The sequence below is a fragment of the Nonomuraea salmonea genome, from assembly GCF_042428605.1.
Lineage (GTDB): Bacteria > Actinomycetota > Actinomycetes > Streptosporangiales > Streptosporangiaceae > Nonomuraea > Nonomuraea salmonea.
This window is the reverse complement of sequence record NZ_JBHMCF010000040.1, coordinates 112,177-222,347: the sequence shown is the minus strand read 5'-3', so window position 1 is coordinate 222,347 and position 110,171 is coordinate 112,177. Positions and strand designations below refer to the sequence as shown.

Below are 110,171 nucleotides of genomic sequence, written 5' to 3'. Positions count from 1 at the left end.
TCGACGTTGGGCTCGGCGGAGATGCGCTCGGGGGTGGGGTCGTGGATCACCCAGGACGGGATCCTGGTGCCGTGCCAGGCGTAGGTGGCCCAGCCGTCGGCGTACCGTGCCGATGGGCCGTCCGCGTGGTGCGGGCGCTGCTCGCCGGTCGCCGTCCACGTCTCCGTGTGCAGCTCGGCGGGGCGTTCCGACATCACGCACACGTGCTCGGACGGCCACCACCAGTGGCACGCCGTGGCCACGGCCGTCCACATGTTCACCTGGCGTGCCAGCTCGGCGGGCAGCTCCACGCCGGCGATCCGGCGCAGCGCGTCGCAGTGGGCGATCCAGGAGACGCACACCGTGCGGTACCAGGTCTGGTGCCGCGACGCCTCGTTGTGCGCGAGCTCGACGGGCGGCAGCAGGCAGCGGCCGGCCGTGTTGAGGAGTGGCTGGTGCACCTCGCGGCGCAGCAGCACGTCGACCGGGCGTTGCGCCGGGCGTACGCGGGCGTGCACCGCTCCGTACACGCGGTGGCGCAGCGTCGCGAACCTGGCCGGCAGCGGCCACGCGTCCACTCGCTCGACGCTCTGCCCGGGCGGCAGCCCGGCTGGCACGGTCGCGAACGCGGCGGCAGGCGAGGTCACCCAGTGGAAACGGGGTGGGGACAGACCGATGAACCGGTAGAGATCGGAGACGGCGGCTTCTGCGGCCTTGCGGTCCGCGGGCCGCGTCGAGAGCGCGCGGCCCAGCCATCGGTCACGGAGTGAAGCAGCTTCCCGCTGCAGGATGTCGCTCACCGGGCGAGGGCGGAGGCGCCCTCCTTTCGCATGATCATGAAAGAAATGGTGACAGAAGGGGGCGCCCCATGTCCACCCGATCAGTCGGCCAGCCGGTGCTGGAGCTGGTAGGGGCCGGTCGTCTCCGAGGCGGGCGCGGGAGCCAGGCCCGCCGCGAGCAACTGGGCGCGCAACGCGATCACCGTACGTTCGAGCGCCCGGATCTGCGCCTGCAACCTGCGGATCTGGTCGCGCATCGCCGTGGACATGTCCTGCTCAGTAGTCAGGTCGGCGCTCACCTGCTCCGCCTGGCCCTGCATGCGGGCGAGCTGCCGCTCCAGCTGGCTCAGCGCGTCCTCGTAGATGGTCTTGGCCCTGGTGTACGCCTCGGCGTCCACCTTGGAACGCTCCAGCTCCGCTTGCCGCTCCACCTGCAGCAGTGCCGCCTCGTGGGTCTTCCTGTTGGCGTCGGTGGCCGATCGGAAGGCGAGGTACGCCACGCCCAGCGGGACGACCCCGACCGCGATCTGAATGAGGACCTCAGTCAGACTCGACATCGCCGGCTCCTCCCACGAGCCTGATCACACCGGTGTAGCCGACGCCGTCGTCGCCCCGCCAGGTGTTCACCGTCAACGCGATGGGGATCTCGCTGCCGTCGCGGCGCAGCCCCATCAGCCGGATGATCCGCCCGGACAGCACCGATTCGCCCGACGACCGCACCCTGGTCAGCCCCGCCAGGTGCCCCTCGCGCAGCCGGGGCGGGATCAGGATCGTCAGCGGCCGGCCCACCGCCTCCTCCGTGCTCCACCCGAACAGCGCCGCCGCCTGCGGGTTCCACGACTGGATGACGCCGCCCCCGTCCGCCACGACGATGGCCGGCCCGCCCCGGCACCCCGACGTCAGCCGGTGCACTGTGGCCGCCTCCGGCCAGGTGGCGATCAGCGCGATCCAGCCGCCGAACGCCAGCCACACCGCCCCGGCCACCCAGCCGCGCGGATTGTCGCCGGTGAACGTGGAGATCAGGTGTACCAGGCCGTACAGCAGGAGCAGCGCGGTGGCCACCGCGAACGCGACCCTGTCGGAGCGCAGGAACATCTGCACCAGACAGAGCACGCCCGTCAGGCACCAGGCCAGCGCCCACACCGGTATCGGGGCGATCGTGGTGAGCATCGCCTGACCGGCGGCGGCCCGCTCGCCGCCCTGCCTGAACGCGAGCGACGCGGCGACGGCCAGGCACAGCAGGCCCACGAACGCCAGCGACGCGCCGCGCCGGCCGATACGGCGCAGGACGCGTGCGGACAGGGCCGCGGCGACGGAGTCTCCGTTACTCACGGTCGTCACACTAATACATGCGGTCAGCCTCGGATGACGTTGTCAGCGAGCGTCGCCCGCACGTCGCCCCGATCGCCGGCGGAGGGCGCTTTCCGGCGTTGCGGGGGAGTCACGCGCCGGCGTCGGTCAGGGTCGTCGGCGGGAGGTTCCACGCGTCCAGGCGGATCCGGCGATCCTGCGGCGGCACGCCGTCCCAGGTGGCGTGGAGCACGCGTTCCTCGCCGGGCAGCAGGTCGAACGCGTTGTCGTCCCAGCGGGCCCAGCCGGGCGCCGCCGCCGGGCGGGCGTCGAGCAGGCGCACGAACGGCACCACCGGGCCCGCCTCGTGGCGCAGCCGCAGCGTCCAGGTCGTGTCGCCGGTCTCCAGCTCGGTGGTGACGCGGGCCTCGGGCAGCGTGAGCAGGTCGGCGAAGCCCGGGCCTGCGGTCAGGACGTACCGGTTGGTGATGGTACGCCGGTTGGTGAGGGTGCGGCGCTCGCCGCGTACGGACAGGTCGAGCACGAAGCTGCCCGGCCCAGGCGCGCACGTGATCGTTCCGACCTCGCCGGGGGCGGCGGCCGTCCAGCGCCGCTCGGCCCGCACGCCGCCGTCGAGGCCCAGCACGCGCGCCTCGACCTCGGCCGGACCGCCCTCCCACCAGGCCCAGACGACCGCGCGCAGCTCGTGCGCGCGCGGCGCGGGCAGCGCCGCGCACACGTGCTCATGCCGGTACGCCCGCCGCACGTAGTGGTAGGCCGCCTTCGGCTCACCGAAGTAGTCCACGGACGCCGTGCACCAGCCGTTCGGGAACGACTCGTTGAGCTGCCACGGCAGCACCCCGCAGCTCTCGGGGCGGCGCCTGTTGGCCTCGACCGCGTACCGCAGTCCGTCGGCCTGGAGGAACTGGCTCGCCCGTGACAACGTTCCCAGGTCCTCGATGGCGTCGCCGAACGCGGCGCGTACCAGGGGCTCGTTGTTCCACCAGCGGCCGAGGTGGTCCCAGATCGGGTTGCGGGTGGTCGGCAGCCGGTGCTCCGAGGCCGGCACCACCGACTCGATCGCCCGCAGGTTGCTCATCCCCTCCACCCCGAACTCGCTCAGCAGCAGCGCCCTGCCCTCGTCATAGAGGCGGTAGTGGTCGTCCAGGCCCTGGTGCTCCCACGGGCCGTGCACGTCGTGGTGCTCGGGCCCGGTGCGTACGCTCTCCAGCGTGTTCCCGAACACCGGCCCCGTCGGGGAGGTCGGCAGCCAGTGCCGGTCGGGGTCCAGCCGGGCCACCACGCCGTGCAGCGCCGCCAGCACCGGCGAGTCCGCGTCCTTCAGCGGCACGCCGTCGGCCCGCTGCAGCTCGTTGCCGCCGCACCAGATCGCGAGGCTCGGATGGTTGCGCCGCGCCGGGACGATGCGCTCCGCCTCGGCCGTCATCCTGGCCACGAACGCGGGGTCGTCGCTGGGCAGGCTCTCCATGCCCGAGCTGGACTGGGCGAACTCCTGCCAGACGAGGATGCCGTACGCGTCGCACAGGTCGTAGAACGCCTCGCTCTCGATGAGCCCGCCGCCCCAGACGCGCAGCATCGTCACGCCGGCGTCGCGGGCGAGCGTGAGGAGGTGGCGCAGTTTGTCCTGGTCGACGGCGCCGTAGAGCGCGTCGGCCGGCACCCAGTTCCACCCCTTGATCGCGGTGGGCCGGCCGTTCACCGCCAGCCGGTACGGGAGCGCGTCCGCCGGTGCCCCGGGATCACGGGTGAACCGCACGTCCCTGAACCCGATCCGGGTGTCGCGCCGGTCGCTGACCTCGCCTTTCGCGTCGCGCAGGATCGTGGTGAGGGTGTAGAGGCAGGGCTCGCCGTGCCCGTTGAGATGCCATCGGCGGGGATCGTCCACGGTGAGCGTGGTACTGCCGCGGGGCGGAACGCCCGCCTCCGCCACGACCTCGCCTTGAGCCGTACGAAGAACCAGCTCAGCCCAGCCTTCTTGGTCGGCCGCATCCGTATCAAGCCGAACGACGACCTTCCCGACCTCCCCCTCGATGCTGGCCCGCGCCCACACGTCAACCAGCCGCAGCGCCTTGGTCGTTCGCAACCGCACCGGCTGCCACAACCCCTGATGTACGAGCCGCGGGCAGAAATCCCACCCGTACCCCATACGCCCCTTGTGGACGTTCACCTTGGCCGTGTACCCGACCTGCGGCTCACTGACCGGCGCCGGCTCCACCACGACCGCCAGCGCATGCTCCCCACCGACTTGCCCGGTGACCTCGACGACCAGCGGCACGTAGGTGCCTTCGTGCACCGCGACCCGCTCCCCGTCGAGGTAGACGGCCGCCGCATAGTCGATGCCGTCGAACTCGAGAAACACCCGCTCGCCGGCCTCCGGCGTGGGCATGACGAGCCGCGTCCGATAAACCCACGTCCGCTGAGGCACCCACTCGGACAGCATGCTCTGCCGCCCGACGTACGGACTGACCGCCTCCCCGGCCGCGACCAGATCAGCCAGCACACTCCCGGGCACCTTCGCCGGCACCCAGCCCCCGGTGTGCCCCTCCCGGGCATGCAACTGCGCCCGATGCAACTGCCAGTCATCCCCGAGAAACCCCCGAAGCTCCCAGCCCTGATCAAGAACACGTACGGAGGACATGGGCGCCTTTCGCGGTATGGCAACGTTCCCACACGATGCTAGGCCCGCCCCGTCCAGGAGGTCAACGACAGGATCCGTATGCACAGTAGAAGGTGCCGGCGAGAAAAGCACTGGAGCGCGAAAAGATATTGATCAAGGAGGCCGTGGATCACTTGGAAACCGCCATTGAGAAGGATGCTTTGGCGGCGGCCACCGATCACGTCTGCGGATATGTCAGCGAGGAGACGTGGACCGAGCTCACCAGACGCTGGAGCGGGAAGCGCTGCCAAACGTCGGCGCAGATCGCGCGGGCGTGGATGAGTGGCCGCAAGCCGCCGCCAATAGTGCGGGCTGGGTGCCGCCCCCAGCGCTATTGTGCTGGGACAGCTCGATTCGAAGAGGGGTCTTCCTGGCAGTGAGCCCATGGCACGAACGCATCAGGGGGCGCCGCACTCGTAACCCGCTGGGTGAGCTGCATCCGCCGGCCACCGAAGCAGAGGTACGGGAGTTTGAAGAGCGGCTGGGTGTGGAGCTGCCGACGAGCTACCGGCAGTTCCTGATGGTCGCCAACGGCTGGGGCGGCGACGATGACTGCCGCCTGCTGCCTCTGCAAGAGGCCGGGTGGCTGCGTGACGTCGATCCGTCGATGGCCGAGGTCTGGTCGACGCCCCTGTGTGTCCCCGACGAGCTCTATTTCGTCTACGGACCTGATCAGGAGTCCATCCATTTCAGGGGGGAGTACGTGCCCGACACCCTTCTGGCCGGTTATTGGGACGATGGCGTGGCGCTCCTCAATCCGCATGTCAAGAGCGCCGAAGGTGAGTGGGAGGCCTGGTATCTCGCGCCCTGGAAACCCGGCGCCACGCGCTACCGGTCCTTCTGGGATCTCGCCATGGACGAGCTGAGCCTGCGCTACCCGAGTTAACGGTTGCGGCGGACCTGCTTCTTCTCGTCGATGACGGCGAGGGCGTCGGCGATGGGGCCGAGGTGGGTGAGCTTGTCGGGGTTGACGATCGAGCGGATGGTCTGGATGCGTCCGTCCTGGATGTCGAGCGTCCAGACGTTGAAGATGCGGCCGTCGCGGTCGCGGATGATCGCGCCCGGCTGGCCGTTCACCTCGGTCGGCTCCAGCGCCGCGCCGATCTGGGCGAACGGCGGGATCATGACGGCCAGCACCTTGGCGACCTTCGTGTCGCCGAACAGCGGGATCGTGCTGCCGATCTTGCCGGCCCCGTCGTTGACCAGCTGCACGTCGGCGGCCAGCAGCTCCTGCAACCCCGCGACGTCCCCCTCGCGCATCGCGTGGAAGAAGCGCCCGGCGAGCTGGTCGCGGGCCCGGCGGTCGGCCTCGAAGCGGGGCCGGCCCGCCTCCATGTGGCGGCGCGCCTGCACGGCGAGCTGGCGGCAGGCCGCCTCCGACCGGTCCACGGCGGCGGCGATGTCCCGGTAGCTGAAGGCGAACACCTCGCGGAGGACGAACACCGCGCGTTCGAGCGGGCTGAGCCGTTCCAGCAGGATCAACGCCGCCATCGACAACGAGTCGGACAGCTCCGCCGACCGCTCGGGGTCCTGGTAGGGGTCGGACAGCAGCGGCTCGGGGAACCAGGGCCCGACATAAGCCTCACGCCGTACGCGGGCGGAGCGCAGCACGTCGATCGAGATCCGCGTCACCGTCGCCGACAGGAACGCCTTGGGCGAATCGGGCCGGGTCGCGGAGCCCTCGTAGCGCAGCCAGGCTTCTTGGACGGCGTCCTCGGCCTCGCTCACGCTGCCCAGGATGCGGTAGGAGATCGCGAAAAGCAGCGGCCTCAGTTCCTGGAACTCCTCGACGCGGGTCACGCCGACCATTGATATCACCATCCCGGACAAAAGGGGCATGTGTCGCAGCTCACACGTCCGGGAGCTCACAGGTTCACGGGGCTGTCTCGTCTTGGAGGTTGAAACGGCTGACAGCGGCAAACCACAAGGAGCACATCATGCAGAAGGTCTGGTTCGTCACCGGCTCGTCCCGCGGCCTGGGCCGCAACTTCGTACAGGCCGCCCTGGAGCGCGGCGACAAGGTCGCCGCCACCGCCCGCAGCACCGAGAGCCTGAAGGCGCTGGCCGACACCTACGGCGACGCCGTCCTCCCCCTGGAGATGGACGTCACCGACAGGGCCGGCGTCTTCGACGCCGTGCAGCGTGCCCACGAGCACTTCGGCCGCCTCGACGTCATCGTCAACAACGCCGGGTACGCCCAGGTCGGCGCCGTCGAAGAGCTCACCGAGCAGGAACTGCGCGACCAGATGGAGACCAACCTGTTCGGCGCGGTGTGGGTGGTGCAGGCCGCGCTGCCGTACCTGCGGGCACAGCGCTCCGGGCACATCATCCAGCTGTCCTCCGCCGCGGGGATCATCGCCATGCCGCTCGGGGGCGCGTACCACGCCTCCAAGTGGGCCCTCGAGGGCCTGAACGAGGCGCTCGCCGGCGAGGTCGCCGAGTTCGGGATCAAGCTGACCATCATCGAGCCCGCCGGGTTCGCCACCCGCGACGGCAACAACCCCGACCCCCTCGCCAACGGCCACATGGCCAAGCCCGACCCCGCCTACGACGGCCTCCGTCAGCGGCTCGGGGCGATGGCCGGCAAGATGCCCGCGGGCGACCCGGCCGCCGCGGCGCAGGCCCTGCTCAAGCTCGTGGACTCCGACAACCCGCCGGTGCGGGTGCTGTTCGGGAAGGGGTTCCAGCTGATGATCGAGCAGGCGTACGCCGCCCGCCTCAAGACCTGGTCCGACTGGCAGGACCTGTCCATCGAGGCCCACGGCGACCTCGAAGCCCGCTGACTCGGGTGAGAGGCCGTGCGCACTGGCGGCGTCCAGGCCGTCCCGAGAGCGGGACGTCTCTGGACGTCCGCACGGTGGTCACGGGAGCAAAGCTTCCACCCGTCCGTACGACGATCACCGCGGCGCCTGAGCCTCTGCCGAACCTTCCAGGCCGGCCGTTTCAATGACGGGGCACGAGACCGAAGAATGCGCTCCCATCAGCGCCTTGGATCAGGCTCTCTTCTTCGTCTGGCTCTTCGCGCCGGTCGGCTGCGTCCTGCTGGGTGCGGTGATCACGATGATCCCCCGACGTATGCGGCGCACGCGCTTGACGGCGCTCTGGCTTGTCCCGCTCTGGCCGCTTTCGGTCGTGGCGGGCGCGGCGCTGACGTATGAGCTCTACTGGCCGTTGTCCGACTGACCTGGCAGTTCGAGGCTCCGGTCATCCATGGCGAGCCGCTCGTCGGGCGTCGGCATCCTCGACCAGCACACCCGCATCGTCCCGGCATCTGCGATGCCGAAGCCCTCCGGCGGGATGATCCACATTCGGACGATACGCCCGTAGGGCCCCGACGGTCCTCAGCGGTGTCGGTCCTGGTCTCTACTCTCAGGTGCATGGGAGTACGCCGTCCTGCACACCTTCGACGCCGCCGGCCATCACCTCGACTCTCGCATCGAGGGGACCGGCGCTGAAGACGACCATCGGGCAGCCGTCGACCTCGCGAACGAGCGACTCGATCACTGGCTCGAGGCGCTTCCCGGGTTCCGCTTCGACGACATCGCCATCCGGCCCTTCCAGCGCACGTTCGACGGGGTCCTGTTCGGTCTGGTCATCGAGACCTTCGAAGGGATGGAACACGCCGAGTTCTACCCGGACAACATCGGCTTCTACGAGCCGTGGGACGGCATGTACGACACCTGATCAGGCCCTCCCTGATGATCCCGGAGGGCCTGTCGTACGGAGCGGCGGCCGACCGGCGCGGAGCGGCCGCCGGGCCAAGGGTCTTCCGTGACCTATGTGAACGCTTCGTGGAGCTGCGTCATGGTGCTCTCGACGCGGCTCTTGTCGCCGACGACCACGTAGGTCTCGTAGGTGCGCTCGTCCCCCTGGTCCATGGCGCCGCTGGGGCTCGTCACCTGGATGGTGTTCTCGCCGAAGTGGCCGTTGTAGTCCATGGGCGGGCGCGTCATCGTGTAGTAGTACGCCTTGTCGCCCTGGACGTCGGGCTTGACGTACATGCCGAGGCAGTAGCGCTCATCAGCTGTGCAGCGGACCATGGGGTCCTTGCTCGTGTGCGACTCCGTCGGCTGCGCCGACAGCTGCCGCAGCTGGGGGCTGTAGGAGTAGACCTTGGTGAAGTCCGGCTGCAGGTAGGCGACGAAGGCGCTGCTGAAGTGGTCGTACGGCTCGTCCTCCGAGGTGATCGTGGCGGCGGCGCGGAAGACGTTCTCCAGCCCTTCCGCGTCGTGGTCGGGAGCCATCTCGATCTTGGTTTTCAGCCAGTACGGCGACAGGCCCATCGTGTACGGCACACGTGCCGGCTGGCGGTCGGCGGGGCGGCAGCCGCCCCAGCCCGGCTGCGTGTCCGTCAAGGTCATGAACATCGCCGGCCGCTGCTCCGTACGGATGGAGCTGCCCGACCTGGCCATGGTGTAGAGCGCGCTCGTGCTGGGTCCGTGGTAGGGCGGCGGCTTGCCGTCGTCGTCCCTGCGGGCGCCGGCCTGCGTGGGGTTGTAGCACTCGCTCGCCTCCTGACCGTCCTTCCAGGCGTGGAAGGCGTACTGGAAGGCCGCGCCGTGGCCGCCGCTGGAGATGAACTCCTTCTCGTTCACCTTGACCGACGCGATCGCGCCGGCCAGCGCCGTCGAGGTCGTGACCGACAGCTCGTTGCGCCCGTCGACCAGCGCGGACACCGTCACGTCCGGAAAAGTCCGGTCGTAGTTGTTCTTCGAGGCGCACTCGGTCTTGTACGTGAGCACGAAGTCGTCATATTCCGGACTGTCGGGTGGCGGCGCCACACACGTCTCCGGCACGGCCGTCGCCGCCGCCGGTAAGGCCACGGGAACAGCCACCGCGGCCAAGCCCAGGACCGCCGCCAGCACGGCCCTTCGTCGGTTGGATGTCATGATCGAATAGAACCAGGTCCGGGGACCGCGGCGGCCTCTGTTCATGAAAGCCAGAAATGTTGGACGCGCCAACACCTCATCGTCAAGCCGCACATTGTGTTCGAGCGCGGCCACGCTGTCGAGACGGCGCCCTGTTGGATGCTGTCGTTCCTCCAGGTCAAGGTGGCGCGGACGCGCCGCCGTTCTGTCCGCGACGCCTTCACGACCTCCGCCACATCCACGCCACGACCCTGCTCCTCGCCGGCTTCCCCGTCCATGTCGTCGCGGCCGTCCTGGTCACGCCGACCCCCCGATCACTCTCCGCGTGTACAGGGCTCCGGCGCGCATGGCAGGGAGCCTTCACCGCAAGGACAGGGCGCATCGGGACCAAGCCTGATCTACAGGGACTGGTCCCAGGGGGCGGGAGGGGTGCCGGGTTGAAAGGTGCGCTTGAAGTCGGGACACTCCACGAGCGGCTCGTGCGTACAGGTCGAGGCATGGCGGAGGCCGTCGCGCATGCGGATCAGGCGAGCGATGTCTTCCTCCAGTTCCTCGGCCTTGCCGATCATGCGGGTGCGTAGCTCCAGGTCGCCGGGGGTTGCCCGCAGGAATCTGGCGATCTCGGCGATGGTGAACCCGGCGCCGCGTGCGCAGGTGATGAAGGCGAGGTGATCGAGGACCTCGGAGTGGTAGGTCCGGCGCAACCCGTTGCGGCCCGCCGGGGAGACGAGGCCCCGCTTCTCGTAGAACCGCAGCGCCGACGCCGCCAGTCCGGAGCGCTCGGCTACCTCTGCGATGTCCAGCAGTTGCTCGCCCACCATGCCTCCTTGACTTGAACCGCGCTTCAACTAGCAGGCTAGCCGCCATGCAGATCCATCACCTCAACTGCGGGTCCGTACGGCAGATCGAAGCCACTTACGCGGGCCCGGCCCCCGCGCACGCCGTCAACCACTGCCTGCTGGTCGAGACCGACTCCGAAGGACTGGTCCTCATCGAAACCGGTCTCGGCCTGGACGATGTACGCGACCCCAGCCATACCCTCGGCGCCGACTGGGTTGAGATGGCCCAGCCCTTGCTGGACGAGCAGGAAACCGCCATACGCCAGATCGCCCGGCTGGGGTATGACCCCGGCGACGTACGCCACATCATCGTGACGCACCTCGATGTGGACCACTGCGGTGGCCTGCCCGACTTCCCCACCGCCCAGGTCCACGTCCTGGCGGCCGAGCTTGAAGCCGCGACCAGCCAGGCGCCCAGTTTCCGCTACCGCCCGGCCCACTGGGCACACCACCCGAACTGGGTGACCTATCCCACCGGCCCCGGCGAGGACTGGTTCGGCTTCGCCTCGCTGCAGCCCCAGGGCCTTCCGCCGCAGATCCGCCTGATCCCGCTCGGCGGCCACACCGCCGGCCACGCCGGAGTGGCGGTCCAGGACGGCGACCGCTGGCTCCTGCACTGCGGTGACGCCTACTACTACCACCGGGAACTCGGTGACACCCCCCAGCCTCACCCGCTCCTCGATCTAGTGCAAACCAGCTCAGAAGTTCACCACGATCTCAGGCTCGGCACTCAGGCTCGGCTACGCGAACTCCTCCGCCGCCACGGCGACCAGGTGTCGGTCTTCAGCGCCCACGACCCCTGGGAACTCCATCACTACCGTCATCCCGGCCAACCCTCGGTGCTGCAGTAGGTTCACAGGGCCATGCGGCAACCGGATCTGCTGCGCGAGACGGAGCGCCACCACGGGAGTGACGCGTGATCACGCGGTCTGATCCTTGCCGCTGGGCATCCGGACTGCGGCGCGCGGTCGACTGCGCTTCCCCGTAAGCCGGGGTGAGGAACGAACCCTGGCTCCTCGATCGCCCCGACCGCGACAGACCTCGACCACCCCATGGCGATCGGACGACGTCCCGCTTCGCCTGGCGGACGAAGGCTGCCGGCGACCTCGGCAGCTGACATCTTCGCCGAGTCGGTCGGCGAGGGGGGAAGAGGGCGCTTGTCAGCAGAGGTGTTAGCAAGATTTCAACATTGTCCTGACAAACACGAAGGCCCGCTCCCAGGAATCCCTGGTGGCGGGCCTTGATGCTGTGCGCGGTCGAGAGGACTCGAACCCCTAACCTTCTGATCCGTAGTGAACGGCACATCCCAAGTGGACGCGTGCACGTCCTGGTAAGACGGTGGATACGGGTCGCCAGCGTGTGATCGTGTAAGGCGGTGTTGCTGTATCGGTTGCTGTACAGCACAGGTCAGGCGCGCCGGTGCTCCAATGCCCCGCTGCCGTACGTAGACGAGCCCTCACCCGCCTGACGGAGCATCTGACACGTGATCCCCCTGGATACCACCACCACGCTCATAATCGGTGGGCGCGAAGGAGGGTAAGCAGGCGCTCGTCGATGCTTGGACTGCTGGTCAGCCTAGGACCTCACCCAAGCGTCGCAACTCTCCATTGAACTCTTCGATGACCAAGTCATCTGCGGTGACTATCAAGTCCATAGATACTCTCACCGGCTGGCCTTGAGCCAGCATCTCGGGCAGTTGCTCTGCCATCGCTATGAAGCTCTCTATGAACTGGCGAATCTCTCGAAGCGGTTGGTCAGAGAAGGACGCTGCCAGCCGAAAGGCACGAGTGAATTCCGAGGGAACACTCAAGCTTCTGAGATGAGCCGACCAATCAAGTAGACCTTCATATATATGGAGAAGCTTTCGCGCGAGATGCTTTATGCGTTCCTCGTCGCCCGCCTGGCCAGGCTCTCCGAAAGCACGGTTCTGCGCGGAGCAGCTAAATATAAGCTCGATTGCAGATATTATCTCTTGAATTTCACTGAACTTCGCTTCAAGATAGGAAGGAGCACTTTCCGGATCGATGTGTTTTCCGCTCCGAGCAGCATAGCCAAGCTCATGGTCATGCCACTTATCCAGCAAAGCACGCTGACCCATCTGCAGTTCGCTCGCGAATAGAATATACTCCCAAGCCGGAGGTTTTTCCGATAGAAGCCGCATCTGCTCGCTAGAGGAACGTGGAACCACCGGTAGTGCGATGGTAAGGAGACGCTCCTCGCCGTCGTGCGGCCTGAGCTTTTCTAGAATAAGACCCACCAGATCTTCGGGCGCAATGCCGCGCAGATCAATATAAGCAACGGTAGGCGATAGTCCGGGAATTTTCGTATCATCAAACCTGGCAGGAAGGATATACTCCTCATTGGCATTAAGGGCTCGCGCTTGCGCGTTTCTACGTTCGTGCGATGTCCATACTTTGGCCGCATACTCAGCCGATGCAAAAAGCACGCAATATTGCGCAGCTTCCTGGTATATATGACTGAGGTGCTCGTATAGGTCTTTACCCCAGAGCGTTGCCTGCTCGTAGGCGTCGAAGAACACTCGAACACCCGCGCGGCGAAGACCGGCGGCTACAAGCTCAACGTAAGCACGCTGCTCACCCGCATACGAAAGACATACATCGTATGCGTAACCTGAATCTGGCGACAGAGCCACAAGCCCAGTGTAGAACACCCATAGCACACAACGTGTCTCCCTGAGATGCCTAGAAGATTCCGGACAGCCAGCTACATAAGCTGACATTAGCCTGAAAGAGGTACACCAGTTGAATTCGTAGGGTCGGTCATGGTTTTGCCGCGACGTCGAGGGTGAGTCCGGTCTGGGTCAGGCATCCGGTGAGTAGGTGAGGCCGGTACTGGATCTTCTTCAGCTTGCGTTTGACGAGCCGGACGAGGCCGTCCAGGTCGGCAACAAGGAAGTTGGCCAGTTCCCGTACAAGCGACTTGAAGTACTTGCGCCGCACAATAGGTACGGAGCTGCTGCGTGGGCTCGTCCCGACGTTGGAGAACGCGGTGCGGTCCGCGCCTGCTGAGCGGCAGGCCGAGTTGTTCGAGCTGCTGGCGGTCACCTACCAGGCGTGTTCGGCGTCGTTGGCCAAGTTGGGTGAGCCGGAGGCGGCGTGGATCGCGGCCGATCGGGCCATCAGCGCGGCCGAGCGTGCGGGTAACCCGTTGATGATGGCGGCCGGGGCGTTCCGGCTGGGGTTCGTGTTCCTGGGGGCGCGTCATTTCGATCAGGTGGAGGAGACTGCGCGGACCGCTGCTGAGGCGCTGTGGTTCCTGACCGATCAGGGCAACGTGGAAGCGATGTCGCTGTGGGGTGGACTGACGTTGCAGCGGGCGGTGGCGGCTTCGCGGCTCAATCAGGCCGATGTCGCCTACGAGCACCTGTCGCGAGCCCGCGAGATGGCCGCGCGGGTCGGTGAGGGGCGCAACGACTACAACACCGAGTTCGGGCCGGCCAACGTGGCGCTGCATGAGGTGGCGGTGGCTGTGGAGGTGGGTGACGCCGGGCACGCGTTGCGGATCGGGACCGCGGTGGACGCCTCGACGTTGTCGGCCGAACGACGGGCGCGGCTGGCTGTCGATCTCGCGCGGGCGCATGCGCAGCGCCGCCAGGTGGACGAAGCGGTCGCGCGACTGCTGGAGGCCGAGAACGTCACGCCGGAGCAGATTCGCAACCACCGGGTCGTGCGGCAACTCGTCTCTGACCTGGTGTCCATGCAGGATCCGGCGTCCTCTGAGCTACGGGAGCTGGCCGAGCGAGTGGGCGCGTAGAAAAAGTACGTGTCCACGTACCTGACCTTCACGACCAGAACGGGCACACCGATCGAGCCGCGGAACTTCAACCGGGTCTTTGAGAGCCACTGCCGCCGAGCGGGTGTTCCGCGCATCCGCGTCCACGACACCCGGCACACCTGTGCTTCACTCCTGGCCGCCCTCGACGTCCACCCACGCGTGGCCATGCGCATCCTGCGCCACTCGCAGATCTCGATGACCATGGATATCTACACTCAGATCCCCAGCCCCGAAACCCGTAAGGCGCTTGACCGGCTCAATCAGAGCCTCGACCGTTCAAGCGAGACATAACTAATCTCTCGGTACCAAACATAGGTCCTCTGGGGGTATCCCAGAGGACCTATGTGTGTGCACCGGACCCCGTCATAACCCAAGGGATATGCCGGACTGGCTACGGTGGTCATTTCGCTTTTCGCCGCCTGTGATTCAAAAGGATGGAGCTTCCAGCGAGGGGCTCAGTTCACTATCTGCCGGATGCAGCGGAGGGCGGATGACGCACCCTGTGATCTGTGAACGGGCCAAGGGGCACAACTGCAAGTGTTCCGCCTGTGGAGGGACGAAACATAACTGGACCAATGATCTCATGTTGGCCCGAGACCCTTCTCCCGCTGATCGTCAGCAGGCGAGAGATAACAGTGATCGAGCCTGGGCCGAAGCTCAACAGAAGTCGCCAAAGTCCAGACGGATAGCAGCCACCGATAGCGCCACGGTCGACCTCGTTGACTGGCTATCCGAAAACCCGGACACCATCGACTGTATCCAGGAAATCGGAGACATCCTCGCCGGCCCCGTAATCCAGGAGCTCGATAAGAGGTTCGGCGGGAGCAAGCCGCGAGAGATCAGGAGGCAACTCAACAGTCATTTATGGTGCGACCTTCTCGTCGCCGTGGCCGAGGCTATCGAGAAGCTCTCGAAGGCCATGGACCGAGTCCCGGAGTACGTGACGACGGTCATCCTGCAGTCCCGGAAGGCCGAGGGTCGCAGCGTTCTGCTCGATGCTTTGGTGGGGCTCGCCGTACGGACAGCATGGGAGCCCATCAAGAGCATGATCCACACGACGGGGATCGAGGAGGTCCAACGAGGATGCCGGATCCTCGCCGTCCTGATCTGTCCCGCGCCCGAGAATCACAAGGCCGTTCAGGACGGCGCCCTCCTTCCCTTGGCGAAGGAGGGGTTGTTGGAGACCAGCAGGGAGCGGCTTGAGCAGGTCTTCCCCGAGGATTGGGTGCGCCGCCTACGAGAGGGCCTCGTCGGTGCTGAGTAGAGCGGCCGGCGTCCCGTCGGCATGAGCTGTTCGCGGGGGATCGGCTGTGCCGGGCTGCGTTGCTGTACGACGCTGCTGTACGGCCACGAAAAAGGCCCTCCGGGATCATCCCGAAGGGCCTTCTACCTGGAGCGCGGCCGAGAGGACTCGAACCCCTAACCTTCTGATCCGTAGTCAGATGCTCTATCCATTGAGCTACGGCCGCTTGGCTTGTGCGCCTTGACCTGCTCGGTCTCAGCGACAAGAAGACTCTACCAGAGTCGCACGGTGCTTTTAGCCGTCTGATCGGTGCTCCGAGGCTCGCGGCTCTCGCCCGAGGAGCCAGGGCCTTGCAGGTGGTCCGGTCGGGGTGGTCGGCGTCCTGCGTCGGCGGGCGAGCCGGCGTCGCCACTGCGGTCGGTTGCCTCCGGGCTGGCCTCCCGCCCCCTTCGGGTAGGGGCGGGAGACGTTCTTCGGTGGCTCAGGACAGGGAGACTCGGGCGCCGTCGGAGAAGATCGAGTCGTGTAGTTCGATGGTCTCCGGGGTCAGGTTCTTGGGGATGTCGAACAGGACGACGCCGCGTACGGCATTGCCGGGGTTGATCTTCTCGTAGAAGCTCTTCGAGCCCTCCAGGTAGATGGAGGCGCTGGAGTCGGCTTCGTACTCCTTGCCGTTGGCGTACAGCTTCTGGGCGCTGGAAGTGAAGGCCTGGGCCTCGTCGCCGATGTTCTCGACGGTGATGTGGACGAGCAGGAACACGCCCTGTGCTTCGGCGCCGAGGAACTCGCTGCCGACTCGGGTGCGTCGCTCCGTCTTGGTGACCGTGAAGGCGAACTTGCCGTCCCGGACGGTGCTGCCGATCTTCGGCGCTTTGGCCTTCTTCGGCCGTGAGGTCTCCTGCGTGGCCCCCGGCTCGTCGTCGCCGGCATCGGCCTGGTCGATGGCGGCGCTTGTGGATGAAGGGCTGCCGGCGCTGCCGAGGGCGGCGATGATGGCGGCGCAGCCGCCGAAGAAGATGACGGCCACGACGCCGAGGATGATGAGCACGGTCGGGGCGCTGGACTTTCTGCGGCGCGGCGGCGGGCCCGGCGGATGGCCGTAGCCGGGCTGGTGGGGCGGGTACGGCTGTGACGGAGGCTGGTGGCCGTAGGGGTTCTGGCCGTATGGCTGTGACGGAGGCTGGTGGCCGTAGGGGTTCTGACCGTATGGCTGCGACATCGGAGCCCTTTCCCGATCGGCTGGGGATAGCGATTGGGACGTTCCAATGACGCGTGGGGTTGGCGTGACATGCGCGATCGGTATGGCCGGATGTGGACAGGGGAGCTGGTGAGGCGGGGCTGTGGATACATCGAAGGGTGTATCCACAGGCGGACCTTCGCAGGAGGTCGCGGGGGGTGGGAGGTGGTGGGATGGGGGCATGTTGCGAGCGGTGTTGCCGGCCGGGGTGGCCTTCGTGGTCGGTGTGCTGCTGATCGCGGGGAACGCCTACCTGCCCCGCGGGGTGCCCTCGTGGGTGTTGGTGGGGCCGTTGACGCTGGTCTGTGCCGGGATCGTGGTGCGGCGGCGGGCGCCGCTCGTCTCGCTGGGGCTCGGGGTGGCCGGGATCGTGTTCGACGGGTTCGTGGGGCCGTCGCTGGGGACGGTGCTGCTGTTCACCGACAACCTGTACGCCGCCGCGCTCTACGGCCCCGCTCGCCTCGCCCGCGTGCTGCTGGGCGCCACCGCGGTGCTGACGATCGCGGCGGGGGCGGTGGCCGGGTTCCTCATGGCCGACTGGCGGCAGCTGGCCGTCATGGGGATTCAGGCGGGGCTGGTGCTCATCACGCCGGTCACGACGGCGCTGGTGCTGCGGGAGCAGAGAGACAGGGCGGCGGCGGAGCGGGCGCGGGCCGAGCAGGTCGCGCATCTCGCCGAGCTCGACCGGCAGGCGGCCATCTCGGCCGAGCGTACGCGGATGGCCCGCGAACTCCACGACATGATCGCCAACCACTTCAGCGCCATCGCCATCCAGTCCACGGCCGCGCTGTCCCGTAAGGATCTGGACGCCGCGACGGTTCGGGCGATCATGGAGTCCGTACGCGAGAACAGCGTCAAGGGCATGGCCGAGATGCGGGCCATGATCGGGCTGCTGCGGCAGGAGGGCGACGACAGGGAGAGCGAGGCCACGCGGCCCCGGCTGGCCGACGCGGAGAGCCTGGTGGAGAGGGCCCGGCGGGCAGGGCTGGACGTGGACATGCAGGTCGAGGGGGACGTACGGGAGCTGCCCGCGGCGGTCGACCTGGCCGGTTACCGGATTCTGCAGGAGGCGCTCACCAACGCGATGAAGCACGGGGAGTCGCCCGTGCTGGTGCGGATCGCCTACGAGGACGAAAGGATTTCCGTGCGGGTGGAGAACCGGGTCGGCGGAAGGCGGCCGAGGGGCGTCGAGGGGTTGCCGGGGGCCGGGGCGGGGCTGGTCGGCATGCAGGAGCGGGCGGTGCTGGTGGGCGGCACCTTCGAGGCAGGCCCGGCGGCGGCGGGAGACGACGGGGTCTGGCGGGTGGCGGCGGTGCTGCCCGCCGAGGCCGGTACGGACGACGTGCCGGCTCTTGGTCGGTAAGGGATTGGCTTCGGGTCTCGGCGGAGGTTGATGGTGGCTATTCGGGTGCTGGTCGCTGATGATCATGCGGCGGTGCGGGTCGGCATCGTGCTGATCCTGGGCGGGGCCGAGGACATCGAGGTCGTGGGCGAGGCCGCCGACGGGGTCGAGGCCGTGGCCATGGCTCGGGAGCTGCGGCCGGACATCGTGTTGATGGACGTACGGATGCCGCGCCTCGACGGCATCTCCGCCACCCGCGAGCTGGCGGGAGTCTGTGACGTGCTGATCCTCACGACGTTCGACGTGGACGAGTACGTGTTCGGCGCGTTGCGGGCCGGGGCGGCCGGGTTCCTGTTGAAGAACACCGACGCCGATTCCCTTGTCGAGGCCGTGCGCGTGGTGGCTCGCGGCGACGGGCTCATCTCGCCGGGGGTGACGCGGAAGCTGATCTCGGCGTTCGCCGAGCAGTCGCCGGTACGCAGGGCCGAGAGCGCCGCCGGTCTCGACGCCCTGACGCCTCGCGAACGTGAGGTGCTGGCCTGCATCGCCAGAGGGATGTCCAATGCCGAGATCGCCAGGGAGCTCGACATGGCGGAGGCCACGACCAAGACGCACGTGAGCCGTGTGCTCAACAAGCTGGGGCTGAAGAGCCGGGTGCAGGCCGCGATCTATTACTCGGAGGGCGCGTGACGGGGTAGGTGGGGTGCTGGGCCATAGGGTGTGCGGGGTGAGCGTTTTGTCGTTGCTGTCCGGGTCGTCGTCGGCGTCCCTCTCGATGCGGTACGCGCTCGTCGCCGTCGTGATGGGATCGATCATGACGACCAAGGGGGTGGACCGAGCCGATGACCACGACACCGCCGCCGGGGCCTGCTGAGGAGCCCGAGACGCCGAAGCCGGGACAGGAGGACGCGACGCCTGATCAGGTGACCCCTGAGGAGGAGGTCGCGCAGGTCGGGGAGCCGCAGTTCCTGCCGCCTCCGACCGGGGAGTCGGTCGGCGTGCCGCCCAGCGCCGAGCCGTCCGGCGGGCAGCCGGTGCCGCCGCCTCCCAGCGGCCGGCCGGTGATGATGCCGCCGCCCACTGGTAAGCCCATTGCCATTCCGCCGCCGTCAGGTGTCCCCCAGCCGATGGCGGTCCCGGACGAAGAGGCATCTGGTACGAAGCCGCCGACCGGCCAAGGCACGTCCAATCAAGGCACGTCCAATCAAGGCACACCGGGTCAAGGCGTGCCGGGTCAAGGCGTGCCGGGTCAAGGCGTGCCGGGTCAAGGCGTGCCGGGGCAAGGGGGCGTTTCAGGGCAAGGGGGCGTTTCGGGGGAGCAGGCGCCTTCGGGGGCTGGGCGGCCGACGTTCGTGGCGCCCGACACGCCTTACCCCCTGCCCTCCCAGCAACCGCCCCCGCAAAGCGGCCCCTTGCACGAGGGCGCCTTCCCCGGGCAGGCATCTTACGGACCCGCAGCGGCCCATCAAGGCCAACCACCGCACGGCCAGCCGCCCTACGGGAACCAGCCGTACACGAACCAGCCGCCGTACACGAACCACCCACCGCACGCAGGCCAGCCACAGTACGGAGGCCAGCCGCCGTACCCAGGCCAGCCCCAGGGCCCCTACGGGGGGCCGCCGCCGGGCGGTCAGTACCCGCCACCCACGTTCGGCCCCCCACCACCCCCACCCACCACCACCACCAACACCACCGGCGTCGTGGTCGCCTTCTTCTTCGCCGGCCTGGCCGTCTACAGCGTCCTCAACGCCCTCATCGGCTTCTTCGTCTTCTTCGCCGCCATCAGCGCCCAGGGCAGCTCCAACCCCTACGTCATCGCCGGCACAGTGGTGCTGGCCGCGGTGGGCCTGGTGGCGGGCATCGGGCTGTGCTTCGTCCGCAAGCCGTGGGCGAGAGGCACAGGGTTGGGCCTGATGATCGGGTGGGCGTTGTGGTCGATCCTGTCGGCGGGCTTCTGCACGGGACTCAACCCGGGCCTGTACACCTGACATGCCGTACCACGAGATCTTCGTCGGCCTCGGCGTGCTGGTGGCCGCGGTCGTGTTCGTCAGGGAGGCGCGGGGCAGGGGCGCGCTGAACGAGCAGTCGCTGGTCGCGGTGGCCGGCGCCCTGGTCGGCGGGGCGATCGGGATGCGGCTGGCGGGCTGGATGGAGACGCTGGACCTCAAGGACCTCTGGCTGTACGGCTCGCGCAGCATCCTGGGCGGCCTGACCGGCGCGTACGTCGGCGTGCTGATCGCCAAGCGGGTCATCGGCTACAAGGAGCGCACGGGCGACCTGTTCGCCCCCGCGGTGGCGCTCGGCATGGCGGTGGGCCGCATCGGCTGCCACCTGACCGAGGCGCCGGGACGCCCCACGGACCTGCCGTGGGGCGTGCACGCGCCGCCGACCACCCCGGAATGCCCGGGATGCCTGACCGGCGAGGCCATGCATCCGTCGTTCGTCTACGAGATCATCTTCCAGCTCGCCGCGTTCGTGGCGTTGCGCTGGGCGCGTGAGCGGATGACGCAGCCGGGGGAGCTGTTCACGCTCTACCTGGCGGGGTACGCGGCCTTCCGCTTCCTGGTCGAGTTCACGAGGGCGAACGAGACGGTGTGGCTCGACCTCACCAGACCCCAGTGGTTCCTGCTGCCGGGGCTGGTGCTGCTCGGGGTGCGGCTCGCGTACGGGTGGCGGCGCGGTTACTACGATGCCCTTTTCGAGCGGAAGGTCATGACATGAGTGCTGGGATGGGGCTGCGGGGCGACCGGATCCTGCGGTACGTGAACGCGTTCTGCCCGAAATGCCATGGCCGCGACCTGGAGGAGGTCGAGCGGCTGAGCGGCTATCTGGCCGAGCGGGACGGCCGGGTCTGGCTCGAACGCGGCTGCCGCGAGCACGGGTTGATCAGCACGCTGTACGACGAGGACCCGGAGATCCTCGCGTACCTGGAGGAATGGACCGCCCCCACAAAGCAGCACGTTCCCGACATGTCGGGAAACTTCAGGCCCATCCCCTCCGCCTACCTCCACGGCCTCCCCGAGATGCAGACCCAGCACACCTGCATCCTCCTGGAGGACATCGCCGAGACCTGCAACCTGCGCTGCCCCACCTGCTTCGCCGACAGCTCACCCGACCTGAGCGGCGTCGTCCCGGTCGCGGACGTGCTCGCCAACGTCGACCAGCGGCTCCAGCGCGAGAACGGCAAGCTCGACGTCCTCATGCTCAGCGGCGGCGAGCCCACGCTGCACCCCGAGCTCAAGACCCTGCTCGCCGAGCTGACCGCCCGCCCGGTCACCCGCATCCTCATCAACACCAACGGCGTGCTCATCGCCAAGGACGACTCCCTGCTCGACCTGCTCACCGAGCACAGGGAACGGGTGGAGGTCTACCTCCAGTACGACGGCACGTCGGCCGAGGCGTCCAGGCACCATCGCGGCGGCGACCTGACGAGGATCAAGGCGGACGCCGTACGCCGGCTGTCGGAGCGCGAGATCTTCACCACGCTGGTCATGACCGCCGCGCTCGGGGTGAACGACGGGGAGATCGGCGACGTCGTACGCCTGGCCCTGGACACCCCGTACGTCGGGGGCGTCTCGCTGCAACCCCAGTTCGGCTCCGGCAGGTCGGGCGTCATCGACCCGAACGACCGCCTCACCCACACCGGCGTGCTCAAGCGCCTCGGCCCGCAGACCGACGGGCTCGTGACGTGGCGCGACCTGACCGCGCTGCCCTGCTCGCACCCCCACTGCTGCTCGGTCGGCTACCTGATCCGCGACGACGCGAAGCAGTGGCGTTCGCTGACGGCGTTGATCGGCCACGACCGGCTCAAGGCGAACCTCGGCCTGGTCTCCAACCGCATCGCCGACACCGAGATCCCGCGCGAGCTGCGCATGGCCGTTCAGGAGTCGCTGCTCGGGCTGCTGTCGGAGCAGTCGTCGCTGTCGCATCCGCAGATCGGCGACGTGTGGCGGACCATCTGCGAGAACTGCGACCTCGGCGTCTCCACCCTGCTCACGCTGGCCTCGTCGGCGCTGCCGGGCAGGCGGAAGAAGCTGCGCAGGATGCTGGGCGAGCGGGTGGTGCGGATCACGGTCAAGCCGTTCATGGACCTGTCGACGATGATCGAGGAACGGCTCACGCAGTGCTGCGTGCACGTGGGGACGCGCGCCGAGCAGGACCAGTGCGCGCCGTTCTGCGCGGTGCAGGCGTGGCCGCAGCTGTCGCGCCAGCGGCTCTCGGCGGTGGCGCGGTGACCCGGCAGAGCGGAGGGGCGCAGCCGTACGATCCGCTGCGCCTGTGCGTGTACGCGACGGTCGCGCTGCTCGCCTGGCTGCTCGGGCCGTGGGCGGTGCTGGGGTTCGCGGTGCTCGGGTTCGCCGGTTATTGGCGGGCCAGGCGAGCGGGGCTGTCCAGGAGCAAGTGCGTCCTCCGGGACACCCGGCTCGTGCTGGCCTACCTCGGGCTCATCGGCCTGGCCGCGCTGGCCGCGATCGTCGCGGGACTGCTCTGAGCGGTCACTCGGCGGGAACGTAGAGGCTGAGGGTCTCGGCGACGCAGGCCGGCCGCTTCTCGCCCTCGATCTCGATCGTCATCTTCAGGTTGGACAGGTGGCCGGCCGGGGTGCCCTTGACGTCGGTCAGCTCGGCGACCGCGCGCACCCGCGCGCCCACCGGCACCGGCCTGGGGAAGCGCACCTTGTTGAGCCCGAAGTTGACACCCATGGCGATGCCCTCGACCTTGACCAGCGAGAACATGAACGACGGCAGCAGCGACAGCGTCAGGTAGCCGTGGGCGATCGTGCCGCCGAACGGCCCCTCCTTGGCCCGCTCCACGTCGACGTGGATCCACTGGTGGTCGTCGGTGGCGTCGGCGAAGGTGTTGACCTGCTCCTGGGTGATGGTGCGCCACTCGGTGGGGCCGAACGTCTCGCCGACGGCCGCCTTGAGTTCCTGTACGTTCGCGAAGGTCCGCATGGCCACGAACGCTATTGCCAGGGCGGGACGGCTGCCAACTTCTCGCGGGCGCGCGACGCGCCGAGGACGACCGGGGGCTCCTGGTGTTCCCAAGATCTTTACTCGAAACCATCGCATAGGTGTTCGAGTCCGCGCTACAGTTCTAGGTACCGCAATCGAACAGAGGTTCGGCCTGGTGAGAGGGGGTGTGTCCGATGACGGTGCTCGCGCCCGCCCCTGCTCGGACACGCCGTAGCACTTTCTTCCCAAATCTAAGACGGCCGCTATATCCGGCAATAAAGTCCGAGAGCGTGGACCCTGTGCGAAACCCCTATGCTCCCGGCGCCGGGCAGCGCCCGCCGGAGCTCGCCGGGCGCGATCGCGAGCTTCAGCAGTTCGAGGTCGTGCTGGAGCGGGTGGCCCGCGGCCGTCCCGAGCGCAGCATGGTCGTGACCGGCCTGCGGGGAGTGGGCAAGACCGTCCTGCTCAACACGTTCAAGTCCATGGCCATGCAGCGGCTGTGGGGCACGGGCAAGATCGAGGCCCGGCCCGACCAGTCGATCAGGCGGCCGGTGGCCGCCGCCCTCCACATGGCCATCCGCGAGCTGGCTCCGCGTCACCGCGCGCCCGAGCGCATCGAGGAGTTCCTCGGCGTGCTCAAGGCGTTCGCGATGCGCGACCCGTCCGCGGCCAAGGGCACCTCCCACTGGTCGCCCGGCATCGAGGTGCCCGCCAGCCGCGGGCGCGCCGACTCCGGCGACCTGGAGATCGACCTCACCGAGCTTTTCGTCGACGCGGCGAGCGTGGCCACCGACCTGGGGGTGGGCATCGCGCTGTTCATCGACGAGATGCAGGACGTGCAGCCCGCCGACGTCTCCGCGCTCTGCGCGGCCTGCCACGAGCTGTCACAGTCGGGCGGGCCGCTGATCGTGGTGGGCGCCGGGCTGCCGCACCTGCCCAGCGTGCTGTCGGCGAGCAAGAGCTACTCCGAGCGGCTCTTCCGCTACGCGCGCATCGACAAGCTCGACCGCGAGGCGGCCGACCTGGCGCTGATCCTGCCGGCCCGCGAGGAGGAGGTGGAGTTCACCCAGGAGGCGCTCGACGCCCTCTACGAGGCCGCCGACGGTTATCCCTACTTCGTGCAGGCCTACGGCAAGGTCGCCTGGGACCTCGCGCCGCGCAGCCCCATCACCCTCGAAGACGTGAAGGTCTCCGCGCCCGAGGCCGAGGAAGAGCTCGCGGTCGGCTTCTTCGGCAGCCGCTACGAGCGCGCCACCCCGGCCGAGCGCGACTACATGCACGCCATGGCGCAGATCGGCGACGAGCCAGTGGCCACCGCCGAGGTGGCCGACGCGCTCGGGCGCAAGCCGTCCAGCCTCTCGCCGGCCCGCGACAGCCTCATCAAGAAAGGGCTCATCTACAGCGCCGAGCGCGGCCAGATCGCGTTCACGGTGCCGCACTTCGGCAAGTTCCTGCGTGCTCAGCCCATCTGAGCGACGCCCCTAGACCTCTATTGGGCTGTCTAGTGGGGAAGCTAGACAGCCCAATAGAGCTATATCGCCATGCCTGTCGAGCGAAATCTAACGCTGTCTAGCGTCAGGCCGATACTGGCGTATATTCCGCGAGAGGCTCGCTGTCCTGCGCGCTGACCACGGCCATCCGCACCGCCGGGCGCCGCCCGCTGAGGTAGACCGCGAAGACCACGTCGTCGCCGTCGTTGTTGCGGAAGGCGAAGAAGCGCCAGCACAGCTCCCGCCAGCTGTCGTACGGCTGCGCCGACACCAGCTCCGCCCGGCTCGCCCGCCAGACGCCACTCGACCTGAGCCGCGACAGGGTGACCGACTCTGCCGGGCCGCGGCGCTGCTCGCAGGGGGCGCGGAAGCGTACGCGGTCGATCAGCTCCTCCACCTCGGGCGACAGCAGCACGAGCAGGGCCACGCCGGCGGCGGCGTACCACGACAGATGGAACACCGACACCCAGCCGGGCACCGGCGCCCACACCGACAGCACCGCCATGCCGGTCAGCACCACCGTGCGGCCGATCGAGCGCAGCCCGACCGGGGCCGAGCTCACCTCGCCGAAGCAGCCGCAGCCCGCGTCGGGCCGCCGCCTGCGCAGCTCCAGCAGCACGTACGTGGACAGCGCGAAGAACGCCACCGTGCCCCACCGGAACAGCGGATGCGTCGTCACCAGCAGCCCCGTGGCCAGCGCCAGCTCGGCCGCCGCGCACACCAGCAGCGCGGGAGCCTGCATGCGCCCCGGCACCAGCACCGCGGGCCCGAGCCTCGACAGCGAACCCGGCTCACCCCCGGAGGTCACCGTGCCCACCTTCGCCACCGTGCCGAGGGCGAGCATGACGATCAGGAGCGGGAGCTGTGATTCAAGCACGAACGTCACCCCAATCCGATCTGCGCATTGAAGCACCCTTTGATGAGCTCGCCGCCGAGTTCGACGTACGAGGAGGGTGAGAGCTCCGCGATCCGCCCGCGCGGGGAGGTGTCGCACTCGACGCACCGGTCGCAGAACCGCCCCGCCACGCACCCGCACGCCACCACGGGCACGTTGGCCGAGCGGCTCGTGCACACGTTGCGCACCTGCAGCAGCGAGCCGAGCGCGAGGTACGGCAGGCCCGCGCACGACACCCCCGCCTGCGGGCAGCCGGTGTCGGCGCGCTCCAACATGGGGTACGCCGCGCCGCGCTCTTCCTCGTCGAACGTGTCGGACCAGGTGGCCGTGCCCGCGATGCGGGACTGGGCGCCCGCGTACGCCGGCGGCGGAGGCGGCACCGTCCGCGCCGGGTAGGGCGGCTGCGAGGTGGCGGGCAGCAGCGCGAGACCGGCGCCGTCCTGCCGGATGCCGATCGCGTCGAACAGGTAGCCGGGTTCGAACAGCGGATGGCGCACCTGGAGGCGGCCTGAGGCGCGGTAGGGGATGACGACCGTACGGTGGCCGCGGTGCGGGCCGCAGTCGAGCTCGACGGTCAGGTCACGGCGGCCCTGAATGGACAGGATCGTTCCGGTGATGCGGGTGGTGTCGGCCCAGATGCGATCGACCACCCGGCCCTCGCGCATGGCCCGCATGAGCACCATGCAGCCCACGGGCAGGTCGGCGGGCGCCACCTCGGAGCCGTGCCACGCGGTGGCCCAGGGCGCGATCACGAGGCGCTCCTCGGCGCCGCCCGGGGTCTCGATGGTGATCAGGTGCGGGCTGACGTCGAGCACCTCGCCGGCCACGGCCCGCAGCGGCTCGCCGGTGCCCGCGTCGGGGCCGGGAACGCCCCCCTCGCGGCCGAGCGCCGCCGCGGCGAGCACCCTGCGACGCTCAACGCTCGGATAGCCCATCAGCCCTCCCTCGCCTCGGGTACTAGGGTCACACGACTCAGAGGCTGATCACGCCGTGGCGGCGGGGATGAGAGCAAAATCCGCATCCCTGGGGAAGTGCCTTCACCTACGGCGTCGTACAAACCGCCACCAACCTTGACCTACCTTTGTCTGCGGTGGGCCGAAACCTGAATTGCGGTTCGGGCACAAATGGGCATCAGGCTGCGATTCTGGCCACGATGCAGACCACCGGCTGGGAAGACGAGTTCCGCGAGTACGTCAGGGCGCGCGGTCCCGCGCTGCTGCGCCAGGCGCATCAGCTCACCGGGCACCCGCTCGACGCGGAGGACCTGTTGCAGAGCGCGCTCACCAAGACGTACCTGGCCTGGCACCGCATCGAGGACCGCGGGGCGCTGGACGGATACGTACGGCGGGCCATGGTCAACATCAACATCTCGCAGTGGCGGCGGCGCAAGGTGGAGGAGTACCCGTCCGACGACCTGCCGGAGGTCGTGCACCACCACCACGAGCCGGTCGGCGAGGTGCACGAGGCGCTCGAACAGGCGCTGCGCGAGCTGCCCGAACGCATGCGCGCCGCGATCGTGCTGCGCTACTACGAGGACATGACCGAGCCCGAGATCGCCAAGACGCTCGGGATCAGCGTGGGAACGGTCAAAAGCACGGTCTCGCGGGCGATGGCCAAGCTCAGGAACGCGCTGGCAGGCTAGGGTCGGCGGCGCCGGCGCCGGCGCCGGCGCCGGCGGCCCCGGCGGCCCCGGCGGCCCCGGCGGCCCCGGCGGCCCCGGCGGCCCCGGCGGTGGCGCAGGGGCGGACCACCTGCCGGATCTTGCGCAGGCTCGCCAGGAACGCCTCCAGCTCGTCCTTTTCGAGCTGGCCGGTGAACAGGTCTTCGATGTCCTGTACGTGCTTGGGCAGCACGAGCTCCAGCCGGTCGTGGCCCTCGACGGTGAGGGCGGCGTAGGAGGCCCTGCGGTCGGCGGAGCAGGCCTCCCTGCGGACCAGGCCCTCGCGTTCGAGCCGGTCGACGACCCTGGTCACCCCGCTGGTGGACAATCCCGTCTGGGCGGCCAGGTCGCTCATGCGCAGGCGACGGCTAGGGGAACGTGCCAAGCGGATGAGCGCCTCGAAATCGACGTCCGACAACCCCGCGGCGTTGAGTGCCGGCGCGAAGCGGTCCATCAAGCCCGCGTGCACCTCGTGCAGGAGTCCGATCGCCGTCACCCGGGGGTCGTCCACGTTCATCACATTCATACCTTAGCCGACGATAGTTGACGGAAGGAATATTCCTCGGGTAGAAAGTTGTTGCCGCAGACATCCACGTAACAACCGTCCTTCCAAGGAGAACCCCGATGTCCACCCGTACCTGGGAGTCCCTGACCATCCCCGCCGCCGGGGCGTACACCATTGACGCAGCGCACACGAACGTCGGCTTCGTCGTCAAGCACATGATGGTCAGCAAGGTCCGCGGCCACTTCGGCACGTTCAGCGGCTCGGTCACGATCGCCGAGAACCCGCTCGAGTCGTCCGCCGAGCTCACCATCGAGACCGCCAGCATCGACACGGGCATGCCCGACCGTGACGGCCACCTGCGCAGCGACGACTTCCTGTCGGCGGAGAAGTTCCCGGCCATCACGTTCAAGAGCACCCGCGTGACCGGCCACTCGGGCGACGAGTTCACCGTCGTCGGCGACCTCACCATCCGCGACGTCACGCGCGAGGTCGAGCTCACGGTCGAGTACGGCGGCGCCGGCACCAACCCGTGGGGCCAGGCTGTGTGGGGCTTCTCGATCACCACGGAGTTCGACCGCGAGGACTTCGGCCTGACCTGGAACCAGGCGCTGGAGACCGGTGGCGTGCTGGTGGGCAAGAAGGTCAAGATCGAGATCGAGGGCGAGGCCAACCCGGCCGCCTGACCCGTCGTTTTTGTGGGCCCTGGCATGACCGACAGATCCGGAACGCCTGGGACCTCCTGTGGAAAACTCAGTTATCCACAGCCCCTGAAGCCCGCCCCAACTCGGGCGGGCTTCATCCACAGGCAGTTACCCACAGCCTGTTGATAACTCGCCGAGGCGGCCCACGAACCAATCGCTTTGCCGCCTCGCCAGAAGGCCGGTACGCTGTGCTGAGCCGCACTGGCTCCCAGGAGGATTCGCCTAGTCAGGTCTATGGCGCCGCACTGCTAATGCGGTTTGGTCTTACCGGCCATCCGGGGTTCAAATCCCCGATCCTCCGCAGATGAGAGGCCCTTCCCCGAGTGATCGGGGAAGGGCCTTTTTGATCTCTGCGGGCATCAGGGTTGCAGTTTGGGTCGCGGCGGTGTGCCGGGCGTCGTGGACCCGGACGTTCCTGGCGCCGGCCTGCTTGAGGATGGCCTGCCCGACCTTCCAGTCCTCAGTCCGCTCGATGGGAGGCGAGCCGGTTCAGCCCGTGGCGAGCCAGGAGCGGCACGATCCGAGCTGAACCGCTGGGCAGGTCCGGTGGAAATCTCAGCGTGGCATTGCCCGAGCGTGCTGCGCCGAAAGGGCCGCCCATCGCTCCACATCGCCTGGCCGACCTCGTGGCGGGCATGCGGATTGCTCGCTCACCTGTACATCCCCGTATGAAGAGGCCGGCGACTCCGTTGGAGGGGTTCCAGAGGACTTGTTCGCCGACCTTGAAATATCGACTCATGTCTTCCTCGTTCCACCACGGTCCGGCTCCCGACGGGGTCCGCGGGTTCTCCCACAGCGACCGCTCTCCTGCGTTCGCCCTCAGATGGCGCGCCACAGCCAATCTAATGGTTTGTGGTTGTCTCAAGGGCGATCCCCAGAGTGTTCAGGTCCAGAATTGGATCTTGTAGAGCTCGATCCGAGCGATTGCGTCAGGGAAGTCGGGCTCGTGTTCGGTCCGAAGGACCTTGGTGGCTACCCGTGTGGACCAGGTGGTATCGCCTTGCCCAAGGTCGAACTCCATATCGTGCGAAGATTCAGCCGCCCAAGCTTCGGCGCCGATCAGTCCGGATGTCAGTGTGAGCCGGCCGGTCCAAAGCTCTTCCCAGTCATCAACAGGTGGCGGCCCATCCCACCGCTCGAACCGGTTGTGGACCATCTCCCAGTAGGGACGGTATGCCGTTCGGATGATGAGCCCGTCGTGCCCGGCTGCGATCCTGCCGGCCGGTGGTTCCCTTTCTCCTTCGACCGCCGAGCCCACTGTTTGGCCGTCGAGGACGCCGGCGACGACGAAGACTCTGAAATCGGGCGTCACCTCGCCCGTGAGCGCGCTGAGAAGACTGCTCATCGTCACTCCCGTTCCCAGTGCAGGCCGCCGGAGCCAAGCCGATCTCACGGCGAGGAGTCGAGAACTCGGACACAGCATGATCGTATGGTCCTGACCGCCGCCTCGTGGGCTCCCTTTTGATCGCTGTGGGTTCGCCGCCGCCCATCGAGGGAGTCCCTCATCCTCCGCACGTGAAAGGCCCTCTCCCGTACTTGGAGAAGAGGGCCTTTGTGATCTTGAGGGACGTCCTCAGGAGTCGAGTGCGTGTCCTGTCGTCGCGTCGATGTGGTCGGGGATCTCGGCGTGGCGGTCGCCGACCGTCGGTGTCCCAGTGGGCTCGAACATGAGGATCGCGGCTCCGGCGGGCGCGGACGGCTTGTGCTCCGTACCACGGGGGACGGTGAAGACCGCGCCCGTGGGGAGCCGGACCGTGCGCTCCCCGTCGGGCTCGCGCAGGGAGATGTGCAGTTCTCCATCGAGAACCAGGAAGAACTCGTCAGTGTCGTCATGGACGTGCCAGATGTGCTCGCCCTCGACCTTGGCGACGCGTGCGTCGTAGTCGTTGACGCGCGTGACGATGCGCGGGCTCCACAGGGCGTCGAAGGAGGCGAGGGCCTCACTGAGGGCGATGGGTTCGATGCTCACGCATCCATGCTGGTCCAGCGAGCGCGCTCTGCGTGAGTGCTAGGAATAGCATATGACGCAAGGATCCTCGCACGTTGACCATGCCGCCGGGTTGCACCGGGTCGTCGTGATCGTGGACGAGAACTCCAACCCGTTCGAGCTGGGCTGCGCGACCGAGGTCTTCGGCCTGCGCAGGCCCGAGCTCGGACGCGATCTCTACGACTTTCGCCTGTGCTCCCCCGAGCCGCGCACCCTGATGAGGGACGGGTTTTTCACGCTCACGGGCGTCGCCGGCCTGGAAGCGGCCGAATCGGCGGATACGTTGATCGTCCCGAACCGTCCCGACGTCGAGGTGCCCCGCAGAGCCGCCGTGCTCGATGCCATCCGGCGGGCGCATGCCCGCGGCGTTCGCCTGGTCGGCTTCTGCAGCGGTGCTTTCACCCTGGCCGAGGCAGGGGTCCTCGACGGGCGCCAGGCCACCGCACACTGGCAGTGGGCGGACTCCTTCCGGGCCCGCTTCCCTTCCGTCCGGCTCGAAACAGACGTGTTGTTCGTGGACGACGGCGACATCCTCACGGCCGCGGGCAGCGCAGCCGCGCTCGACCTCGGCCTGCACATCGTCCGCCGCGATCACGGCGCGGAAGTCGCCAACTCCGTGAGCCGGCGGCTCGTCTTCGCCGCCCACCGCGACGGCGGGCAACGGCAGTTCGTGGAGCGGCCCGTGCCCAAGGTGCCGGACGAGTCCCTGGCGCCCATCCTCGCCTGGGCCCAGGAGCGTCTGGACGCCCCGCTCACGGTGTCCGACCTCGCGGCGCGCGCCTCGGTCAGTCCGGCCACCCTGCACCGCCGCTTCCACGTACAGATGGGCACCACACCGCTGGCGTGGCTGACCGGCGAGCGACTCGCCCTGGCCTGCCGGTTGATCGAGCGGGGCGAGCCACGCTTCGAGACGGTCGCGCGGCAGAGCGGGCTGGGCACCGCCGCCAATCTGCGTGCGCTGATGCGTCGCAAGATCGGGCTCACTCCGTTGGAGTACCGGCGTCGATTCGGGCCGGGGATCGACCGTGCCAAGATCGGCCAGGAAAAGATGCGCCCGCCAACAGGGGGATGAGAACTGATGGGGTTCTTCGGTGCCTACCTCTACGACGGGGTGCGGTGGGTGGAGTGCGAGCCTCGGCGAGGTCGGTGGGGAGTACGCATTCGTCGCGAGAACCGGGTGATTCTGCCTGTGAGGGCGTGCAAGCATGCGGGCCATGGTGGCGTTACCGACGCGCGCGGAGGTCGAAGCCCATTTCGAAGGGCTGCTCCGGGGCGACATGACTCGGGAGGAAGTGGATCGGTGGGCGGCGCAGTTCGTGGCCGCCGACATGGTCGAGGGGCACGATGAGCCGGTGTGGGAGGCGTTGATGCATCTCTGCGGCGTCGACTTGCGTTCCGGCCCAGATGAGGATTACTTCCACGACGACGAACAGATTGCCGGGTGGCTCGATGAGTTTCGTAGGCGGGCCCGGGTTGAACGCCGCCGCGATTGAACGCTGTGCCTGACCCCGCAAATCTTCTCTTGAAGGCCGCACGGCTGTGTTCCGCCGACGTACGGACTGAGTTCGGCGCTGACGTCGTCGGTTACGTGGCGCATGATGAGTGGGAGATGGCGCTCGTCCTTCTCCAGGAGCTGGGTGATGTGCAGCCGTGCCCGCCTGCGTTCTGGACGCTGCTGGCGGATGTCGCCCGCCTGCTGTGGCTCGAATCGGATGTGGTCTGGTACGAGTGGCGGCGGAGCGAGGCGTCCGCGGGTGCCTTCCTTGCTGAGCTTTCCTTGCACGATGGAGGGCGTGCGACGGCGATCCCGCCCGGCAGGCTTCTCCGGCCCATGTGGGACATCGGTCTGCCCACGGGAGAGTTCGCCATCGCCGGTCTTTGGGTGGAGGGGCGTGTTGCGCTGGAGCCGGGAAGATGTGCGCGGGTGCGGTTGGTCCCGTTGACTCCTGAGTATTGGGGACATCTCGTGCCGGGGGATGTGGTCACGATGCATGAGACGAGGGTGGCCGCTGGGAGTGCGCGCATCGTCCAGGTCGTGCCGCCCGTGCCGATGGCTTCCTAGCCGTCCTCGGGGTGCCTCGTCGGAGCGGTTGAGCCCCAGTCCCAGAGGGCTTGCAGGACGGGGCCGAGGCTGCGGCCGTGGGGGGTGAGGGTGTAGTGGACGCGGGGTGGCCAGCCTGGCTCGCGGTGGCGGGTGAGGATGCCGGCGTTCGTCAGGTGTGCCAAGCGGTCAGAGAGCACCTTGTCCGACAGATCCGGAAGGGCTTCGCGGAGTTCTGAGAAGGTGTGGTCGCCTTTCAGGAATTCCCGGATCACCAGGGTCGTCCAGCGGCCGTGCAGGGCCGCGAGGGTGATCTCCACGGGGCAGGACGGGGTGGGGGCCGGGACGTTGGCCCGCGGGTCGTCGGGCAGGCCCGGCCGGGCCGGGTGACTGACTGTTTGGTGAGTCACGAGGGCGCCTCCTAGCGTTGCCGCGTCTACGGAAAGGACATGGTGATGCTTGCCGAACGTCCCGAGGACGTGCCTCTCGTTTTCGCCGAGTTGTTCAACAGCGGGGATCCGGAGAAGGTGGCTCAAATCTACGAGAGCGGGGCGGTGTTCGTGCCGGAGCCGGGGGCGCCGCTGACCGGGCGGGAGGCGTACGACGCCAACGCCCGGTTCCAGGGGCTCGGGGTGCCGATCACGGTTCGGCCGCGGCACGTCTACGCCACGGGCGACGTCGCGTTGCTGATCGTCGACTGGGTCATCGACGGCACCGACCGTGACGGCCGCCCCGTGCACATCGAGGGGACCGCCACGGACGTCGCCAGGAGGGGGCCCGACGGGAGGTGGCGTTACGTCGTCGACAACCCCTTCGGAGCAGCCCCTGAATCAGTGGCCTCCTGAGTCAGCGGGGGCGGCGGTACCGCAGCTCGACGATCCCGCTGCTGGACGGGGCGCTGGAGATCAGCTCCAGCTCGTACGACTTCGGGACGCCGTCGAAGAGGCGGGTGCCCTCACCGGCGACATACGGGAACATGCTCACGCGCAGCTCGTCGAGCAGGTCCCGCTGCATGAGGGAGTGCCAGAGGCGGACGCCGCCCCAGACGATGATGTAGCCGTCGCCGCCCTGCCGCAGCCTGTCGATCTCCTCTGTGGTGTCGCCGGCGGCGATGGTGGTGTTGGCCCACTCGGCCGTCCGCATCGTCCGGGAGAAGACGACCTTGCGGCCGCTGGTCAGGAGGTCGGAGAACGGGTGGTCGGGGGAGGTCAGCATGGCCTTGGACGTGCCCTCGTACGTGGTGCGGCCCATGACGTGGGCGTAGGCGCCGCGCAGGAACGCGAGGTAGGCCTCGTCGTCGGGCCGGCTGTTCTCCGGCAGGCTGAAGCAGAACTTCCAGAAGTCGGTGTCCTGGTCGGCGAGCAGGCCGTCGAGGGAGTAGTTGAAGACCGTCGCTATCAGTTTCCGCATGATCGGGACTCCCGGGGGTCGCGGTTGTCGAGCGACCTTGGTGTCGCTCGTGCTTATGACGGCTCTTCCGCCGGGAAGTCATCGGGGAGTTCGTCGTAGCCGATGAAGGTGAACATGCGTCGGCCTGGCAGCAGGGGGCGGGGCTGCGACGTGAAGCGGTGGACGCCGACGCCGAAGCCGGCCTCCGGGGGTGACACCCACTCGCGTTCGAAGCCGCGTTCCTCGAACCAGCGGCAGATCAGCGGCACCCGGTCGGGAGCCTGGCGGTGGCGGGTCCAGATGACCACGCCGTCGGTGGTGCACAGCTGGGGGCAGGTGTCGATGGTGCGTTCTATGTCCTCGTCCGTGATGTTGCCGAACACGCCGCAGACGAGGACGATGTCGGCGGGCGTCAGGTCCTGGTAGTGGTCGGTGAGTGCGGCGTCGGCCGTCAGCACCTCGACCTGGTCGAGTCCGTGCGACGCGATCGCCTCCGAGGCGATCGCGGTGTTGTGCGGGTCCAGTTCGACCAGGCGGGCGCGGACGTCGTCGCGGCGCGGGTGCTCGGCGAGCACCTCCAGCACGTCGCGGCCCTGGCCCGAGCAGAGGCTGATGAGCCGCAGCGGGCCGGGCGGGGAGGCGTCGAGTGCGAGGCGGATGCGTTCTTGGACGACGTGTAAGCGCTGCGCCAGGTAGGAGCCGGGGACGTCGTACTGGTCGTGCCAGGTCAGCCAATCCATGGTCGAAGCCTACGAGGACGCCTGGCGGTGTTCCTCGCTCAGTTCGATGATCTGCACGTAGTTGCCGTCCGGGTCGATGGCGGTGGCGAAGAGGCTGCCGTCGCGGTCCTCCAGGTCGGCGAGCCACTGGGTGCCGGCCTGCTCCATGCGGGCGGCGACCGCGCGGGCGTCGGGGACGTCGAAGTTCAGGATGACCCGCCCTGGCTCCGGGTTCTTGTCGGCGATGTCCTGACGGGTGTCGATAAATAGATAAAAATCGCCGAATTTCAGCACCCGGTAACCGTTGACCTCGGTGCTGTCCGACGGGTCGAGGGCGGTGGCGTACCAGGTGCGGAGACGTTCCGGGTCGGTGCTGGACAGGAGGAGACTGCCGAGTACGGGTCGTTGCATGGCGGGAGGTCCTTTCTCTCGGTCATGCAGACCTGTCGGGAGACCGAAACTCATCGCGCCTCAGCATGACGATCAGTGCGTACGCCCCCAGGACGGCCATCCCGGCCCAGCCCGGCAGCGGGTGGTAACCCGTCGAGGGCGCGTAGTGGGCCGTCACCTGCGGATACTCGACCAGCGTCTGCTTGATGGCGAATCCGGCGGCCGGCGTGACCCGCAGCAGCCACTCGGCGACCGGGTCAGGAAGCAGCGGGAACGCCGTCAGGATGGCGGGGAGCGCGATCAGGGCCACCCCTAGGAGCAGGCGGAAGCGGCCCAGCCCGTGGGCGATGACCGTGCAGAGCGCGAGCGCCAGAGAGCAGCCCACGATCACGCGAAAGGCGGTGAGCAGCGAATCCGGTGATTGCGCCAGGATGACGGTGCCGATCGCCAGCAGGCCGGTGACGAACGTGGCGGTCGCGACGGTCTTCGCGGAGCGGGCGCCCAGCACAACCAGGATGAGGAGGGCGAGGGGCAGTCCCACCAGGGAGCTCTCGATGGCACGGGCGCCCTCCTCGGGCAGCGGCCCGATGTCACCGGTGCCGCTGATCTTGATGGTGCCGTCTTTCGACACGACCCCGGACGCGTTGTGGTGCTTCTCCCAATCGGTCTCGTTCATGGAACCGACGGAATCGCTGCCCCAGCCGCCGGCGGAGCCTTCGACGGTGACGTGGTCGAAGACGCCGACGGCCTGTGTGAAGCGGACCTCCTCGATCGTCCCGCCGAGCCCTGTCTCGCGCAGGGTGAGATCGCCGGGCGAGGCGGCGAACAGCCCCACCCGTACGGTCTCCGGCAGCCCTTTGAGGGTGGCCGAGGCGGCGCGGTCCCAGCGGGCGCCGTCGGCGGAGGTGTAGCCGGTGATCACGTCGCCGGACCGGGTCAGGCGCAGCCAGCGCGCGGTGCCTGGGACGGCGGCGTCGTGCAGGTAGTCGTGCTGGAACCGGAGGCCGTGCCGCCCGGTCATCATGAGCGCGGCGTACGAGGAGCCCTGGCGCAGCCCGTCCTTGACGATGATCCCGGTCTTGGCCCACGGCACCAGCCCGGACACGATCCGGTCGTGGCGCGGCGGCGGGTAGGTGATCGTCCCGGTCATCGCGGCGAGCCGGACGGTGATGGCGCCCTCGCGGCCCAGCTCCCGGTGGAAGAACCAGAAGCGGTCGCTGACGGCGGTGCCGTCCGCGGCGACGATCGGGTCGGGGCAGAAGCCGGAGCAGGACGCGGGCGACAGGCCGGGCACGATGATGGCGGCGGCCGCGAGGGCCAGGGCGATCAGGCGTCCAGGACGGAGGAGAGGGATCATGGGGTTGGTTCTACGAAGCGGCGCGTAACGCGAGCAGAACCGGTGCTGTCACGCTGCTGTTAGGTTCCGCAGGGCATGCTGGCAGGATGATCGGGCCGCGCAGTGGGACCGTCGGCGCACGGTTCACGATGTTGTACGCCACCGTGTTCCTCCTGTCCGGCGTCGCGCTGCTGACCCTGTCCTTCTTCCTGTCCGGCGGCGTGGAAGTCAGCGTCCCGGCGGGAGGCGTGCCAGGGCAGAGCGCGGACCAGCGCATCAGGGAGTTGGAGGAGCGGCTGGCGGCGGCGTACGACGAGCAGGCGCAGCGGCTGCTGATCGGCTCGATGCTGGCCATGGCGGTGATGGCGGTCGTCTCGGTGCTGGTGGGCCGGATGCTGGCCAAAAGGGTGCTGCGCCCGTTGCGCGACATCACGGCCGCCACCCGCCGCATCTCCTCCGACACCCTGGACCGGCGGCTGGCCGTCACGGGCCCGGCCGACGAGGTCAAGGATCTGGCCGACACCATCGACGGCCTGCTCGAACGGCTGGAGGCGGCGTTCACCGCGCAGCGGCGCTTCGTCGCCAACGCCTCCCACGAGCTGCGCACACCGCTCGCGACCATGCGGGCCTCGCTCGACGTCGCGGTGGCCAAGCCCGACCCCGGCCCCTCGACGGTGGCGCTCGCCGCCCGCCTCAGAAGGCAGCTCGACCGCGTCGATCACCTGGTGAACGGCTTCCTTGCGCTGGCCAGGGCCCAGCACGGGGCGCTGGCGAAGGCCGAGAGCATCGACCTCGCGGACCTCGTACGGGCCGCACTCGCGGAAAGGGACGTGAAAGACCTGACGGTGACGACCGACGTGCGGACGACAACGACGGGCGACCCCGAGCTGCTGGCCCGGCTGGTGGACAACCTGGTGGACAACGCGGTACGCCACAACGAGGACGGCGGCTTCATCGAGATCACCGGCACCGGGCGAACGCTGGTCGTCGAGACCGGCGGCCCCGTCCTCGACCAGCGGGAGGTGGACAGATTGGCGCGCCCCTTCGAACGCCTCGGCAGGGAACGCACCGGCTCGTCGGGCCTGGGCCTGTCGATCGTGGCCGCCGTCGCCGAGGCCCACGGGGGCAGGCTCGACCTGCTCGCCCGCCCCTCGGGCGGCCTGCGCGCGACGGTGACGCTGCCGGCATGAGGGTCCTGGTGGTCGAGGACGACGACGCGCTCGCCGAGGTCGTCGCAGAAGGGCTGCGCGACCAGGGGATGGCGGTGGACGTCGCGTACGACGGGCTCGCCGCGGCCGCCAAGCTGGACGTCAACGCGTACCACGTCGTGGTCCTCGACCGGGACCTGCCGGGACTGCACGGCGACGTCCTGTGCCAGATGGTCACCGAGCGGTCGGAGCGGCCGATGGTGCTGATGCTGACCGCGGCCGGCGAGCCCGACGAGCGGGTCAGCGGCCTCGCGCTGGGCGCGGACGACTACCTCGCCAAGCCCTTCCACTTCCCCGAGCTGATCCTGCGCATCCAGGCGCTGGCCCGCCGCCGCCCGGACGCGCGCCCCCGCACGCTGCGGGTGGCGGGCATCGCGCTCGACCCGGTACGCAGGACCGCCGTGCGGGACGGGCGGCGGCTGGAGCTGTCGGTGAAGGAGTTCGCCGTGCTGGAGGCGCTGCTGCGGGCCAGCCCCGGCTTCCTGAGCGCCGAACTGCTGCTCGAACAGGTATGGGACGAGAACGCCGACAGCTTCACCAACACCGTGATCGTCACCGTGGGCCGGCTGCGCCGCAAGCTCGGCGACCCGCCGATCATCGAGACCGTCCGCGGGGTCGGCTACCGCGTCGCGTGAACGCCGAAGCGGCGCGCCCTGGGAGGGGCGCGCCGCGCGGGTCCTGCAAGGAGGGGTCAGCCGGTGCGGAGCGTGAGGCCGTACACGCTCAGCGCCTCGTTGACCGGCTGGTGGTACGTCGTGCCGCCGATGCTGCAGTTGCCCGACCCGCCGGAGGTCATGCCCTGCGCCTGGCTGCCCGAGATGAACGAGCCGCCGGAGTCACCGGGCTGGGCGCACGCGCTGGTCCTGGTCAGGCCGCTGACGGTGCCCTGCGAGTAGCGGACGCTGGCGTTGTGCTGCTGGATGGTGCCGCAGCGCCAGCCGGTGGTGGAGCCGGAGCGGCAGATGGACGAGCCCACGGCCGCCTGGGTAGAGCCGCGCACGGTCACGTTGGCGCCGCCGGAGCCGCGCACGTACGGGGTGACGGTGTTGTTCGGGGCGGCGACCCACGCGTAGTCGTTGCCCGGGAACGACGAGCCCTGGAAGGTGCCGGTGGGCTGCGTCGTGCGGGAGCCGGCCCGGCCGCAGTGGCCCGCGGTGACGAAGCCCGGTGTGCTGCCGCGGGTGACGGCGAAGCCGACGCTGCAGCGGCTGGAGCCGATGTAGTAGGCGGCGCCGCCGATGATGTTGATGTACGGCTTGGGCTGCTCGGCCGTCGCGGACACGGTGACGGCGTTGCGGTCGACGCCCGCGGCGTCGGCGAGTGCCTCGGCGGCCTCGACGGTCGGCGCCTGGACGGAGACGGTGTTGGTCTTGACGTCGACGTACCAGAGTGCCGCGCCGGCCTTGGCCTTCTCCGGGGCCTGGTCGAGCTGCTGCATGATGCCGTTGAGCTGCGCGAGCGAGCGCTTGACCATGACCGGCTGCGCGCCCTGCGCCTCGATGGCGGGGGCGGCGGCGGGGTCGGTGGTGGCGACGTTCAGCTTGCTCGCGTCGTCGTTCAGCCAGGCGCCGCCGAACGTGCCGCCCAGGTCGCTGGACAGGTTCTTCTCGGTGACGGCGGCTCGCTCCTCGTTCTTGAGGCGGGTGACGACCTGTGCTTCCGACAGGCCGAGGTCGCGCTCCAGAGCGTCGATCATCTCGGGGGGTGCGGAGGGGGAGGCGGATTGAGGTGCTGGGTCAGCTAATGCTGGGCTGATGGGGGTGGCCAGGCAGACGGCGAGGATGATGCCGCCCGTCAGCGCGCAGCGCTTACTCAACATGTGCACTCCTCGGGTGGGGGTGCTGTCAAGTTAACGGCTGCGGCGGCCCATGCTCAGATACCAAACGGACACTATTTCGGTGTTATGACGCCTTTTCGGTCATAGGTGGCAAGGGTGAGATTTCTGCCTTAAAGGTGAAGGACCTGCTGGCTGGATAGGGTGCCGTGGCTGGAGGTGTTCTCTGTGCGTAATGGTGTTCGTCACGTGCTCGGCGCCGGCGCAGGACTGCCGGCCACGCCGCTGATCGCGGCGGGCTTTCTCTACTCCGCGAGTCAAGATCCTGACTGGCTCGCCACGGGCGCGCTCGTCGCCGCCATGGTGCTGGTGGGCGCGCTCTGCGGGTCGCGGATCTCGCCGCTCGCCTCGCTGGTGCCCGGCCTGGCGTTCGCCGGTACGGCGATCTTCGCCCGTACGCCGTGGGCCGGGCAGGTGCGGGCCGACTACGCGCAGGCGTACCTCGACCTCATCGACCCCTGGTCGCTGCCCGCGGGGGCGGTGCTGCTGGCCGCGTCGATCTTCCCCGCGCGCTGGCGGGGCTCGGAGCGGCCGGAACCGGTCCTCGTCGAGGAGCAGGCTCCGGCGCCGCCGCCGCTGCCCAAGCGCATCCCGTCACGCTACTGACGGGCGCGGGCGGTGAGCAGGGCGATCAGCACGTACGGCAGGGCCAGCAGCGCGAACGTCGTCCCGTTGAGCGCGTACGGCGACAGCGCGCCGTACACGCCATAGAGCCCCAGCGTCACCACGCTCGTGCCGAGCCCGGCGACCGAGGTCACCGTGGCCCGCGCGGGCCCGGTGATGCGCTGCTGCAGCCGCACGTCGGCGAGCACCCCGGCGAGCTGGAACGCCCCGAACGCCAGCGCGATCAGCACGAACCCCGCCACGTGCCGGCTGAGCGCCCCCGCCGCCAGGGCGAGCGCGGCGAGGCCCAGCAGCAGCCCGTACGCCCGGGGCGGCAGCCGCTCGGCGGGCCCGGCCAGCAGGCCGCCCGCGGTGATGCCCAGCGTGACGAGCAGCACCAGCAGCGGCACCGCCGCCTCGGGCACCCCTGTTTCGAGCGCGAGGTAGGGGATGTACTCCTCCAGGCCGCCCCAGAGCGCCGCCACGAAGGCGACCAGCAGCACCGCGTGCGTGACCCGCCGGTCGGCCCTGGTCTGGGCGATGCCCTCGCGCAGCACGGCGAGGTAGGACGGCGCGACCCGGCGTACGCGGTGCTCGGGCAGCGTCAGGGCCGTGGCCGAGCACAGGAGGCAGGTCAGCACGCTGGCCACCGCCACGGCGGGATGCCCGCCCGCCGCGAACACGGGCACCGCCACCGCCATGGCGGCAGCAGTGGCGATCATGCTCGCCGCGGTGGCCCGGCCGATGACGGTGGCGTAGCGGCCGGCCTGGTCACGCCGTTCGAGCTCCTCGTACGCGAGGGCCTCGTAGGAGCCGGAGATCAGCGTCTCGCCCGCGCCCCAGAGCACGAAGCCCACCGCGAACGCCCAATAGGACGGGAACACCACCCACAGGGCGAAGCCGGCCCCCGTCAGCAGCGGGCCGAGGACGAGCAGCAGGCGGCGCGAGACGGCGTCGGCCCAGGCGCCGGACGGGATCTCCAGCACCAGGCCCGTCAGGGACCAGATGGCGAACAGGCTGGAGACCTGGGCCACGGAGAGACCGGTATCGGTGAACAGCAGCGCGTATACCGGATAAAGCAGGATGAATTCGCTGAGGAACGCGTACGCGTACAACGATGCGACGAGCATGAGACCTTCCACGGGATCGAACGGACACTCCGAGCGCTCGTCGCCTCGGAGGACCGCGCGCCCCGCGCGGGTCTCGGGTTATGCATCAATGTCGCCAGGTCATGTGAACGATTCTAGGTCACCGATCCGCTCGCGGAAGGGCCTGCGTTCGAGAGCCTTCAACGTGGCCGCCATGACCTGGGCGAGCGGGGCCGGCAGCTCGGCGTCGAGCTCGGCCATGGCGCGCGTGGTCGCCGCCCACTCGGCCTCGATCAGCGGCAGCGCGGCGCGGGCCTTCTCGGTCAGATGGACGATGCGGTGGCGGGCGTCGGAGCCCTTCTCCAGCGTGACGAATCCGGCCCGCCGCATCTGCACCACGGTCTGGCTGGCCGCCGAGTGGCTGACGCCGATCGCCTTCGACAGCGCGCCGATGGTCATCGGGCCGTCGGCGACCAGCGTGCGGACGACGGGGGAGAAGCGCGGGCGGTAGTCGGGCAGGCCGTGGCCGGCGTAGATCTCCGCGATGGCGCCGTCCATCAGCTCGTGCACGTGCCGCATCAGGGTGCCCAATCCGCTCACGGTCGGCAAGGTAACAGGATCTCGCCTCAGGCGGACGCGGCCTCGTCCTCGGGCAGCGGGATCCACTTGTGCGCCCACGTGATCAGCTCGTCCACGACCGGGCGCAGCTCCTTGCCCATTTCGGTCAGGTGGTATTCGACGCGTACGGGGGAGGTGGGCAGCACCCGGCGCTCGATCAGCCCGGCGGACTCCAGCTCGCGCAGCCGCCTGGCCAGCATCGTGTCGTTGATGCCGGGGATGGCCGCCTTGAGGTCGGCGTACCGGTGGGCGCCCTTGAAGATCATGTGAATCACCGCGCCCGACCAGCGGGCGCCGATCAACTCCAGGGCGATGTGAAAGCGCGTGCACACCGACGAGGGACTCATGGGTCCAGTGTACCGTTTGCTAAGAAATATGTAGCTGCTAAATAATGTTGAGCAGTCATCCTCCGCCTCACCAGGAGTCATCATGGAAGTCAACCCCGTCCTTCAGGTCATCGTCGGCAGCACCCGCCCAGGTCGGGCCGGTCGTCCCGTGGCCGACTGGTTCCGCGACACGGCCGCCGGCTCGGGCCTGTTCGACGTGGAGCTGGTCGATCTGGCGGAGGTCGGGCTGCCGTTCATGGACGAGCCCCACCACCCCCGCCTGCGCCAATACGTCAACGCCCACACCAAGGAGTGGAGCGCCACCGTGGAGCGGGCCGACGCGTACGTCTTCGTGACCCCCGAGTACAACCACAGCTTCCCCGCCACGATCAAGAACGCCCTCGACTACCTCCACCACGAGTGGCAGCACAAGCCGGCCGGCTTCGTCAGCTACGGCGGCGTCTCCGGCGGCACCCGCGCCGTCACCGGCCTGCGCCACGTCGTCAGCACGATGAAGATGGTGCCGGTGCTGGAAGGCGTGATCATCCCGTTCGTGCCGCAGCACCTCACCGAGGACGGCACGCTGCGGCCCAGCGCCGAGATGGAGGCGGGGGCCGACGCCATGCTGGCCGAGCTGGCCAAGCTCAGCGGCCCGCTGCGGGCGATGCGGCAGGCCCACGCCTGAGCCACGCTGCCGGACGTGGCGCTGGCAGTCTGTGCGGTGGTCCGACTGTAGGTGGTCCGATATCGGGGTCAGTCGTCGCGGTGGTCGGGGCCAGGGAGGCGATCGGCCTGTTCCTCCAGGGACGTCAGCACGCGCTCGAAGGCGTCGCCGAGCGGGCGCAGCGCGGTGGTGAAGGCGTTGACGAGCGGCCCGAAGATCTCGCCCACCTCGGTCATGAGGTCGGGGCTCTTGCTCTCGGGCGGCGCCCAGCGCATCGCGTCGGCGCTCAGCGTCTCCCACTCCTCGACGACGCCGTCGATGGCGTCGACCACATGGTCAGGATCGCTTGGCATGGCCGGTTCTCCGTGGGACCAGAGGGCTTATACCTCCACGGTACGTCAGGCGGGGATCGACACGCCCACGCCGCCCCTGGTCTGAGCGCCGTACCGCTGCTTGTCGGCGTCCAGGTCGAGGGGGCGGACCCGGGTGCGCCCGGCCAGCGTCTCCTCGGTGAGCAGCGCGGCGGGCACCAGCCACGACACCTCGAACTCGAGCCCGTCGGGGTCGCGCGCGTAGAGGGCCTTGGTGGTGCTGTGGTCGGACGCGCCGACCAGCGCGCCCAGCTCCGCCAGCTTGGCCCTGACGCGTTCGAGCTCCTCCAGCGTGTCGACCTCCCAGGCCAGGTGGTAGAGGCCGACGGAGGTGCGCCCGGCGGGCGAGGGGGCGGCGTCCGCGCCGATCTGGAACAGGCCCAGGTCGTGGTCGTTGGACGAGCCGGGCGCCTGGAGGAACGCGGCGCCGCGCATGCTCATGACGACGTCGAAACCGAGCGCCTCGCGGTAGAAGGCGACGCTCTCCTCCACGTCGCGCACGTAGAGGACGGCGTGGTTGAGCCGCTGGACCGGCATGGTTCGCCCCTTTCGACGGAGTCCCGATCATCAAGTATATGAGAGTTCAACTAAATTGGGAGCGTGACCCGATGGCTGGATGAGGACGAGCAACGCGCCTGGCGCAACTTCCTGGCCGCGACCCAGCTCGTCAACGAGGCGCTCGACCGGCAGCTCCAGCGCGACGCGGGCATGCCGCACGCCTACTACGTGATCCTCGTGGCGCTCTCCGAGGCGCCCGGACGGGCGATGCGCATGAGCGAGCTGGCGGCCAGGGCCCAGAGCTCGCAGAGCCGCCTGTCGCACGCCGTACGGCGGCTGGAGGAGCGCGGGTGGGTGCGCCGCGAGCCGTGCCCGTCCGACCGCCGCAGCAGCTTCGCCGTGCTCACCGACGAGGGGTACGCCGTGCTGGCCGCCGCCGCCCCTGGCCACGTCGAGGAGGTGCGCCGCAGCCTGTTCGACGCGCTGACGCCCGAGCAGGTGCGCCGGCTGGACGAGATTTGCGCCACGGTCCGGAACACGCTGGAGTCTTAGGGCGCGAAGTGTCGGACGGAGGCCGTAGCGTTGCCGGGTACCCGACCGAGGAGAGGCCGATGCACGACACCGAAGAGGCGCTGTTCAGGGCGGTTCATGGGATCGCCGGCCGGTTCGCCGGCCAGCCTGTCCCCGTGGTGATGGACGCTTTGCTGCGCCACCTGCCCAAGGCTCCCGGCCTCGAGGTGACGGAGATCCGCAAGATCGCCGAGGAGATCAGCGTGGGGCGCGATCCCTCCGGTCTCTGAGGGTCCCTGAGGGTCTCTGAAGGGCTCTGAGGGTCTCTGAAGGGCTCTGAGGGTCTCTGAAGGGCTCTGAGGGTCTCAGGGGCGGCGGGGCGTCCGGTGGCGGGCCCGAGATCGTGCGATTGTGCCCGGCATGGTTGTGCACAACTGATCACCGGGGGAGCATCGAACCATGTACGAGCCAACCCCTGACGATCGATTCACGTTCGGTCTGTGGACGGTCGGCTGGCAGGCGCGCGATCCGTTCGGGGACGCCGTACGGGCGCCCCTCGATCCCGTCGAGAGCGTGCATCGCCTGGCCGAGCTGGGGGCCTACGGCGTCACCTTCCACGACGACGACCTGCTCGCCGTCGATCCCGATCGCGAACGGGCGATCGCGGCCTTCCGGAAAGCGCTTGCCGAGACCGGCATGAAAGTGCCCATGGCCACCACCAACCTGTTCACCCACCCCGTCTTCCGCGACGGCGCCTTCACCAGCAACGACCGCGACGTACGGCGTTACGCCCTGCGCAAGGTCACCAGGAACATCGACCTGGCCGCCTCGCTCGGCGCCACCACGTACGTGTGCTGGGGCGGGCGCGAAGGCGCCGAGTCCGACGCCGCGAAAGACGTGCGCGCGGCGCTCGGGCGCTACAAGGAGGCCCTCGACCTGCTGTGCGGCTACGTCCGCGAGCGCGGCTACGACCTGCGCTTCGCGATCGAGCCCAAGCCCAACGAGCCCAGGGGCGACATCCTGCTCCCGACCATCGGGCACGCGCTGGGGTTCATCTCCCAGCTGGAGCACCCGGAGATGGTGGGGCTCAACCCGGAGGTGGGCCACGAGCAGATGGCCGGCCTCAACTTCGTCCACGGCGTCGCCCAGGCGCTGTGGCAGGGCAAGCTGTTCCACATCGACCTCAACGGGCAGCACGGGCCCCGCTTCGACCAGGACCTGGTCTTCGGGCACGGCGCCGTGATGAGCGCGTTCTTCCTGGTCGACCTGCTCGAACACGGCGGCTACGACGGTCCCCGGCACTTCGACTACAAGCCGCTGCGTACGGAGGACCACGCTGACGTCTGGGCCTCGGCCGCCGCTAATATGCGGACATACCTCATACTTCGGGAGAAAGCACGGAACTTCAGGGCTGATCCGGAGGTGCGGGAGGCGATGCGCGCATCTCGTGTCGACGAGCTCGGCCTGCCCACGCTCAACCGCGGCGAGACGCTGGCCGATCTCGCGGACGACGACTTCGATCCCGAGGCGGCCGCCGCCCGCGGATACCATTTCACGCATCTCAACCAGCTTGCGCTGGAGCACTTGTTAGGAGTTCGTGGGTGACGCTGGTCGCAGGGGTCGATTCCTCCACGCAGAGTTGCAAGGTCGTCATTCGAGACGCGGAGACCGGTGAGCTGGTGCGGCAGGGCCGCGCACCCCACCCCACCGGCACGGAAGTACACCCGTCCCACTGGTGGACGGCGCTGTTGCAGGCCATCGAGGAGGCCGGCGGGCTGGACGGCGTGGCCGCCATCAGCGTGGGCGGTCAACAGCACGGCATGGTCTGCCTCGACGAGTCCGGCGAGGTCGTACGCGAGGCCCTGCTGTGGAACGACACCCGCTCCGCGCAGGCCGCCACCGACCTGATCACCGAGCAGGGCGGGCCGCAGGCGTGGGCCGACGCCGTCGGATCCGTGCCGGTGGCCTCGTTCACCGTCACCAAGCTGCGCTGGCTCGCCGAGAACGAGCCCGCCAACGTGGCCTGCACCGCCGCCGTGTGCCTGCCGCACGACTGGCTCACCTGGCGGCTGCTCGGGGCGCTCGAAAGCGGGCCGTTCTCCGTCGCGGCCTGGGCCGACGCGCCCACCCCTCCGCTCGACCGGCTCGTCACCGACCGGGGTGACGCCTCCGGCACCGGCTACTGGTCGCCCGCGTCCGGCTCCTACCGTACGGACCTGCTCAAGGCGGCGCTCGGCACCGTGCCGCTGCTGCCGCGCGTGCTCGGGCCCGTCGAGCCCGCCAACGACGGGCCCATCCTGGTCGGGCCCGGCACCGGCGACAACATGGCGGCGGCGCTCGGCGTCGGCGCCCGATCCGGTGACGTCGTCGTCTCGCTCGGCACCTCCGGCACCGTGTTCGCGGTCGCCGAGACGCCCAGCGCCGACCCCGCGGGGCTCGTCGCCGGGTTCGCCGACGCCACCGGGCGGTTCCTGCCGCTCGTCTGCACGCTCAACGCCGCCCGCGTCATGGACGCCGCCGCCCGCATCGCCGGCGTCGGGCTCGACGAACTCAGCGCTCTCGCCCTCCAGGCGCCTCCCGGGGCCGACGGGCTGACGCTGGTGCCGTACCTGGAGGGCGAGCGGACGCCCAACCGGCCCACCGCCACCGGGTCCGTCCACGGGCTCACGCTCGCCACCTCCACTCCCGCCCACCTCGCGCGGGCCGCCATCGAGGGCATGCTGTGCGGGCTCGCCGACGCGCTCGACGCGCTGTCGATGCAGGCCGAACGGGTGCTGCTCATCGGCGGCGCGGCCCGCTCAGAAGCCGTCCGCCGCATCGCCCCCACCGTCTTCGGGCTCCCGATCAGCGTCCCGCCGCCCGCCGAGTACGTCGCCGACGGCGCCGCGTACCAGGCGGCCACGCTGGTCACCACGTCGCCGGACTGGCGCTCGGGGGACGCGGAGACGTACACGGGGGACCCGCTCCCCTCCCTCCGCGCCCGCTACCACCGCGCCACCACCCACATCCTCGACTAGGGGACTCACCCCCAGCACCCCCGGCCTCGGCCCTTCCCCACCGCCGGGGGTGCCGTCCTTTCTGCGGGAGGGGCGAGGCACCCTTCCCCGGCATCACCTTTCCCGCCGCCGGGGGTGCCGTCCGTTCGAAGGAAGAGCTCGGCCGCGGCGCAAGCCCCCAGCACCCCTCACAAGAACAGCACCCCCGGCAGCGGGCAAGGGCGCCGAAGACGAGCCTCCTGCCCTCCCCCCTCAGGACGGCACTCCGGGTGGCGGGCAAAGGGTGGTGAAGACGGGCCGCCTGCCCTTTCCCTCAAGGGACGGCACCCCGGGCGGCGGGCAAGGATGGCGAAGACGGGCCCCCTGCCTGCCCCAAAGGACGGCACCGTCCCACGGCGGGGAGGTTTGCGTGGGTGGGGTTGGGTCCCCTAGGGGGATTGTGGGGTGGAGTGACCTGGTTGCCTCACCGGGGGAGGTCGGGTGTTCCTGCCCTCTGAGGGTGTCTTCGCAGCATGGAGGGTCGGGGCCCTACGGGGGCGGACGAAGGCGGTAGGGGCGGGGTCTCGGGGTCGGGTCAGGGGTGGGTCGGGGGTGTAGCCGGATGTGGGTCCGCACCCCGTCGCGGGAGAGTTCTGGCATGACCGCAGCAGTGAGAAGGCTGGCGCCCTGGATCGCCTGTGCATCGATCCTGTTCTCGGTGGTGGCCGTGGTGGTGGGGCAGCTCGTCCCCGATCCGCAGCTCGACCCCTTGAACGTCACCATCAGCGAGTACGCCGTGTCCGACCGCGGGGGCGTCACGGAGGTCGCGATGGCGGTGCTGGGCATCGGGTCGCTGGCGCTGCTGCTGGGCCTGCGGGCGTCGGGGGCGCCCGTGCGGGGGTGGCCCGAGCGGTTGCTGATGGTGTGGTCGGGAGCCCTGATGGTGGCTGCGGTCATCCCGACCACACCCATCGGCCAGGACCTCGACCTGGCGGCGCAGATCCACCGCTACGTGTCCGTGGCGGCCTTCGTGAGCCTCCCGGCGGCGGGCGCGCTGCTGGTGCCCAGGCTGGGCCAGGACGCCGCCTGGAAGCCCGTGGCGCGGGCCGTGGAGTGGGTGTCGCTGGCCGGGGGCTTCGGGCTGCTGGCGATCACGTACGTGGCGCTGCCGGGCGAGCGGGTGATGATCGGTCTGGTGGAGCGGCTGCTGCTGGGCGCGGAGGTGGCGCTGCTCGCGGTGCTGGCGGGCTGGCTGGTGCGGCTGGCGTGGCAGCGCGGCCCCAGCCGCAAGGCCATAAATTTCCCGACATATCACAGATTTATCGCTAGTCGATCTTAAAACCATCTGTTTCGATGCTATTCTCTCCCGCGATCTTCTATCCGGGAGCAGGTGTCATGGCATCGGGCAGATCCATCAGATTCAAGATCTCGACGCTGCTCGTCATCCCTTTGGTCTCCCTGGTCGCGCTCTGGGGCTTCGCCGCGAGCACCACGTCGGGAGAGGCGCTCAACCTGCTCAAGGTCGAGACGATCTGGACGGGTGTGATCAACAACGCCGACCGGCTGGTCTCCGAGCTCCAGACGGAACGGCTCGCCTCTGCCGAGCGCCTCGCCGGCACGGGCGGCGACGAGGACACCATCGCCCAGGCCCGCGCCAAGGTGGACGAGGCCGGCAAGCTTCTGCGCCAGGCGGCCATGTCGGAGGACACGCAGTCGGCGCTGACGCAGGACATGAAGACCCAGCTCGGCACCGTCTTCGAGACGATCGACCGGCTGCCGGAGATCCGCCGCAAGCTGGACGAGCGCCGGCTCACCTCGAGCACCCTGGTCACCGAGTACGCCAGGATCTCCGACGAGATCCACCTGCTGTACTCCCGCCTCACGGTCAGCACCGACCTGCAGCTCGCCCTGCAGGCCCAGGGCCTGATCGCCGCCGACCAGGCCCGCGAGCTGCTGTCCAGGGAGAACGCCCTGGTCATCGCCTCGAAGGGCAAGGCGAGCATGATGGACGTGCACATCCTGGCGGGCATCGACGGGGCCAGGACGTACGAGTTCCCGAAGGCCCTGGCCAACCTCGACACCGAGCTGCGCGCCCCGTTCGAGAAGCTGTACTACAGCTCCCGCTACGTCACCATGGAGAACCTCCTGGAGGCGTACATCAACGGCCAGCCCATGGACCTCGACCTGTGGCGCGGCATCTCCGAGCAGGTGCAGAGGGAATACCGCGAGGCGATCTCGCGCACCGGCGACAAGCTGCTGTCCAGGATGGAGCCGGCCGGCGTCGCGGTCGTGACCAGGGCCGCGGTCGCGGGCGCGCTGGGCCTGATCGCGGTGGTGTTCTCGATCGTCATCTCGGTGAAGGTCGGCCGCCGGCTCACCCGGGAGCTGGGCGCGCTGCGGCGTACGGCGCTGGACCTTGCGGAGATCAGGCTGCCTGACGTGGTCACCAAGCTCCGCAAGGGGGACCAGGTGGACATCGCGACCGAGGCGCCGCCGATCACGGTCAGCGAGAAGGCGACCAGCGAGGTCAGGGACCTCGCGGCGGCGTTCGACAGCGTGCAGAGCACCGCGGTGGACGCCGCGGTCGAGCAGGCCAGGATGCGCGAGGGCGTCGCCGAGGCGCTGCGCAACCTCGCCCGGCGCAGCCAGTCGCTGCTGCAGCGCCAGCTCAGGCTGCTGGACGACATGCAGCGCCAGACGGAGGAGCCGGAGGCGCTGGAGCGGCTGTTCAGGCTCGACCACCTCACCACCCGCATGCGCCGCCACGCCGAGGGCCTGGTGCTGCTGTCGGGCGGCGCGGCGGGCCGCAGGTGGCGCGGCGTCATCCCGATGGAGGACGTGCTCAGCGGCGCCGCCGCCCAGGTCGAGGAGTACACGCGGGTCCGCGTCTACCCGATGCCCGAGTGCGGCCTGTCGGGCGCGGCGGTGGCGGACCTGATGCACCTGTTCGCCGAGCTGATCGAGAACGCCACCACGTTCTCCTCGCCGAACAACGAGGTCTCGGTGCACGGCGAGATGGTCGGCAGGGGCTTCGCCGTCGAGATCGAGGACCGCGGGCTCGGCATGGATGAGGCCACCCGCAGGGCCATCAACGCCCGCCTGGCCAGCCCGCCGGAGTTCGACCCCGCGCAGACCGAGCGGCTCGGCTTCGCGGTGGTCGGCATGCTGGCCGCCAGGCACGGGGTGAAGGTGACGCTCAAGCAGTCACCGTACGGGGGCACCACGGCCATCGTGCTCGTGCCGGCCACGCTGGTCGAGCCGATGACGCAGCCGCAGCATCCCGAGTTCGAGCCGGTCGCGGTGTCGGTGGTCAGGACGGACACCACGGGGCCCGGCGAGCTGCCGCGCAGGGTCCGTACGAGCAAGCGCAACGGCGGCGCGATGCTGCCGAAGCAGGCGCCGCCTCAGGACGACCCGCCGCCGCGGCAGCTGCCGCGCCGTGAGCGGGCCACGGCGCGGCCGCAGCGGCTGCGCCAGGCTCCTGAGCCCGGCACCACCCAGGGACAGGCGCTGGGACCGGCTCAGGGCCCGGCGCCGGCCGTCGAGGAGCGCTCGCCGGAGGAGGCGAGGGCGCTGCTCTCCTCGCTCCAGTCGGGCTGGCAGCGCGGCCGGCAGGAAAGCGAGCAGGATGGGGGATCTCGATCGTGAGCCGCGAGCACGAGTGGGTTGACGAGGAGGCGGGGCCCGTCGTGCGGCCGTACGCGGTCGCGCGCGGACGCACCAGGCCCGCCTCCGCCGAGGTCGACTTGCTGGCGACCGTCGTGCTGACGGGGATGCCCGCCCCGGCCAAGGCCGAGCTGAGCGCTCAGCACCGCCGGCTGCTGAACGTCGTGTCAGGGCACAACAAGCCGGTCGCCGAGGTCGCGTCGGATCTCGGGCTGCCCGTCGGCGTCGTCCGGGTGCTGCTCGGCGACCTGCTGGAGCACAACCTGGTGACCGTGCGCCCGCCGCGCGACAAGGCCGCCACCCCGTCGGAGAGCCTGCTCCGCGAGGTGATCAACGGCTTGCGGGCCCTTTAGGGGAAGGGCCCAGGGCGGCTAGTTCGCCGAGGTGAGCGTCCGCAGGGAGTGCTCGACCAGCGTGATCATGACCTCCTTGGCCGAGGTCCGCCGTCGCACGTCGCAGAGCATGACGGGGACGTCGTCGTCGAGGTCGAGCGCGATGCGCACGTCGTCCACGGTGTGCTGCTCGGCGCCGTCGAAGCAGTTGACGGCCACCACGAAGGGCGTGCCGCGCTGCTCGAAGTAGTCGACGGACGGGAAGCAGTCGGTCAGCCGCCTGGTGTCGGCGATCACGACCGCGCCCAGCGCGCCGTAGGACAGCTCGTCCCACATGAACCAGAACCGCTCCTGCCCCGGCGTGCCGAACAGGTAGACGACCAGTCCTTCGCGGATCGTGATGCGGCCGAAGTCCATCGCGACGGTGGTGGTGTTCTTGCCCTCGACGCCGTCGAGGTCGTCGATGCCGATCCCGCGGTCGGAGAGCACCTCTTCCGTGCGCAGCGGCTTGATCTCGCTGATCGACCCGACCAGGGTGGTCTTGCCGACGCCGAACCCGCCCGCGACCAGGATCTTGAGCGCGACGGGGTCCTCAGAGAGCACGGAGTCCATTGATCACTTCCTTGAGAATGCGCTCATTCGACCGCGACCCTCCTGCGGAGGGCGACGTCACCGAGATGAGGCCGTGGTCACGCATGTCACCCAGCAGGACCCGGATGACACCGACGGGCAGGTCGAGCTCGACGGCCAGGTCGGCCACCGAGATCGGGTTGCGCGCCGCCCGCAGGATCTGCTGCTGTTCGGGGCCGAGGTCGTCGCCGGGCTCCCCTTCGGGATCGGCGACGGCACGCACGATGGCCACGAGGTCGAACGCGTCGCCCGACGACCGCGTCCTGCCGCGAATCAGAGCATAGGGGCGGACGACAGGGCCCGCCTCCTCATCGAACCACTGCGGGCTGTCGCTCATGACGCTCCAGCGCGCGGGTTGGTGGTGATGTGCTGGCCCACCCGCTTGACCAGCATCGCCATCTCGTAGGCGATCTGGCCGACGTCCACGTTCGCCTCGGCGATGACGGCCAGGCAGGTGCCCTGGCCGGCCGCGGTGACGAACAGGAACGCCGACTCCATCTCCACGATGGTCTGGCGCACGTCGCCGCCGCCGAAGTGCCGGCCGGTGCCCCTGGCCAGGCTCTGGAACCCGGCGGCCACGGCCGACAGGTGCTCGGCGTCCTCGCGCTTCAGGCCCTTGGAATAGCCCACGGCCAGGCCGTCGGTCGACAGGATCACCGCCTGGCGTACCGCGGCGACCCTGGTGGCCAGGTCGTCGAGCAGCCAGTTGAGCTCACCGGTGTTGGTGGTCGGCGCAGTCATGCATCCCCCTTGGTCATGGGCCCCTCCTCAGGAGCTTCTTCTCGGGCGCGTTGGGTCCCCCGCTGGAAGGCGGAGAACAGGTCGCGTACCTCGTCGGGAGAGCGTTCTTCCTGCCGCTCCTGCTCCGGCGGTGGTTCCTTGAGTTGCGGGGCCAGGTTGGCCTGGCGCACCCGTCGTGGCAGCCCGGCGTGGGTGCCGGAGGTCACGACGGCCAGCGCCTTCTTCCTCGTACGGCTGGGCAGCTCGGCCTTGCCGTCGCCGCCCGCCGCCTCCTGCGCGGTCTGCTCGGTGACGACCGACCGCGGCACCAGCACGATCGCGGTGGTGCCGCCGAAGGGCGAGCGGCGCAGCAGCACGTTGATCCCGTGCCGCTCGGCCAGCCTGGCCACCACGAACAGGCCGAGCCTGTCGCTGTCGGCCAGGTCGAACTCGGGCGGCCTGGACAGCAGCGCGTTGATGCGCTCGTACTCGGTGGCCGTCAGGCCCAGGCCGCGGTCCTCGACCTCGATGGCGTAGCCGTTGCTGACGAGGTCGCCGCGCACCTGGACGGTGGTGTCGGGCGGCGAGTAGATGGTGGCGTTCTCGACCAGCTCGGCGACGAGGTGGGTGAGGTCGGCGGCGACGGTGCCCTCGACGGCGCCCGCGGGCATGGTCTCGACGGAGACGCGGGTGTAGTCCTCGACCTCGGCGACCGCGGCCCTGACGATGTCGATGACCGGCACCGGCTTGCGCCAGGCCCGTCCCGGCGCGGCGCCGGAGAGCACGATGAGGCTCTCGGCGTGCCGGCGCATGCGGGTGGTCAGGTGGTCGAGGCGGAACAGCTCTTCGAGCCTGTCGGGGTCGTGCGTACGCCGCTGCATGCCGTCGAGCAGCGCGAGCTGGCGGTGCAGCAGGCCCTGCTTGCGGCGGGCGAGGTTGAGGAAGACCTGGCCGACCCCGCGCCGCAGCGCGGCCTGGCCGACCGCCGCCGTGACGGCGGTGCGCTGCACGGAACCGAAGGCCCTGGCCACGTCGGTGATCTCAGCGGAACCGCTCACCTTGATCGCCTTGGCCTCCTTCCGCACGTCGACGTCCTCACCCTTGCGCAGCCGCGCCACGATGGCGGGCAGCCGCTGCTGTGCCAGCTCGACCGCGGCGGCGCGCAGCCCGGCCAGCTCTCCTGCGAGGCGACGACCGAAGCGTACAGAGATGATGATCGACGCGAGCACGGCGATCAACCCGAGGCCGCCGGCGAGGGAGATCCTGACGACCGTGGAGGCGGCCGCGTCGGAGGCGCGGGTGGTGAGGGTGGCGGTGGAGGCGGTGTTGAGGTCGTCGAGGCGGGAAGCCAGTTTGTCGACGGTCTCGTGCCAGGCGGAGGGGTCGGTGGGTGGCGCGCCGGTCTTGATCACGCGGTCTTCGAGCGTGGCGAAGCTGAGGTAGGGCTCGGTGGCGAAGATCTGCTCGTACGGCCGGCGCAGCGCCACGTCGAGCCCGGCGAGGCCGCGGGCGTGCATGAACTTCCTGGAGGCGGCGTACTCGGTGAAGGCGGTGGTCTCGTCCTCGGTGAGCCGCTGCCCGCCGAGCGCGCCGACGATGAGCGCGTGCTCCCTGGCGATGTACTCCCTGGCCATGCCCATGGCCTGCAGCGACGCCGCCTGCTGGTAGAGCGGCAGGTCGGGGACGGCGATCAGGTGGTCGTAGACGGCGAAGAGCGCGTCGAGCATGCGGTTGTAGGCGTTGAGCCCGGACAGCGGCGAGGCGCTGCCGTTGTCGATGTTCGCCCTGATGGCGCCGAGGTTGCCGAGCGACCTGTCGAGGGTGTCGAGCGGCCGGCGGAGCGCGCCGTCGGCCGCGCCGCCCGCGTCGGCGACGGCCTGCCTGAACTCGGCGACGGACCGGTCGGTGCGGGCGCGCTGGGCGCCGAGCACCTCGCCGAGCTGACGCGTTGTAACCGTCTCGGCGGAGCGCACGCGCTCGGCCTGCAGCTGTGTTCCCAGGTCGGTGGATGCGACGCCGATGGTGTCGTAAAGGGTGTTAGCGCGGAGCAGTAACTGGGCGTCGCCCATGGTGAGGTTGAGGACGAAACCCCAGAGCGCGCTCAGAGACAGGAGGGGTAGCAGCAGCAATAAGAAGATCTTGAACCGAATTGACCGGTTTCGCGAGCCCATGTCCCAACCTCGAGTCGGGGGCATTTCCACACCTTGTGTAAATACACCTCCGGAAGATCGCACAGGAGACTAGCACCGATTATGCTTCCGGCGCAGTGGGGGGAAGACGTTCATTACCGTGATTATTGGGACAAGATCTCCCTCTCGCGGCGTCCTGCGGACACCACACCCCACAACCACCCGAGCGCCACCAGCGAGATCACGATGAGTCCCACCCAGTTGAGCAGCGTGTACACGTGCACCTGCCACGCCGACACGTGCGGCACCCGGCCGATGCGGAGCAGCTCGAACTGCCAGGGACGGCCCGTCAGCACGAGCGTGATCGCGATGGCGATCGCGCTCATCGAGTCCCACAGCGCGTGCAGCAGCGAGACCCCGAGGTAGGTCAGCACGACAGGCGCCGACAGCCGGCCCCGCGCGGCGAACAGCACGCCGCCCGCGATCGCCGTCCACAGGCCGTGGCCGACCGGGGTGAGGATGCCGCGCAGCACCTCGGTCTCGACGAGCTGGCTCAGCGACAGGCCCTCGGAGGTGAACAGCGCGTTGAAGGCGTAGCCGGCGCTCTCGAACGCGGCGAAGCCGAAGCCCACGGTCGCGCCCAGCACCACGCCGTCCTTGATCGAGCGCCTGGCGACGCGCCGGGTGACGAACACCAGCGCCGCCAGCTTGACGCCCTCCTCGATGAGGCCGACCAGGACGTACATGAGCAGCGAAGGCCGGATGAGCCAGCTCTCCAGCAGCGAGGCGCCGAGCACGCCCAGCACGCCGCCGATCACGAACGCCTGGAACAGCAGCTCCACGGTGACGGCCGGCGAGCGCCCCCGCCCGTACGCCCACACCACGAACGTCACCGGCACCAGGAAGCTGCCGAACAGCACCACCGTCGGCACCAGGTTCGAGTTGCCCGTCCAGCCGGTGACCACCACGGTCGCCAGCCACAGCACGAGCCCGGTCAGGAAGATCCGCAGCCACAGCCTCTTCATCGGGACAACTCCTCGACGGCCAGGACGGCGGCTCCGTCGCCCGCGTCGGATCCCGCGATCGCGATCCGGCCGAAGCGCCCGCGCGCCGCGTCCGCCGGTGACGGGCCGTCCGGATGGAACGGGTGCCAGGGCCGGCAGTACTGCGGCGCCAGCGCGTGTCCCCAGCGGTGCACGGTGATCGCCGCGACGCCGCGTCCCGGGTCGAAGCCGGCCGGCCCGAGCAGCCGGGCGAGCTGGTCGCGTACGGTGTGCTCCAGCACCTCGTACGGCGTCCTGAACAACTCGCGCCGCCCGGCCGCCGAGCCCGCGTCCGGCCCCAGCTCCGACCGGCACGGCGTGGCCAGCAGCCGCACCAGGTCGGGAGCCGCGAACTCGGCGGCGCACCAGTACGCGCCGGTCCACCGCACCCGGCGCACGCCGAGCCGCCGCCACGCCGCCGGGTCGCTCAGCCGCACCTCGGCCCGCAGCAGCGGCACGCGTACGGCCCGGCTCAGCGCCCGCCGCCGCTCCTCGGGCAGATCGGGCACGAGGTAGGGCACGGCCGCGCTCCAGCAGGCCAGGACGACGGCCCCGGCCTCGACCGTGCGCACCCGGTGCCCGTCGAAGTAGCCGACGGTCGCCGCACCGGCCCCGTCGCGCACGGACACGACCGGGCTCGACCACCGCACGTGCCCCGCCGCGGGCGGGGCGGGCTCGGGGGCGGGGCCGTGCCACTCCGCGCGTACGGCCGCCGAGTTGTACCGGGACGGCCGCGACCGGTCGAGCCCCAGCCCGGCGAAGCCCGGGTAGCCGGTCCCCCAGGCGTCGATGGCGCCGAACGCCCGGGTGTCGTAGCCCCACTCGGGCGCGGACATGGTCCGCAGGAACCGTTCGGCGTCGGGGTGCGCCCCGCACATCTCGCGCAGGAACGCCGAGTACGTCAGCCCCGCCAGCCGCTCCTCCTTGGCCTCCGGCGACAGTCCCGGCAACCAGTCGGGCGGGGCGTCGTACAGGGTGCGCAGGTCCGCGCGCGCCTGCTCGGCGACGGGCAGCCGGTCGATCCAGCCGGGGGAGGCGAGCGTGACGAGCGTGTCGGCGCCGAAGCTCTCCTTGTCGCACATCACGGCGTCGAACGCGGCGCCCCTGCGCAGCCGCTCCCGCCCTGCCCCGCCCTCGGGGTGGTTGTCGAGGACGAGCACGCGGTCGTGCGGCCGCCGCCGCGACCACTCGGCGGCGGCGCTCAGCCCGCTGCGTCCGGCCCCGACGACGACCAGCCCGTAGTGCTCCCCCGTCGGCGCCGGGGCGCCCGCGTGCTCCCAGAACCGTCCGTCCCGCAGCGCGTGCGGCACGCTGAGCGCCTCACCGGTGTCTCCGAGCACAGTGAGGGCGGCGGGCGCCGTCGCGGGCTCTGCGGCGGTTCTGACGGGCCCGGCAATGGGCCCGGTGGTTGAAGCGGCGGAGGCGCCGGCCACGCAGGAGACGGCGATCCCGTCGAAGAAGTCGCGGCGGGAAATGGGCACATCCATACCGAGATCGCGCGGGGTCAGGCTCATGCCGCGATCATCAGCAGGCCGGAGAAAAGCCGCACAGAGACGCGCAGCACATCGGCGAACATTTTGCCCAGCCCAATACGGCTGATGTCGTTTTGCGGCACATAAGCCGAGGTAGAGCCCGCTGGGCCGGGCGAACGGTAAATCGCTCCCGAAGCCGCCATAACCGCGAATAGCGACGTTGTACGGCCCCTCAGCCGTCGCTTCCTCTAACGTTTCCACAATGCCGCTGGAGTGAAATGGAGAACCCATGCGTCAAGCAGTTTCCGGCATATTTCTGGGCACTCTCGTCCTGGCCGGATGTTCCGCCACCGAGGACAAGCCGGCGGCCCCGGCCGCCTCGGCGCCGTCCGCGCCGTCGGCGGCCGAGACCGACAGGTTGCGCGCTGCGCTGCTGCCCGTACCCAAGGGCATGAGCGTCGCGTACGGCCCTGAGACCGGCGCTTTCGGCTCGCTCAAGTCCACCCAGCAGGGCCTGGAGGCGGTCCGCCAGGCCAAGCTGCAGCACCCGGAGTGCGCGGGCGCGGCCCAGCTCGACGCGGCCAAGACCGACGTCGCCAAGTCGCCCGCCGCGGTGATCGCCTTCTCCGCCGAGCGCGGCTCGATCAGCCAGGCCGTGGTGTCGCTGCCGAAGCCCGACTTCCCCGCCGCGCTGCCCGAGAAGTGCGCCTCCTACACGGCCGACGTCGGGGGCACGCCGGTGACGTACAAGACGCGCACGCTCGACATGCCCGCCAAGGGCGACCAGTCGCGGGCCTACCTGACGACGGCGGCGGGCGGCAAGCAGAACGCGCAGATCGGCTCGGTGATGATCAGGCGCGGCACCACGATCATGTCGATGCTCGTGGTCGGCCAGCAGGTCAAGCCCAAGGGCCTGTACGAGCTCGCGAACCTCGCCGACCAGAACCTCGCGAGGGCGAGCCGCTGAGAACGCACCTGTGGATCTCCCGGCGCGCGCCGGGAGACCTCAGATGAGCACGTGGTCGTCGGGGCGGCCGACGAAGGAGAACTGCGCGTTCCTGGTCAGCTTGATGTGGTCGGCCTGCCAGGTGTGCATCTTCGTGTCGGCGCTGCGCCAGTAGACGAAGTTGAACCGGTCGGCCGAGTAGATCTTGACGCCGTCCTCCTTGAGGCGGCGTACCAGATGGGTGTCCTCGCCCCTGGTGATGTCCGCGAACGGATACGAGCGGAACAGGCCGGCCTTGCCGAGGAACGAGCCGCCCTGCACCAGCCACGAATAGCGGTGCTCAAGGCCGGGCAGCCGCAGCATGGTCGTGTTGGAGCCCTCGAAGTACGCGTAGTGCGCGCCCTTGCCCGCCAGCTCGGCGTCGGAGTAGTCGAAGGCCCTGACCAGGTCCGACAGGTAGTGCTCGCCGTACAGGTTGTCGTCGTCCATCTTGGCGATCAGCTCGCCCTCGGCGGCGGCGATGCCCATGTTGAGGCAGGCGCCGAGGGTCAGCGAGGCGTCGGCGGGCAGCACGACGACGTCGGTGACGCCGGCCATCCGCGCCTTGTCGGCCACCACGACGGGGTCGATGTCCAGGCCGTGCAGCACCATGACGAGCTGGAGCGGCCGGTGCCGCTGCTTGGCCACCGAGGAGATGGCGTGCTCGATCTGCGCGGCCCGGTTGGTGGGCAGCACGACGGTGATCGAGCGCGAGCGCGGCGTCACCTGGTGGCCGAGGTTCTGCAGGATCTGGTCCACGCGGTGGGAGAACAGGTGCTTGTCGAACACCTCGCGCATCGCGAGGTGCCCCATCCTGGCCCGCAGTTCGGGGCTGTTGATCAGGTGCAGCACCTGGTTGTACGACTCCACCGGCTCCCGCGCGATGGGGATCAGGTCGCCGAACGTCTCCTCGATGGCCCGTGACCATCCGGAGACGACGGGCGTGGCGCAGGCCGACAGCTCGAAGACCCGCCGCGCGCACATGGTGGGCGAGTCGAGCACGGAGTTGACGTTGAGGAAGACCTTGTACATCCGGTACGCGGCCAGCATCTGGTCGTAGGGCAGCTCGCCCACGATGTGCGGCCGGTACTTCTCCGGCCAGGCGTACTTCTCGTCCACCTCGCCGTTGCGGGCGAAGATGTGCAGGCCGAGCTCCCTGACCGGGTCGAGCACGGTCTCCATCTGCTCGCGGCGCTCGGGGTGCTTGTCGCGGAAGTACATCCCGGCGAAGACCACGTCGTGCAGGCGGCCCTTGTTCTGCTGGATCGGGTTGTGCACGCGCGGCTGGGCGGCGAACTGCAGCACGTCGACCCGGTCGTGGCCCAGGACCTCGCGGTACTTCGGCAGCATGTCGCCGTCGCAGGTGAACACGTAGTCGAAGAGCTTGGCCGTGTCGATGAAGAAGTCGAAGTTCGGCGGGTCCTCCTTGTTCCAGAAGACCGTCGGGATGCCCTCCTGCCTGCACCAGGCGACCAGGTCGCGCAGCGGCTCCTTGGGGGCGTTCGTGCCGGTCATCTGGTAGCGCCAGCGGCCCTGGTTGCCGTGCCAGGCCGACTCGCAGAACAGCAGGTCGGGCCGCTTCTCGGCGAAGATCTCCGGCCAGTCCTTGAGCCCGAACTCGATCTGGTCCCACTCGTAGCGGAAGGCCATCCTGGAGAAGTCGTCGAGGATCACCGCGACCTTCAGGTCGGGCCGGTTGACCGGGCCCTTCGGCCACTTCGCCGGCGGCACCTCGACCGTGGGCGGCCGGTTGTCGGCCAGCTCGATGGCCTCGGTCACCGGCATCGGCGGCTTGGGGGCGCGCTCCTTCGACCGCACGGCCTCGACGATCTTCGCCGGCTTCTTCGACCCCAGGGCCTCACCCAGCTTGAACGTGCGCTTGGCCTGGGTCGCCTCCAGCTTCCACGACGCGTACGCGGCCTTCGCCTCGGCGATCTCCAGCCGCCTGCGCAGCTCCTTGACCTCTGCCTCGTAGCGCTCGATGAGCTTGCGCTCCTCGGGCAGCCAGTTGACGGGCCCGAGCCGTTGGAAAGCGGGCTGTTCGGGGGTTTCGGCCATGGTGGTACGCCTATCGCTCAGCGGAGGTGATTCATACTACGGGGGGTATGGCCGCTATTCGGGGCGTTTGCCCTGAGATGCGGGAGCCAGGTTGTCCCCCTTCAACCACGCCGCGATCACCGTCGCGATGCGCGGCCCCGCCTTGCCGTCCCACAGCACCGGCAGCTCACCGGCCGGCGTGGCGGCGCCGTCGGCCAGCGCCTTCTCCGCGGCGACCGGCAGCAGCGCGGGCGTGACCAGGCGGTTCGTGCCGTGCGTGACCGTGATCGGCCGCTCGGTGTTGGGCCGGACCGTCAGGCACGGGACGCCCAGCATGGTCGTCTCCTCCTGCACGCCGCCCGAGTCGGTGACGACGAGCGCGGCGCCGCGGACGAGTGAGAGGAAGTCCACATACCCAAGAGGGTCGATGACCTTGACGGACCCGCCGTCCACGAGGCCCGCGCCGGCCAGCCGCGCCTTGCCGCGCGGGTGCACCGGCACCACGACGGGGACCTGCCGCGACACCTCCAGCACCGCGTTCACCAGCTCCTTGGCCGCCTCGGCGGTGTCCACGTTGGCCGGGCGGTGCAGGGTGGCCACCGCGTAACGCTCGGGCAGGCCCAGCCTGGCCGCGATCGGGGCCGGGTCGAGCGACGGCAGCGCCGAGAACAAACTGTCGATCATCGGGTTGCCGACCAGGTGCACCTTGTCGGCCGGGATCCCCTCGGACGCGAGGTACGCCAGCGCCTCGGGCGAGGTCGCGAACAGCAGGTCGGCCAGCGCGTCGGTGACGACCCTGTTGACCTCTTCAGGCATGCCCCTGTCGTAGGAGCGCAGCCCCGCCTCGACGTGCGCGGTCCGTACGCCCAGCTTGGCGCAGACCAGGATGGCGGCCAGCGTCGAGTTCACGTCGCCGTAGACCACGACCAGGTCGGGATCGTGCTCCTGCACGACCTCCTCCAGGCCCACGAGCAGCGCGGCCGTCTGCTTGGCGTGGCTGCCGGAGCCGACGCCGAGATTGGCCACCGGCTCGGGCAGCCCGAGGTCGGCGAAGAAGACGTCGGACATCAGCGCGTCGTAGTGCTGACCAGTGTGGATGATGCCCTGCCGCACGCCGAGCTCGCCGAGTGCCCGCACCACCGGGGCCGCTTTCACGAAATTGGGACGAGCACCCAATACGTGCAGGACCAGGGGGTTCTCCCTCATTGACCTCGCCTTTCATAGCGGAAGGGAAAAAACGCTGCCTATGGTACGGTCCCACCGTGGCATCCGACGCCAGTCGTCAAGACTCCTCCCGTACATCCGACCGGGTCTCCGCGAAGTCCGCCCGTGCCGGCGTCGGTGGGCTTCTCAAGGGTTTCGTCAACCACCCGGTCATCGTTTCCCGCGTGGTGTGGACGAAGGTCAAGTCCGACCCGGTCCGCGTGGCCCAGGCCGCCGCCGACACGCTCCCGCCCCGGCTGCGCCCCGTCGTGGGCAGCGTCGCCTGGCCGGCCGCCCGCCGGGCCCGCCGCATGGTGCGCAAGTTCGGCATGCGCGTGGTCAAGGGCCCGTGGAACGAGGCCAAGACCCACTGGGACGCAGGGCGGGTCAGCGAGGCCGCCGCCGTCCTGGAGGCCCACACCAAATACCCGTTCGTCAAGCGCAGGGCCGCCTATTACCGGGGCGAGCTGGCCGCGATCAGCCCCGACCCCATCCCGCCCGCGCCCAAGGTGGCCATCCTGGAGCGGGTCCAGAACCGGGTCCTGCACGTCGTCACGAACGCGCTGCCGTACACGCAGGCCGGTTACACCGTGCGCACCCACCGCATCGTCAGCGCCCAGAAGGCCGCGGGCATCGACCCGCACGTGGTCACGAGCTGGGGCTGGCCGATGCTGCAGGGGCACGCCGACGCGGCGCCGTACGACGAGATCGACGGCATCCCCTACCACCGGCTGCTGCCCGAGCCGCACGGCGAGATGCCGTTCGAGACGCAGGGCCGCATCATCAGGGGCGCCGACCGCGTCACCAAGCTGGTCACCGAGCTGCGCCCGCAGCTCCTGCACGCCGCCACCGACCACCGCAACGGCTCGATCGCCCACGCTGTGCGCGACCGCACGGGCACGCCGTTCGTCTACGAGGTCCGCGGCTTCCTGGAGGAGACGTGGGCCTCCCGCGACCCGATCAGGATCGGCAGCCAGCGGCACGTGCTCCAGCGCGAGCGTGAGGCGTTCCTCATGCGCGCGGCCGACGCGGTCGTCACGCTGGCCGAGACGATGGCCGCGGAGATCGTCGAGCGGGGCGTGCCGAGGGACAAGATCCACCTCGCGCCCAACGCCGTGGACGACTCGCTGCTGACCGCCCACTACGACGGGGCCGCGTTCCGTCGCGCGTACGGCATCGAGGAAGGCGAGATCGTCGTCGGCTCGGTGTCGAGCATCGTGGCTTATGAGGGATTTGCCACACTCCTCAAGGCGGCGGCGCTGCTGCGCGACGGCGGCTCTCCCGTCCGCGTGCTCATCGTCGGCGACGGCACCGAGCGCGAGAACCTGCTCGCGCTGGTCGAGGAGCTGGGCCTCAAGGACGCGATCCTGCCCGGACGGGTGGGCCCCGACGAGGCGCTGCAGGCCCAGGACGCGATCGACATCTTCGCCTGCCCGCGTGAGGACCTGCGGGTGTGCCGACTTGTTACGCCATTGAAACCCGTCGAGGCGATGGCGCTCGGCAAGCCGGTCGTGCTGAGCGACCTTCCCGCGCTGTCGGAGCTGGTGGGCTCCGACGGGGCCGGGATGCTCGTGCCGGCAGGCGATCCGGAAGCGCTGGCCAAGGCGATCGGCGGGCTCAGGGACGATCCCGCCAAGCGCGCCGAGATGGGCGAGGCGGGCCGGGCGGAGGTCGCGGCGAAGCGGACTTGGAGCCGTGTTGCCGAGACTTATCAAGCTCTATACCGTTCGCTTGCCGAGCGATGACCGTCCCTTTGGCCGTCTCTTGTGACTGGTTCGCTCGCATTAGGCGTGAGCTAGGTGGACTTGAGATAACCTTTGCCACCATGAAGTGTTGTTTCCGGCTCTCTAAGGCACAGCTGTGACAGAAATAGACTTGGCTGTCATCGGCCTGGGCTACGTCGGCATGCCGCTCGCCAAGGAGGCGGTGGCCGCCGGTCTGCGAGTCGTCGGCCTGGACGTCGACCCCGCCAAGGTCGACGCGCTCAACGCCGGGCGCTCCTACATCGACGACCTGACCGACGCCGACCTCGAGCACATGCTGTCCCAAGGGTTCAGCGCCACGCTCGACGAGACCGTGCTGGCCAGAAGCAACACGATCGTCATCTGCGTGCCCACCCCGCTCGACGAGGACCACCGGCCCGACCTGTCGGCCGTGGAGGGCGCCACCAAGGCCGTCGCCCGCAACCTCACCAAGGGCACGCTCGTCGTGCTGGAGTCCACCACCTGGCCCGGCACCACCGACGAGGTGGCCAGGCCGCTGCTCGAAGCCTCGGGGCTGATCGCGGGCGAGGACTTCCACCTCGCCTTCTCACCCGAGCGCATCGACCCGGGCAACGCCAAGTTCGGCCTGCGCAACACGCCCAAGGTCGTCGGCGGCTTCACGCCGACCTGCCGCGACCGGGCCACCGCGTTCTACGGCCGGTTCATCGAGCGGATCGTGCCGGTCAGCGGCACCCGCGAGGCCGAGATGGCCAAGCTGCTCGAGAACACCTACCGGCACGTCAACATCGCCCTCGTCAACGAGATGGCGATCTTCTGCGACGAGCTGGGCATCGACCTGTGGGAGGCCATCGAGGCCGCCGGCACCAAGCCGTTCGGCTTCCACAAGTTCCTGCCGGGGCCCGGCGTGGGCGGCCACTGCATCCCGGTCGACCCGTCCTACCTGTCGTACACCGTGCGCAAGCTGGGCTACCCCTTCAGGTTCGTCGAGCTCGCACAGGAGATCAACGAGCGGATGCCCTCGTACGTGGTCGCCCGCGTACAGCGGCTGCTGAACCGGCACAAGAAGGCCGTGAACGGCGCCAAGGTCGTCCTGCTCGGCGTCACCTACAAACCGGACATCGCCGACGAACGCGAGACCCCGGCCCTCCCCGTGGCGCGTGCGCTGCTGGAACTGGGCGCCGACCTCTCGTTCGCGGACCCCTACGTCAAGGAGTGGTCGGTAGACGGCACCGCGGTGCCGCGCGAGGAGGACCTGGCGGAGGCCGTGACCAACGCGGACGTGACGCTGCTGCTGCAGCAGCACGCCGCATTCGACCTCGACATGGTCGAGGCGAAGGCCAAGCTCGTGCTGGACACCCGAGGCGTGCTCGCCGAGGGTGAACGCGTCGAGCGGCTGTAGCGACGGAGGGCTGCGCGCAGTGCACGTGCTCGTCATGACGGTGGTGCATAACCCCGAGGACGCGAGAATTCTGCATCGGCAGATCCGTGCCCTTGTGGATGCCGGTCATGAGGTCACGTACGCCGCCTCGTACACCGCGCACGGAGTCGTTCCGCGACCCTGGGTGAACGGCGTCGACCTGCCGAGGGCCGCCCAGCGCAAGCGGGTGGCGGCCGTGCTGGCCGCGCGCCGGCTGTTCAAGAAGATGCGCGACAAGGTCGACCTCGTCCTCATCCACGACCCCGAGCTGCTGTTCGCCGTCTGGGGCATCCGCAACAGGCCGCCGATCGTGTGGGACGTCCACGAGGACACCCCGGCCACGCTCTCGCTGAAGCCGTGGCTGCCCGCGCCGCTGCGCCCGCCCGTGCGCTTCCTCGCCCGCATGCTGGAGGGCACCGCCGAGCGGCACATGCACCTGCTGCTGGCCGAGACCGCGTACGCGGGCCGCTTCAAGCACGCCCACCTCATCGTGCCCAACGAGACCTGGGTGCCCGACTCGGTGACGCCGCCAGGCGACGACCGGGTGGTCTACCTCGGGTGGCTGTCGCGGGCCCGCGGCGTGCTGGAAGCGATCGAGGTGGCCAAGCTGCTGCAGCCGTACCGGGTGGTGGTGGAGCTCATCGGCTACGCGGACCCGCAGAGCCGCCCGCTGCTCAACCAGGCCGTCACCGACGGCCTGCTGGAGTGGCGCGACTTCATGCCCAACGACGAGGCGCTCAAGCGGCTCGACGGCGCGCTGGCCGGCCTGTCGCTGCTGCACGACGAGCCCAACTACCGGCACTCGATGCCGACGAAGATCATCGAGTACATGGCGCACGGCATCCCCGTCATCACCACGCCGTCGCCGCGCGCGGTCGAGCTGGTCGAGCGGTACGACAGCGGCGTCGTGGTGCCGTGGGAGGACCCGAAGGCGGTCGCGCAGGCCGTGGTCACGCTGCGGGACGACGTACGCGAGCGGCGGGCGCAGGGAGCGCGCGGCTACGCGGCGGCCCGCGCCAACCACCACTGGCCCAACTCCGCCAAGCGGTTCGTGTCACAGCTTGAGTCCTGGGCCGGGGTCAAGCCGTAACTCACAGCTGTCATAGACAAGGGCGGGTAGGTTCCTGAACGTGCGCTGGCTCTTACTGGTCGTGGGCGTAGCCGTCCTGGCCGTGATCGCCGCCGTCGTCGTCGTGCTGCGTCCGGGCGACTCCGAGCCGACGGCCGCGACGTCACCGGCGCCCAAGCCGTCGGCCACGCTGCCGACGCCGAAGGTCAGCGAGTTCACCGACCCGTGTGGAACGTTCGACACCGGCGAGATCGCCCCCTACGCGGTGACCGGCTACTGGATCACCCCCAAGTCGAACCCCTGCACCTGGCGCAAGCAGCTCCAGGAGATCCACCGCGTCGGCGGCGACACGATCATCAGGATCGGCTACGGCCTGCAGTTCCGCACGGTCACCGCATCAGGCCAGGTGCGCGCCAAGGACGGCACGATCGACTCGCTCTACAAGCCGTGCGTCGAAGACGGCCTGAGCTGCCACGACGCCGCCGAGCGCGACCTGAAGCAGGCCAACCCCGGCAACCGCATCGGTCGCATGTACGTCTACCGCACCGACGAGGCGTTCGGCTCGGGCCTCTACCGCTGCCCCGAGATGGAGCACGCCATCGAGGTCGGCAAGCGGGTCTACTACCGGCTCATCACCCAGGCCGACGGCTCCGACGACGCGACCTGCGACTTCAGCAGCAAGGCGCAGTCGTACGACATGATCCTGGTGGCCGGCTCGCCCAGCGACAGCCTGAAGGAGCTGCTCGACCTGGGCGACCAGTTCGGCATGCGGGTCTTCCCCGCGCTGCCGCTGGCCCCGCGCGACCACAAGACGCCGATCAGGGCGGAGAGGCGGCACCTCGGCACGCTCACCACGCTGACCAGGCGCATCGTGCAGGACTACGGCGCCCGGTTCGCCGGCAGGGAGTCGCTCGGCGGCGTCTACCAGCCGTTCGAGGTGCAGATGTCGGCCACGCTGGCCGACAACCCGACGCTGGAGGTCTACTCCGACCAGCACCGCATCGTGCAGCAGGAGCTGTCGGGCAAGCCGATCCTCATCAGCCCCTACCTCGACGCGCGCAAGCGGGTCGCGTTCGGGCAGACGCCGCAGCAGGTGGCCGAGGGCTTCAAGGCGCTGGTGCGCACGGGGGTCGGCATCATCGCGCCGCAGGACAGCCGGGGCACCGGCAAGGTCGGCCTGTTCTGGCCCGACGAGCGCGACGACGAGGTGGACGAGCGGCTGCGGCCCGTGGTGGGCGAGTCGACGTACGAGACGGCCTACCACGGCTCCACCCGCGACTACTACCGCGCCATGTCGGAGGCCCGCGAGGAGATGATGGACTCCGGCTACCACGTGCAGCTCTGGGCCAACGTGGAGGTCTTCGAGCCGTCGGGCGACAAGCCCTGCGCCCCCACGGGCACCCGTGGCAAGACCGACAAGGAGCGCCTCGACCAGGCGGTCACGATGGCCGGCCGGTACGTCCAGAAGATCGTCTCCTACATGTGGAGCGACTTCATGACGTGCGGCAGCCCGTCGGTCGAGGAGGAGATCGTCAAGGACTGGCAGCGCCCGATCGCCGTGGACGCCATCAGGCGGCCCCGCGACGCCCAGGACGGCGTGGAGGTCCGCGGCTACCACCTCGACCTCGGCACCGTCACCGTCCAGTGGTCGGGCGGCACCGAGGAGATGGACATCGCGAGCGTCGGCTGGCTCGACACCGACCCGATCGAGGAGGAGCTGCCGGAGGGCATGCAGGCGGCGTGGGTGCCGTTCGACTGGACCAGGGTGCCCGCCGGCGAATGGGTGCGTATCGGGGTGAAGCTCCCCTCGGGGCAGAGCACGACCGAGCCGCTGCACGTCCGCATCGTCACCTAGCATCGTCAGCAGGGGCCGCACGGTTCGCCGCCTCCACAGGACGCGTGTAACGTGCCGGGCATGGTCCCGAGCATCCCGGTCAGCGTCGACCTGGTCGTGCTCACCGTGCGCAACCAGGCTCTCAGCGCGCTCGTCTGGCGGCGCGACAACCCGCCGTTCCTGCGCCGCTGGTCGCTGCCCGGCGGCTTCATCCAGCTCGACGAGGACCTGCCGGCCGCCGCCGCCCGCATCCTCGCCGAGCGGGCCGGTCTGCCGGGCGCGCCCGTCCACCTGGAGCAGCTCCAGACCTACGGCTACCCCGACCGCGACCCGCGCCAGCGCGTGCTCAGCGTCGCCTACCTCGGTCTCGCCCCCGACCTGCCGGCCTCGGAGAAGGCCCACATGAGCTGGCAGCCGGTCAGCTCGCTCGCCGTGATGGCCTTCGACCACCGGCGCATCATGCTCGACGGCGTCGAGCGGGCCCGCGGCAAGCTGGAGTACACCTCGCTGGGCGCGGCGTTCTGCCCGCCCGAGTTCACGGTCGCCGACCTGCGGCGGGTCTACGAGATCGTCTGGGGCCGCGGCCTCGACCCGCGCAACTTCCACCGCAAGGTCACCAAGGCCGAGGGCTTCCTGGTCGAGACCGGCGCCACCACGACCCGCGACGGCGGGCGGCCCGCCAAGCTCTACCGCCGCGGGCCCGCCGAGCTGCTCCACCCGCCCATGCTGCGCAGCCTCAAGGAATAAGGCCCCTGCAAAGGACAGGCGGGTGATGTCCCACCCGGCCGCTGCTCTTAAGGTGATGCCATGCCTCGATTCCGCCAGATTCTCGACACCATGGCCCCCTACACGCCGGGCAAGGCGGTCGCCGCGCCCGATGGGCGGTCGTACAAGCTGTCGTCCAACGAGTCCCCGTACGACCCGCTGCCCTCCGTGGTCGAGGCCATCGCCGAGGGGGCCAGGAACATCCATCGCTACCCCGACGCGGGCGCGGTCAAGCTGACCGAGGCCGTCGCGGAGCGCTTCGGCGTGCCGGAGGCCCACGTCGCGCTGGGGGCGGGGTCCGTGACCGTGGCGCAGCAGCTGTTCGAGACGGTGAGCGAGCCGGGCGCCGAGGTGGTCTACGCGTGGCGGTCGTTCGAGGCGTACCCGCTGCTCGCCGACCTCGCCGGGGTCACGTCCGTACGCGTGCCGCTGGCGGGCGAAGATCACGACCTCGACGCCATGGCCGAGGTGATCACGGACCGTACCCGCATGGTGTTCGTGTGCAACCCGAACAACCCGACGGGCACCGCCATCCGCAGGGCCGCCCTTGAGTCGTTCCTCGACCGGGTGCCGGAGACCGTGCTGGTCGTGCTGGACGAGGCCTACCGCGAGTACGTCCGCGACGAGGACGTGCCCGACGGCCTGACCCTCTACCGCGACCGGCCGAACGTGGTCGTGCTGCGCACGTTCTCCAAGGCGTACGGGCTGGCCGGGCTGCGCGTCGGCTACATGATCGCGCAGGAGCCCGTGGCCACGGCCGTGCGCAAGACGATCATCCCGTTCGCCGTCAACAGCCTTGCCCAGGTGGCCGCGATCGCCTCGCTGGCCGCCGAGGACGAGCTGCTCGACCGGGTCGAGCGGGTGGTCAAGGAGCGCACCCGCGTCCGCGAGACGCTCATCGGGCAGGGCTGGACGGTGCCGCACTCCGAGGCCAACTTCGTCTGGCTGCGGCTCGGCGAGCGCACGCTCGACTTCGCCGCCGAGTGCGCGAAGGACGGGGTGGCGGTGCGGCCGTTCCAGCCCGAGGGCGTGCGGGTGTCGATCGGCTCGCCCGAGGCGAACGACGCCTTCCTCGCCGCCGCCGCGCGCTTCCGCGCCTGATCAGGCGTTCTGCGGCGCCGTGACCTCGTCGGCCGGCGCCGGCGCCGGCCTCCTCTTCGCGCGTCGCTCTGTCGAGACCACCAGGGCGACGCCGATGAGGATCACCACGCCGCCGAGCACGATCTGCACGGTCACGTGCTCGTTGACCACCAGCACGCCCAGGATGACCGCGACGACCGGGTTGACGTAGGCGTACGTCGAGACGAGCGAGATGGGCGCGTTGCCGAGCAGCCACGTGTACGCGGTGAACCCGACGAGCGAGCCCACCAGCACCAGGTAGGCCAGCGCCGCCCACGAGCGCCCGGAGATCGCGGCGAGGTCGACGTGCTCGCCGATCGAGGTGCTGACGATCGCCAGCCCGGCGCCGCCGGCCAGCATCTCGACCGCGCTGGCCGTCCACACGTTGGGCGGCATGGGGATGCGGGCGGACAGGAACGAGCCGATCGACCACGACAGCGAGGCGAGCAGGATCACCACGATGCCGGTGGTGCCGGCCGCCTCGCCGCCGCCGTTGAGCGACAGCGCGGCCACGCCCCCGAACCCGACGAGCACGCCCCCGATCGTCAGCAGCGCGGGCCGGTCGCGGGCCATGATTCTGAATACGACCAGCCACAGCGGCACCGAGGCCACCAGCAGCGCGGCCAGGCCGCTGGAGATGTGCTGCTCGGCGACGGCCACCATGCCGTTGCCGCCGGTCAGCAGCAGCAGCCCGACGAGCGCGGCGCCGCCGAACTGGCGCGGCGTCATCCTGAACGCGGCCCTACCTTTCTTGATCAGCAGGAACGCGGCCAGAAGGAGCGAGGCGGTGACGAACCGGGAGGCGCCGTGCAGCAGCGGCGGCATCGTCTCGATGGCGATCCTGATGCCGAGGTACGTCGAGCCCCACACGACGTAGACGATCGCCAGAGCGCCCCAGATGAGGAGAGGGGAGCGGCTGTCAGGAGCGTTGGCAGTCATGGCTCATGACTGTACAGCGCAAGACCGACAGAACACCCACGAATATCAGTCCTTGGACTCGGCGCGCGGACGCGCTGACAGGGCCGGTGCCGCGGGTCATGGGGAAGGAGGCCGCCCTGGGGGTGATAGGCGCTCACAGCGCTGCACAGCCCCGCCTGACACCGTTCGTGCGGGCGGACACACCAGCCCATTCCCTAACCAAGACCGAAAAGGCGCACGAGGGCCGTCGAACCTCACGCTACGCAGGGGGATCGTCACCACGGACGGCCGGCGCCGAAAGGATTTGGTGCCCCCGTCCGAATCCCGTCGATCGGGGGCGACGGAGAACATACCCGCATCTACACGCGTCAACCAATGAGTTCACAAGAGTGCGCCCGCAATGTTCCCGAAGCCGACACGCTTCGGTCAACGAGCGAGCCGGCCCGCCGCGAAACGTGCGGCGGGCCGGCCCTGTGCACGCCGGGGCCACCCCAGCTCAGCGGGGCCCGAGCTTCTCCACGATCAGCCGGTAGAGCTGGCGCGGACGCCCCGGCTGCGGCGTGCGGTTGGGCGGAAGCGGCCACGCGAGTCCCTCGTCAACCAACGTGCGCAGCAACCGCCGTGCCGTACGCGGCGTGACCCCGAGCATCTTGCCCGCTCCTTCGGCGTCGACCACCGTGTCGCCGCCTTCGAGCTTGGCCGCCAGCCGGGCCAGTACTTCCACTCCTTTCGGTTTCAGTGCGGTGGCCCCGGTCGGTGGCATCCGCGGAGCCGGGATCAGCGCCCGCCCCTCGCGGTCCACCGCGAAGCCCTGTGCCTGCTTGCCCGCCTGCGTCCGCGCCAACGCGGCGCGTGCATGCGACTCGGCGTCGTGCGTCGTGCGACCCATGCCCACACCGACCTCGACCGCCAGCCCCAGCTCCTCCCTGATCCTGGCGGCGAAGGGCAACACCCTGAACCCGTCCGTCGCCGCCGCGATCGACCCTCTGGTGGCGGTCACCAGGTAGCTGTGATCGTCGATGGGCCAGACGGTGGCGTTGATCCTGTTCGCCTCCTGGACCAGCAGCCGGTGCAGCGACAGCCGCAGCTCGTCGCGCCAGTAGCGGGGGGCCGCGCGCCGCACGGGCTCGCGCAGCGTCGGCACCTCCACCAGCACGACGGTCAGCTGTGACTCCTCCAGCCGGTGGTGCGCCCCGAGCAGCGCCGCAGTGTGCAGCGCCGTACGGACCGCCGCCGAGGTCGGCCTGATCCTGATGACCGGTACGCCTGCCGTGTGCAGTCGTTCGGCCACCGCGGGCAGGCATGTGAGCGCTCCCGTGGTAGCGCCCTGCCGGGCCAGGCGTTCGTGATAGGCCGCGATCGTGCCGGTGGCTCCCGGCTCGTCACGGCTGTGCACGTCCGCCGCGGGGATGCCGAGGTCGGTGTACGCCTCCTCGACATCGGCCCTGCTGACCACGTCGATGCTGACCCTTTTCGGGTCGACACGGGTGTCGAGCGCGGCCTTGGCCAGCGCCGCCACCAGTGCCGCTCCGCCGAGTTGCACGTACGTCGCGGGCATCGTCAGCACGCCTGAACGCCTGGCCAGGTCATAGGGGACCGGGCTGGCGAACAGGCACGCGTCGACACCGGGACCGAGCCGCGTCACCTTGTCGGGCGCCTCCTGCTCGTCGCGGTAGGCCGCGGCGACCAGGCGACACGGCAGCGGCGCCGCGGCGTGACCCATCAGCATGACTCGCTCGACCAGGTCGTGGGGTCCGACCACGCCGATGGTGAGGTCCGGTGTCATAGCGCCCGGGCGTGACACTCGGGGAGTTTCTTCGGCCCTCTCGACCAATGTTCGTCCCATCCTGCCGTCCGTTGCAGTGCTCTCTTTTGGAACGATCGCTCGCGGGGGCCGTAATGTCACGCCCGACTTTTCCGGAAAGCCGTTCTGGTTGACCGCCCGACTACGTGTTTATGCAGCTCATCGCCACTTTTCTGGCGATTTTTAGCGTTCAGAAATCTCTCGTGTAATGTCCGCTCCGAGAGCCCGCATTCGCGCCGCGAGATGCGCGTGGCCGCGGTCGATGAGGTAACCCGAGTCGATCACCGTCTCGCCTTCGGCGGCCAGACCGGCGAGCACGAGCGCGATGCCCGAGCGCAGATCGTGGGCGGTCACCTGCGTGCCGGTGAGCGGCGTGCGGCCACGGACGACGGCCCTGCTGCCCTTCACCTCGACGTTGGCGCCCATCTTGTTCAGCTCGCCGGCCAGCGCGAACCGGCCGTCGAAGATCCGCTCATGGATGTAGCTGGTGCCGTCGGCGAGGGCCGCGACGGTCATCATCGGCGACTGCAGGTCGGTGGCGAAGCCGGGGTAGGTGTCGGTGATGATGTTGATCGGCCGCAGCGGGCCGTCGCAGCTCACGTGGAGCACGGCGCCCTGCCGGTGGAACTCGACGCCCATCTGCTCCAGCTTGTAGCGCACGACGCCGAGGTCGAGGCCGGTGCCGACGAGGCTGACCTCGCCCTGGGTGAGCGCCGCCGCCATGGCGAAGACGCCGGCGTCGAGCCGGTCGGGCATCACGGTGTGCTCGACGGCGTGCAGCTCGTCGACGCCCTCGACGGTGATGAACCCGGTGCCGCCGCCGCTGATGCGGGCGCCCATCTTGCTCAGCATGTCGATGACGTCGAGCACCTCGGGCTCAAGGGCGGCGTTCTCGATGACCGTGGTGCCCTTGGCCAGGCACGCGGCCATGATGAGGTTTTCTGTGCCGGTGTGGGAGGGCGTGTCGAGATAGAGGGTGGCGCCGGTCAGCCCGGCCGCCTTGACGTGGATGACGGTCTCGCCCTCGTCGACGATCGCGCCCAGGCGCTTGTAGCCGAGGTAGTGGAAGTCGAGGTTGCGGCTGCCGAGGTTGCAGCCGCCCACGCCCTCGACCACGGCCTCGCCGAGGCGGTGCAGCAGGGCGGGGGTGAACAGGACCGACCCGCGAAAGCGCCTGGCGATCTCGGCGGGCAGGACGGGGCTGCTGACCTTGGAGGCGTCGATGACCAGCGTGCGCTCCGACTCGTGCAGCTCGACGTACGCGCCGATCGCCTCGGCCAGTTCGACCGCGCGGCGGACATCCTCGATGATCGGCACGTTGCGCAGGACGGTGCGGCCCTTGGCGGCCAGCAGAGCCGCACCGATCATGGGGAGCACGGCGTTCTTCGCGCCCTGGATGAACGCGGTTCCACGCAGTGCGTTGCCACCGCGCACGCGGTAACGGACCATTCGTGCGGCTCCTTGAATTCTGGCGGTGAGGCTTGATCGGGCCAACAGTAGTCGCTCACACCACATGACCCAGCCGAATCATCCGCTAAAGGAAGCCCCCGTGATGCGCTCATACGCTTCTAGGTATCGCTGCCGGGTGCGCTCGACGATGTGATCGGGAAGGCGCGGTGGGGGGTTACCGGTGGATTTGTCCCATCCGGATTCGGGCGATAGCAGCCAATCCCGTACGAATTGCTTATCAAAAGACGGCTGGCTGCGGCCCGGCTGCCATTCGTCGGCCGGCCAGAAGCGCGAGGAGTCGGGCGTCAGCACCTCGTCGCCCAGCGTCAGCACGCCGTCGGAGTCCCAGCCCAGCTCGATCTTCGTGTCGGCGACGATGATGCCCCGCTCGGCCGCGATCTCCGCGCCGCGCGCGTAGACGGCCAGCGTGACGCGGCGCAGCTCCTCCGCGGTCTCAGCACCGACTTCTTCCACGACCTGCTCGTACGAGATCGGCTCGTCGTGCTGGCCCTGCGGCGCCTTGGTGGACGGCGTGAAGATCGGCTCGGGCAGCCGCGAGCCGTCCTGCAGCCCGGCGGGCAGCGGCACTCCGGACACCGTGCCGCCCGCGCGGTATTCGGCCAGGCCGCCACCCGTCAGATAGCCCCTGGCCACGCACTCGACCTGCACCATGCGCAGCGGCCTGCACACCACGCTGCGCGCGTCGTCGCCGCGCTTGACGACGTGGTTGGGCACGACGTCCTTGAGCTGGTCGAACCACCACAGCGACATCTGCGTGAGAATGGCCCCCTTGTCGGGGATGTCGGGCTCAAGGACGTGGTCGAAGGCCGAGATCCGGTCGGAGGCGACCATCACCAGCAGGCCGTCGGCTGTCTCATAGAGATCGCGGACCTTGCCAGAGTGCACGTGTTTCACGGGGTCAAGTGTGCCACCGGGCGGCCGGCCACCGGGTGAGGGGTCGCGTGCGCCTTCCGGCGGGGGCGGAGCGCCCCCGCCCTCCCGCCGGAGCGGCCGCCCCGTGTCGTCGTCGTGTCGTCGTCCTGCGGTCAGCCGTCGTGTCGTCGTTGTGGCGTCGTCGTGTCGTGGTCCTGCGGTCAGCGGACGGGCGCGATGTCCGTGCGGTGGTGGGAGCCGCGCAGCTCGATGCGGTCGGCCAGCTCGTACGCCGCCCGCCGCGCGCTCTCCTGGTCGGGCCCGTGACCGACGACACCGAGCACCCGCCCACCGGCCGACACGACGGCGCCGTCCTTCCTGGCCGTGCCGGCGTGCAGCACGTAGGCCCGGTCGGTGGACTGGAGCCCGGTGATCGGGTCGCCCTTGACCGGCGACTCGGGATAGCCCTCGGAGGCGATCACCACGCACACGGCCGAGCCGTCCTTGAAGACGGGGTCGAGCCCCAGCTCACCGGTGGCGGCGGCCATGAGCAGCCCGCCGAGCGGCGTCTCCAGCCGGTCGAGCAGCACCTGCGTCTCGGGGTCGCCGAACCGGGCGTTGAACTCGACCACCTTCGGCCCCTTCGCGGTGAGCGCGAGCCCGACGTAGAGCACGCCCTGGTAGGGCAGCCCGCGCCGGGTCAGCTCGGCGATCGTCGGGTGCACGACCTCGCGCATGACCTGCTCGGTCAGCCCGTCGGGGGCCCACGGCAGCGGCGTGTAGGCGCCCATGCCGCCGGTGTTGGGGCCCTCGTCGCCGTCGTAGGCGCGCTTGAAGTCCTGGGCGAGCTGCAGCGGCACCGCCGTGCTGCCGTCGCACAGCGCGAACAGCGACACCTCGGGCCCGTCGAGGTATTCCTCGATGACCACCCGCTCGCAGGCCAGCGCGTGGGCGAGCGCCGCGGCGCGGTCGTCGGTGACGACGACGCCCTTGCCCGCCGCGAGCCCGTCGTCCTTGACGACGTAGGGGGCACCGAACTCGTCGAGCGCCGCCGCCGCCTCCGCCTCGGTCGTGCAGGTGCGCGAGCGCGCGGTCGGCACGTCGGCGGCGGTCATGATCTCCTTGGCGAACGCCTTGGAGCCCTCGATCATGGCCGCGTCGCGCGAGGGGCCGAAGCAGGCGAAGCCGGCCTCGCGTACGGCGTCGCTCACCCCGGCCACGAGCGGCGCCTCCGGCCCGATCACCACGAGATCGACCCGCAGCCGCCTGGCCAGCTCGGCCACCTGCTCGGGGTCGAGCGGATCGACGGGATGGACGGTCGCGACCTCCTCGATGCCAGGGTTGCCTGGCGCACAGTGAAGCTCGCTGACCTGCGGATCGAGCTTGAGTGAACGGCACAGGGCGTGCTCACGCCCTCCGGATCCAATGACTAGAACGCGCACGGGCTCCATTGTCGCAGGCCCACCGCCTGACGCGGGTCGCCGGTCGCGATGACACCGGAGACCACAGCGGTGATGACGGCGCGATGACGCGGAATGCCGGAATAGGCAAGAAACTTTGTGGAGTTCGCCCTAGGCGGGGGCCTGGGGACGAGTATCGTCGAAGAGGTTCTTCCCGCCTGTGGTAGGTTAAGGCGGCTTTGCGGCGTCTCGCGTGATTGGAGGTGGTCCGGGATGAATCCTGGTGATCCCAGCAGTACGTGCTCGCACACGTACGCCGTGCATACCCCCGACCACTCCAATTCGGCAGCCTGATCGTGCCTCCACGCATCTGTGTTTGATTGAGGTGACTTCGTCGCGCGTGGAGCGTGCCTGGTCGGGCGGAAAGGGACTGCCATGCGCTCGTCCACCCTTTTCCGTCGCATCAACCGACACTCCTCCGTACCGTCGCGTGCTCCGCACCAGCACGTGAAGCCCGCCTCCCACGTACGCGTGCCGCCCGGCGACTCCGTCGTCGAGTTCGGCGCCTACGTCCAGGGCAGGAAGGTGCCGGCCACCGGCATCAACGAGGCGCTCGACCTCGTACGCGGGCACAACACCGCCTCCGAGGGCGGCGCCAACGCCTTCGTCTGGGTCGGCCTGCACGAGCCCGCCGCCCCCGAGGTCGAGTGGCTGGCCGGTGTCTTCGGCCTGCACCCCCTCGCCGTCGAGGACGCCGTCAAGGCCCACCAGCGTCCGAAGGTCGAGCGCTACGGCGACTCCTTGTTCATGGTGCTCAAGACCATCGCCTACCTCGACCACGGCGAGCTGACCGACAACAGCGAGATCATCGCCACCGGCGAGATCATGGTGTTCCTCGGCGCGGACTTCGTGGTGACCGTGCGCCACGGCCGGCACTGCCCGCTCAGCTGCGTCCGCGAGCGCCTGGAGGACCGGCCAGAGCTGATGAACCGCGGCCCGGCCGGCGTCCTGCACGCCATCGCCGACCACGTGGTCGACCAGTACCTGCAGGTGGCCGACCTGATGCAGCTGGAGCTCGAGGAGGTCGAGGCCACCGTCTTCGCCGACGTCAGCTCCCGCGACATCAACCGGATCTACCAGCTCAAGCGCGAGATGCTGGAGATGAAGCGGGCGGTCACGCCGCTGCAGGCGCCGCTGTCGGCGCTGCCGCAGCGCCGCGTCGTCCCGTCGGAGATGCGCGAATACTTCCGCGACGTCGGCGACCACCTGTCGCGGGTGTGCGAGCAGGTGGATTCGTCGAACGAGCTGTGCAGCTCGATCCTGCAGGCCGCGCTGGCACGCTCTAACGCCCTCGCCAACGAGGACATGCGCAAGATCTCGTCCTGGGTGGCGATCCTGGCCGTACCCACGATGATCGCCGGCATCTACGGCATGAACTTCGACTTCATGCCCGAGACCCACACGGTGTGGGGCTATCCGGCGGTGCTGGCCGTCATGGCGACGGCCTGCGTGCTGCTGCACCGGGGCTTCCGCCGCAACGGCTGGCTCTAGCTAGACGCCCACCGGCTTGAGCGGGCCGACCGGATCGGGCAGCTCAAGGCCCCGCTCCCGCCAAAGGTCCCGCATCCGGTCGGGGTAGTCGGTCACGATGCCGGCCGCGCCCAGATCGAGCATCCTGGCCGCCAGGGCCGGGTCGTTGACGGTCCACACCGCGACGTCGAGCCCGGCGGCCCGCGCCTGGGCCATCAGCGTCTCGTCGACCATGATGTGCTCGGGCGAGAGCGTGGTGGCGCCCGCGTCGCGCGCCGCCGCCGGCACGTCGTCTCCGACGCCCTCGTTCCAGTGGAGGGTGTCGAGCTCGATGAGCGCGAAGCGCCGGGTGCCCGGCGCCAGCTCGGCGGCGTGCCTGATGATCCGCCAGTCGAAGCTGAGCACGGCCGCGTTGTCGAGCCTGCGGTGCCGGTCGAGCTCTTCGAGCACCATCTCGGTGAACAGCTGGGGGTCGGACGTCAGGTGCGGCCGCGTCGGGTCGGACTTCAGCTCGACGTGCACGCGGACGCCGTCGGCCTCGTAGGCGTTGATCAGCCCCAGCACCGCGCCGAGCGTCGGCATGCGGGTCTCGGGCATGGGGACCTGCGTGAGGGCGAACGGGTCGTTGGGGTGGCGCGGCAGGCGTACGCCCACGTCGAGCGTGCGCAGCTGCGCCAGCGTCAGGGAGTTGATGGGCTTGCCGACGTAAGGATAGTGGGGATCGCCGGGGTGGGCCGGCCGCCGGTCGGCGCTGGTGACGGCCGAGACCGTGAGGTCGTGCGTGAGCACGAGCCGGCGGTCGGCGGTGAGCGCGACGTCGAGCTCCAGCGCGTGGACGCCCAGCTCCATCGTGCGGCTCATCCCGGGCAGGGTGTTCTCGGGCCAGAGGCCGCGAGCCCCCCGGTGACCATGTATCTCAACGCGCACAACCGGGACCCTACCTGGCCGGGGGCCCTCTCAGGCAGTGCCACGCCGTGTCCTTTTCATCCTGATACGCCCGGTCGGGCGGATCGGGTCAGACAATAGGCTGTTCTTCATGACGGAGGTTCTCAAAGCAGCCCATTTCCCGACAGTCCGGGCATGGGTTGATGGGTGGGTCATCTCCCGCAAAGCCCCCAGGCCCGTACGCGAGCCCTGGGGCCTGCGCGTGGACGTCGGACTGCCCGGTCACGTGGCCCGCCACGTCGTGGCCGCGCCGACCCCCGAGATCCTCCGCCGCCTGACGGCCACCATCCGGACGCCCGGCACCTGGCTCAAGCTCTGCGCCCCCGCCGAGGCCGTCGAACCGCTGCTCCCGGCCCCCTGGGCCGTCCAGGACCGGGAGTTCATGATGACCGCCCGCCTCACCCGCGACCCCGTGCCCGCGCCACCCGGCTACACGCTGGCCGTCACCACGCGGGCCGGCGTCACCGTGGCCCGGCTGCTCACCGCCGCAGGCGAGGTCGCGGCGCGCGGCCAGTTCGCCGTCGCCGGCCGCACGGCCGTCGTGGACCAGGTGGAGACCGCCGCGGGACATCGCCGCCGCGGCCTCGGCACCGTCGTCATGAAGACGGTCGCGACCACGGCGGCCTCGATGGGCGCCACCACGGGCGTCCTGGTGGCCACCGCCCAGGGGCAGGCGCTCTACTCCACGCTCGGGTGGAGCCTGCACACCCCCGTGACGGCGGCCGTCCTCACCGCGTAGCGCGGGGTCACACCAGCGGGCGCACCACGATCGTCTGGTCGCGGCCAGGGCCCACGCCGATCGCCGAGATCGGGGCGCCGCTCATCGCCTCCAGCGTGCGCACGTACGCCTGCGCGTTCGGCGGCAGGTCCTCGAACGACTTGGCGCTGGAGATGTCCTCCTGCCAGCCGGGGAACTCCTCGTAGATCGGCTTCGCGTGGTGGAAGTCGGTCTGCGTCATCGGGATCTCGTCGTGGCGTACGCCGTCCACCTCGTACGCCACGCACACCGGGATCCGCTCCAGGCCCGACAGCACGTCGAGCTTGGTGAGGAAGTAGTCGGTGATGCCGTTGATCCTGGTCGCGTAGCGGGCGATCACCGCGTCGAACCAGCCGCAGCGGCGGTTGCGGCCCGTGGTGACGCCGTACTCGCCGCCGGTCTTGCGCAGCCACTCGCCCACCTCGTCGGTCAGCTCGGTCGGGAAGGGACCGGAGCCGACGCGCGTGGTGTACGCCTTGAGGATGCCGATGATCTTGGTGAGCCGGTTCGGCGGGATGCCCGCCCCCGCGCACGCGCCGCCCGAGGTCGGCGAGGAGGAGGTGACGAACGGGTACGTGCCGTGGTCGATGTCCAGCAGCGTGCCCTGACCGCCCTCAAGCAGCACGAACTTGTCCTCGTCCAGGGCCTTCGACAGCACCAGCGAGGTGTCGGCGATGTGCGGCTTGAGCCGCTCGGCGTAGGCGAGGTACTCGTCGAGCACCGCCGCCGGGTCGATGCCGCGGCGGTTGTAGACCTTGGTCAGCACCTGGTTCTTCTCGGTCAGCGCGACCTCGATCTTCTTCGCCAGGATGCCCGGGTCGAGCAGGTCCTGGACGCGCACGCCCATCCGGGCGATCTTGTCTCCGTACGCGGGCCCGATGCCGCGTCCGGTGGTGCCGATCCTGGCCTTGCCCAGGTAGCGTTCGGTCACCTTGTCGAGGGCCTTGTGGTGCGGCATGATCAGGTGCGCGCTCGCCGAGATCAGCAGCCGCTCGGCGGAGATGCCCCGCTCGGCCAGCCCGTCGATCTCGCTGAGCAGCACTCCCGGGTCGATCACCACGCCGTTGCCGATCACCGGCACCACCTCCGGCGACAGGATCCCCGTGGGGAGCAGGTGCAGCGCGTACTTCTGATCACCGATGACCACGGTGTGACCCGCGTTGTTGCCCCCCTGATAGCGGACGACGTAGTCGACGTCGCCACCGAGCAGGTCGGTGGCCTTGCCCTTGCCCTCATCGCCCCACTGGGCACCCACGAGAACGGCAGCCGGCATGGTTCAGTCTCCCGAGCACAAAACGAAAACCCCTGACGCAAGCGCGACAGGGGCTCTTGCGTAGAGAGACTACCCGAACGTGCCTATTCGTCCCAAGAGTCAGCCCTTGGTCAGCGCGTCGTAGCCGGTCGCCGTGCTGTCCTTGAGGAACTGCAGGCACCGCTCGGCCTCGTCCTTCTCACCGATCGCCTGCGCGGCGCGGGACAAAGCGTAGAGGCAGCGCAGGAAACCCCGGTTGGGCTCATGCTCCCACGGGATGGGCCCATGTCCCTTCCAGCCGCTGCGGCGCAGCGCGTCGAGCCCGCGGTGGTAGCCCGTACGGGCGAAGGCGTAGGAGGTCACGGCGTGGCCCTGGGCGAAGTATTCCTCAGCGAGAGCAGCCCAGGCCGCCGGATAGGCGGGGAAACGCGCGGCCACGTCGGCGGCCTTGGCACCGGATTCCAGTGCCTGCCTGGCCTCGGGGAGGTCCGGCAGCTGAGTCGGGGGCGGCCCGGCGAGAAGGTTATCCATAGGACAAGTCATACCCGCCGCGCCGCCCAAATGACTAGGAGATCTTCGTCCCAGCGCTCTTCAGGCTCTGGCACGCCTCGACCACGCGGGCGGCCATGCCGGCCTCGGCGGCCTTGCCGTACGCGCGGGGGTCGTAGGTCTTCTTGTTGCCGACGTCACCGTCGACCTTGAGCACGCCGTCGTAGTTGCGGAACATGTGGTCGGCGATCGGGCGGGTGAAGGCGTACTGCGTGTCGGTGTCGACGTTCATCTTCACCACGCCGTACGAGATGGCCTCCTGGATCTCCTCGAGCAGCGAGCCGGAGCCGCCGTGGAAGACCAGGTCGAACGGCTTGTCCTTGCCGTACTTCGCGCCCACCGCGTCCTGGATCTCCTTGAGCACGCTCGGCCGCAGCTTGACGTGGCCCGGCTTGTACACCCCGTGCACGTTGCCGAACGTGGCGGCCAGCATGTAGCGGCCCTTGTCGCCGACGCCCACGGCCTCGGCGGTGGCCAGCGCGTCCTCGGCCGTCGTGTACAGCTTCTCGTTGATCTCGCCGACGACGCCGTCCTCCTCGCCGCCGACGACGCCGATCTCCATCTCCATGATGATCCGCGCCCTGGCGCACTTCTCCAGGAGTTCCTTGGCGATCTCCAGGTTCTCGTCCAGCGGAACGGCGGAGCCGTCCCACATGTGCGACTGGAAGAGCGGGTCGAGGCCCTTGGAGACCCGCTCCAGCGAGATGTCGATCAGCGGCCGCATGAAGCCGTCGAGCTTGTCCTTCGGGCAGTGGTCGGTGTGCAGCGCCACCGTGACGGGGTATTTCGCGGCCACCACCCGCGCGTACTCGGCGAGCGCCGTCGCGCCCGTGACCATGTCCTTGACCGTGGCGCCCGAGAGGAACTCCGCACCGCCTGTGGAGACCTGCACGATGCCGTCGCTCTCGGCCTCGGCGAAGCCGCGCAGTGCGGCGTTCAGCGTCTGGGAGGAGGTCACGTTGATCGCCGGGTAGGCGAATCCGCCGGCCTTGGCCCGGTCGAGCATCTCAGCGTAGACCTCTGGAGTCGCAATAGGCATGATTCATCTCCCTGAGAAGTTACGGCTTCGCGCCAGGGCCCAGTATCCCGGCTCACTACCCGCTGTGGTAGAGACAACGCGCGCTTGATGGTCATCTCGCGCATCCTGGCTACAGGTAGGCTCTCCCCCCGTGGACTCGCTCTTGAATCTCCTTGACCCGACATGGTGGCTGACCCTTTTGGGGGCTTTTGCCACTATCGGAGTGCTCGCCATCATCTTCGCCGAAACGGGGCTCCTGCTCGGGTTCTTCCTGCCTGGCGACTCGCTGCTGGTGGCGGCGGGGATTTTCAGTGCGGCCGAGGTCGCGAAAGGGATGGGCATCGAGCCGCTCTCTTTCCCCCTCCTCGTGATCGGCACACCCCTCTGCGCCATCGCCGGCGCTCAGCTCGGGCATTTCCTCGGTGCGCGATTCGGCCGCAAGATGTTCGACAAACCCGATTCGCGGCTGTTCAAGCGCGACCACGTGGTCAGGGCGGAAGAGTTCTTCGAGAAGTTCGGTCCCGCCAAGGCGGTCATTCTGGCGAGGTTCGTGCCGATCGTCCGCACGTTCATGAATCCCGTCGCCGGCGTGCTCGGCATGACCCCCAAGCGTTTCTTCCTCTGGAACGTCATCGGCGGCCTCGTCTGGGTCGAGGGCCTGCTCTTCCTCGGCTACTTCCTGGGCGGCCAGGTCGACCCCAAGCAGATCGACAAGTACATCCTGCCCGGCGTCTTCCTCATCGTGCTCATCTCGCTGATCCCGATCTTCGTCGAGGCCATCAAGCACCGCAGGGCCGGCAAGCAACTCCCCGAGCCCAGCGGCAAGCACCACCGCGTGCCGACGGGCTTCGACGGCCAATTCTGACCGCCCGCCGCCCGGCCGCTCATGAGCCGGGCGAGGCGGATCATCTCCAGGTACGCTGCCCCCTGTGGGACGCCACAGGTCTGAACCGATGGGCCTCGCCCGATTAGCGCTCCTCGTCCTGGGCGCGTCAGCGGTGGTGGCACTCCTGTTCGTCGGCGGGCGGGCACTGCTCGGCTCGGTCGGCTCGATCGGCGAGGCCGCCCCCGAGCGCTCGCGCGAGCGTGCCCCCGCCACCGACACCGCCACGCCTGACGCGACCTCTGACGCCACCCCGGCGAGCACCGCGCGGGTGCCCACCGTACGCATCGAATGCCTCGCCGAGAACTGCCCCCTGGTCACGGTCCGCGTACCGGGCGGCGACGTCCTCCACTACCGCGACATGAGCCGCGGCGAGGAGGTCAGCTACTTCGAGCCGGAGCTGGACGTGGTCCTGACCGACGCCGGCACCGTCCGCGTCACGGCGAACGGCAAGCCCCGCGAACAGGGCGCCGAAGGCGAACGCGAAGCCTTCACGGTCACGTCCCCCGACTGACGGGCCGGGCGGCCAGAGGCGGGGCCGACCGGTTAGGACGTGAGCTGAGCCGGAACCCGGCGCAGGCCGCCCAGATCAAGCCAGGGCCAAGGCCGGCCGGCGCGCAGGGTGCGTAAGTCGAGTTAGAGGCCGAGGTCGGCCAGTGTGTAACCCGTGCGGTATTCGAGCCCTTCCGCCGTGACGCGCTCGGTGGCGCCACGGTCGACGATCGTCGCGACGGCCACCACCTCGGCGCCCGCCTCACGCAACGCCTCCACAGCGGTCAGCGGGGACGACCCCGTGGTGGAGGTGTCCTCGACGACCAGCACCCGCCGCCCCTTGACCTCGGGCCCCTCGATCCGCCGCTGCATGCCATGGGCCTTCTGCGCCTTGCGCACCACGAACGCATCGAGCGTCCGCCCCCGAGCCGCCGCCGCGTGCAGCATCGCGACCGCCACCGGGTCGGCCCCCATGGTGAGCCCGCCGACGGCGTCGTAGTCGAGGTCGGCGGTCAGGTCGAGCATCACCCGCCCGACGAGCGGCGCCGCCACGCCGTCGAGCGTGATGCGCCGCAGATCGAGATAGAAGTCGGCCTCCTTGCCGGAGGACAGGGTGACCTTGCCGTGCACGATGGCCTTCTTCGTGATCTCGGCCAGGAGGGTGTCGCGATCCGTCATGCGCCCAAGCTTAGGCTCCACCCCACCCCAGCCAGGGCCCAGCCCCACCCGCCCAGCCACGCCGGTCCGCCCAGCCACGTGCCTGCCCAGCCTTGCGCGCCCGCCCAGCCACGCCGGTCTGCCCAGCCACGTGCCTGCCCAGCCTTGCGCGCCCGCCCAGCCACGCCGGTCCGCCCAGCCTCGCGCCTGCCCAGCCTCGCGCCTGCCCAGCTCCGCACGCGCGGGGTCCCGTCCCCCTCCCACGACCTTCGCCCGTGCGGGCGGGAACTTGGGGTTCCGGGACGGGTGCTGGAGTAAAGGCGCATACCCGGTTTAGTCATTGGGGGGAGTGCGGAATGATTGCGCGGGCAACCCCGCGTAATCGTGAGGTCACTATGGGTACTGAATCGCCGCAGAGCGACGCAGAGCTGCTTCAGGCGGTCAGAGAGGGCAATGCCGCTGCTTACGGGCAGCTCTACGAGCGTCACGTGGCGGCGGCGCGCGCCCTGGCCCGGCAGCTCGTCAGGAGCGCCGAGGTCGAGGACGTCGTGGCGGAGGCGTTCACGAAGATCCTCGACCTGGTCGGCAGGGGCGGGGGGCCCGACTCGGGTTTCCGCACCTACCTGCTCACCGTCGTGCGCCGCACGGTCCACGACCGGTCGCGCGTCGAGAGCCGCCAGGTGAGTACGGGCGAGATCGAGCAGTACGACCCGGGTGTGCCTTTCGTCGACCCCGCCCTGGTGGGGCTGGAGAAGTCGCTGATCGCCAGGGCGTACCTGTCGCTGCCCGAGCGGTGGCGGGCCGTGCTGTGGCACACCGAGGTCGAGCGGGCCAGGCCGGCGGAGGTGGCGCCGCTGCTGGGGTTGTCGGCCAACGGCGTGGCGGCGCTGGCGTACCGGGCGAGGGAGGGGCTGCGGCAGGCGTACCTGCAGATGCATCTGGGCGCGCCGCCGCAGCGCGAGTGCCGTCCTGTGCTGGGCAAGATGGGCGCCTACGTACGCGGCGGGCTGGCGCGGCGCGACTCCAAGACGGTGGACGACCACGTCAAGGCGTGCGAGGAGTGCCATGGGGTGCTGCTCGAGCTGACCGACGTCAACAGGGGCCTGCGCGTCATGGTGGGCCCGCTGATCGCCGGGCCGATGTTCGGCGGCTACGCCGCGGCGCTGGCCAAGGTGATGGCGGGCGGCGGCGCCGGGGGTCTGCTGGGCGTGGTGCGGCGGCTGCGCCGGGCGTCCAGGCAGCAGCAGGCCATGCTGGCGGGCGGCACGGCGGTGCTGGTGGCCACGGCGGCCGGGCTGCTGCTGGTGTCCGACGAGCGCCCGCTGCGGGCCGAGCCGCCCGCGTTCACGCCGGTCGCGCAGTCGCCCGCCACGCCCGACCCGGTGCAGGTAGAGGCGCCCCCCGAGACCCCGGTCCCGGTACGCGCCCCGACGCCCAGCGAGGCGCCCGCCCGAGTGCCACCGCCGGCCGACCCCGAGCCGAAACCGGGCCCCGCGCGACTGCGTGCCACGATCGAGCCGCTGGGCGCCCTCGTCCGCGCCGAGCCCGGCATGATCGCCATCCGCCTCCGCAACCACGGCGGCTCCCCGAGCGCCACCCTCACCGCCGACGTCCGCTTGCCGGCCGGCGTGACGCTCATCCCCGCCGCGAAGGGCGGCTCAGGCTTCGCCGTCGCGGGGCCGGTGCGGATGGTGGACGGGTGGAGTTGCCGGCCGGCGGCAAGCGGGGCCAGGTGTGTCAGGAAGGCGCTGGCGGCCGGTCAGGGCACGGCGGTGTTCCTGCGCGTGGCGGTGGCAGGAGAGGCGCCTCACAGCAAGGGGCCTTCTGTGCTCGTCGCGGCCGGAGGGCTTCGAGTGCGGGCCAGAGCCGAGCATGGCGTACGGGCGATGGGGGCGCCGGCCAGATTCGCCACCGACGGGCGGGTGAGCGTGAGGGCGATCGGCAACACGCTGCTGAGCTGCCCGCGCAACGCCATGAGCTGCGCCGAGGCCCGCAGGAGGGCCGGCACCCAGCGTGACAACGACCTGTGGCCGATGAGCGCGCTCGACCTGGACGACCGGCCGGAGACAGAGTCGTCGAGCGGCGCGGCGCTGACGTTGCCGAAGGGCGGCGAGATCGTGTGGGCGGGGCTCTACTGGTCGGCGGCCGGTGAGGAGGCGGGGCCGATCAAGCTGCGCCCGCCGGGCCGGCGGCACTACGTGACGGTCAGGCCCGCCGACGTGGCGGTCCGCGAGCTGCCCCCTGGCCCGGTCTACCAGGCGTTCGCCGACGTCAGCGACCTCGTGGCAGGCGCCCGCAGGAGCGGCACGTGGTGGGCCGCCGACGCCCCCATGCGCGAGGGCGCCGCCCGCCACGCCGGTTGGAGCCTGGTGCTCATCGTGACCGACCCGGACGAGCCGTACAGCCAGGCCATGGTGCTCGACACGGCCACCGTGGTCGGCGGCGCGGCCCGCCGCGTACGCCTCCCGCTGGGCGGCCTCACGCCCGCCGCCGCGCCCGCGAGGGCGGAGCTGGTCGCCTGGGAGGGCGACGCCGACCTCCAGGGCGACAAGGTCTCGCTCGGCTCAGGCCCGCTGACCCCTGTGGGCGGCGGCCGCGACCGCGCGAACGTCTTCGACGGCTCGTCCGGCGGCGTGGCGGAGCTGACCTTCGGCGTGGACGTCGACACGGTCAGCGCCGAGCTCGGCGTCGATCCAGGGCTGACGATCGTCACGGACAAGGACGTGATCCTGTTCGGGGTGGCCGCGCTGAGCGTGCGGGCGCGGCCGTGACCACGAACGGGACAAACTGGTACGGTTCGCCTGATTGGTCTGGCACGACGGCGAGCGCTAGTCGAATCGTCGGGATTAAGCCTCGCGCGATCACCTGCTTTCATTACCCTGAGAGAGGGCCGCCGAGTCCGGTCTCTGACGGTGCAGAGCCAGCAAGGTCGGACCACCAGGAAAGGGGCGGGGTCAGTGGATCGCTGCGCGCTGTTCGTGGACGCTGGCTATCTGCTGGCTGATGGCGCGATGGCCGTGCACGGCACGCGTCATCGCGAAGCGGTCGCCTGGGACTACCCGGGGCTGCTCCAGCTGATGACCAGCCTGTCACGCGAGCGCACCGGCCTGCCGCTGCTGCGCTGCTACTGGTACGAAGCGACCGTCGAGGGCCGCCGCACCCCCGAGCACGACGTGCTGGCCGACATCCCCGGCCTCAAGCTGCGGCTCTCGCGCATCAGGCCGGGCCGCCGCGAAGGCGTCGACGCCCAGGTGCACCGCGACCTCATGACGCTCGCCCGCAACACCGCCATCTGCGACGCGGTCGTGGTCAGCGGCGACGAGGACCTGGCGCAGGTGGTGTGCGACGCGCAGGACCTCGGCATCAGGGTCAGCGTCATCCACATCGCGGCCGAGGGCGGCTGGGCCGTCTCGCGGTCGCTGCGCCAGGAGTGCGACGACCTGGTCGAGCTGGGGGCGGTCCACCTGCGCCCCTACGTCACGCTGGTCACCGGCGTCACCGAGGCGTCCAACGGCCACCACCAGCCGCTCAGCAACGGCCAGGCCACCCACTCGCTGCCGCCCGCCCAGCCCTCGCAGCCGTCGCTGCCGGCGTCGTCGCTGCCGCCCATGCCGAGCGCGCAGACGCCCCAGGTGCCGCAGTCCACCGGCAGCCACGCGGCCGGGTCCTCGTCGAGCGGCCAGGCCGCCTCCTCCGGCGGGTCCTCGTCAGGGCGTGGGCAGCAGCAGTCGCCGCCGGTGCTGCCGACGTACGCGAACTACCAGCCCGAGCAGCCGCCCGCGCCCGCGCCCGCCACCGGGCCCATCCAGGCGCAGCCACAGTCGGGCGGCAACGGCACCGGCCAGTTCCCCGCCCAGCCGAGCACGAGCTATCAGCAGCAGAGCCAGTCGACCACCAGCTACCAGCAGCCGAGCCAGTCGAGCACGTCATACCAGCAGCCCAGCCAGGCCGGCCAGTCGAGCACGAGCTACCAGCAGCAGGCCGCGCAGTCGAGCGGCTCCTACCAGCCCGCGCAGCTCGGCCCCTACACCGGCCCGCAGCCCGCGCCGGTCGCCCCGCCCGCCGCCACGGCGGGCGCGACCACGCTGGCCGACGCCGTCAAGGCCGCCCACAGGGAGGGCCACGACTTCGGCGAGTCCGTCGCCCGCGACGCGCCCGCCCTCTGGCTTGAGGCGGTGCTCGCCCGCAAGCCCCGCATGCCGTCCGACCTTGAGGCCCGCCTGCTCCAGGGCTCGTCGCTGCCGATCGACTTCCTGCTGCACGACGAGGTACGCCACGCGCTGCGGCGCGGCTTCTGGGACGCTTTGGAACGCGCCCGCCAGTGATCCTCACCGCCGCGGCGGTGAGAGATCAGGACAGGGCGTCGAACCCGGCACACAGCCGGGTGGGTGTCAGGACAGGGCGTCGAAGCCGGCGCGCAGGCGGGTCACGCGCTCGGCGAGATCGGACAGCGGCACGGCCAGCGCCGGGTCCTGCGACTTGCGGGCCAGCTCGCGCACCCTCGCCAGCTCGTCCTCGACGGCCGTCAGCCGCCGCGACAGCTCGGGCAGCACCGACGCCTGATCGCCGGCGCCCGGAGGCAGCTCGCCGCTGAGGCGGTCGCGCAGCAGCGAGGCCTGCTCGGCGAGCCGCTTGTTCATGTTGTACAGCTCGGTGAACACCGACACCTTCGCCCGCAGCACCCACGGGTCGAACGGCTTGGTGAGGTAGTCGACGGCGCCCGCCGCGTAGCCGCGGAAGGCGTAGTCGGGCGCGCTGTCGACGACGGTGAGGAAGATGATCGGGATGTTCCGGGTACGCTCACGCCGCTTGATGTGGGCGGCCGTCTCGAAACCGTCCATGCCGGGCATCCGCACGTCCAGCAGGATCAGCGCGAACTCGGTGTTGAGCAGCGCTTTCAGCGCCTCCTCGCCCGATCTGGCGCGCACCGGCACCAGGTCGAGCGAGCTGAGGATGGCTTCGAGGGCGATCAGGTTCTCCTCGCGGTCATCGACGAGGAGGATCTTGGCACGCTCCGGCATCGATCACGACCCTTCGGATGGTGCTGCGGACGCGTCTGAGGTGCTGCCACGCCCTCGGCTGAGCCAGCCGCGCAGGCGTTCGAGCAGACGGTCGACGTCGACGGGCTTGGGCACGTAGTCGGACGCGCCGGACGCGATGGACTTCTCCCGGTCGCCGCGCATGACCTTGGCGGTGAGCGCGATGATCGGCAGGTCGGCGAACTGCGGCATGCGGCGGATGGCGGAGGTCGTGGCCCAGCCGTCCATCTCCGGCATCATGATGTCCATCAGCACGAGCGCGACGTCCTCGTTCCGTTCGAGCTGTTCGATGCCTTCCCGTCCGTTTTCAGCGTAGACCACCGTGGAGCCGTGTCGTTCCAGCACGCTGGTCAGCGCGAAGACGTTGCGGATGTCGTCGTCGACGATGAGGATCTTCGCACCGTTGAGCGGGTCGTCGCCCTGCCACTGGCTGGGCGTCTCGACGGGCGGCTCGACCAGCTCGGGCATCGGCAGGTCGAGCGGCAGCGGCGGCTCGGGCGTGGCGGCGGCGGTGGGCACCTCCTCCGACGGCGGCGTCATGAGCTGGCGCCGTGAGGCGGAGCCGCCGTCGGTGGCGGCCAGCGGGCCGGTGTAGGAGGCGGGCAGGTAGAGCGTGAACGTGCTGCCCTTGCCCAGCTCGCTGTCGACGTGGATCTCGCCGCCGAGCAGCCGCGCGATGTCGCGGCAGATGGCCAGGCCGAGGCCGGTGCCGCCGTATTTGCGGCTGGTGGTGCCGTCGGCCTGCCGGAACGCCTCGAAGATGACGTCGCGCTTGTCGGGCGCGATGCCGATGCCGGTGTCGATGACCTGGAACGCGAGCAGGTCGTCGGCGTCGTGGAGCGTGTCGTCGTCGAACTGCACGCCCGGCGGCGGCGTGGACACGCGCAGCTTGACCTCGCCGCGCGGGGTGAACTTGACCGCGTTGGACAGCAGGTTGCGCAGCACCTGCTGCAGCCGCTGCTCGTCGGCGCGCAGCTCCTGCGGCACGTCGGGCTCGACCTCCACCTGGAAGGCCAGCCCCTTGTCCTGGGCCAGCGGCGCGAACGCGGCCTCCAGCAGGTCGACCATCTTCGGCAGCGAGACCTGGATCGGGTGGATGTCCATCCGGCCTGCCTCGACCTTCGACAGGTCGAGCATGTCGTTGATGAGCTGCAGCAGCGCCGAGCCCGCGCTGTGGATCGTGCGGGCGAACTCGACCTGCTGGGAGGTGAGGTTGCCCTCGGCGTTCTCGGTGAGCAGCTTGGCCAGCACCAGCAGGCTGTTGAGCGGCGTGCGCAGTTCGTGGGACATGTTCGCGAGGAACTCGGACTTGTAGCGCGAGGAGACCGCGAGCTGCTCGGCGCGCTCCTCCAGCGTGCGGCGGGCCTGCTCGATCTGGAAGTTCTGGATCTCGATGGCGCGGTTCTGCTTGGCCAGCAGCGCCGCCTTGTCCTCCAGCTCGGCGTTGGACCTGCGCAGCTCCTCCTGCTGGCGCTGCAGCTCGTCGGAGCGTTCCTGCAGCTCGCGGGTGAGCCGCTGCGACTCGGTGAGCAGGTCTTCGGTGCGGGAGTTGGCGATGATCGTGTTCATCGTGACGCCGATGGTCTCGACGAGCTGCGTCAGGAAGTCGAGGTGCACCTCGCCGAACGGCGTGAACGAGGCCAGCTCCAGCACGCCGAGCACGCGGTTCTCGAACAGGATCGGCAGCACCACGATCTGCGCGGGCGTGGAGCGGCTGAGCCCGCTGTCGATGGTGATGAACTCCGGCGGCACGTCGTCGAGCACGATGTGCCGGCCCTCGGCCGCGGCCTGCCCGACGATGCCCTCGCCGATGGCGAAGCGCCGGCGCGGCCCCCGGTCGGGGCGTACGCCGTAGCCGCCGATGAGGATGAGCTCGTGGTCGCCCTCGGGATCGATGCTGTAGAAGGCGCCGTAGCGGGCCGAGACCAGCGGGGTCAGCTCGCTCATCGTCAGCTTGGCCACTTCGAGCAGGTCGCGGTGGCCCTGCATGAGCCGGGAGATGCGGGCCAGGTTCGACTTGAGCCAGTCTTGCTCCTGGTTGGCCTGCGTGGTCTCGCGCAGGCTGCCCACCATGGAGTTGATGTTGTCCTTGAGCTCGGCCAGCTCGCCCTGCGCCTCGATGGCGATCGAGCGGGTCAGGTCGCCGCGGGCGACGGCGCTGGTCACGGTCGCGATGGCGCGGATCTGGGTGGTGAGGCTGCCCGCCAGCTCGTTGACGCTCTCGGTGAGCCGCTTCCAGGTGCCCTCGACGCCCTCGACGCGGGCCTGGCCGCCGAGCTGGCCTTCGGTACCGACCTCGCGGGCGACTCGGGTGACCTCGGAGGCGAACGACGACAGCTGGTCGACCATGCGGTTGACGGTGGTCTTGAGGGCGAGGATCTCGCCCTGGGCGTTGACGTCGATGCGGCGGGTGAGGTCGCCGTTGGCGACCGCGGTGGTCACCTCGGCGATGTTGCGCACCTGGTACGTCAGGTTGTTGGCCATCGAGTTGACGTTGTCGGTGAGGTCCTTCCAGACGCCCGACACGCCCTTCACCCGCGCCTGGCCGCCGAGCTGGCCTTCGGTGCCCACTTCACGGGCGACACGGGTCACCTCGTCGGCGAACGACGACAGCTGGTCCACCATCGTGTTGAGGGTGTCCTTGAGCTGGAGCATCTCGCCCTGGGCGTCGACGGTGATCTTCTTCGACAGGTTGCCCTGGGCGACTGCCGAGGACACCGCGGCGATCTGGCGTACTTGGGAGGTGAGGTTGTTGGCCATCGAGTTGACGTTGTCGGTGAGGTCCTTCCAGACCCCCGACACACCTCTTACCTGTGCCTGCCCGCCCAGCTGTCCTTCCGTGCCGACCTCTCGGGCGACTCGGGTCACCTCGGATGCGAACGACGAGAGCTGCTCGACCATCGTGTTCATGGTGGACTTGAGCTCGAGGATCTCGCCCTGCGCGTCGACGTCGATCTTGCGGGTGAGGTCGCCGTTGGCGACCGCGGTGGTGACCTGGGCGATATTGCGCACCTGGTACGTCAGGTTGGCCGCCATGGAGTTGACGTTGTCGGTGAGGTCCTTCCAGACGCCCGACACGCCCTTGACCTCGGCCCGGCCGCCCAGCTTGCCCTCGGTGCCCACTTCACGGGCGACTCGGGTGACCTCGTCGGCGAAGGACGACAGCTGGTCGACCATCGTGTTGAGGGTGTCCTTCAGCTGCAGGATCTCGCCCTGGGCGTCGACGGTGATCTTCTTCGACAGGTTGCCCTGGGCCACGGCCGTCGCCACCGTCGCGATGCTGCGCACCTGCGAGGTGAGGTTGTTGGCCATGAAGTTGACGTTGTCGGTGAGGTCTTTCCAGACGCCGGACACACCGGTCACCTGCGCCTGGCCGCCCAGCTGGCCCTCGGTGCCGACCTCGCGGGCGACTCGGGTGACCTCTTCCGCGAAGCCGGAGAGCTGGTCGACCATCGTGTTGACGGTGTTCTTCAGCTCGAACATCTCGCCCACGGCGTCGACCGTCACCTTGCGGCTCAGGTCGCCCTTGGCCACGGCGGTGGTCACCACGGCGATGTCGCGCACCTGCGCCGCCACGCGCGAGGACATCGTGTTGACCGCCTCGGTCAGGTCGCGCCAGCTGCCCGACATGCCGCGCAGGTTGGCGCTGCCGCCCAGCCGGCCTTCGGTGCCCGCCTCGCGGGCCACGCGGGTGACCTCGGAGTTGAAGAGCGCGAGCTGGTCGACCATGCCGTTGATGGCCTTGCCGAGCCGGCGCACCTCGCCGCGTGCCGACCTGTCGAGGTCGATGCGCCGTGACAGGTCGCCCTTGGCGACCGCGTCGATGACGTCGGCCGCGCCGCTCACCGGGCTCACCAGGGCGTCGATGAGCATGTTGACCGACTCGACGCTCTCCGCCCACGCGCCGACGCCGGGCCCGGGCGTCAGCCGCTCGCCGAAGCGGCCTTCCTTGACCACTTCTTTACGTACGCGGGTCAGCTCGTTGGCCAGGTGTTCGCGACGGTCGGCCACTTCGTTGAGCAGCAGCCGCACCTCGCTCAGAATGCCGGGAGGAGCATGAGGAACCCGACGCCGGAAGTCGCCGTCACGCCAGGAGAAGAGAGTCTCCAGGATGGGCACGAGATCCGACTCGGTGTACGTCCTCTCCTCCGGGCTTGGCTCGGCCTTGGCCGTGGTCATGGGGCCTCCTTCACTCGCGACTGGCTCCGGCGAGTGATTCAAGTCTGTCACGATGAGTAGCTCGTAGTCCTGTCCTTGGATTTACCCCAAGTCAGCGGGAAGTGTGGTAGGCACGTGAGGATGACTGCTTCTCCCCATGCGGTGCTCGCTGCGACGTTCGCGCCCGGCGATGCCGCTGTGACGGCTGCGATGAGGTTCACGCGCGAGGTGATGACCGCGTGGGCCACTGGCGGCATGCTCCACACCGCCGAGCAGGTCGCCGGAGATCTTACCGCGCAGGCCGCTGACGAGCCGTTTGAGGTGATTTGGAAGCATTTCGGGGACGCAGTCCAGGTCGAGCTGCGGCAGCGAAACCTCTCCCAAGCTGATCCGAAGGCTCCTTCCGTGCACGTCGAGGAGTGGGGAGTCACCTTTGCGGGCGATTCCCGTGTCCACTGGGCAAGGCTCACGCTACCCGGCTCCACGGACAGCATGGCAGCCGAATGGATGGAGGAGAGCAGCAGAGGGCCCCACTGGCTGGGCTTCCTCGCCGACGCCAGCGACCTGCTCGCCGGCACGCTCGACCCCGACATGGTGCCGGCCATCATCGCCCAGGTCGTGGTGCCCCGGCTGGCCAACTGGTGCGCCGTCTACACCTCCGACAACAACGCGCCGCCGCGCCTGGTCTATCTGTGGCACGCCGACGAGGCGCGCATCGACGGCCTGCGCGAGCAGCTCACGGAGATGGACGTCGCCGCCGCCGACACCAGGGTCACCTCCACCATCCACCTCGCCGAGTGGCAGGTGCTGGCGGTGCCGCTGATGGCCCGCGGCCGCAGCCTCGGCATGATGTGCCTCGGCCGCCCCGACCGCTTCCCCGACGAGGTCATCCAGTTCGCCGACGACATCGGCAGGCGCGCGGCGCTGGCCATGGACAACGCCCGCCTCTACGCCCAGCAGGCCGCCGCCAACCGGGCGCTGCAGCGCAGCCTGCTGCCGCCCAACGAGCCCGAGGTGCCCGGCCTCGACTACGGCGTCATCTACGAGCCCGCCGGCGAGGCCAACGAGGTCGGCGGCGACTTCTACGACCTGTTCAAGGCCGGCGACGACTCCTGGCGCTTCGCGATCGGCGACGTGTGCGGCACCGGCCCTGAGGCAGCCGCCGTCACCGGCCTGGCCCGCCACACGCTGCGGCTGCTGGCGAGAGAGGGCTACGGCGTGGCCGCCGTGCTCGGCCGGCTCAACCAGGCGATCCTGGAGGAGGGCGAGCGGGCGCGGTTCCTCACGCTGCTGCACGGCGACATCACGCCGGTGGCCGACGGCGGCCTGGAGGTGCGCCTGGTCTCGGCCGGCCATCCCGAGGCGCTGCGGCTCAAGCCGAGCGGCAAGGTCGAGGCGGTCACCACCCCGCAGTCGCTGCTCGGGGTCTTCCAGGAGGTCATGTTCGAGGCCGACACCGTGCGGCTCGACCCCGGTGACGTGCTGCTGGCCGTGACCGACGGGGTGACCGAGCGCCGCTCCGGCGGGCGGCTGCTCGACGACGACGGCGGCCTGGCCAAGATGCTGGCCGAGTGCGCGGGCCTGTCGGCCAGGGCGGTGGCCGAGCGCATCCGCAGGGGCGCGGCCGAGTTCGCCTCCGAGCCGAGCGCCGACGACCTCGCGATCGTGGTGCTGCGCGCCCGCTAGCGCCTGCCCGATCATGGCGGGCCCGGGTTCTTGCTGCTCACGTACGTTCTTCCAGCCGGGGAACAGGGTGCCGTGATGCTGACACGTCCGCTGACCTGAGGTCAAGCCCTCTCGTCAGGGGCACCCGACGTGCTTGCGCGCGAAGTCGAGCTGCAGGGCCGTCTGCGCGATGCGCTCGGAGACGACCAGCGAGCCGCGGATGGCGTCGTAGGTGTAGACCTCGTGCTCGCGGCCGTGCTCGGCCAGCCTCGCCACGTACTTCTCGATCTGGCGCAGCGGGCAGCGCGTGTCGTTCTCGCCGGCCAGGATCAGCAGCGGGGCCTTGATCTGGTCGACGTACGTGATCGGAGAGCTGGCCGCGTACCGCTCGGGCTGCTCGTCGGGCGAGCCGCCCAGCAGCGCGCGGTGGTAGGCGCGCAGGCTCTCGGCCTCGTCCTCGTACGACGTCTGGTGGCAGGCGATCGGCACCGCGGCGATGCCGCACGCCCACATGCCGGGCTGGGTGCCGAGGCCGAGCAGCGCGAGGTAGCCGCCCCAGGACGTGCCGGCCAGCACCGTACGCGTGCCGTCCACGATGCCGTGATCGACCACCCACTCGCGCACGGCCGTCACGTCGGCCAGCTCGATGTGGCCGACGTCGCCGTGCAGCGCGTCGCGCCAGTCGGAGCCGTAGCCGGTGGAGCCGCGGTAGTTGACCCGCACCACCGCGAACCCGGCGTCCACCCAGGCCGCGACCTCGGGCGAGAACTCGTCGCGGTCGTGCGAGGTCGGCCCGCTGTGCAGCAGGAACACCGCAGGGTAGGGGGCCGTGCCGGTCTCGGGCCTGGACACCAGCGCGTGGATGCGCCCGCCCTCGCCCTCGACGTCGATGTCCTCGACGGGCACGCTCGGCGGCGCGGGCGGGCCGCCGGCGTTGAGCACGACCTGGCCGCTGGTCGAGCGGATGACCGGTGGGCGGGAGGCGCTCGACCAGGAGTATTCGACGTGGCCGCCGGGCCTCGGCGCGGCCTCCTCGATCACGCCGTGCGGCGTCTCGATGAGGGTCAGCCCGCCGCCTCTGAGGTCGTAGCGGTGCAGGTGGGTGCGGGCGCGGTCGTCGCGCAGGATGAGCAGGCCGCGGCCGTCGTCGTACCACTCGGCCGAGAGCTCGCCCGAGTCGCGCAGCCAGATCTCGCGCTGCTCGCCGGTCGCCGGGTCCCAGACGAGGGGCTCGTTGCGGCGGCGGCGCTCGTGCAGGGCCAGCAGGCGGCGGTCGCCGACGACGGGGGCGAAGCTCAGGCCGACCACGCCCTTGCCTGGACCGTCGTGCAGCTCGCCGACCACCCGGCCGTCCTGGCGTATGACGCGCAGCGCCGGGTGGCGGAAGTCGCCGTACTCGCCGTGGTTGATGGCGATGAGGGAGCCGTCGAGCGACATGGCGGCCACCCAGGCGGCCTCGGTGTGCTCGTAGAGGGTCTCGGTGGGCGCGCCCGGGCGTACGAGGTGCACGCGGAACCTGTCGCCGCTGGCCAGGCTGATGGCGGCGGCGCCGGTGGTGGACAGCGCGATGCCGCTGGGCTGGCCCGGCTCCAGGTCGGTCGCGACCGGCTCGCCCTGGCCGCCGGTGAACGGCTGGCGCCACCATCCGCCGAGCTCGTCACCGTCGGTGTCGGCGAACCAGTAGATCCACTGGCCTGTGGGGTCGATGGCCGCGTACGCGGTGCCCTTGGGCTGGTCGGTGACCTGGCGGGTGGTGCCGGCGACGCGGTCCCACGCGTAGACCTCCCACTTGCCGGTGGCGTTGGAGCGGTAGATGGAGCGGTTCGGGGCCTGGCGCGCCCAGGACGGCAGCGTCATGCGCGACGCCCGGAACCTGGCCTGCCAGCGTTCCTCCGCCTTCATCCGGTGCGCCCCCTCCCATTGGTGTCCCGCGCCTCGGGGCGTGGGATGTCGTCCAGTATTGCGCCTGTGCCGGGGAAATTCTCCGAAAATGTGCGGGAATTTCGGACTAAATGCCCCATCAGTAACACCAGTCGCACAGGTCCGTCAAGAAACAGATCTTGATCGGGGCGCCGGTTCGAAGATAGACAGCTGAAACGCCGCACGGGTTACTACACCCTGCTTTCCTGCGGCGACATTCTCGGCCACAAATGCGGCAATTCGCGCATCGAGAGTGTCCGGCTCGCTATGCCACGCGTTCGGGCCCATGCCGACGACCTGGGCGATGTCACCATGCCCCAGCTCCATCTCGAACTCGATCGAGCGCCGGTCGATCTCCACGAAACCCTCGAGGCTGCGTGCCACCCTGCGCTCCTTCTCCTCGTCCACCGAGAGCAGCCCCAGCTGCTCGACCAGCGGACTCAGGTGATGCGGCGCCGGAGTGACGACCACCGCCGCGCCGCCGGGACGCAGGATGCGCCGGAATTCGGGCCCGTTCCTGGGCGCGAACACGTCGATCACCACATCGGCCACCCCGCTCCTGATCGGAAGCGGGCGCCACACGTCGGCCACGAACGCCCCTGCCCTGGGATGCACCCGCGCCGCCCGGCGTACAGCGTGCTTCGACACATCGAACGCCATCCCGATGCCATCGTTCATCGCATTGAGCACGGCCGCCAGATAGTGCCCGGTGCCCGTGCCTGCGTCGACCACCACCGGCGAGATCCTGCCCACCACGCCACGGTCGTCGACGATGTCCGGCTCCTGCCCGGAACCTCCTGGTCCCGTGCCGTCGCCAGCCTCCACTCCCGCCCCACGGTACGCCCTCAACTCCGCGCCGTCATTCGTTTCGGTGGAGGACTCATGTTCTGCTGGAACGATTCGGCTCCGTACGGCGCCGGCGAGCGCGTCGGCGAGTGGTGCGTAATGTCCTTTGTCGAGGAATTCGGCCCTGGCCGCCACCATCGCGGCGCTGTCGGCGGTGCCCGGCGGCCGCGATCCGACCAGCAGGCTGACGTATCCCTGCCGCGCCACGTCGAAGGAGTGCCCGGCCGCGCAGCGCAGGGCGGCGCCGTCCAGCCGGAGGTCGGCTCGGCAGACGGGGCAGATGAGGTGGTCGACGATGTCGGCGAGCATGCGGCCATTCTGGTGCACGCTCAGGCGGCGGCTGCTTCCAGGAGGAAGGCGGCGTTGGAGGGCGTCGAGCGCAGCCGCTCCACCAGCACCTCCATCTTGCGGGTCCGCTCCATCGCCGACAGCGAGCGGCGCAGCCGCCAGACGATCTGCCGCTCCTGGTCGTGCAGGAGGATCTCCTCGCGGCGGGTGCCCGAGGCGTCGAGGTCGACGGCGGGGAACAGCCGCCGCTCGGCCAGCTCGCGGGTCAGGTGCAGCTCCATGTTGCCGGTGCCCTTGAACTCCTCGTACAGGCTGTTGTCCATGCGGGAGCCGGTGTCCACGAGCGCGGTGGCGATGATGGTGAGCGAGCCGCCGCCCTCGACGTTGCGCGCGGCGCCGAAGAAGCGCTTCGGCGGGTAGAGCGCGCGGGCGTCGATGCCGCCCGTCAGCACGCGGCCGCCGTTGGGCGCCACGTTGTTGTACGCCCGCCCGAGCCTGGTCAGCGAGTCGAGCAGCACCACCACGTCCTGGCCCGCCTCGACGAGCCGCTTGGCCCGCTCGATGACCAGCTCGGCGAGCGCCGTGTGGTCGCGGTCGGGGTGGTCGAAGGTGGAGGCGTAGACCTCGCCGTCGATGCGGGCGCGCATGTCGGTGACCTCTTCGGGCCGCTCGCCCACCAGCAGCACCATCAGGTGCACCTCGGGGTGGTTGCGGGCGATCCCGGCGGCCAGGGCCTGCATGACCATCGTCTTGCCGGCCTTGGGCGGGGCCACGATGAGGCCGCGCTGTCCCTTGCCGATGGGGGCGAACAGGTCGATGACGCGGGTGCTGAGCGACTCGGTCTCGATGCTCAGCCGCTCGGTGGGGTGGATGGGGGTGAGGGCGCCGAAGGCGGGCCTGTCGTGCCAGTCGGACAGGCCGTTGACCGACTCGACGCCGACCAGCTTGTTGCCGGCGAAACGCGCGGTGACGTGGTCGCCGGGGCGCAGGTCGTACTGGCGGAGTTTCTCGGGCGGGACGCGGACGTCGCCGGGTCCCGGCAGGTGAGCCGCCCTGATGAAAGCGGATTTGTCGTGTACGTCCAACAGGCCGCTCACAAGGCGGACTTGAGCGGACGAACGCTGCTCGGGAATGGTGTGCACAGACATGGTGGGCCCCTTTGAGGGAGATGCGCCAGATCGTGCGTCACGATCGGCGGTGGTGAAAGAGCGGGCCGCCGCCGTCCAGTGGAAACCGGAAGAGAACGGGCGAAGCCCGAGTCGAGAGAGATCGAAGCGGAGCTGAAGCTCAACGCTTGGTGGGAACATACCACACGATCTGGTTCATACAACGCCTAGCCCTGTTGGGCTATTCCGGGGTCGTTCTCGTGTCTTCGCCCGCGCGGAAGTCTCTGGCGAGTGACAATGTTCTTCGTAGCACCGGCCCGCGAGGAAAATTACCGCAGCCGGTGTATCGAACGGCACAGAGCCCCCATCGGCGCAGCGTCATCGTGTCAAGTGGCATGCAGGATCCCTGCAACTCGATGAGGGTTCCATAGGCACATACGAAGAAGACTCCTTGGGGGAGCACCATGAAGACCGTCAGCCGCTGCCCGCGGTGCCACCACGAGCTCGACGAGGGCCCGATCATCTACCGCTGCGCCAACTGCCGCCGCGCCGTCTACGCCGCCGACATCGAGAACGAGTACGTTCCCCGGCAGCCAGTCGCCGCCTAGTCTGGGCGGATGCCGCACCAACCGATCATCACCGGCTCCGGCGTCGAGGTCACACCCCTCTGCGACGCCGTCGGGCCCATGGGGCCGTCGATCCGCCGCCCGCCGGCCGAGCTGTTCCCCGGCTCCAGGCTCCCCGACGAGCCCTGGGTCCTGCACTTCCACTGCTATCTGCTCCGCGACGCCGCCGACCGGCTGACCCTGGTCGACACCGGCATCGGCGCCGCGGACTCCCCGGCCGCGAGCTGGGCGCCGGTCCCCGGCACGCTGAGCGGCGAGCTGGCCGCCGCGGGCGTCACGCCCGCCGAGATCGGCACGGTCATCCTCACCCACCTGCACAGCGACCACGCCTCCGGCACGGTCGCCGAGGGCAGGCCGGTGTTCGAGAACGCGCGCCACGTGCTCCAGCGGGCCGAGCTGGACGCCGCCGCGGGCCCCATGCTCGACGAGGTCGTCACCCCGCTCAAGGACCTGCTCCACGTCGTCGAGGGTGACACCGAGGTCGCGCCGGGCGTCCACGTGCACGCCACGCCCGGCCACACCCCCGGGCACCAGATCGCCCGCGCGGGAGAGCTGGCCATGACCGGCGACCTGGTCCTGCATCCGGTGCAGCTCGCCGATCCCGCGATCCGCTACCTCTACGACGACGACCAGGAGACGGCCGCGCGCACCCGCGCCGACGTGCTCGCCCGGCTCAGGGCCGAGCAGGCGATCCTCGCGACGGCCCACTTCAGCGAGCCGTTCCACCGCCTCTGACGCCGCTGGGAACGCCGGGCCGGCCCCCTCAAACCGGGCCCCCTCAGAAGGGCCGCTCCCTCTGAATGGGCCGCCCCCTCGGAAGGTCAGCGGCCGGCCATGGCCGGCTGGTCGGCGAGGAGGGACGACGGCAGCGCCACCGTGGCGGTCAGGCCGCCGTACGGCGAGGACACCAGCCGGACCTTGATGCCGTGCCTGGCCGCCAGCCGGGAGACCACGAACAGGCCGAGCCGGTCGCTCTGCGCGAGGTCGAACTCGGGGGTGTTGGTCAGCCGGTCGTTGAGCTCGTCGAGCTCGGTCCTGGGCAGCCCGAGCCCCCGGTCCTCCACCTCCACCACCATGCCGTGCGGGCTGAGCGCGCTGCGCACGTCCACGCGGGTCCTGGGCGGTGAGAAGAGGGTGGCGTTCTCGATCAGCTCGGCCATCAGGTGGGCCACGTCGGTGACGACCGAGCCGATGAGCGCGACGGGCGGCGGCTGCAGCACCTCGACCCGCTCGTACTCCTCGACCTCGGCGACGGCGGCGCGCAGCACGTCGTGCACCGACACCGGGTTGCGCCAGCCGCGGCCTGGCGTCTGGTCGGACAGGATGATCAGGCTCTCGGCGTGGCGCCGCATGCGGGTGGTGAGGTGGTCGAGCTTGAACAGGTCGGACAGCGTCTCCGGCGCCTCCTCGGCCCGCTCCATGCTGTCCAGCTGCAGGAGCTGGCGGTGCAGCAGCGACTGGTTGCGGCGGGCCAGGTTCACGAAGACCTGGCTGACGCCGTGGCGCAGCCTGGCCTGGTCCACGGCGGCCTCCACGGCGGTGGCCTGCACGTCGTTGAACGCTTGCACGATGTCGCGGACCTCCGTGGTGTCCGCCTCCACCTGGAGGGGCGCGACCTCCTCGGCCGTGGGCGGCTCGGTGTTGGTCCGCAGCCGCTTGACCAGCCCGGCCAGGCGTACCTCGGCCAGCTCGGTGGCGGCGTCGCGCAGCGCGGCCAGCTCGCGGACCAGCCGCTTGCGGAAGCGCAGCGAGAGCAGGATCGAGGCGACGACCGCGAGGAGGCCGGCGCCGGCCGCCACGCCGATCTTGATGAGCATGCCGATCGCGTCCGGCGTCACCCGATCGGCCAGCGTCTTGGTGGACGCGGTCTGGTTGTGCTGGACCGCGGCCCACAGGTTCTCGCCGTCGATGGGCCAGGTGGCCGCCGCCGCGGGCAGGCCGTCCTTCGGCGACTGGTCCTTGACCGCGTCCTCGGCCTCCAGCCACTCCTTGTAGACCGGCGAGGCCGCCAGCCGCTCGTACGACGCCCGCAGCCCCCCGTCCAGGTACGACATCGCCTGCGCGTGGAGCAGCCGCCTCGTCGCGACCATGCCGGTGAACGCCTCCCGCTCGCGCCCGTCCACCCGGCCCCTGGCCAGCACGGCCGCGATCACCGCCCGCTCACGGGAGAGCACCTCGGTGGCCTCGCCCATCGTGATCAGCGCCTTGGCCTGCTGGTACAGCGTCATGTCGGGGACCAGGATCATGCTGTCGTACAGGCGGAAGGAGGCGTCGGCGATCTCGCTGTAGCCGTCGATGACGTCGATGGGCTCGACGACGGAGGCGTCCACCTGGCGGCGGATGTCGATGATCTGGGCGAGCCTGACGTTGAGCGCGCTGAGCTGGTTGAGCATCTCGGGCGGCAGGTTGCGGACGCGGGCGGCCGACGTCTGGAAATGCGTGATCGCCTGGTCGGTGGCGCGGCGCTGCTCGACCAGCTCGTCGGAGCCGCGCCCGTTCATCATGAGCCCGACGGACAGCAGCCGCTCGTTCTGCAGCGCGACGTTGACCTGCACGGACGGGCCGGTGAGGTTGTCCGACATGTCCTTTGCGGCCAGCAGGCGCAGGCCGTCGCCGCCGGTCAGGCCGGCCGCGAACGCCCACAGCCCCACCAGGGACAGCAGGGGGACGAGCAGGAGGACGAGCAGCTTGACGGTGATGGGGCGGCCACGCGTGGGGGGCATGCGACCTCCGGGTGCATGATGAGACCGCCTCGCAGATTACACCCCCCTTTGAGAGGATTTCCGTGCGTCTTCCGCGATCTTTCTCCGGCTGGACCATCGGCGTCTTCGGCGTTCTGGCCTTCGCGCTGGGTCTGCTCGGGCTGCTCTCGCCCGGCACGATGCTCACGATGCTCGGTTTCGAGGTGCCGGAGGCGCGGGCGGCCGGCGACTACACGCTGGTCTATCTGGCCGCCTCGTCGATGGCCGCGGTCAACATGGGCGCCTACTACGTCTTCGCCGCCTGCGCGGACTACGTGCCGTTCTTCCGGTGGACGGTGCCGTTCCGGCTGGTGACGTTCACGGTGTTCACCACGCTCGTGGTGACGGGGGCCGCGCCGGGCGAGTTCGTCGGCGTCGGGGTGTGGGAGGGGCTGGGGGCCGTGGTCACCGGGGTCGCGCTGTGGCGCGAGGGCAGGCTGCTGCCCTCGCGCCCGCACGCCGACGCCTGACCAGACGCCTGACCAGACGCCCTGTCCAGACGCCTGACTAGCGGCGTTCCTCGGCACGACCGGCGACCAGGTGGTCGCCCTTGGTCGTCGTGTGCTCGCGCTCGAGCCGCCGTTCCAGGTCGCGCTTCTCGTCCTCCAGCCGGGCCACCCGGTCGGAGGCCTCGGCCCTGGCGCTGCGCAGCCGGCGCCGCTGCCGGGCCGTCCTGCGCGAACCCGAGCCCATCAGCCACAGACCCACCACCAGGAGCGCCGCGGCGGCGGCCCCCGTGAGGAACATCTCGACGTGGCCGAGCTCGAAGGTGTAGCCGAACAGGATGTACCTGGAGCTCTGCTCGAAGAGCACCAGGGCGAAGGCGGCACCGGCGAGCAGGATCAGGAGCAGTCCCAACACGATCATCCAACTCACCCCTTGTCGGAAAGAGAGGCTCTCCACTGCCCGGAGATCGGCGGGATATGCGCGAAGATGACGTTCATGAGACCAGCGGCAGGGGAGGTCCTGCACTTCTCGGAAGACCCGGCGATCGACAGGTTCGAGCCGCATGTCGCGCCGACGAGCCGGCAGAGCGAGCCCTACGTGTGGGCGGTCGGCCACGACCGCTGCCCCGACTACTGGTTCCCGCGCGCCTGCCCGAGGGCGATGGCCTGGACGGGACCGCGCACCACCGAGCACGACAAGCTGCGCATCCTCGGCGCCGGTTGCGGGCCGCGCGTGCACGCCGTCGAGTACGCCTGGCTCAAGGCGATCATGGACGTCCGCCTCTACGCCTACCGGCTGCCCGCCGGCACCTTCGAGCCCATCGGCGACCCGCCGCACGCCATGGTCTCGACGGTCCCCGTGACGCCGCTCGGCCCGCCCGAGCAGGTGGGCGACCTGTTCGAGCTGCACGAGGAGGCGGGCATCCAGCTCAGGGTGCTGGACAACCTCTGGCCGTTCTGGAACGAGGTGACGGCCAGCACCCTGGAGTTCAGCGGGATCCGGATGCGGAACGCGCGTCGATGAGCGCGCGCACCTGCTCCGGCGTCATCGAGCCGGGGGCCAGCCGCTCGCGCGCGACCCGGTTGGCCTCCCGCCGCAGCGTCTCGTTGACCGGCGCGGGCACGCCGTGCTCGCGGCCGATCAGCACGATCTCGCCGTTGAGGTAGTCGGCCTCGATCGAGCCGCTGCCCCTGGCCAGGCTCTGCCAGGACGACCCGCCGCCGCGCTCGACGCCCTCGATGGGCCTGGCGTCCACCTTGTGGCCGCGTACCGCGGCCTCCTCCTCGGGCGTGTGGTAGGCGATGCCGGCCCGGTCGAGCACCGTACGCGCCTCGGCCCGCGCCGACTCGGCCAGCTCGGCCATGCCGGGCGCGTGGCCGACCAGCGCCTCGACGGCGTTGCCCAGGTTGCCGAGCAGCTTGAGGTATTTCCAGCGCATGACGTCGTCGGACGCGTGCGCCACCAGGCCGTGCTTGCCGAGGTCGGTGACGATCTGCTCGCCGAGCTCGTCCACACCCTGGGGATAGCGCCCGACGTGCAGCATCCCCGAATAGGGGTACGCGTGCGCCGCGATGGTCCCCGGCGCGGGGATCTGGGCCGGCAGCCACACGCACATGCCGTAGACCCGCTCGAAGCGCCGCAGCGCCATGCGCTCGTTGGCGACACCGTTCTGGGCGCAGACCACGGGCAGGTCGGACGACCATGGAGCCAGCGCCGCGACGGTGTCCTGCGACTTGGTGGCCACGATGAGCACGTCGCCGTCGCGGGTCGGCACGGGACCGTCGGCGGCGGGCACGGGCAGGGTCTCGGTGCTGTCGGGGGTGAGCAGGCGCAGGCCGTCACGCTTGAGAGCCTCGTAGTGGGCTCCGCGCGCGATGAGGACGACCTCGTGCCCGCCTTGGAACAGGCGGGCGCCGATGGTGCCCCCGACCGCTCCTGCTCCGATGACTATGTAGCGCATCGTCCGAGGATGTCACTCCTCATTTGGCCAGCGCCACCTGGGTGTGCGCGGTGACGGCGGAGCCGCGCGAGCGCTCGCGCCAGATGGTCCGCAGCACCCGCCAGCCGTCGCGGACGGCGTGCAGGTTGCTGGTGCCGTGGATGCGGGAGCGCTCGCGGCTCGGGACCTCGCGGATGACCAGGCCGGCCTGGGCGGCGCGGACGTTCATCAGGGTCTCGATCTCGAAGCCGTCGCAGTCGAGGTCGAGCACCTCCAGGTGGCGCCGCCAGAAGGCGTTGTAGCCGTAGCAGAGGTCGGTGTAGCGGGTGCCGTAGAGCAGGTTGGTGGTGCCGGTGAGGAACCTGTTGCCGAGCGAGCGGATCGGGCTGAGGTCGTCCGAGCCGCCACCAGGGGCGTACCTGGAGCCCTTGGCGAAGTCGGCGCCGTTGATGAGGGTGGCGACGAAGGAGCGGATCTCCCTGCCGTCGGTCGAGCCGTCGGCGTCGATCATGACGATGATGTCGCCGCGGGCGGCCTGGAAGCCCTCGATGAGCGCGTTGCCCTTGCCGCGCCGGGTCTGGACGACGACCCGGAGACCGGGGCGCAGCCTGCGCGCGACGGCGACGGTGTCGTCGGTCGAGTTGCCGTCGACCAGGATCACCTCGTCGATCCAGTCGGGCAGCGTGGCGAAGACGTGAGGAAGGTTCTCGGCCTCGTTCATCGCGGGGACGATGACACTGACGCTCGCGGCGAAAGGCTGCTTGTTCATGGACCCAAGGTCGACCCCAACACATGCAAGTCACTTGCCAATGCCTTGCATAGATCGCGGTTATTCCGGCGGGTCGGCTATTTGTCCTTCTTCGGCCCGGAAAATTATCTCATCAACGGTCTCCTCGACCGTTTGATGGGAGGTATCCAGCCAGAGGCCGATGCGTGGGGTCTCGTCCCGGAGAGCGGCGTCCAGCTGGGAGATCGTCCAGTTTCCGCTGTATCCGGACTTGGCGCGGGCGGCCTCGCGGCGCGCGACTGCGGCCGGATCGGGCGCCAATACGATCACATACAGCGGCCGCGAACGGATCATTTTCGTGAATCGCTGCAAATCCCCGCCGATAATCACATCCTGAACAATTGCCGTGAATCCGGCGTCGAAATACATATCGGCTGTGGCAGCCGCCAGGCGATAACGCAGCCGGAGCTGGCGCACCGCTTCGTCGCCGGCCTCCGGCGTCATCTCGGCGCGCCCGGCGACCACCATCCGGCGGAACACGTCACCGCGTACGTGCGCGGCGCGCGGCAGCCGCTCGGCCAGGGCCTGGGCCACGGTGGACTTGCCCGCGGCCGAGACCCCGGTGATCACGACGACGCCCTTCAAGCGCCCACCAGCTTGCGCACCCGGTCGGCGCCCACCGCCATCAGCAGCGTGGGCAGCCTGGGACCGGTGTCGCGGCCGACCAGCAGCTTGTAGAGCAGCGCGAAGAAGGCCCGCTGGGCCGCCTTGAGCTCGGGCGTCGCCTTCGCGTCGGCCGGCAGGCCCGCCTGGAGCTTCGGCACGCCGTAGACCAGGTCGGTCAGGCCGTCGAGCGTCCAGTCGTCGAGGCCGTCGGCCAGCAGCCGCAGCGCCTCGCGGTCGTCGGCGCCGAGCGAGTCGAGCAGTTCCTGGTCGGGCGACGCGCGCACGCGTGTGCGCTGGTCGGCGGGCAGGTGCTCGTCCACCCAGCGCTGCGCCCTGTCGAGCCTGGGCCGCGCCTCATCCAGCGTCTCGACGCCGTCGAGGTCGCGCAGGATGCGCAGGGTCTGCTCGGCGTGGCCGGTGGTGATGTCGAGCACCGAGGCCAGCGTGCGGTAGGCGACCGGGTGGGGCGTGGCGGGCAGGGGACCCGCCGCGGTGGACACGGCCCTGTCGTACGCCGCCAGCTCAGCGGGCTGCGCCTGCCCGCCCGCGACCTTGCGGCCCAGCGCGTCCCACTCGTCGTAGAGCCGCTGGATCTCGTGGTCGAAGGCGATCTTGAAGGACTGGGCGGGCTTGCGGCGGGCGTACAGCCAGCGCAGGACCGGCGCCTCCATGATGCGCAGCGCGTCGGACGGCGTCGGCACGTCACCCTTCGAGCTGCTCATCTTGGCCATGCCGGAGATGCCGACGAAGGCGTACATGGGGCCGATGGGCTGCTGCCCGCCGAACACCTCGCGGACGAGCTGCCCGCCCACGACCCACGCCGACCCCGGCGAGTGGTGGTCGACCCCCGAGGGCTCGAACACGACCCCCTCGTACGCCCACCGCATCGGCCAGTCGACCTTCCACACCAGCTTGCCCCGGTCGTGCTCGGCCAGCCGCACGGTCTCGCCGAAGCCGCACTCGCAGGTGTAAGCCAGCTCGGTGGTCTCGTCGTCGTAGTTGGTGACCGTGGTGAGGTCGCGCCCGCACAGGTCGCAGTAGGGCTTGTAAGGGAAGTAGTCGCCGCCACGCGGCGGCTCGCCCTCCTTGGTGCGGTAGCGGGAGAGCACGCCGTCGATCCTGGCCCGCTCGCGCACGGCCAGCAGGATTTGCTCGCGGTAGGCCCCCGACGTGTACTGCTCGGTCTGGCTGATGGCGTGCACCTCGACGCCCAGCTCGGCCAGCGCCTCGCTCAGCGGAGCCTTGAAGTGCTCGGCCCAGGAGGCGTGGGGGCTGCCGGGCGGCGCGGGCACCGAGGTCAGCGGTTTGCCGATGTGCTCCGCCCACGACGGGTCGATGCCCGCGGGCACCCTGCGGAAGCGGTCGTAGTCGTCCCACGACAGCAGGTGGACGCACGCGTGGCCGCGCCGCCTGATCTCGTCGGCGACCAGGTGGGGCGTCATGATCTCGCGCAGGTTGCCCAGGTGGATCGGGCCGGACGGGCTCAGCCCCGAGGCGCAGACGATGGGCCGGCCCGGGGCGCGCCGCTCCGCCTCGGAGATCACCTCGTCCGCGAACCTGGAGACCCAGTCGGTCTCCTTACTGTCAGCCATCGCAGCATTGTCGCGGGTCGGCACGGGTGAAGCCAACGCGTTACGCGATCAGCCGGGGTCGTGCGGCTCGATGCGGGGGTCGGAGAAGACCTCGGCCAGTTCGTGACTGACCCGCCTGGCCGCCTCCTCGGTCACCCGCAGCACGTGGCGGCCGGGGGCGACCGCCACGAGCCCGAAGTCGGCGTCGGCGTCGTCGTCGGACAGGCCGAGCAGGCGCAGCGCGTCGTCGAGGGTGGACTCGGGCGGCAGGCGGATCTGGATGATGGCCATGTCAGGCCGCGCGCGTGCGGTTGTGGCGGGCGAGCGCGGCGAGCACGGCGGGCGGGTCGATGACGCCGAAGCCGTAGTCGTGGTCGAAGCCGACCGTGCTGCGGTCGTCGGCCGTGCGGTGCAGCAGCGTACGGAGCTGGGCGGGCGTCAGCTCGGCGGCCGGGCGCCCGGTCCTGACGGCGGCCACCACGCCGGCCGCGACGGGGCAGGCCGCCGAGGTGCCGGTGTCGGCCGGGCCGACCGCCTCAGACCCGGCGAAGTGCGTGTAGGCGCACAGGTCGGGCTTGCGCTCGGACAGCCGGCCAGGACCCTGGGAGGAGTAGCCGACGCGCTCGCCCCGCGTGTCCACGCCGCCGACCGACAGCACCGACGGATGCGAGTTGGCCCCGGTGATGGGCCGGTCGGGGTAGCCGCAGCGCCCGTCGGGGCACTCGCGCCCGCAGTTGCCCGCCGAGAACAGGATGTCGGCCCCCGCCGCCTCCAGGCTGCCCACGATCAGGTTGAACGGGTGCGCCGGGTTGTCGGAGTAGTTGCCCGGGTGTCCCGGCGGGAAGTCCATGTCGGGCGAGAACAGCCCCCAGCTGTTGCTGACCACCAGCGACCTGGACTCGGCCGGCATGGCCCGCAGCACGCGGTCGAGGTGGGCGTAGGCGGCCACGGCGTCCGACAGCAGCCCGTCGGCGAGCGTGCCGCCCTCGCGCCTGCTGAGCAGGACGGGGATGTCGATCAGGGTCGCCTTGGGCGCGGCGAGCAGCACGTCGAACGCGCACATCGAGCCGTGGCCCACCGGGTGGCGGCCCGGCCGCGCGGGCACGCCGGGCGGGCTCCAGCTGCGCTGCGCGTCGAGTGTCACGTCGTGGCCGATGCGGGCGGCGACGTGGCCGGTGTTGACGCCGCCGTCCACGACCGCGACCGTCACGCCGGCGCCGTCGTGGCCCGCCGACCACAGGTCCTGGACGTGCAGCAGCCGCCTGACCTCCGCCCAGTCGCCGACCGGGCCGTCGCCGCCGCAGGTGGGGCTGGGCTGGATGTAGGGGTCGGCGAAGACGCCGGCGACCTCGCGTACGGAGGAGGACAGCAGCGCCGAGCGGGTGGCCAGCTCGCCGTCGGAGATCTCGCCCCTGACCAGCACAGAGGCGTCCTCGGGCGCGAGCGAGAACTGCATGCGCTGGTGGGGCGAGAGCGAGAGCGGGCGGGGGACGGCGACCGGCTCGTACGCCGGGTCGATGAGGACTCCTGGCAGGTCACCGGCGACGTCGGCCGCCACGCTGCGGACACCGGAGTCCATCACCGCCGCGACGACGTCGGGGGCGGGCCGGAGCTGGATCAGGACACGCATGGGGATCCCCTTGAGGTTGCTGTGACCGAACGATTACGTATCGTAATCATGCCCGGTCTCCTCAAGGGGATTCCTCTTACAAGGTCGCGGCCTGCGGGTCCCAGCCGTCCGGCAGCGGCTCGGGGGCGTCCGGCGCGGAGCCGATGTCGCGGAACTCCGCCCGCTCACCCGACTCCGTGATGGCCGCCATGAGTTCGAGCACGTGGTAGGTCAGCTCGCCCGACGCGCGGTGCGGCGTGCCGGCGCGCAGCGACCTCGCCATGTCGAGCACGCCGATGCCGCGCCCCGCGGTCGTGCCGGTGATCGGCAGCTCCCGCCAGTCGGCGTCGCGCAGCCCGCGGACCAGCAGCGGGCCCTCGAACGTGTTGGGATCGGGCAGCGAGAGCGCGCCCTCGGAGCCGATCACCTCGATCATCCGCCGGTTGATCGCCGAGTCGAAGCTGAACGTGGCCGACGCCGTCGCCGTGCCGGGGAAGTCCAGCAGGGCGTTGACGTGGGTGGGCACGTCCACTGGGAACAGCTTGCCCGCCTTCGGCCCCGAGCCCACCTCGCGCTGGTCGCGGGCCCTGCGCGTGCCCGCCGCCACCCGGACGACGGGACCGAGCAGCGAGACCAGCGCGGTCAGGTAGTAGGGCCCGAGGTCGAACAGCGGTCCGCCGCCCGGCTGGTAGAAGAACTCCGGGCTGGGGTGCCAGGACTCCGGCCCGAGGCTCTGCGTGGCCGCGGTGACCGCGACGGGCTTGCCGATCAGCCCCGAGGAGATCGCGTGCAGGGCCGACTGCAGGCCCGCCCCCAGGAACGTGTCGGGGGCGCCGCCGACCCGCAGCCCCCGGTCGGCCGCCTCGGCCATGACCTTGGCGGCCTCGTCGGTGGTCATCGCCATCGGCTTCTCGCCGTACACGTGCTTGCCGGCGCGCAGGCTCTCCAGCGCGACGGCCGCGTGCGCGGACGGGACCGTGAGGTTGACGACGATCTCCACCTCGGGGATCGCCAGGGCGTCGGCGAGGGTGCCGGACACCTCGACGCCGTGCTCGCGGGCCACCTCGGCGGCCCTGCCGGTGTCGATGTCCGCGACGGCGAGCACGCGCACGTCGGGGAAGGAGGTGAGGTTGCGTAGGTACTGGCCGCTGATCACACCGGCGCCGACGAGCGCGACGCCGACCGGGCCGTTGCTCAATGCCCCTCCAAGGAGGTGAGGTACGTGTGGCTCTCCGCCAGGGCGGCGAAGACGTCGGTCGCGCACTCGTCGAGCTCGACCACGCGCCGGGCGTCGGGGGCGGCGGCGAGGATCTCGGGCACCGGCATGGCGCCCGCGCCC

General features: G+C 70.0%; 112 protein-coding genes and 2 tRNA genes (2 of these 114 only partly in view). 51 read left to right on the top strand and 63 right to left on the bottom strand.

Going from position 1 to position 110,171, the window contains the following annotated elements:
• From ACFFR3_RS36045 to ACFFR3_RS36030, 4 genes are all read right to left on the bottom strand, one after another.
• Positions 1-779: the 5' portion of a DUF6745 domain-containing protein gene (locus ACFFR3_RS36045; RefSeq protein WP_379484599.1), read on the bottom strand. Its footprint begins 295 nt before the window's first position; only the first 779 of its 1,074 coding nucleotides appear in the window; its start codon is at positions 777-779; the stop codon falls past the left edge of the window.
• 80 nt (positions 780-859) lie between these two features.
• Positions 860-1,315: a hypothetical protein gene (locus tag ACFFR3_RS36040; protein ID WP_345393585.1), complete on the bottom strand. Its 456-nt coding sequence runs from the start codon at positions 1,313-1,315 to the stop codon at positions 860-862.
• The gene (locus tag ACFFR3_RS36035; RefSeq protein WP_379484598.1) at positions 1,299-2,090 is read right to left on the bottom strand and encodes a PAS domain S-box protein; all 792 of its coding nucleotides are present in this window, start codon (positions 2,088-2,090) and stop codon (positions 1,299-1,301) included. Before ACFFR3_RS36035 ends, ACFFR3_RS36040 begins: the two co-directional genes overlap by 17 nt.
• A 109-nt stretch (positions 2,091-2,199) precedes the next feature.
• Positions 2,200-4,707 (bottom strand): glycoside hydrolase family 2 protein, encoded by a 2,508-nt coding sequence (locus ACFFR3_RS36030; RefSeq protein WP_379484597.1) that lies wholly within the window; start codon positions 4,705-4,707, stop codon positions 2,200-2,202.
• A gap of 226 nt (positions 4,708-4,933) precedes the next feature.
• On the opposite strand from ACFFR3_RS36030, the gene ACFFR3_RS36025 reads away from it, so the two are divergent.
• Positions 4,934-5,611, top strand: coding sequence for an SMI1/KNR4 family protein (locus ACFFR3_RS36025; protein WP_364368410.1), 678 nt, complete (start codon positions 4,934-4,936; stop codon positions 5,609-5,611).
• Here the strand turns inward: ACFFR3_RS36025 and ACFFR3_RS36020 are convergent.
• Complete coding sequence (locus ACFFR3_RS36020) at positions 5,608-6,534, bottom strand: RNA polymerase sigma-70 factor (protein WP_345393597.1); 927 nt, start codon at positions 6,532-6,534, stop codon at positions 5,608-5,610. The genes ACFFR3_RS36025 and ACFFR3_RS36020 overlap by 4 nt on opposite strands.
• A 128-nt stretch (positions 6,535-6,662) precedes the next feature.
• Between ACFFR3_RS36020 and ACFFR3_RS36015 the strand changes: the two genes are divergently transcribed.
• Entirely contained in the window at positions 6,663-7,508 is an 846-nt protein-coding gene (locus ACFFR3_RS36015; RefSeq protein ID WP_345393600.1) for an SDR family NAD(P)-dependent oxidoreductase, read from the top strand.
• A 205-nt stretch (positions 7,509-7,713) separates the two neighbouring features.
• Entirely contained in the window at positions 7,714-7,908 is a 195-nt protein-coding gene (locus ACFFR3_RS36010; RefSeq protein WP_345393603.1) for a hypothetical protein, read from the top strand.
• A gap of 186 nt (positions 7,909-8,094) precedes the next feature.
• On the opposite strand, the gene ACFFR3_RS36005 is transcribed toward ACFFR3_RS36010, so the two are convergent.
• The 3 genes from ACFFR3_RS36005 to ACFFR3_RS35995 all read right to left on the bottom strand — a co-directional run bounded on the left by ACFFR3_RS36005 (position 8,095) and on the right by ACFFR3_RS35995 (position 10,414).
• Positions 8,095-8,346 carry a hypothetical protein gene (locus tag ACFFR3_RS36005; protein WP_345393609.1) on the bottom strand — a complete coding sequence of 84 codons (252 nt, stop codon included), beginning with the start codon at positions 8,344-8,346 and terminating at the stop codon, positions 8,095-8,097.
• A 155-nt stretch (positions 8,347-8,501) separates the two neighbouring features.
• On the bottom strand, positions 8,502-9,614 hold the full coding sequence (locus ACFFR3_RS36000; RefSeq protein ID WP_379484596.1) for a hypothetical protein: 1,113 nt from the start codon (positions 9,612-9,614) through the stop codon (positions 8,502-8,504).
• A gap of 377 nt (positions 9,615-9,991) precedes the next feature.
• Entirely contained in the window at positions 9,992-10,414 is a 423-nt protein-coding gene (locus ACFFR3_RS35995; RefSeq protein ID WP_345393615.1) for a MerR family transcriptional regulator, read from the bottom strand.
• Between the two features lie 44 nt (positions 10,415-10,458).
• On the opposite strand from ACFFR3_RS35995, the gene ACFFR3_RS35990 reads away from it, so the two are divergent.
• Positions 10,459-11,283 carry an MBL fold metallo-hydrolase gene (locus ACFFR3_RS35990; protein WP_364368398.1) on the top strand — a complete coding sequence of 275 codons (825 nt, stop codon included), beginning with the start codon at positions 10,459-10,461 and terminating at the stop codon, positions 11,281-11,283.
• A gap of 719 nt (positions 11,284-12,002) precedes the next feature.
• Here the strand turns inward: ACFFR3_RS35990 and ACFFR3_RS35985 are convergent.
• Positions 12,003-13,172 (bottom strand): toll/interleukin-1 receptor domain-containing protein, encoded by a 1,170-nt coding sequence (locus ACFFR3_RS35985; protein ID WP_379484595.1) that lies wholly within the window; start codon positions 13,170-13,172, stop codon positions 12,003-12,005.
• A 40-nt stretch (positions 13,173-13,212) separates the two neighbouring features.
• Positions 13,213-13,497 carry a hypothetical protein gene (locus ACFFR3_RS35980; protein ID WP_379484594.1) on the bottom strand — a complete coding sequence of 95 codons (285 nt, stop codon included), beginning with the start codon at positions 13,495-13,497 and terminating at the stop codon, positions 13,213-13,215.
• Between ACFFR3_RS35980 and ACFFR3_RS35975 the strand changes: the two genes are divergently transcribed.
• The 3 genes from ACFFR3_RS35975 (at position 13,475) to ACFFR3_RS35965 (ending at position 15,491) form a co-directional block, all read left to right on the top strand.
• Positions 13,475-14,206, top strand: a complete 732-nt coding sequence (locus ACFFR3_RS35975; RefSeq protein WP_379484593.1) for a hypothetical protein — start codon at positions 13,475-13,477, stop codon at positions 14,204-14,206. The genes ACFFR3_RS35980 and ACFFR3_RS35975 overlap by 23 nt on opposite strands.
• Before the next feature lie 9 nt (positions 14,207-14,215).
• Positions 14,216-14,518 carry a tyrosine-type recombinase/integrase gene (locus tag ACFFR3_RS35970; RefSeq protein ID WP_345393627.1) on the top strand — a complete coding sequence of 101 codons (303 nt, stop codon included), beginning with the start codon at positions 14,216-14,218 and terminating at the stop codon, positions 14,516-14,518.
• A 292-nt stretch (positions 14,519-14,810) separates the two neighbouring features.
• Positions 14,811-15,491: a hypothetical protein gene (locus tag ACFFR3_RS35965; RefSeq protein ID WP_345393630.1), complete on the top strand. Its 681-nt coding sequence runs from the start codon at positions 14,811-14,813 to the stop codon at positions 15,489-15,491.
• Positions 15,492-15,623: 132 nt separating this feature from the next.
• Here the strand turns inward: ACFFR3_RS35965 and ACFFR3_RS35960 are convergent.
• Positions 15,624-15,696: transfer RNA gene (locus ACFFR3_RS35960), tRNA-Arg, on the bottom strand.
• A 255-nt stretch (positions 15,697-15,951) separates the two neighbouring features.
• Complete coding sequence (locus tag ACFFR3_RS35955; RefSeq protein ID WP_345393633.1) at positions 15,952-16,689, bottom strand: DUF4352 domain-containing protein; 738 nt, start codon at positions 16,687-16,689, stop codon at positions 15,952-15,954.
• 199 nt (positions 16,690-16,888) lie between these two features.
• On the opposite strand from ACFFR3_RS35955, the gene ACFFR3_RS35950 reads away from it, so the two are divergent.
• The 3 genes from ACFFR3_RS35950 to ACFFR3_RS35940 are packed head-to-tail and all read left to right on the top strand — an operon-like array spanning position 16,889 to position 18,923.
• On the top strand, positions 16,889-18,070 hold the full coding sequence (locus ACFFR3_RS35950) for a sensor histidine kinase (RefSeq protein WP_379484592.1): 1,182 nt from the start codon (positions 16,889-16,891) through the stop codon (positions 18,068-18,070).
• Between the two features lie 30 nt (positions 18,071-18,100).
• Entirely contained in the window at positions 18,101-18,739 is a 639-nt protein-coding gene (locus ACFFR3_RS35945; RefSeq protein ID WP_379484591.1) for a response regulator, read from the top strand.
• Between the two features lie 37 nt (positions 18,740-18,776).
• Positions 18,777-18,923: a hypothetical protein gene (locus ACFFR3_RS35940; RefSeq protein ID WP_364368386.1), complete on the top strand. Its 147-nt coding sequence runs from the start codon at positions 18,777-18,779 to the stop codon at positions 18,921-18,923.
• A 45-nt stretch (positions 18,924-18,968) separates the two neighbouring features.
• Here the strand turns inward: ACFFR3_RS35940 and ACFFR3_RS35935 are convergent, their stop codons facing one another.
• Positions 18,969-19,142 carry a hypothetical protein gene (locus ACFFR3_RS35935; RefSeq protein ID WP_364368383.1) on the bottom strand — a complete coding sequence of 58 codons (174 nt, stop codon included), beginning with the start codon at positions 19,140-19,142 and terminating at the stop codon, positions 18,969-18,971.
• 607 nt (positions 19,143-19,749) lie between these two features.
• On the opposite strand from ACFFR3_RS35935, the gene ACFFR3_RS35930 reads away from it, so the two are divergent.
• The 4 genes from ACFFR3_RS35930 to ACFFR3_RS35915 are packed head-to-tail and all read left to right on the top strand — an operon-like array spanning position 19,750 to position 22,541.
• On the top strand, positions 19,750-20,037 hold the full coding sequence (locus ACFFR3_RS35930; RefSeq protein WP_345393645.1) for a hypothetical protein: 288 nt from the start codon (positions 19,750-19,752) through the stop codon (positions 20,035-20,037).
• Between the two features lies 1 nt (position 20,038).
• Positions 20,039-20,770 carry a prolipoprotein diacylglyceryl transferase gene (locus ACFFR3_RS35925; protein WP_345393648.1) on the top strand — a complete coding sequence of 244 codons (732 nt, stop codon included), beginning with the start codon at positions 20,039-20,041 and terminating at the stop codon, positions 20,768-20,770.
• Positions 20,767-22,284, top strand: a complete 1,518-nt coding sequence (locus tag ACFFR3_RS35920) for a radical SAM protein (protein ID WP_364368380.1) — start codon at positions 20,767-20,769, stop codon at positions 22,282-22,284. Before ACFFR3_RS35925 ends, ACFFR3_RS35920 begins: the two co-directional genes overlap by 4 nt.
• Positions 22,281-22,541, top strand: a complete 261-nt coding sequence (locus tag ACFFR3_RS35915; protein ID WP_364368377.1) for a hypothetical protein — start codon at positions 22,281-22,283, stop codon at positions 22,539-22,541. Before ACFFR3_RS35920 ends, ACFFR3_RS35915 begins: the two co-directional genes overlap by 4 nt.
• 4 nt (positions 22,542-22,545) lie before the next feature.
• Here the strand turns inward: ACFFR3_RS35915 and ACFFR3_RS35910 are convergent, their stop codons facing one another.
• The gene (locus ACFFR3_RS35910; RefSeq protein WP_345393655.1) at positions 22,546-23,004 is read right to left on the bottom strand and encodes a MaoC family dehydratase; all 459 of its coding nucleotides are present in this window, start codon (positions 23,002-23,004) and stop codon (positions 22,546-22,548) included.
• Between the two features lie 290 nt (positions 23,005-23,294).
• Here ACFFR3_RS35910 and ACFFR3_RS35905 point away from each other — a divergent pair, with 290 nt between their 5' ends.
• Entirely contained in the window at positions 23,295-24,476 is a 1,182-nt protein-coding gene (locus ACFFR3_RS35905) for a DUF8462 domain-containing protein (protein WP_355416186.1), read from the top strand.
• A 103-nt stretch (positions 24,477-24,579) separates the two neighbouring features.
• Here ACFFR3_RS35905 and ACFFR3_RS35900 read toward each other — a convergent pair whose 3' ends face one another.
• Both ACFFR3_RS35900 and ACFFR3_RS35895 read right to left on the bottom strand, forming a co-directional pair.
• Positions 24,580-25,371, bottom strand: coding sequence for a MauE/DoxX family redox-associated membrane protein (locus ACFFR3_RS35900; RefSeq protein WP_364368373.1), 792 nt, complete (start codon positions 25,369-25,371; stop codon positions 24,580-24,582).
• 5 nt (positions 25,372-25,376) lie between these two features.
• Positions 25,377-26,324: a hypothetical protein gene (locus ACFFR3_RS35895; protein ID WP_364368370.1), complete on the bottom strand. Its 948-nt coding sequence runs from the start codon at positions 26,322-26,324 to the stop codon at positions 25,377-25,379.
• 218 nt (positions 26,325-26,542) lie between these two features.
• On the opposite strand from ACFFR3_RS35895, the gene ACFFR3_RS35890 reads away from it, so the two are divergent.
• The gene (locus ACFFR3_RS35890; protein WP_345393664.1) at positions 26,543-27,031 is read left to right on the top strand and encodes a SigE family RNA polymerase sigma factor; all 489 of its coding nucleotides are present in this window, start codon (positions 26,543-26,545) and stop codon (positions 27,029-27,031) included.
• Here the strand turns inward: ACFFR3_RS35890 and ACFFR3_RS35885 are convergent.
• A complete protein-coding gene (locus ACFFR3_RS35885; RefSeq protein ID WP_379484590.1) occupies positions 27,009-27,566 on the bottom strand; it encodes a MarR family winged helix-turn-helix transcriptional regulator in 558 nt (185 codons plus the stop codon). The genes ACFFR3_RS35890 and ACFFR3_RS35885 overlap by 23 nt on opposite strands.
• A 107-nt stretch (positions 27,567-27,673) precedes the next feature.
• On the opposite strand from ACFFR3_RS35885, the gene ACFFR3_RS35880 reads away from it, so the two are divergent.
• Both ACFFR3_RS35880 and ACFFR3_RS35875 read left to right on the top strand, forming a co-directional pair.
• Complete coding sequence (locus tag ACFFR3_RS35880; protein WP_345393670.1) at positions 27,674-28,237, top strand: YceI family protein; 564 nt, start codon at positions 27,674-27,676, stop codon at positions 28,235-28,237.
• Positions 28,238-28,466: 229 nt separating this feature from the next.
• A tRNA-Ser gene (locus ACFFR3_RS35875) sits at positions 28,467-28,556 on the top strand.
• 582 nt (positions 28,557-29,138) lie between these two features.
• Here the strand turns inward: ACFFR3_RS35875 and ACFFR3_RS35870 are convergent.
• Positions 29,139-29,600 (bottom strand): hypothetical protein, encoded by a 462-nt coding sequence (locus ACFFR3_RS35870; protein ID WP_345393673.1) that lies wholly within the window; start codon positions 29,598-29,600, stop codon positions 29,139-29,141.
• A gap of 228 nt (positions 29,601-29,828) precedes the next feature.
• Positions 29,829-30,224 (bottom strand): cupin domain-containing protein, encoded by a 396-nt coding sequence (locus ACFFR3_RS35865; RefSeq protein WP_345393676.1) that lies wholly within the window; start codon positions 30,222-30,224, stop codon positions 29,829-29,831.
• 52 nt (positions 30,225-30,276) lie between these two features.
• Between ACFFR3_RS35865 and ACFFR3_RS35860 the strand changes: the two genes are divergently transcribed.
• The 3 genes from ACFFR3_RS35860 to ACFFR3_RS35850 all read left to right on the top strand — a co-directional run bounded on the left by ACFFR3_RS35860 (position 30,277) and on the right by ACFFR3_RS35850 (position 32,304).
• Positions 30,277-31,314 carry a helix-turn-helix domain-containing protein gene (locus ACFFR3_RS35860; RefSeq protein ID WP_364368358.1) on the top strand — a complete coding sequence of 346 codons (1,038 nt, stop codon included), beginning with the start codon at positions 30,277-30,279 and terminating at the stop codon, positions 31,312-31,314.
• Positions 31,315-31,456: 142 nt separating this feature from the next.
• Positions 31,457-31,735 (top strand): YxzC family protein, encoded by a 279-nt coding sequence (locus ACFFR3_RS35855; protein WP_345393682.1) that lies wholly within the window; start codon positions 31,457-31,459, stop codon positions 31,733-31,735.
• Positions 31,736-31,740: 5 nt separating this feature from the next.
• Positions 31,741-32,304 (top strand): hypothetical protein, encoded by a 564-nt coding sequence (locus tag ACFFR3_RS35850; RefSeq protein ID WP_379484589.1) that lies wholly within the window; start codon positions 31,741-31,743, stop codon positions 32,302-32,304.
• On the opposite strand, the gene ACFFR3_RS35845 is transcribed toward ACFFR3_RS35850, so the two are convergent.
• Entirely contained in the window at positions 32,301-32,693 is a 393-nt protein-coding gene (locus ACFFR3_RS35845) for a winged helix-turn-helix transcriptional regulator (protein ID WP_364368352.1), read from the bottom strand. The two genes, ACFFR3_RS35850 and ACFFR3_RS35845, sit on opposite strands and share 4 nt — an antisense overlap.
• Positions 32,694-32,738: 45 nt before the next feature.
• Between ACFFR3_RS35845 and ACFFR3_RS35840 the strand changes: the two genes are divergently transcribed.
• The gene (locus ACFFR3_RS35840; RefSeq protein ID WP_379484588.1) at positions 32,739-33,128 is read left to right on the top strand and encodes a YybH family protein; all 390 of its coding nucleotides are present in this window, start codon (positions 32,739-32,741) and stop codon (positions 33,126-33,128) included.
• Position 33,129: 1 nt separating this feature from the next.
• On the opposite strand, the gene ACFFR3_RS35835 is transcribed toward ACFFR3_RS35840, so the two are convergent.
• The 4 genes from ACFFR3_RS35835 to ACFFR3_RS35820 are packed head-to-tail and all read right to left on the bottom strand — an operon-like array spanning position 33,130 to position 36,138.
• The gene (locus ACFFR3_RS35835; protein WP_379484587.1) at positions 33,130-33,693 is read right to left on the bottom strand and encodes a dihydrofolate reductase family protein; all 564 of its coding nucleotides are present in this window, start codon (positions 33,691-33,693) and stop codon (positions 33,130-33,132) included.
• A 53-nt stretch (positions 33,694-33,746) separates the two neighbouring features.
• A complete protein-coding gene (locus ACFFR3_RS35830; RefSeq protein ID WP_379484586.1) occupies positions 33,747-34,412 on the bottom strand; it encodes a class I SAM-dependent methyltransferase in 666 nt (221 codons plus the stop codon).
• 9 nt (positions 34,413-34,421) lie between these two features.
• Positions 34,422-34,802 (bottom strand): VOC family protein, encoded by a 381-nt coding sequence (locus ACFFR3_RS35825; protein WP_364368340.1) that lies wholly within the window; start codon positions 34,800-34,802, stop codon positions 34,422-34,424.
• A gap of 22 nt (positions 34,803-34,824) precedes the next feature.
• Entirely contained in the window at positions 34,825-36,138 is a 1,314-nt protein-coding gene (locus tag ACFFR3_RS35820) for a DUF1349 domain-containing protein (RefSeq protein ID WP_379484585.1), read from the bottom strand.
• A 128-nt stretch (positions 36,139-36,266) separates the two neighbouring features.
• On the opposite strand from ACFFR3_RS35820, the gene ACFFR3_RS35815 reads away from it, so the two are divergent.
• Together ACFFR3_RS35815 and ACFFR3_RS35810 are read left to right on the top strand one after the other, a co-directional pair.
• A complete protein-coding gene (locus ACFFR3_RS35815) occupies positions 36,267-37,307 on the top strand; it encodes a sensor histidine kinase (RefSeq protein WP_364368334.1) in 1,041 nt (346 codons plus the stop codon).
• Entirely contained in the window at positions 37,304-37,960 is a 657-nt protein-coding gene (locus tag ACFFR3_RS35810; protein ID WP_345393709.1) for a response regulator transcription factor, read from the top strand. The genes ACFFR3_RS35815 and ACFFR3_RS35810 overlap by 4 nt, the downstream gene beginning before the upstream one ends.
• 56 nt (positions 37,961-38,016) lie before the next feature.
• Here the strand turns inward: ACFFR3_RS35810 and ACFFR3_RS35805 are convergent, their stop codons facing one another.
• Complete coding sequence (locus ACFFR3_RS35805) at positions 38,017-39,144, bottom strand: S1 family peptidase (protein WP_364368331.1); 1,128 nt, start codon at positions 39,142-39,144, stop codon at positions 38,017-38,019.
• 183 nt (positions 39,145-39,327) lie between these two features.
• On the opposite strand from ACFFR3_RS35805, the gene ACFFR3_RS35800 reads away from it, so the two are divergent.
• The gene (locus ACFFR3_RS35800; RefSeq protein ID WP_379484584.1) at positions 39,328-39,765 is read left to right on the top strand and encodes a hypothetical protein; all 438 of its coding nucleotides are present in this window, start codon (positions 39,328-39,330) and stop codon (positions 39,763-39,765) included.
• On the opposite strand, the gene ACFFR3_RS35795 is transcribed toward ACFFR3_RS35800, so the two are convergent.
• From ACFFR3_RS35795 to ACFFR3_RS35785, 3 genes are all read right to left on the bottom strand, one after another.
• The gene (locus ACFFR3_RS35795) at positions 39,759-40,892 is read right to left on the bottom strand and encodes an MFS transporter (RefSeq protein WP_345393721.1); all 1,134 of its coding nucleotides are present in this window, start codon (positions 40,890-40,892) and stop codon (positions 39,759-39,761) included. The genes ACFFR3_RS35800 and ACFFR3_RS35795 overlap by 7 nt on opposite strands.
• A gap of 99 nt (positions 40,893-40,991) precedes the next feature.
• Positions 40,992-41,450 (bottom strand): MarR family winged helix-turn-helix transcriptional regulator, encoded by a 459-nt coding sequence (locus ACFFR3_RS35790; RefSeq protein ID WP_345393724.1) that lies wholly within the window; start codon positions 41,448-41,450, stop codon positions 40,992-40,994.
• A gap of 26 nt (positions 41,451-41,476) precedes the next feature.
• The gene (locus ACFFR3_RS35785; protein WP_345393727.1) at positions 41,477-41,815 is read right to left on the bottom strand and encodes a winged helix-turn-helix transcriptional regulator; all 339 of its coding nucleotides are present in this window, start codon (positions 41,813-41,815) and stop codon (positions 41,477-41,479) included.
• 82 nt (positions 41,816-41,897) lie between these two features.
• On the opposite strand from ACFFR3_RS35785, the gene ACFFR3_RS35780 reads away from it, so the two are divergent.
• Positions 41,898-42,479: an NADPH-dependent FMN reductase gene (locus ACFFR3_RS35780; RefSeq protein WP_364368319.1), complete on the top strand. Its 582-nt coding sequence runs from the start codon at positions 41,898-41,900 to the stop codon at positions 42,477-42,479.
• Positions 42,480-42,547: 68 nt separating this feature from the next.
• Here the strand turns inward: ACFFR3_RS35780 and ACFFR3_RS35775 are convergent, their stop codons facing one another.
• The gene (locus ACFFR3_RS35775; RefSeq protein WP_364368316.1) at positions 42,548-42,811 is read right to left on the bottom strand and encodes a hypothetical protein; all 264 of its coding nucleotides are present in this window, start codon (positions 42,809-42,811) and stop codon (positions 42,548-42,550) included.
• 45 nt (positions 42,812-42,856) lie between these two features.
• The gene (locus ACFFR3_RS35770; RefSeq protein WP_345393736.1) at positions 42,857-43,366 is read right to left on the bottom strand and encodes a VOC family protein; all 510 of its coding nucleotides are present in this window, start codon (positions 43,364-43,366) and stop codon (positions 42,857-42,859) included.
• 63 nt (positions 43,367-43,429) lie between these two features.
• On the opposite strand from ACFFR3_RS35770, the gene ACFFR3_RS35765 reads away from it, so the two are divergent.
• The 7 genes from ACFFR3_RS35765 (at position 43,430) to ACFFR3_RS35735 (ending at position 50,831) form a co-directional block, all read left to right on the top strand.
• Complete coding sequence (locus ACFFR3_RS35765) at positions 43,430-43,879, top strand: MarR family winged helix-turn-helix transcriptional regulator (RefSeq protein ID WP_345393739.1); 450 nt, start codon at positions 43,430-43,432, stop codon at positions 43,877-43,879.
• A 59-nt stretch (positions 43,880-43,938) separates the two neighbouring features.
• Positions 43,939-44,127 carry a hypothetical protein gene (locus ACFFR3_RS35760; protein WP_138690643.1) on the top strand — a complete coding sequence of 63 codons (189 nt, stop codon included), beginning with the start codon at positions 43,939-43,941 and terminating at the stop codon, positions 44,125-44,127.
• A gap of 169 nt (positions 44,128-44,296) precedes the next feature.
• Positions 44,297-45,442, top strand: a complete 1,146-nt coding sequence (xylA, locus tag ACFFR3_RS35755) for a xylose isomerase (RefSeq protein ID WP_345393743.1) — start codon at positions 44,297-44,299, stop codon at positions 45,440-45,442.
• On the top strand, positions 45,439-46,854 hold the full coding sequence (locus ACFFR3_RS35750) for a xylulokinase (RefSeq protein WP_379484583.1): 1,416 nt from the start codon (positions 45,439-45,441) through the stop codon (positions 46,852-46,854). Before xylA ends, ACFFR3_RS35750 begins: the two co-directional genes overlap by 4 nt.
• Positions 46,855-47,470: 616 nt before the next feature.
• Positions 47,471-48,151 (top strand): DUF998 domain-containing protein, encoded by a 681-nt coding sequence (locus ACFFR3_RS35745; RefSeq protein WP_379484582.1) that lies wholly within the window; start codon positions 47,471-47,473, stop codon positions 48,149-48,151.
• A 56-nt stretch (positions 48,152-48,207) separates the two neighbouring features.
• Entirely contained in the window at positions 48,208-50,460 is a 2,253-nt protein-coding gene (locus tag ACFFR3_RS35740; RefSeq protein ID WP_364368302.1) for a sensor histidine kinase, read from the top strand.
• Positions 50,457-50,831, top strand: a complete 375-nt coding sequence (locus tag ACFFR3_RS35735; protein ID WP_345393755.1) for a DUF742 domain-containing protein — start codon at positions 50,457-50,459, stop codon at positions 50,829-50,831. Before ACFFR3_RS35740 ends, ACFFR3_RS35735 begins: the two co-directional genes overlap by 4 nt.
• 18 nt (positions 50,832-50,849) lie before the next feature.
• Here the strand turns inward: ACFFR3_RS35735 and ACFFR3_RS35730 are convergent, their stop codons facing one another.
• The 6 genes from ACFFR3_RS35730 to ACFFR3_RS35705 form a co-directional block, all read right to left on the bottom strand.
• On the bottom strand, positions 50,850-51,422 hold the full coding sequence (locus ACFFR3_RS35730) for a GTP-binding protein (RefSeq protein ID WP_345393758.1): 573 nt from the start codon (positions 51,420-51,422) through the stop codon (positions 50,850-50,852).
• Positions 51,403-51,777 carry a DUF742 domain-containing protein gene (locus ACFFR3_RS35725; RefSeq protein ID WP_345393761.1) on the bottom strand — a complete coding sequence of 125 codons (375 nt, stop codon included), beginning with the start codon at positions 51,775-51,777 and terminating at the stop codon, positions 51,403-51,405. The genes ACFFR3_RS35730 and ACFFR3_RS35725 overlap by 20 nt, the downstream gene beginning before the upstream one ends.
• Positions 51,774-52,181, bottom strand: a complete 408-nt coding sequence (locus tag ACFFR3_RS35720) for a roadblock/LC7 domain-containing protein (RefSeq protein ID WP_345393764.1) — start codon at positions 52,179-52,181, stop codon at positions 51,774-51,776. Before ACFFR3_RS35720 ends, ACFFR3_RS35725 begins: the two co-directional genes overlap by 4 nt.
• Positions 52,178-54,289: a sensor histidine kinase gene (locus ACFFR3_RS35715; RefSeq protein ID WP_364368297.1), complete on the bottom strand. Its 2,112-nt coding sequence runs from the start codon at positions 54,287-54,289 to the stop codon at positions 52,178-52,180. The genes ACFFR3_RS35720 and ACFFR3_RS35715 overlap by 4 nt, the downstream gene beginning before the upstream one ends.
• Before the next feature lie 164 nt (positions 54,290-54,453).
• Complete coding sequence (locus ACFFR3_RS35710) at positions 54,454-55,314, bottom strand: PrsW family intramembrane metalloprotease (RefSeq protein WP_345393770.1); 861 nt, start codon at positions 55,312-55,314, stop codon at positions 54,454-54,456.
• Positions 55,311-56,846: a hypothetical protein gene (locus ACFFR3_RS35705; RefSeq protein ID WP_379484581.1), complete on the bottom strand. Its 1,536-nt coding sequence runs from the start codon at positions 56,844-56,846 to the stop codon at positions 55,311-55,313. The genes ACFFR3_RS35710 and ACFFR3_RS35705 overlap by 4 nt, the downstream gene beginning before the upstream one ends.
• A gap of 247 nt (positions 56,847-57,093) precedes the next feature.
• Between ACFFR3_RS35705 and ACFFR3_RS35700 the strand changes: the two genes are divergently transcribed.
• A complete protein-coding gene (locus ACFFR3_RS35700) occupies positions 57,094-57,771 on the top strand; it encodes a hypothetical protein (protein ID WP_364566471.1) in 678 nt (225 codons plus the stop codon).
• Between the two features lie 39 nt (positions 57,772-57,810).
• On the opposite strand, the gene ACFFR3_RS35695 is transcribed toward ACFFR3_RS35700, so the two are convergent.
• Both ACFFR3_RS35695 and wecB read right to left on the bottom strand, forming a co-directional pair.
• The gene (locus ACFFR3_RS35695; protein WP_364368288.1) at positions 57,811-59,847 is read right to left on the bottom strand and encodes a glycosyltransferase family protein; all 2,037 of its coding nucleotides are present in this window, start codon (positions 59,845-59,847) and stop codon (positions 57,811-57,813) included.
• Positions 59,848-59,901: 54 nt separating this feature from the next.
• Positions 59,902-61,032: a non-hydrolyzing UDP-N-acetylglucosamine 2-epimerase gene (gene wecB, locus ACFFR3_RS35690; protein ID WP_345393782.1), complete on the bottom strand. Its 1,131-nt coding sequence runs from the start codon at positions 61,030-61,032 to the stop codon at positions 59,902-59,904.
• A gap of 56 nt (positions 61,033-61,088) precedes the next feature.
• Here wecB and ACFFR3_RS35685 point away from each other — a divergent pair, with 56 nt between their 5' ends.
• The 6 genes from ACFFR3_RS35685 to hisC all read left to right on the top strand — a co-directional run bounded on the left by ACFFR3_RS35685 (position 61,089) and on the right by hisC (position 68,939).
• Positions 61,089-62,774 (top strand): glycosyltransferase family 4 protein, encoded by a 1,686-nt coding sequence (locus tag ACFFR3_RS35685; protein ID WP_345393784.1) that lies wholly within the window; start codon positions 61,089-61,091, stop codon positions 62,772-62,774.
• Between the two features lie 130 nt (positions 62,775-62,904).
• The gene (locus ACFFR3_RS35680) at positions 62,905-64,152 is read left to right on the top strand and encodes a nucleotide sugar dehydrogenase (RefSeq protein WP_379484580.1); all 1,248 of its coding nucleotides are present in this window, start codon (positions 62,905-62,907) and stop codon (positions 64,150-64,152) included.
• Between the two features lie 19 nt (positions 64,153-64,171).
• On the top strand, positions 64,172-65,260 hold the full coding sequence (locus ACFFR3_RS35675) for a glycosyltransferase (protein ID WP_345393787.1): 1,089 nt from the start codon (positions 64,172-64,174) through the stop codon (positions 65,258-65,260).
• 40 nt (positions 65,261-65,300) lie between these two features.
• Complete coding sequence (locus ACFFR3_RS35670) at positions 65,301-67,094, top strand: DUF4434 domain-containing protein (RefSeq protein ID WP_379484579.1); 1,794 nt, start codon at positions 65,301-65,303, stop codon at positions 67,092-67,094.
• Between the two features lie 60 nt (positions 67,095-67,154).
• Entirely contained in the window at positions 67,155-67,820 is a 666-nt protein-coding gene (locus tag ACFFR3_RS35665) for an NUDIX hydrolase (RefSeq protein ID WP_345393799.1), read from the top strand.
• 60 nt (positions 67,821-67,880) lie between these two features.
• A complete protein-coding gene (gene hisC, locus ACFFR3_RS35660) occupies positions 67,881-68,939 on the top strand; it encodes a histidinol-phosphate transaminase (protein WP_379484578.1) in 1,059 nt (352 codons plus the stop codon).
• Here hisC and ACFFR3_RS35655 read toward each other — a convergent pair whose 3' ends face one another.
• The 5 genes from ACFFR3_RS35655 to purD form a co-directional block, all read right to left on the bottom strand.
• Positions 68,940-69,896 (bottom strand): EamA family transporter, encoded by a 957-nt coding sequence (locus tag ACFFR3_RS35655; protein ID WP_364368273.1) that lies wholly within the window; start codon positions 69,894-69,896, stop codon positions 68,940-68,942.
• A gap of 475 nt (positions 69,897-70,371) precedes the next feature.
• On the bottom strand, positions 70,372-71,661 hold the full coding sequence (locus ACFFR3_RS35650) for a GTP cyclohydrolase IIa (RefSeq protein WP_345393805.1): 1,290 nt from the start codon (positions 71,659-71,661) through the stop codon (positions 70,372-70,374).
• 201 nt (positions 71,662-71,862) lie between these two features.
• On the bottom strand, positions 71,863-73,128 hold the full coding sequence (murA, locus tag ACFFR3_RS35645) for a UDP-N-acetylglucosamine 1-carboxyvinyltransferase (RefSeq protein WP_364368270.1): 1,266 nt from the start codon (positions 73,126-73,128) through the stop codon (positions 71,863-71,865).
• Between the two features lie 78 nt (positions 73,129-73,206).
• Complete coding sequence (locus ACFFR3_RS35640; protein ID WP_379484577.1) at positions 73,207-74,043, bottom strand: phosphoribosylaminoimidazolesuccinocarboxamide synthase; 837 nt, start codon at positions 74,041-74,043, stop codon at positions 73,207-73,209.
• A gap of 179 nt (positions 74,044-74,222) precedes the next feature.
• Positions 74,223-75,443, bottom strand: a complete 1,221-nt coding sequence (gene purD / locus ACFFR3_RS35635) for a phosphoribosylamine--glycine ligase (RefSeq protein ID WP_364368265.1) — start codon at positions 75,441-75,443, stop codon at positions 74,223-74,225.
• Positions 75,444-75,836: 393 nt separating this feature from the next.
• Between purD and corA the strand changes: the two genes are divergently transcribed.
• The gene (corA, locus tag ACFFR3_RS35630) at positions 75,837-76,952 is read left to right on the top strand and encodes a magnesium/cobalt transporter CorA (protein ID WP_425569165.1); all 1,116 of its coding nucleotides are present in this window, start codon (positions 75,837-75,839) and stop codon (positions 76,950-76,952) included.
• Here corA and ACFFR3_RS35625 read toward each other — a convergent pair whose 3' ends face one another.
• The gene (locus ACFFR3_RS35625; protein ID WP_379484576.1) at positions 76,953-77,858 is read right to left on the bottom strand and encodes a glycerophosphodiester phosphodiesterase family protein; all 906 of its coding nucleotides are present in this window, start codon (positions 77,856-77,858) and stop codon (positions 76,953-76,955) included.
• A gap of 109 nt (positions 77,859-77,967) precedes the next feature.
• On the opposite strand from ACFFR3_RS35625, the gene ACFFR3_RS35620 reads away from it, so the two are divergent.
• Positions 77,968-78,615: a GNAT family N-acetyltransferase gene (locus ACFFR3_RS35620; protein WP_364368256.1), complete on the top strand. Its 648-nt coding sequence runs from the start codon at positions 77,968-77,970 to the stop codon at positions 78,613-78,615.
• Between the two features lie 7 nt (positions 78,616-78,622).
• Here ACFFR3_RS35620 and ACFFR3_RS35615 read toward each other — a convergent pair whose 3' ends face one another.
• The 3 genes from ACFFR3_RS35615 to fbaA all read right to left on the bottom strand — a co-directional run bounded on the left by ACFFR3_RS35615 (position 78,623) and on the right by fbaA (position 81,473).
• Positions 78,623-79,906, bottom strand: coding sequence for an adenylosuccinate synthase (locus tag ACFFR3_RS35615; protein WP_345393817.1), 1,284 nt, complete (start codon positions 79,904-79,906; stop codon positions 78,623-78,625).
• A gap of 99 nt (positions 79,907-80,005) precedes the next feature.
• On the bottom strand, positions 80,006-80,416 hold the full coding sequence (locus ACFFR3_RS35610; RefSeq protein WP_345393820.1) for a DUF3151 domain-containing protein: 411 nt from the start codon (positions 80,414-80,416) through the stop codon (positions 80,006-80,008).
• A 34-nt stretch (positions 80,417-80,450) separates the two neighbouring features.
• Positions 80,451-81,473 carry a class II fructose-bisphosphate aldolase gene (fbaA, locus tag ACFFR3_RS35605; protein WP_364368252.1) on the bottom strand — a complete coding sequence of 341 codons (1,023 nt, stop codon included), beginning with the start codon at positions 81,471-81,473 and terminating at the stop codon, positions 80,451-80,453.
• Between the two features lie 130 nt (positions 81,474-81,603).
• On the opposite strand from fbaA, the gene ACFFR3_RS35600 reads away from it, so the two are divergent.
• Positions 81,604-82,317, top strand: a complete 714-nt coding sequence (locus ACFFR3_RS35600; protein ID WP_364368249.1) for a DedA family protein — start codon at positions 81,604-81,606, stop codon at positions 82,315-82,317.
• Positions 82,318-82,381: 64 nt separating this feature from the next.
• On the top strand, positions 82,382-82,849 hold the full coding sequence (locus ACFFR3_RS35595; protein WP_364368247.1) for a hypothetical protein: 468 nt from the start codon (positions 82,382-82,384) through the stop codon (positions 82,847-82,849).
• Positions 82,850-82,971: 122 nt separating this feature from the next.
• Here ACFFR3_RS35595 and pyrE read toward each other — a convergent pair whose 3' ends face one another.
• Positions 82,972-83,505: an orotate phosphoribosyltransferase gene (gene pyrE, locus ACFFR3_RS35590; protein WP_345393832.1), complete on the bottom strand. Its 534-nt coding sequence runs from the start codon at positions 83,503-83,505 to the stop codon at positions 82,972-82,974.
• A gap of 374 nt (positions 83,506-83,879) precedes the next feature.
• Here pyrE and ACFFR3_RS35585 point away from each other — a divergent pair, with 374 nt between their 5' ends.
• Together ACFFR3_RS35585 and ACFFR3_RS35580 are read left to right on the top strand one after the other, a co-directional pair.
• Positions 83,880-86,255: a sigma-70 family RNA polymerase sigma factor gene (locus ACFFR3_RS35585; protein WP_364368246.1), complete on the top strand. Its 2,376-nt coding sequence runs from the start codon at positions 83,880-83,882 to the stop codon at positions 86,253-86,255.
• Between the two features lie 186 nt (positions 86,256-86,441).
• Positions 86,442-87,809 carry an NYN domain-containing protein gene (locus tag ACFFR3_RS35580; RefSeq protein WP_345393844.1) on the top strand — a complete coding sequence of 456 codons (1,368 nt, stop codon included), beginning with the start codon at positions 86,442-86,444 and terminating at the stop codon, positions 87,807-87,809.
• 66 nt (positions 87,810-87,875) lie between these two features.
• Here the strand turns inward: ACFFR3_RS35580 and ACFFR3_RS35575 are convergent, their stop codons facing one another.
• The gene (locus ACFFR3_RS35575) at positions 87,876-88,505 is read right to left on the bottom strand and encodes a response regulator (protein WP_345393847.1); all 630 of its coding nucleotides are present in this window, start codon (positions 88,503-88,505) and stop codon (positions 87,876-87,878) included.
• 3 nt (positions 88,506-88,508) lie between these two features.
• Positions 88,509-92,702 (bottom strand): hybrid sensor histidine kinase/response regulator, encoded by a 4,194-nt coding sequence (locus ACFFR3_RS35570; protein WP_364368242.1) that lies wholly within the window; start codon positions 92,700-92,702, stop codon positions 88,509-88,511.
• Between the two features lie 471 nt (positions 92,703-93,173).
• Here ACFFR3_RS35570 and ACFFR3_RS35565 point away from each other — a divergent pair, with 471 nt between their 5' ends.
• On the top strand, positions 93,174-94,367 hold the full coding sequence (locus tag ACFFR3_RS35565) for a PP2C family protein-serine/threonine phosphatase (protein ID WP_345393850.1): 1,194 nt from the start codon (positions 93,174-93,176) through the stop codon (positions 94,365-94,367).
• A 114-nt stretch (positions 94,368-94,481) separates the two neighbouring features.
• Here ACFFR3_RS35565 and ACFFR3_RS35560 read toward each other — a convergent pair whose 3' ends face one another.
• From ACFFR3_RS35560 to rho, 3 genes are all read right to left on the bottom strand, one after another.
• Positions 94,482-96,248, bottom strand: a complete 1,767-nt coding sequence (locus ACFFR3_RS35560; protein ID WP_345393853.1) for a S9 family peptidase — start codon at positions 96,246-96,248, stop codon at positions 94,482-94,484.
• Positions 96,249-96,392: 144 nt separating this feature from the next.
• Positions 96,393-97,421 carry a putative RNA methyltransferase gene (locus ACFFR3_RS35555; RefSeq protein WP_345393856.1) on the bottom strand — a complete coding sequence of 343 codons (1,029 nt, stop codon included), beginning with the start codon at positions 97,419-97,421 and terminating at the stop codon, positions 96,393-96,395.
• A gap of 20 nt (positions 97,422-97,441) precedes the next feature.
• Positions 97,442-98,548 carry a transcription termination factor Rho gene (gene rho, locus ACFFR3_RS35550; protein WP_379484575.1) on the bottom strand — a complete coding sequence of 369 codons (1,107 nt, stop codon included), beginning with the start codon at positions 98,546-98,548 and terminating at the stop codon, positions 97,442-97,444.
• A 422-nt stretch (positions 98,549-98,970) separates the two neighbouring features.
• Between rho and ACFFR3_RS35545 the strand changes: the two genes are divergently transcribed.
• The gene (locus ACFFR3_RS35545) at positions 98,971-99,114 is read left to right on the top strand and encodes a hypothetical protein (RefSeq protein ID WP_355415261.1); all 144 of its coding nucleotides are present in this window, start codon (positions 98,971-98,973) and stop codon (positions 99,112-99,114) included.
• 9 nt (positions 99,115-99,123) lie between these two features.
• A complete protein-coding gene (locus ACFFR3_RS35540; protein ID WP_364368235.1) occupies positions 99,124-99,867 on the top strand; it encodes an MBL fold metallo-hydrolase in 744 nt (247 codons plus the stop codon).
• A gap of 86 nt (positions 99,868-99,953) precedes the next feature.
• Here ACFFR3_RS35540 and ACFFR3_RS35535 read toward each other — a convergent pair whose 3' ends face one another.
• Positions 99,954-101,855 (bottom strand): sensor histidine kinase, encoded by a 1,902-nt coding sequence (locus ACFFR3_RS35535; RefSeq protein WP_364368232.1) that lies wholly within the window; start codon positions 101,853-101,855, stop codon positions 99,954-99,956.
• A gap of 62 nt (positions 101,856-101,917) precedes the next feature.
• Here ACFFR3_RS35535 and ACFFR3_RS35530 point away from each other — a divergent pair, with 62 nt between their 5' ends.
• Positions 101,918-102,343, top strand: coding sequence for a hypothetical protein (locus tag ACFFR3_RS35530; RefSeq protein ID WP_364368229.1), 426 nt, complete (start codon positions 101,918-101,920; stop codon positions 102,341-102,343).
• A gap of 37 nt (positions 102,344-102,380) precedes the next feature.
• On the opposite strand, the gene ACFFR3_RS35525 is transcribed toward ACFFR3_RS35530, so the two are convergent.
• Complete coding sequence (locus ACFFR3_RS35525) at positions 102,381-102,740, bottom strand: hypothetical protein (protein ID WP_345393862.1); 360 nt, start codon at positions 102,738-102,740, stop codon at positions 102,381-102,383.
• A 75-nt stretch (positions 102,741-102,815) separates the two neighbouring features.
• On the opposite strand from ACFFR3_RS35525, the gene ACFFR3_RS35520 reads away from it, so the two are divergent.
• On the top strand, positions 102,816-103,343 hold the full coding sequence (locus ACFFR3_RS35520; RefSeq protein ID WP_345393864.1) for a DUF6886 family protein: 528 nt from the start codon (positions 102,816-102,818) through the stop codon (positions 103,341-103,343).
• Here the strand turns inward: ACFFR3_RS35520 and ACFFR3_RS35515 are convergent.
• The 8 genes from ACFFR3_RS35515 to ACFFR3_RS35480 form a co-directional block, all read right to left on the bottom strand.
• A complete protein-coding gene (locus ACFFR3_RS35515; RefSeq protein ID WP_364368225.1) occupies positions 103,309-104,280 on the bottom strand; it encodes a ketopantoate reductase family protein in 972 nt (323 codons plus the stop codon). The genes ACFFR3_RS35520 and ACFFR3_RS35515 overlap by 35 nt on opposite strands.
• Positions 104,281-104,299: 19 nt before the next feature.
• Positions 104,300-105,028, bottom strand: a complete 729-nt coding sequence (locus tag ACFFR3_RS35510) for a glycosyltransferase family 2 protein (RefSeq protein WP_345393867.1) — start codon at positions 105,026-105,028, stop codon at positions 104,300-104,302.
• Positions 105,029-105,088: 60 nt separating this feature from the next.
• Entirely contained in the window at positions 105,089-105,631 is a 543-nt protein-coding gene (locus ACFFR3_RS35505) for an AAA family ATPase (RefSeq protein ID WP_364368222.1), read from the bottom strand.
• Positions 105,628-107,244, bottom strand: coding sequence for a lysine--tRNA ligase (gene lysS / locus ACFFR3_RS35500; RefSeq protein ID WP_364368219.1), 1,617 nt, complete (start codon positions 107,242-107,244; stop codon positions 105,628-105,630). Before lysS ends, ACFFR3_RS35505 begins: the two co-directional genes overlap by 4 nt.
• Before the next feature lie 48 nt (positions 107,245-107,292).
• Entirely contained in the window at positions 107,293-107,514 is a 222-nt protein-coding gene (locus tag ACFFR3_RS35495; RefSeq protein WP_345393872.1) for a hypothetical protein, read from the bottom strand.
• Position 107,515: 1 nt separating this feature from the next.
• Complete coding sequence (locus ACFFR3_RS35490; protein ID WP_364368216.1) at positions 107,516-108,853, bottom strand: S8 family serine peptidase; 1,338 nt, start codon at positions 108,851-108,853, stop codon at positions 107,516-107,518.
• A 76-nt stretch (positions 108,854-108,929) separates the two neighbouring features.
• Positions 108,930-110,030, bottom strand: coding sequence for a Gfo/Idh/MocA family protein (locus ACFFR3_RS35485; protein ID WP_379484574.1), 1,101 nt, complete (start codon positions 110,028-110,030; stop codon positions 108,930-108,932).
• On the bottom strand, positions 110,027-110,171 hold the final stretch of the coding sequence (locus ACFFR3_RS35480; RefSeq protein WP_364368211.1) for a sugar phosphate isomerase/epimerase family protein. 599 nt of this gene lie beyond the right edge of the window; 145 of the gene's 744 nt are visible here — the last part of the coding sequence; its start codon lies off the right edge, out of view; the stop codon is at positions 110,027-110,029. The genes ACFFR3_RS35485 and ACFFR3_RS35480 overlap by 4 nt, the downstream gene beginning before the upstream one ends.

Bases quoted from the DNA above. Each gene is read 5' to 3' on its own strand.
- ACFFR3_RS35710 (WP_345393770.1), bottom strand. From the start codon at position 55,314: ATGAAGAGGCTGTGGCTGCGGATCTTCCTGACCGGGCTCGTGCTGTGG.
- ACFFR3_RS35490 (WP_364368216.1), bottom strand. From the start codon at position 108,853: ATGCGTGTCCTGATCCAGCTCCGGCCCGCCCCCGACGTCGTCGCGGCG.
- ACFFR3_RS35985 (WP_379484595.1), bottom strand. From the start codon at position 13,172: ATGTCAGCTTATGTAGCTGGCTGTCCGGAATCTTCTAGGCATCTCAGG.
- ACFFR3_RS35535 (WP_364368232.1), bottom strand. From the start codon at position 101,855: ATGCCCCCCACGCGTGGCCGCCCCATCACCGTCAAGCTGCTCGTCCTC.
- ACFFR3_RS35820 (WP_379484585.1), bottom strand. From the start codon at position 36,138: ATGATCCCTCTCCTCCGTCCTGGACGCCTGATCGCCCTGGCCCTCGCG.
- lysS (WP_364368219.1), bottom strand. From the start codon at position 107,244: ATGGCTGACAGTAAGGAGACCGACTGGGTCTCCAGGTTCGCGGACGAG.
- ACFFR3_RS35730 (WP_345393758.1), bottom strand. From the start codon at position 51,422: ATGGACTCCGTGCTCTCTGAGGACCCCGTCGCGCTCAAGATCCTGGTC.
- ACFFR3_RS35740 (WP_364368302.1), top strand. From the start codon at position 48,208: ATGGCATCGGGCAGATCCATCAGATTCAAGATCTCGACGCTGCTCGTC.
- ACFFR3_RS35725 (WP_345393761.1), bottom strand. From the start codon at position 51,777: ATGAGCGACAGCCCGCAGTGGTTCGATGAGGAGGCGGGCCCTGTCGTC.
- ACFFR3_RS35780 (WP_364368319.1), top strand. From the start codon at position 41,898: ATGGAAGTCAACCCCGTCCTTCAGGTCATCGTCGGCAGCACCCGCCCA.
- ACFFR3_RS35650 (WP_345393805.1), bottom strand. From the start codon at position 71,661: ATGACACCGGACCTCACCATCGGCGTGGTCGGACCCCACGACCTGGTC.
- ACFFR3_RS35830 (WP_379484586.1), bottom strand. From the start codon at position 34,412: ATGGATTGGCTGACCTGGCACGACCAGTACGACGTCCCCGGCTCCTAC.
- ACFFR3_RS35620 (WP_364368256.1), top strand. From the start codon at position 77,968: ATGACGGAGGTTCTCAAAGCAGCCCATTTCCCGACAGTCCGGGCATGG.
- ACFFR3_RS35570 (WP_364368242.1), bottom strand. From the start codon at position 92,702: ATGACCACGGCCAAGGCCGAGCCAAGCCCGGAGGAGAGGACGTACACC.
- ACFFR3_RS35545 (WP_355415261.1), top strand. From the start codon at position 98,971: ATGAAGACCGTCAGCCGCTGCCCGCGGTGCCACCACGAGCTCGACGAG.
- ACFFR3_RS36020 (WP_345393597.1), bottom strand. From the start codon at position 6,534: ATGGTCGGCGTGACCCGCGTCGAGGAGTTCCAGGAACTGAGGCCGCTG.
- hisC (WP_379484578.1), top strand. From the start codon at position 67,881: ATGCCTCGATTCCGCCAGATTCTCGACACCATGGCCCCCTACACGCCG.
- murA (WP_364368270.1), bottom strand. From the start codon at position 73,128: ATGGTCCGTTACCGCGTGCGCGGTGGCAACGCACTGCGTGGAACCGCG.
- ACFFR3_RS35855 (WP_345393682.1), top strand. From the start codon at position 31,457: ATGGTGGCGTTACCGACGCGCGCGGAGGTCGAAGCCCATTTCGAAGGG.
- ACFFR3_RS35805 (WP_364368331.1), bottom strand. From the start codon at position 39,144: ATGTTGAGTAAGCGCTGCGCGCTGACGGGCGGCATCATCCTCGCCGTC.
- ACFFR3_RS35955 (WP_345393633.1), bottom strand. From the start codon at position 16,689: ATGTCGCAGCCATACGGTCAGAACCCCTACGGCCACCAGCCTCCGTCA.
- ACFFR3_RS35880 (WP_345393670.1), top strand. From the start codon at position 27,674: ATGTCCACCCGTACCTGGGAGTCCCTGACCATCCCCGCCGCCGGGGCG.
- ACFFR3_RS35910 (WP_345393655.1), bottom strand. From the start codon at position 23,004: ATGCGGACCTTCGCGAACGTACAGGAACTCAAGGCGGCCGTCGGCGAG.
- ACFFR3_RS35825 (WP_364368340.1), bottom strand. From the start codon at position 34,802: ATGCAACGACCCGTACTCGGCAGTCTCCTCCTGTCCAGCACCGACCCG.
- ACFFR3_RS35935 (WP_364368383.1), bottom strand. From the start codon at position 19,142: ATGGGCTTACCAGTGGGCGGCGGCATCATCACCGGCCGGCCGCTGGGA.
- ACFFR3_RS36015 (WP_345393600.1), top strand. From the start codon at position 6,663: ATGCAGAAGGTCTGGTTCGTCACCGGCTCGTCCCGCGGCCTGGGCCGC.
- ACFFR3_RS35555 (WP_345393856.1), bottom strand. From the start codon at position 97,421: ATGCTCGCCGACATCGTCGACCACCTCATCTGCCCCGTCTGCCGAGCC.
- rho (WP_379484575.1), bottom strand. From the start codon at position 98,548: ATGTCTGTGCACACCATTCCCGAGCAGCGTTCGTCCGCTCAAGTCCGC.
- ACFFR3_RS35705 (WP_379484581.1), bottom strand. From the start codon at position 56,846: ATGAGCCTGACCCCGCGCGATCTCGGTATGGATGTGCCCATTTCCCGC.
- fbaA (WP_364368252.1), bottom strand. From the start codon at position 81,473: ATGCCTATTGCGACTCCAGAGGTCTACGCTGAGATGCTCGACCGGGCC.
- pyrE (WP_345393832.1), bottom strand. From the start codon at position 83,505: ATGACGGATCGCGACACCCTCCTGGCCGAGATCACGAAGAAGGCCATC.
- ACFFR3_RS35840 (WP_379484588.1), top strand. From the start codon at position 32,739: ATGCTTGCCGAACGTCCCGAGGACGTGCCTCTCGTTTTCGCCGAGTTG.
- ACFFR3_RS35510 (WP_345393867.1), bottom strand. From the start codon at position 105,028: ATGAACAAGCAGCCTTTCGCCGCGAGCGTCAGTGTCATCGTCCCCGCG.
- ACFFR3_RS35540 (WP_364368235.1), top strand. From the start codon at position 99,124: ATGCCGCACCAACCGATCATCACCGGCTCCGGCGTCGAGGTCACACCC.
- ACFFR3_RS35520 (WP_345393864.1), top strand. From the start codon at position 102,816: ATGAGACCAGCGGCAGGGGAGGTCCTGCACTTCTCGGAAGACCCGGCG.
- ACFFR3_RS35885 (WP_379484590.1), bottom strand. From the start codon at position 27,566: ATGAACGTGGACGACCCCCGGGTGACGGCGATCGGACTCCTGCACGAG.
- ACFFR3_RS35665 (WP_345393799.1), top strand. From the start codon at position 67,155: ATGGTCCCGAGCATCCCGGTCAGCGTCGACCTGGTCGTGCTCACCGTG.
- wecB (WP_345393782.1), bottom strand. From the start codon at position 61,032: ATGAGGGAGAACCCCCTGGTCCTGCACGTATTGGGTGCTCGTCCCAAT.
- ACFFR3_RS35515 (WP_364368225.1), bottom strand. From the start codon at position 104,280: ATGCGCTACATAGTCATCGGAGCAGGAGCGGTCGGGGGCACCATCGGC.
- ACFFR3_RS35695 (WP_364368288.1), bottom strand. From the start codon at position 59,847: ATGGCCGAAACCCCCGAACAGCCCGCTTTCCAACGGCTCGGGCCCGTC.
- ACFFR3_RS35950 (WP_379484592.1), top strand. From the start codon at position 16,889: ATGTTGCGAGCGGTGTTGCCGGCCGGGGTGGCCTTCGTGGTCGGTGTG.
- ACFFR3_RS35895 (WP_364368370.1), bottom strand. From the start codon at position 26,324: ATGGGCTATCCGAGCGTTGAGCGTCGCAGGGTGCTCGCCGCGGCGGCG.
- ACFFR3_RS35995 (WP_345393615.1), bottom strand. From the start codon at position 10,414: ATGGTGGGCGAGCAACTGCTGGACATCGCAGAGGTAGCCGAGCGCTCC.
- ACFFR3_RS35745 (WP_379484582.1), top strand. From the start codon at position 47,471: ATGACCGCAGCAGTGAGAAGGCTGGCGCCCTGGATCGCCTGTGCATCG.
- ACFFR3_RS35700 (WP_364566471.1), top strand. From the start codon at position 57,094: ATGCGTCAAGCAGTTTCCGGCATATTTCTGGGCACTCTCGTCCTGGCC.
- corA (WP_425569165.1), top strand. From the start codon at position 75,837: ATGCGCTCGTCCACCCTTTTCCGTCGCATCAACCGACACTCCTCCGTA.
- ACFFR3_RS35810 (WP_345393709.1), top strand. From the start codon at position 37,304: ATGAGGGTCCTGGTGGTCGAGGACGACGACGCGCTCGCCGAGGTCGTC.
- ACFFR3_RS35610 (WP_345393820.1), bottom strand. From the start codon at position 80,416: ATGGATAACCTTCTCGCCGGGCCGCCCCCGACTCAGCTGCCGGACCTC.
- ACFFR3_RS35525 (WP_345393862.1), bottom strand. From the start codon at position 102,740: ATGATCGTGTTGGGACTGCTCCTGATCCTGCTCGCCGGTGCCGCCTTC.
- ACFFR3_RS35720 (WP_345393764.1), bottom strand. From the start codon at position 52,181: ATGACTGCGCCGACCACCAACACCGGTGAGCTCAACTGGCTGCTCGAC.
- ACFFR3_RS35655 (WP_364368273.1), bottom strand. From the start codon at position 69,896: ATGACTGCCAACGCTCCTGACAGCCGCTCCCCTCTCCTCATCTGGGGC.
- ACFFR3_RS35860 (WP_364368358.1), top strand. From the start codon at position 30,277: ATGACGCAAGGATCCTCGCACGTTGACCATGCCGCCGGGTTGCACCGG.
- xylA (WP_345393743.1), top strand. From the start codon at position 44,297: ATGTACGAGCCAACCCCTGACGATCGATTCACGTTCGGTCTGTGGACG.
- ACFFR3_RS35965 (WP_345393630.1), top strand. From the start codon at position 14,811: ATGTTGGCCCGAGACCCTTCTCCCGCTGATCGTCAGCAGGCGAGAGAT.
- ACFFR3_RS35565 (WP_345393850.1), top strand. From the start codon at position 93,174: ATGGCAGCCGAATGGATGGAGGAGAGCAGCAGAGGGCCCCACTGGCTG.
- ACFFR3_RS35615 (WP_345393817.1), bottom strand. From the start codon at position 79,906: ATGCCGGCTGCCGTTCTCGTGGGTGCCCAGTGGGGCGATGAGGGCAAG.
- ACFFR3_RS35870 (WP_345393673.1), bottom strand. From the start codon at position 29,600: ATGAGCAGTCTTCTCAGCGCGCTCACGGGCGAGGTGACGCCCGATTTC.
- ACFFR3_RS35760 (WP_138690643.1), top strand. From the start codon at position 43,939: ATGCACGACACCGAAGAGGCGCTGTTCAGGGCGGTTCATGGGATCGCC.
- ACFFR3_RS35890 (WP_345393664.1), top strand. From the start codon at position 26,543: ATGCAGACCACCGGCTGGGAAGACGAGTTCCGCGAGTACGTCAGGGCG.
- ACFFR3_RS35575 (WP_345393847.1), bottom strand. From the start codon at position 88,505: ATGCCGGAGCGTGCCAAGATCCTCCTCGTCGATGACCGCGAGGAGAAC.
- ACFFR3_RS35925 (WP_345393648.1), top strand. From the start codon at position 20,039: ATGCCGTACCACGAGATCTTCGTCGGCCTCGGCGTGCTGGTGGCCGCG.
- ACFFR3_RS35990 (WP_364368398.1), top strand. From the start codon at position 10,459: ATGCAGATCCATCACCTCAACTGCGGGTCCGTACGGCAGATCGAAGCC.
- ACFFR3_RS35560 (WP_345393853.1), bottom strand. From the start codon at position 96,248: ATGAAGGCGGAGGAACGCTGGCAGGCCAGGTTCCGGGCGTCGCGCATG.
- ACFFR3_RS35920 (WP_364368380.1), top strand. From the start codon at position 20,767: ATGAGTGCTGGGATGGGGCTGCGGGGCGACCGGATCCTGCGGTACGTG.
- ACFFR3_RS35795 (WP_345393721.1), bottom strand. From the start codon at position 40,892: ATGCTCGTCGCATCGTTGTACGCGTACGCGTTCCTCAGCGAATTCATC.
- ACFFR3_RS35945 (WP_379484591.1), top strand. From the start codon at position 18,101: ATGGTGGCTATTCGGGTGCTGGTCGCTGATGATCATGCGGCGGTGCGG.
- ACFFR3_RS35775 (WP_364368316.1), bottom strand. From the start codon at position 42,811: ATGCCAAGCGATCCTGACCATGTGGTCGACGCCATCGACGGCGTCGTC.
- ACFFR3_RS35585 (WP_364368246.1), top strand. From the start codon at position 83,880: ATGGGTACTGAATCGCCGCAGAGCGACGCAGAGCTGCTTCAGGCGGTC.
- ACFFR3_RS35815 (WP_364368334.1), top strand. From the start codon at position 36,267: ATGTTGTACGCCACCGTGTTCCTCCTGTCCGGCGTCGCGCTGCTGACC.
- ACFFR3_RS35770 (WP_345393736.1), bottom strand. From the start codon at position 43,366: ATGCCGGTCCAGCGGCTCAACCACGCCGTCCTCTACGTGCGCGACGTG.
- ACFFR3_RS35835 (WP_379484587.1), bottom strand. From the start codon at position 33,693: ATGCGGAAACTGATAGCGACGGTCTTCAACTACTCCCTCGACGGCCTG.
- ACFFR3_RS35495 (WP_345393872.1), bottom strand. From the start codon at position 107,514: ATGGCCATCATCCAGATCCGCCTGCCGCCCGAGTCCACCCTCGACGAC.
- ACFFR3_RS36030 (WP_379484597.1), bottom strand. From the start codon at position 4,707: ATGTCCTCCGTACGTGTTCTTGATCAGGGCTGGGAGCTTCGGGGGTTT.
- ACFFR3_RS36000 (WP_379484596.1), bottom strand. From the start codon at position 9,614: ATGACATCCAACCGACGAAGGGCCGTGCTGGCGGCGGTCCTGGGCTTG.
- ACFFR3_RS36040 (WP_345393585.1), bottom strand. From the start codon at position 1,315: ATGTCGAGTCTGACTGAGGTCCTCATTCAGATCGCGGTCGGGGTCGTC.
- ACFFR3_RS35785 (WP_345393727.1), bottom strand. From the start codon at position 41,815: ATGAGTCCCTCGTCGGTGTGCACGCGCTTTCACATCGCCCTGGAGTTG.